Genomic DNA, 115343 nt, shown 5'->3' on the forward strand with positions numbered 1-115343 from the left:
ACTCCGGAGTTTCTCGACGACATCGAGGCGTGCTCGATCTGGATGCAATATCTCACCGCGTATTTTGCGTTCCAGGGCGCTTCTCGAGTCGAAGAGGGGGACACGGTGCTCGTGACGGCCGCCGCGAGCTCGGCCGGGCTGGGTGCGTTGCAGGTCGCCTCGTTGCTCGGCGCACGGACCGTCGCCACAACCCGGTCGACGGCGAAGGCCGAGCTGCTGCGAGCAGCCGGTGCCACTGCGGTGGTGCATCCCGGGAGCCGGAGCCTGGCTGCGACGATCCACGAAGTCTCCGGCGGGCGCGGCGTGGCCGTCGCGTTCGACTCGCTGGGCGGGGACTCGTTGAACGACTATGCCGAACACCTTGCCCCCGGGGCGACAGTCCTCGGCCTCGGCATGCTGAGCGGTCGGTTGCCGACGATCCCGATGGCGGAGATGTGTCGAGCCGAGGCCGTCTTTCGCCCGTTCTCCTTGTTCAACCACATGGCGCGGGCAGACGAGCGCCGCACTGGGGTCGAATTCGTGCAGAAGGCGGTCCACGCCGGGCTGCGACCTCGAATCGGCGCCACCTTTGCTTTCCCGGATCTGGTCGCGGCCTACTACGCCATGGAATCAAATCGCCACGTCGGCAAAATCGTCGTGCGATGCCCGGCGGGCGAGTGTTGAAAATTCTGGCCAGTTTGGTGTGGGCCGATGTGAATTCGACCGGGCAGGACACCACTGAGCATGCCGCCGGGGGTCGGGAGATGGTGCGCGGTGCCGTCGGCGCGCTGTGCTCGCGCACATCTTCGACCGCTTCCACAAATCCGACCGTGGGCGGGACGGCGGAACGGAGCAAGGCATCACCGAGCGCGGGTCCGCTCGTGTCCCCGACGTGGGGGTCGGTTCCACCCGTCGCCGGCCCCGCCCGCACCCGGCGGCCCCTTTACCGGGGCCGCCGTACCCGCGCCGCCACGGCCCGCACAACGGGGGCGGGCCGCGGCCGGGCACCCTCACCCGGCCGCGACCCGGGCCGTACCCTCGAGCCGGGCAGCGAGGTCCCCCGAACGGTCGGCGGCGGGAAGGCGCCCGCACGCGATCGGGTACCGGGTCCGGGCCGCGGCGGAACGTTCCGCGCGCTCGCCCCCACTACGAGCACGCGACGCCGTGAACCCACCCGGCCCGGACAACCCCACGGCTCCCACGCCGCCGACACCGAGGCAATCGGGAGGGGCGGGGACGGCGAGGGGCGGGTGACGTATGCCGATCTGTGGCCCGCGCGCGGTACCGCGGGCTCGGGCATCCCCGGTGCGGCGGTCAACCTGTAATACGAACGGTCGATCGGCCTGGCCGCGATCGCGATCGACGCCCGACGGGGCCCACAAGTGGCCCTCGACGACGTCCTCTTGGTGGGCCGGACCTTCCGGGGAGCGCAACAAGGGTGCGTCCGAGGGGTGTCCACGTCGCACCGAACCACGACACTCGGCGAGGACGTCGGTTCCGCGCCGGTATGTCGTCCGCCGGTGTCCTCAGCTGTCGTAGTCGACGGCGAGTGCTTCGGAGACGGGGTAGGTCTGGCAGGTCAAGACGTAGCCGGCGTCGACCTCGGCCGGTTCCAGGGCGAAGTTGCGGCGCATGTCCACCTCGCCGCCGCTCACCAGGGCCCGGCAGGTGCCGCAGACGCCGCCCTTGCACGCGAACGGTAGGTCGGAGCGTACGAGTTGGGCGCCGTCCAGGATGGACCGATCACGCGGCAGTGCCACCGGTGTGGTCCGGCCGTCGAGCGTGAGGGTTGCTCGACTGACCGGGCCGGTCGGGGCGGCGTCCGGGCGCTGAACGGTGCGGAGCGGGTCGCCTTCGGCGTGGAACAGTTCCCGGTGCACCCGATCGGCCGGCACATCGAGGTCGGCGAGGACCCGTCGGGCGTCCTCGACCATGCCGTGGGGACCACACAACCACCAGTGGGCAACGTCGGGCACGGCGACCAGGGCGGCGACGAGGGCACCGAGCCGCTCGGCGTCGAGCCGCCCGGACAGTAGTGGGGCCTCGCGGGGCTCACGGGAGAGGACGTGGACGAGTTGGAGCCGGCCGGGATGCACGTCCTTGAGATCGGCGAGTTCGTCGGCGAACATCACGCTGTCGCTGCGCCGGTTGCCGTAGAACAGGCTTACCCGCGACGTCCGGTCGGCGGCCAGGACGGACGCGGCGATCGACAGCATCGGGGTGATGCCCGAGCCGGCCGCGATCAGGACGTGATGGCCGGGCTCGGTCGGATCCGGCGTGAAGGTCCCGGTGGGACCCATCACCTCGACGGTGTCGCCGGGGCGCAGCTCGTTGACCAGCCAGGAGGAGAACAGCCCGCCTGGTACCACGCGGACGCCGATCCTGGGCCGGGAGCCGGCCGGGGCGCAGATCGAGTACGAGCGGCGCTCGTCGCGGCCGTCGATCATGCGGCGCAGCGTCAGCGACTGCCCGGGGGCGAAGGCGTATTCGGCCGCGAGGTGCTCGGGAATCTCGAAGGCGATGGCTGCGGCGTCCGCGCACAGCGGTTCGACGGCGGCGACCCGCAGGGGGTGGAACGCCGGGCGGCGGCGGGGGCGGGCGGGCCGCGCGTCTTGTGCTGTGGGCGGGGCCATCAGATCTCCTTGAGGTACTCGAAGGGTTCGCGGCAGGTGCGGCAGCGCCACAGGGCCTTGCAGGCGGTGCCGGAGAAGCGGGAGGTCTCCTCGGTGTCGACCGACCCGCACTGTGGGCACCGCACGATGGGTGGAGCGGTGGACAGGAGCAACGGCACGGGTCCGGGCGCGTGCCGGGGTGCGGGTCCGGGTGGGGTGATGCCGTGTTCGGCGAGCAGGCGTCGTCCCTCGGGCGTGATCCAGTCGGTGGTCCACGGCGGATCCAGGCGGGTGCGGATCCGGACCTCGGGAAACCCGGCCGCGTACAGGCGGCGCGCCACCTCGGCGCGCATCTCGGCCATTGCCGGGCAGCCCGAGTAGGTGGGCGTGAGGGTCGCGGTCACCGTGCCGCGGTCGTCGACCTCGACGCCGCGCAGCACGCCCAGATCGGCGAGGGTGAGCATGGGCAACTCCGGGTCCGGCGCCTGCTCGGCGATGCGCCGCGCGCGCAGGCCGTCGGCGCGGGTCGCGGTCACCAGGTCGCCTGCGGGTCGGCCCGGGCCACGCTCTGCAGTTCGGCCAACAGCACGGTCAAGTGCTCGGTGTGGAGCCCGTCGCGGCCCCCACCGGCCGCCGATTGGGTCTGCGCGAGCACCAGGCCGGCCGCGTCCAGCACCCGGCCCACCAACGCCGTCGTCTCCTCGCGCACCGACGTGGGGTCCGCGCGCAGGAACTCGTTCAGACCATCCTGCGGGGCGAAGAGTTCCGCGAGATGGGGCGCCACCTCGTCCAGTGCGCGTTGCATCCGCAGCCGCGACTGCGCGGTGCCGTCGCCCAGGCGCACGACCCACTGCGCGGCGTACAGCCGGTGGTACTCGAGTTCCTTGATTCCCTTGGTCGCGATGGCGGCGAGGATCGGATCCGCCGTGTCGGTCAGTCGTTCGAACAGCGCCAGCCGCCATGCCGAGAACACCAGCAGCCGGGCGATCGAGAACGCGAAGTCGCCGTTGGGCAGTTCGACGAGCCGCACGTTGCGGAACCGTGCCGCGTCGCGGAAGTAGGCGTACGCGTCCTCGCCCCGGCCGGTGCCGTCGACTTGGCCGGCCCGGGCGTACAGCAGCCGGGCCTGGCCGAGCAGGTCCAGGCCGATGTTGGCGAGCGCGACCTCCTCCTCCAACTCCGGGGCGCACGTGCACCATTGGGCCAGTCGCTGGGCCGCGACCAGCGCGTCGTCGGCCAACAACAGGCAGCAGGCGGCCAGTTCCTCGATGTCGACCCCGTCCGGCACGGTGGTGTCGGCGCCGTGCAGGGGGTCCTCGAACCCGGTGCCGAAGGCCCATTGGCCATCGCCTTGGGGGTGTCCCTCGCCCAGGGACGGGTAGGCGTGGTCGTCGTTCATGACCTGCTCCTGGCTGTCAGATGTGGGGGACGTCGGCGGGGATGTCGTAGAACGTGGGGTGGCGGTAGACCTTGTCGCCGCTGGGTGCGAAGAAGGGGTCCCGCTCGTCCGGCGTGGACGCGGTGATCCGGTCCGAGGGCACGACCCAGATGCTCACGCCCTCGTTGCGCCGGGTGTACAGGTCGCGGGCGTGGGTGAGGGCCATGCGCTCGTCGGCGGCGTGCAGGGATCCCACGTGGACGTGGTTGAGCCCGCGCTTGCCGCGCACGAAGACCTCGTACAGCGGCCATTGGGCCCTCGTCCGGTGTGTGCCGTCGGTCATGCCGCTGCTCCTTCCCGGGCGCGGGCGGCCTGCTTGGCCGCGTACGCGCTTGCCGCTTCGCGCACCCAGGCGCCGTCTTCGTGGGCCGCGCGGCGACGCGCGACGCGTTCGCTGTTGCACGGCCCGTCGCCGGTGATCACTCGTTGCAGCTCGGACCAGTCCGGGGTGCCGAAGTCGTGCCGACCACGTTCCTCGTTCCAGCGCAGTTGGGGGTCGGGCAACGTGACGCCGAGCTTGGCCGCCTGGGGCACGGTCATGTCCACGAAGCGCCGGCGCAGTTCGTCATTGGTGTGTCGCTTGATCTTCCAGGCCATCGACTGCTCGGAGTTGGGCGAATCGCCGTCGGGCGGGCCGAACATCATCAGGGACGGCCACCACCAGCGGTCGACCGCGTCCTGCACCGTCGCCCGCTGGTCGTCGGTGCCGCGCATCATCGTCGACAGGAGTTCGTAGCCCTGCCGCTGGTGGAAGGACTCCTCCTTGCACACCCGGACCATGGCGCGCGCGTACGGTCCGAACGAGCTGCGGCAGAGCGGGACTTGGTTGCAGATGGCCGCACCGTCGACGAACCAGCCGATCACCCCGACGTCGGCGAAGGTGGGGGTGGGGTAGTTGAAGATCGAGGAGTACTTCTGGCGGCCATCGATCAATCGCTGCGTCAGGTCGGCGCGGTCCGCGCCCAGCGTCTCGGCCGCCGAGTACAGGTAGAGCCCGTGGCCGGCCTCGTCCTGCACCTTGGCGAACAGGATCGCCTTGCGGCGCAGGGAGGGTGCCCGGGTGATCCAGTCGCCCTCCGGTTGCATGCCGATGATCTCGGAGTGGGCGTGCTGGGCGATCTGGCGGATCAGCGTTCTGCGGTAGCCGTCCGGCATCCAGTCGCGAGGCTCGATGCGCTGCTCGCGTGCGATCGTGTCGTCGAACTGCTCGTGCAATCGCGGCTCGAAGCCACTCTCGTCGCAAGACGTGGTCTCCGGTGTGGTCATGCCCAACCTTTCTTTCCGACGGGGGTGTTCGATGTCTGGGGCGGCTCTGGCAACGACGGGTGGCGACTCAGCGACCGTGGAAGGTGGGTGTGTCACGGGCCAGGAAGGCCTTCACCGCGGTCTGGTGGTCCCGGGTTGCGCCGAGCCGCTCCTGGGCTGCGGCCTCGCGGGCGAGGACGGTGCCCAGAGCGGCGTCGTCGGTGTACCCGAGCAGGGTCTTGACCTCGCGGTAGGCGGCCGTGGGGCCGGCTGCGAGGTGGCGGGCGAGGGCCAGTCCCTCCGCGGTGGCGGCCCCGTTCGCCGTGACCCGGTGGGCCAGGCCCCAGCGCAGCGCGTCCCGGGCGTCGAAGCGGTCCCCAAGCAGGAACAGTCCCGCCGCGCGTGAGGGGCCCAGTGCCCGGGTCAGCGTCGCGCTCAGCCCGCTGTCCGCCGCGAGCCCGATCCCGGTGAAGGCCGTGGCGAAGCGGGCGCCCTCGGCCACGACGCGCAGGTCGGCACACAGTGCCAGGGCCAGCCCGGCCCCCACGCAAGCGCCTTCGACGGCGGCGACCACCGGCTGGGGCAGGGTGTGCAGGGCTTCGACGAGCGGGTTGTAGTCGGCCCGGACCTTGGCGAACGCCGACTTCGGGTCGGCCTCCAGGTCGCGGGCGTGTTCCTTGAGGTCCTGGCCGACGCAGAAGGACGTGCCCCGCGCGGCGAGCAGGACCGCGCGGATGTCACGTCCGTCGCCGTGCACCTGATGTACGGCGGCGAGGAGTTCGCTTCTCATGACCGCGTCGAGCGCGTTGCCCGGTGCGGACCCGCGCAGGGTGATGACGGCCACGCCGCCGGTCGAGGAGTAGTCGACGCCGTGTCCCGCTTCGGCATTGCTCACCTGGTCACCGACTATTCCCATGAGTAGAAGCCCTTTCCGCTCTTGCGGCCCAGTTCGCCGCGCGCGACCTTGTCGCGCAGGAGCCGGGGCGCGGCGAAGCGCTCGCCGAGGGTGGCGTGCAGGTGGTCGGCGATGGCCAGACGCACGTCGAGGCCGACGAGATCCGTCAGGCGCAGTGGTCCCATCGGGTGCCTGTAGCCGAGTCTCATCGCGTCGTCGATGGCCTGGGGGTCGGCGACCCCTTCCTCCACCATGCGGATCGCCTCCAGGCCCAGTGCCACGCCCAGGCGGCTGCTGGCGAAGCCCGGGGAGTCCTTGACGACCACGTCCTGTTTCCCGAGGGCGTGGGTCCAGGCCGTCGCGGTCAGCAGCGTTTGTTCGCTCGTGGCGGGTGCGACGACGAGTTCGATCAGGGCGGAGGCGGGAACGGGGTTGAAGAAGTGCATGCCGAGGAATCGGCTCGGGTGGGTCAGGGCCGCGCCGAGTTCGGCGATCGACAGGGAGCTGGTGTTGCTGGCCAGGATGGTCCGTTCACCCACGACGGCCTCGGCGGCGGCCAGCAGTCGGGCCTTGAGGGCGGCGTCCTCCACCACGGCCTCGACCACGAGGTCGGCGTCGGCGGGCAGAGCGTCCACGGAGTCCGCGGCGGTGACCCTGGCGAGTACTCGATCGCACGGCTCGTCGAGGCGCTCGGCGGCGCGGACGAGGCCGCCGGCGATCCGTTCCAGGGCGGCTGCCGCGGCCCGTCCATCGCCTTCGATCACGGTGACGGACGATCCGACTGCGGCGAAGGATTGGGCAATGCCCGCGCCCATCCGGCCGCCGCCGACCACGCCGACCACGGCGGGCACCGTGCTCATGTCATACCACCCTTCTTCGCCAGAAATCGAGTCATTCGTTCATGTTTGTCGGATCCCTCGAACAGCACGGCCTGTGCGAGGTCGTCGGCCAGCGGATGGGCGCCGGGCGCGTCGACGACGAGTTTGGTCAGGCGCAGTGCGGTGGCCGAGGATCGTGCCATCCGGTCCAGCAGAGCGTGGGCACGGTCGAGGAGGACAGGGGCCGGCACGACGTCGATGACCAGCCCGGCGGCGAGGGCCGTTGGGGCGTCGAGGGTGCGGCCCGCCAGCAGCACCTGCTTGGCGAGGGATGCGCCGATCAGCTCCGGCAGACGCCAACAGGCGCCGGCCGCGGCGAGGATGCCCAGGGCGGGCTCGGGGTTGCCGAAGACCGCGTCGGGGCCCGCGATCCGGATGTCGCACGCGTAGGCCAACTCGGCTCCGCCGCCCAGGGCCCAGCCGTCGACGGCGGCCACGGTGGGCATGGGCAGTCGGCGAATTCTCTCGAACAGGCGGCTGTTGATGCCCTGGAGCGCCTCGTCGTGTCCGCGATGCAGCAGTTCGCCGATATCGGCGCCGCCGGCGAAGACCCCGCCGTGGCCGGCGAGCAGCAGCAGCCGCGGGTCGCGCTCCACCAGGGCGCAGACGTCGTGCAGTTCGTCGATCATCCGGGCGCTGATCGCGTTGCGCGCCTGCGGTCGGTGCAAGGTGACCACGACCCGGTCGGTGCGCTCGTCGACCAAGAGCGTTTCCCAGGGCCCGCTCATGTCCGCTCCACGAGCATCGCGACACCCTGCCCGACGCCCACGCACAGGGTGGCCAATCCCCGGCGGGCGTCCTCGCGTTCGAGCCGTCCGAGGAGGGTGAGCAGGATCCGGGCGCCGGAGCAGCCGAGCGGGTGGCCGAGCGCGATGGCGCCGCCGTCGGCGTTGACGCGGTCCTCGTCGAGCTTCAGCCGGCGCATCACCGCCAACGCCTGCGCGGCGAAGGCCTCGTTCAGCTCGATGGCGCCCGGATCGTCGGGCTGCCATCCGGCTCTGGCCAGGGCCTTCTCGGTGGCGGGCACCGGGCCCAGGCCCATCAGGTTCGGCTGGACCCCGGCCGAGGCGGACGCCACCACCCGAGCCCGGGGCACCAGGCCGTGGCGCACCACGGCCGCCTCGCCGGCCACCACGAGGGCGGCAGCCCCGTCCGACAGGGGGGAGGCGGATCCTGCGGTGACGATGCCGTCGGGGCGGAAGAGGGGACGCAGCGTGCCGAGCCTGTCCAGGCTCGTGTCCCGGCGCGGGCCCTCATCGCGGGTCAGCCGGCCGTCCGTGAGCGGCACGGGCACGATCTCCCGGTCGAAGTGGCCGGCGTCCTGGGCCGCGACCGCGCGTCGATGGCTGCGCAGCGCGTAGGCGTCGGACTCGGCGCGGGTGATGCCGTCGAGGGCGGCGACCTCCTCGGCGGTCTCGCCCATCGACAGCGTCGTCTTGACGCTCTCGGGGCCGGCGCCCGCCGGGACGGCGCGGTCGGCCTCGGCGAACCGCGGATTGGTGAACCGCCAACCGAGCGCGGTGTCGTGCACCTCGCCGGGCTTGGCCCAGGGAGTGCCGGACTTGGCCATGACCCAGGGCGCGCGGGTCATCGATTCCACGCCGCCGGCCACGATCAGGTCGGCCTCGCCGGCGCGGATCGCCTGGGCGGCGGAGGCGACGGCGGTCAGGCCGGACGCGCACAACCGGTTCACCGTGTAGCCGGGCACGGTGTGTGGAAGTCCGGCGAGCAGCACGGCCATGCGGGCCACGTCGCGGTTGTCCTCGCCGGCCTGGTTGGCCGCGCCGAGGATCACCTCGTCCACCGCGTCGCCGGGGATCCCGGCCCGGCGCACCGCCTCGCCGACCACCAGGGCGGCCAGGTCGTCGGGTCGAACTCCCGCCAGGGCGCCGCCGTAGCGGCCCTGCGGGGTGCGGGCCCCGTCGATCAGATAGACCTCAGACATCGCCGGCCTCCCGGCTCCGGACGGGCCGGCGCGATTGCAGCGTGGCGAAGCGGCCGGTGACGAACGCCGGGTCGGACAAGGTGGCGCCGGCCGCAGGGTTGGCGGCGCTGCCGTGGAAGTCGCTGAACGCGGCCGACTGGTTGACGAAGACGCCGCCGGTGAGGTTCTCCGACAGGTGTACGCCCACCTCCAGCGCGGCCAGTTCGGCCGCTGCCAACACGTCCTCGGACGTCGAGTGCACGGCGGCGGTCAGCGCACCGTGTTCGCGCACGGTGTCGCGGAAGATCCGCAGGCTGTGCGCGGTGGAGTCGGTCCCGATCACGAAGGACACCGGGCCGAACCATTCGCGGGTGTACGTCCGGTGATCGGCCTCGGCGTCCAGCAGTGCCACCAGCGGTGTTCGTATCGCCGCCTGCGGATGGGCGGGGTCCTCGATCGACGTCGACCGGTGCACCGTGCGACCGACCGTGGTGGCCTCCGTCAACCGCGTGTGCACGCCGTCGTTGACGATCGCGCCCAGGGTTCCGGCTGCGCGGGCGGGGTCGCCGAGCAGCTTGTCCAGCGCGGCGCCCAGGTCGTCGGCGAACTGCGCCGCGGATCGCACTCCCTGGTCGGTGTCGATGCCCTCGCGCGGGATCAGCAGGTTCTGCGGGGTGGTGCACATCTGGCCGCTGTACAGGGACAGCGAGAAGGCCAGGTTGCGCAGCAGGCCTTGGTAGTCGTCGGTGGAGTCGAGCACGACCGTGTTCAGACCGGCCTTCTCGGTGTAGACGACGGCCTGGCGGGCGTTGCCCTCCAGCCAGTCGCCGAACTCGGTCGAGCCGGTGAAGTCGACGATCCGCACCTCGGGGCGCACCGCGAGGAGGGTCGCGATGCGGTCCTGGGGTCCTTCCGCCACCAGGAGCACCAGGTTCGGGTCGAAGCCCGCCTCGGTCAGGACGTCGCGGGCGATGCGTACGGAGATCGCGAGCGGCAGTACGGCGCCGGGGTGCGGCTTGACGATCACCGGGTTGCCGGTGACCAGGCTCGCGAACAGGCCCGGGTAGCCGTTCCAGGTCGGGAAGGTGTTGCACGCGATCAGCAGCGCGAGGCCGCGCCCGACGGGGGTGAACTTCTTGTCCAGGACGAGTGGTTCGCCCTTGCGCTGTGGCTTGCTCCAGCGCGCGGCGGCGGGGTGGCGCTTTTGCTCGGCCCACGCGTAGGCCACCGCCTCCAGGCCGCGCTCCTGGGCGTGCGGTCCACCCGCTTGGAAGGCCATCACGAACGCCTGACCCGTGGTGTGCTGCACCGCGTGCGCGATCTCGAAGCTCGCGGCGTTGATCCGGGCCAGGATCTCGGCGGCGACTCCGGCGCGGGTGTCGGGGCCCGCCGCGCGCCACGGGCCGATGCCGGCCGTCGCGGCGGCGATCGCCTCGTTCGGCGTCAGTCGGGGATACGTGACGCCCAACGCGAGGCCGTACGGGGAGACTTCGCCGGCGTGCACGGTGCCGCTGCGGGGGTGACCCTCCAGGACGAAGTCCTTGCCGAGTTGCTCCCGGAAGGCGGCCTCGCCCTGCTTGGGGGCTTCCTCGCCGTACACCGAGGTGCTGGGCGATTCCGGATACGGCGACCAGTACTCGCGGTTCGCGGTGGTGATCACTGCCCGGTCGAGCAGCTCGCGGTGGCGGGCGAAGTAGTCGGGGGCGGCGGCGGATGGGGCGAGCACCATGTGTTTTCACCTCGTGAAGGAGAGTTCGGATGACGGCGGCTCGGTGCCGACCAGGCGGCGACCGGTGTGGTGAGGCGACGCGGCCACGGGTCGCTCACATGTCGGCCAGCAACGTCGCGGGTCGCTCGACGCAGTCGGCCACGTAGCGCAGGAAGCCGCCGGCCACGCCGCCGTCGCAGACCCGGTGATCGAAGCTCAACGAGAGCTGGGTGACCTTGCGGACGGCGAGTTCGCCGTCGACGACCCAGGGCTTGTCGACGATTCGGCCCACCCCGAGCAGGGCGGCCTCGGGGTGATTGATGATCGGGGTGGAGCCGTCCACGCCGAACACGCCGTAGTTGTTGAGCGTGAACGTTCCCCCGGTCAGCGCCTCGGGAGGAAGGCCGCCGGTGCGGGCCTGGTCGGTCAGTCGGCCCAGTTCGGCGGCGATCTGCGCCGTCGTCAGGGTGTGCGCGTCGCGTAGGACGGGGACCACCAGGCCGCGCTCGGTCTGGGCGGCGAAGCCCAGGTTCACGTGCGAGAAGCGGACGATCTCCTCCCGTTCCGTGTCGACGGTGGAGTTCAGTTCCGGGAAGCGCCGCAGTCCCGCGACACAGATGCGAGCGAGCAGCGGCAACAGGCCGATGCGGCGATCCGGGTGGGCGGCTCGGAGCACGTTTTTGGCGTCCCACAGCGCCGTCGCGTCCACGTCCACCCAGGTCGTGGCGTCGGGGATCTCGGCACGGCTGCGCGCGAGTTTCCGCGCCGCCGCACGACGCAGGCCACGCAGGGGTATCCGCTCCGCCGCCTCGGCGGCGGGCTCGGCGGCGACGGCGGACGCGCTCACCCGCCCCGCCTGGGCGATGGCCGCATCCACGTCCCGGCGTCGGACCACGCCGCCGGTTCCGCTCGCTGCCAGCCGGGCGACGTCGACACCGTTGTCGCGTGCCAGCTTGCGGACCAACGGAGATATCACCGGAGGCACCTGCGAGCGGCCCGCCTCGGAAGTCGACCCGTTGGCTGCGGTCCGCGCGGCCTCGGCCTCGGCCGGCCCGACCTCCGCGGGGGCGGCCGGCGCCGGCGGGAGGCGGCGGCGCCGGGAGGCGGGCGCGTGTCCGGTGCCGTAGCCGATCAGGACGTTCCCGGACCCCGCCTGTTCCTCCTCGCGATATCGCTGTGCGGTGGCGGATTCCGCGCCGGCCTCGGTCGTCGTCGTCGCGCCGACCGAGATCAGCGGCTGTCCCACCGGGAGCGTGGTGCCGGCCTCGGCGTGCAGTCGCAGCACCGTGCCCGCGTACGGCACCGGGACCTCGACGGCGGCCTTGGCGGTCTCGACCTCCACCACGACGTGGTCGACCTCCACGGTGTCGCCGACCGCGACCTTCCACTCGACGATCTCGGCCTCGGCCAGTCCCTCGCCCAGATCCGGCAGGAGGAAGACCTGCGCTTCGAGCGTGCCGGTGTTCACGCCGTCCCCTTGACCAGGTGCCGGACGTCGGGCATGTCGTCGAACTGCAACCGGTCCACCGCGTCGAGGATGCGGTCGACACCGGGCAGGTGCGCGTGCTCCAGCTTCGGCGGCGGGTAGGGGATGTCGAACCCGGCGACGCGCAAGACCGGCGCGGCCAGCGAGTGGAAACAGCGTTCCTGCACCCGGGCGGCGATCTCGGCCCCGACACCGGCGAAACCCTGGGCTTCCTGGACCACCACGCAGCGTCCCGTACGTCGCACGGACGCGGCCACGGTGTCGTCGTCGAACGGCACCAGGGTGCGCAGGTCGACGACCTCCAGGCTGCGTCCCTCCCGTGCCGCGGCCTCGGCGGCCTCGAGCGCCACCGGTACGGAAGGACCGTAGGCCACGAGCGTCGCGTCGCGACCCTCGCGACGGACGACCGCGCGACCGAACGGCTTCGCGTGGCGCACGGCGAAGTCGGTGACCTCCTTCGACCAGTACAGCTTCTTGGGTTCCAGGAAGACCACCGGGTCGGGGTCGGCGATCGCGTCGCGCAGCAGCCAGTAGGCGTCCTCGGCCGTCGCGGGGGTGACCACCTTCAGGCCGGGCGTGTGGGCGTAGTACGCCTCGCTGGAGTCGCAGTGGTGCTCGACGCCGCCGATTCCGCCCGCGTACGGGATGCGGATCACCAACGGCACCGACACCCGCCCCCGGGTCCGATTGCGCAACTTGGCGACGTGTGAGGCGATCTGCTCGAACGCGGGGTAGGCGAATGCGTCGAACTGCATCTCCACCACGGGCCGGAAGCCGCCCATCGCCAGCCCGACCGCCAGGCCGACGATCCCGGCCTCCGCGAGCGGAGTGTCGAAGCAACGCTGCTCGCCGAAGTCCCGGGTCAGGCCGTCGGTGATCCGGAACACGCCGCCCAGGGGACCGACATCCTCACCGAACACCAGCACCCGCTCGTCCGAGCCCAACGCGTCGCGCAGCGCGGTGTTCAGCGCCTGCGCCATCGTCACGGTCGCCATCTCAGTCCTCCTGGGCAGTCGACTCGGCGGCGAGCAGGGCACGCTGCTCTCGCAGTTGAGGGGTGGGTTCGGCGAAGACGTGGTCGAACAGCTCGAGCGGGTCGGCCCGGTGATCGGTGTTCATCCGCGTGCGCAGATCCGCGGCGAGGGCTTCCGCGTCCGACCGGTCGCCCGCGACGTCGTCATCCGTCAGCACCCCGCGTGCCCGCAGGTGGATCTCCAGGCGATCCAACGGATCGGCCGTGCGCCACTGCTCCACCTCGGCCGCGTCGCGGTAGCGCGTCGCGTCGTCGGCGTTGGTGTGCGCGTCCATCCGGTAGGTGTGCGCCTCCACCAGGAACGGCCCCCGGCCGGCGCGCGCGTGCTCGACCGCGGCGGTCAGCACGGACAACAGGGCCACCACGTCGTTGCCGTCCACCTGTTCGGAACGCACGCCGTACCCGACGCCCTTGTACGCCAGCGCGGGCGCCGCGCTCTGGCGGGCCAGCGGCACCGAGATGGCGTACTTGTTGTTCTGCACGAAGAACACCACCGGCGACTCGAACACCGCCGCGAAGTTGAGTGCCTCGTGGAAGTCGCCCTCGCTGGTCCCGCCGTCGCCGATCAACGCCATCGCCACGCCGTCCTCGCCCTTGCGCCGCATCGCCTCGGCCATGCCGGTGGCGTGCAGGACCTGGGTGGCCAGCGGCGTGCACTGCGGCGCCACCCGGGTGGCCATCGGGTCGTAGCCGCAGTGCCAGTCCCCGCGCAGCAGCGTCAGCACCTCGACGGGGTCGACGCCGCGCGCGACCAGCGCCACCGAGTCGCGGTAGGTCGGGAACAGCCAGTCGTCCTCGCGCAGTGCCAGCACCGCGGCGATCTGGCACGCCTCCTGGCCGCGACTGGAGGGGTACACCGCGAGCCGGCCCTGCTTGGTCAGCGCCGTGGCCTGGGTGTCGAACCGCCGCCCGAGCACCATCCGTCGGTACGCCTCGCGCAGCAGCGCGTCGGCCGGCTCGGTGTACCCGGCGGACTGTTTGACCGCCGTGCCGTCCTCGGCCACGAAGCGCACCGGCGCGAGCGAGGGAAGGAAACTCTGCACCGCTTGGCGCAGGATCTTCACGGACATCGAGGACGCTCGCTTTCATTGGACGTTTGACAAAGAATGTTCCAATCAAGCCCACAGCTGTTCAAGGACTTGGAGAATCATGCGATAGACTGCCGAAATTCGCGATGAAGGGAAGCCGAATGTCTTCTGACGATCCATCACCGAGGTCGGAGTCGGGACGTTTGGCCACCGCGCTCGACGCGACCGATCGCGCGATCGTCGCCGAACTCCTCACCGACGGCCGGATCTCCGTCCGCGCGCTCGCCGAAAAGATCCACATCTCACGAGCCAACGCGTACGCGCGCATCGGTCGAATGGTCGACGACGGCACGATCACCGGCTTCACCACGCGGCTGAACCCGGCGAGGGTGGGCCTGGGCACGACCGCCTACGTCACCGTCACCATCCAGCAAAACGCCTGGCGCGCGGTCAGCGAGCGGCTGCGCCTTGTCCCCTACATCGAGCACTTCGCCCTGGTCGGCGGCGACTACGACGTCCTGGCCCTGGTCCGCGCCCCCGACAACACCGCGCTGCGCGAGGTCGTGCTGGAGCAGATCCAGGGCATCCCCAACGTGCGCTCCACGCGCACCTGGCTGGTCTTCGAGGAGGCCCCCGGACGCGGCGCCGACTGGGACGTCTGAACGGACGAGCGGAAGCCCTCGCCCGGGGCAGGACACGCCGCCGCGCCCGCGTCGGTCGTTCACGTGCGACCGCCTCGGCGTGTCCGGGGCCGGATACTACGAGTGGCGCCGGCGCCCGGAATCCGCGAGACGACGGAGGGTCCGGCCGGGATGCCGGCCGGACCCCATGACGGTTTCGGGAAGCTTCACCACGGGCCGGCTTCGCGCGGTGGTCCTGTCGTCGATGCGACACACACACGGGCGACGGCAGGGCCGTGCCGACCTCACGTGCCCGCTTCGGGCGACGATTGCGTGCTACGGACTCGTGACCTCCGCGATCACCGCGGCCGGGTGGGGACGATCGGCGATGCCCGCTGCGACGTCCCCGGCCCGGCTGCGGTATGCACCGTTCTCGAGCACCTCCGCCACGGCCGGAGCAATGCCGGCTGCCGAGTCGACCGTGAGCGCTGTGCCCGACGCGGCGGCGCGTGCGGCGTTGATGGGCTGGTCGGCGCCCTGGGGCCAGAGCACCATCGGGAGGCCGTGTGCGAGAGTGCCGACAACTGTGCCGACACCTCCCGCGCCCACCACCAGATCGGCCTTTTCGAGCAACTGGGCCAGCGGGACGAAAGGCACGTACCGCACGCGCGCCGAGGCGACCCGGGCCACCTCCCCATGGGACGCCCGGCTCGCCCGGGGATCCCTCAGGAACGAGCCGAGCGTGGCTATCACGTTGACCCCGGTCTCCGCGACCGCCGCCACGGTCGCGGAAAGAGTGTCGGGGTTCGAGAAGATCGTGCCCAGGGTGACGAGCACCGTGGGCCTGTCGGGCTCCCCGAAGTCGGGCAGGTCGAGCGCGACGTCCTTCGGTCGGCGGTGGGCGCCGAGTCGGACCGACAGCACCCGCGCGGTCGAAGACCAGGCCGGATCCTGCAGTTGCTGCGGACACGGGTCGATATAACGCGAGGCCGCGACCGGGTCGAGGCGCAACCGGTCATACCGGGTCGAGGCCACGCGATCGATCTCACGGGTGATCGCCGCCGGCAGCGCCGGACCGATGCCGGCCCGGTGCCATCCCACGCGGAGCCGGGCGGCGAGAATCGGACCGACCGCGTCGAACGGCTCGGCGACCACCAGGTCCGGAGCCCACGCGGTGGCCCGGTCGAGGCTGTCCTCGATGCCGAGGTCGACACGGGAGCCGCCGAAGATCTCACCGATGGTCGACGGTGTCGGATGGAACACGTCGGCACCGGTACGACGGGCCGCCTCCTCGGAGAACTCGCCGGGCATCACGCCCGCTTCGAGAAACTCGACCTCGGGGGGAAGCTCCTCGCCGACCTCGGCCCGGAATCCCGCACTCGACAGCAGCCCCACGGCGTGACCCGCACCGACCGCCGCCTGCATGAGCGGAACCAGGGGCAGTATGTGACCGAAGGCGGGAGTTGCACTGAACAACAGTTTCATCGGCACCCCAAGAGCTTTCCGAAGTGATGTTCGTGAGGGCTTTTCATTATAGTTACACCCTATTTCTCTATGTTCGGGTGACTCCGCCAGTCGGGGACTGCCTGGACAGCCGGGGCGGAGTACCTCCGAGGCCCGGAGGGGTCAGGGCTCAGTCGAAGAGGGAGAGGTCGACGGCTTCCGCGAGGGCTCGGTAGCCGGCGTCGTTGCCGTGGAGGTTGTCACCCATGTGCAGGTCGCTGCGGATACGGGTGGAATCGGAGGGGTCGCGCCACACGGCGTCGAAGTCGAGGACGCCGTCGAAGGCACCGCTCGTGCGGATCCAGGAGTTGACCTGCTCGCGTGCCTTGTCGCCCTCGGGTGAGTACATTTCGGAGGCGCCGTAGGGAGCGATGGTCGCGGCATGCACCCGTGCGCCGTGCGCGCGGGCTCGGGCCGCGAGTTGGACGTGGGCGGCGATGATGTCGTCCACGCCGACCGGGTCGCCGGGGAACATCGCGAGGAACCCGGAGTTCTCCTCGGTGTCGGGGGCGAAGGAGAAGACGAGGTCGTTGCCGACAGCGATCACCACGTGGCCGAGGCCCGGAGTGGCGAGGATGTCGCGGTCGAAGCGGGCGAGGGCGGCGGTGCCGATCCCGTCGGTGAGCAGTCGGTTTCCGCTGATGCTCTGGCTGACCACGCAGCGCGTCGGGCCGCCGCGGGTGTCCAGCCGCTCGGCGAGCAGGTCGGTCCAGCGCTGATCCGCGCCGGGACTGGAGCCGATGCCGTCGACGCGGGAGTCACCGAGGACGGCGATGGCCTGGGTGGGGCTGTCGGTCTGTATTTCGACGGCGGTGATCAGGGCTTGCGCCGGCAGGGGGGTTGCGCCTGTGGGCAGCGACGTCAACGCGGTCGCGTCGCCGGGAATGATCCATCCGAGCGCGTGGAAGGTCCCGTGGCAGGTGACGGTGTCGACGCGGCCGGGCAGGTGGAGGCTGATCGTCAGCCGCGACAGCGCGGCGACGTCCAGGTCGACGGGGTCGCTGAGGATCGGCGCGCCGGCCGGGACGATGGCGGTCGGCCTGCCGCTGAACGTCACCGCACGAGCGCTGCCGTGCCGGATCTCGCTGTCGGAGTCCGCGAGGCCGATATGGGTGGCGCCGATGGTCAGAGGAGCGCTTCCGTACTCGTTGCTGAGACGGATCCGGATGCGGCCCCCGCCGCCGCTGACGCGCACGATTTGGCGCAGCGTCGCGTTCTCGAAGGGTTCGATGCCGGAGACGGAGTTGTCCGGCGCCTGCGGCGCGGCTCCCCAGGTGCGCACCCATCCAGGGACGTGCGAACCTTCCGGGGCTGAAGGGGAGTTGCGGGCGATGTTCATCATCGGGCTCCTGGGGCTTTCGGTTTCGGGGTTGGTGTCCAAGGCGGTGGTGCGCACCGGGTTCGCAGTCAGGGGGCCGGCGGTGACGGGCGTGCGGACAGCGGACCGATCGCGCCTGCCGTGATCGGCACGCGCCCATCTGCGGGGACACCGATCCGCTGCCACTGGCGGCCGAGCACGAGGGCAGGCACGTTGGCGCGGTTGAAGCCGGCGGAGGCGCCCATTGCCGTGGTATCGACCGGCTCCGCCGTCGCGTGCCTCGCCTGATCCGGGAGCACGGCGACCAAAACACCGCCGATGGCGGCATTGCGGGACCGGCGTGGCCCGACCCGGCGGCGCCGTCCCGACGGATCGCGCGGTGTCGCGGCGGCGGCCGGGCGGGATGGCGAGGCTGAGGCCGAAGAGAAGGAATCCGGCGTTCATTACCCGGGCCAGGGGCGAGGCGAGTACATGTACCGCTGCTGACGGAACAGGGTCGAGGGCCCGTGGACTTCGAGGTTGAGGACGCGGCGCTTCGACAGACCCCCTCACACCGGTTCGACGTCCCGCCCCAAAGACAGCCGACAACCGCCTCGTCGCGCCGGGCGCCGCGAAGTGCCCCTATGCCCTGTCCGGCGGATCCTGGTGGATCGGGCCGCGTCGTGAGCGCAGCGAGGAGCCCGAAGGGCGGATGCCGTGCGTCGGCGTGCCGGAGAAGCAGCCGCATAGTGGTTCCATTCGGCTGCTTCTCCGGTGCGGCGATGCGCGGTACCAGGCGGCGCACCCACCAAGATCCGCCGGACAGGGCCTAGTTCTCCGGCACACCGAACCACCGGGCGGTGGCCTGCGCGAACGCCTCACGACGGGGAGTGTGCTCACTCGCCCACGCCACGACGCCGTCGGGGCGGACGAGCAGGGCGGTGAAACCGAGGTCGTTGCGGGCCGATCCTGCGGCGTATCGGATCCGGCCCTTCCATTTCCCGGCCACGTCCTGAAGCCCGCGATGGGCGCTGAAGTCGAGTACGACGCCCTGGCCCTGGTGCAGCAGGTCGCCCAGGCGAGTGCCGTCCTCGAAGCGGAAGTCGGGCGCGGTGCGGCCGACGAGCGGCTGCTCGTCGGCCAGGTCGTACCGGTTGAACAGACCCGACGTCGTGCGGTAGACGTGCGTGGTGCCGTCGGGGGTGCTCATCAGGTCGTGGAGCAGCCGGCGCAGCGCCGGAGTGTTGGGGCCCGGCTTCATCGTCGCCACCTGGGCGCGGGACCAGTCGAGCACGGCGGCGCCGACGGGGTGGCGCTCACTGGTGTAGGTGTCGAGCAGGCCGTCCGCCGCCGTGCCGTGCACGGCGGCGGCGAGTTTCCAGCCGAGGTTGACGGCATCGCCGATGCCGAGGTTGAGTCCCTGCCCGCCAAGCGGTGAGTGGATGTGGGCGGCGTCGCCGGCGAGCAGCACGCGGCCCCGGCGGTAGCTGGTCGCCTGCATCGCGCGGTCGGTGAAGCTGGACGCGAGGCGAACGTCGGTCAGCGTCACGTCGGTGCCGGTGATGCGGCGAAGCACCGTCTGGAGGTGCTCGCGGGTGAGCGGTTGGGAGCGGTCGAAGGTGGCCCCGTCGAAGTCCATCATCCCCAGATGTCCTTCGAACGGCGTACGCAGGTACATGCCGTGGGCCGTCGGGTTGAACCCCAGGGGCAGCCGGTCGGGGTCTGCGAAGGTGACCTGGGCGACGTAGCCGGTGAACAGGGGCTCGGTGCCGACGAAGTCGAAGCCTGCGAGCGTGCGGACCGTGCTGCGCCCGCCGTCGCACCCCACCAGCCAGCGCCCCTGGTACTGCCGTCCGGCGGCGGTGACGGCCACGGCATGGTCGTCCTGCGTCACGGCCGTGACGTCGGCGCCCCGGACGATCTCCACGCCGAGCGTGGCGGCCCGCTCGGACAGCACGTCCTCGATCGCCGCCAGGCTGGTCATGAAGCCTTCCATCGCCGGACTGGGCAGCCGGTAGCGGAGGGTGGCCGACTCGATGTCGGCCGCGTCGAGTGTCATCCCGGCGAAGTGGCTCAGGGCCCGGGGTACGGGCGCCTCACTCGCTTCGGGGGCCGCGCCGAGCTTCTCCACAGCGGTGCCGGAAGCCTTCGCCGCCGCCTCCAGTAGTCCGCGGCGGTAAAAGGTCTCGGCCGACGCGGCGTTCAGGCCCCGCATCCCGAGCGGGAGCGTCTTCCACGGTGAAGTCGCTTCCTGTTCCCGCTCCAGGACCAGGACCGAGCAGCCGGACAGGGCCACCTCGCCGGCCAGGAACAGGCCGACCGGGCCGCCGCCCGCGATCACTACGTCATGCATGAGAGATCTCCCTGAAGCGGTCGTTGGTGAACCCGGCCGGATGCAGCGGGTCAGCGCAGACGGATGAGGCCGTCGAGGACGACGGCGATGCCGGTGAGGAACTGCTCGCGGTCGTCGTGCTCGCTTATCCGGCCGGCGATGGCGTGCATGAACGGGTAGTCCTCGGGGTCGAGGGTCTGCCACGCCTGGGCTGTCGCACCCAAGAACTCTTCGCGGTCCGCATCGGGCTCGACGCCGGAGGTGTCCCCCTCGATGCGGGTGTTCTGGCCGACTGCTCCGAGGATGTAGTGCACGAGCGTCGAGGCCGCGTCGAACCAGCGGGCTTGCGGCACGCCCAGCGCACTCACCTGCCGGCCGATCCGCTCGAAGATCCCCACGGTGATCGGGCCGACCGGGTTGCGGACGATCTGGAGGGTCAGCCGCGTCGCGAGCCACGGGTGCTCGGCGATCGCGTCGAACAGGGCCAACGCGACAACCCGGATCTCATCCTCGGGCGTGGCCGCAGGCTGGGCGGGCCGGGTTGCCAGAGCCACGGTGACGACCGTCTCCGTCGCCGTGTCCAGCAACTCGTCCCGGTTGCCCACGTGGTAGTAGATCGCCCCGGATCCGGTGGCCAGACGCTCGGTCAGCGCCCGCACCGTCAGTGCGCCCTCGCCTCCCGCATCGAGCAGCTCGACGGCGGTGCCGATGATCTGCTCCCGAGAGAGCACCTGGTTACGCCGCCGAGTCCGGCGCACTCGTGTTGCCATGCCTCGATGCTGCCAGATTTGGATCGGCAAACCAACTTGGAGCATCGTTCTAAATTGGCGTAGCGTTCCATTTTAGAACAACGTACCAACGACGCGGAGCGGAGCTTGCCGACCGAGAGAACGCCCGCTGATACTCGAGCACAGGCAAGATCGCCGACAGGGCCCCACATCACCCCCGGCACTGCTCCTCCGCCACACGCTGACGAACACACGCCGCGTCGTTGACGGCGGCACCGTCCGGGCGGGTCGACAGCCGCTGCTTCCGACCAGGCGAACCACCCATCAGGCAGTGCAACCGGGGCGATCTGCTCGTCCCGCCGAATCAGACGGTCAGAACGATCTTGCCGAAGGCGGCGCCTGACTCCAGCAGAGTGTGCGCGGCCGCGGCTTCTTCCAGCGGGAAGGTGCCGTGCAGCACCGGCTTCAGTCGGCCCTCCCGCAGGTCCGCGAAGACGACTGCGAAGGTCTCGGCGGCGGTCTTCGACGGTGCGCTGGAGAGACTGAGGGCCGAGATGGTCCAGGACTGCTGGAAGTTCGCGAACAGTGCCATGCCGAAGTCGGGGGTGGGGGCACCCGCGACGACACCACTGATCACGTACCTGCCGTTCGGGCGGAGCAGGGGGATGAAGTCGACCACGTCGGAACCGGCGACGATGTCGATGACGGCGTGATAGCGGCCGTCCGGGCCCGGGTCGAACGCGTCCACGCCCACGACTTCCGCGGCCCCCAGGTCGTACAGTCGCTGCGCGATGGACCGGTCGGGAACGGAGGCGATCACCGTCGCGCCCCGAGCGGCCGCGAGCTGGGTGGTGAGCACGCCGATCCCGCCACCGGCGCCGCGGACGAGCACCCGCTCGCCCGCCTTGACGTCGGCCCTCTCCACGCTTGCCGCGGCGACCAGGGAATTCACCCCGAGCGTTACCGCGTCATGGGACGAGACGTCCTCCGGCAGTTCCACGAGAGATTCGACGGGCACCATGGCGCGGTCGCTGTAGCCGCCGCCGTGTCCGGTCGTCGCGAAGACCCGGCGTCCCACCCACCCGGCGTGGTCCTCCGAACCGACCTCGACCACCGTGCCCGCCACCTCCAGACCGGGTATGGTGCCGGTGCCGACGTCGGGCTTGGCGCCCTGCCGTAGCAGTACATCGAAAAAGCCCACCCCGGCCGCTGCCACCGCCAATACGGCATGGCCCGGCTCGGCGATCGGGTCCGGCCGGTCGACCGGCTTGAGGTTCTCCGGACCACCGAATTCGATGATCTCGACTGCACGCATGATGTCCATACCCTTCTTCGTGGGGACGTTGGGGTCATTCGCAAGATCGGAGCACCCAGGGGTGCTGCGTGTTGGCTGCCGAACAACAAGGCTCGGACGTCCTCGGTGACCTCGGTGCCGCAGCACCAGATCACGCTAACCCGTTAATCGGACGACCTCTTCCGTTTGTGGTTATGTGAGAGACATGCCTGTTCAGCCGTCTCGAAACCAGTCCTCGTCCGCCATCGAGACCCCCGTGCGGAGGAAGCGAGCCGACGCCCGGCACAACCGCACCCGGCTCCTCCGAGCCGCCCGCGAGGCGTACGCCCTCAACGGCACCGACGTACCCTCCAGCACCATCGCCCGCAGAGCCGGCGTGGGTGCCGCCACCCTCTACCGGCACTTCCCGACACGCGACTCGCTGATCGCCGCCGCGTTCTCCGAACAACTCGGCCAGTGCGTCGCATCCCTCGACGAGGCCCTTCAGGACGACGATCCCTGGCGCGGACTTCGCAACGTCCTCACCAAGGTGTGCACGATGCAAGCCCAGGACCGCGGGTTCAGCGCCGCGTTCCTCTCCCAATTTCCCGACGCACCCGACGTCCATCGCGAGCGTGCCCGCGCCGAGGCATCCCTCGCCCGGCTGGTGCAGCGCGCGAAGGACACCGGACAGCTGCGCAAGGACTTCGACCCCAGCGACGTCACCCTCCTGCTCCTGGCCAACAACGGCGTCGTGCGACAGTCCCCGGAGGCTGCCCTGGCCGCATCTCACCGCCTGCTCGCCTACTTCCTCCAGTCCTGCCGGGCCACGGATGGCGGGCCGTCCCTGCCCCCGCCCGCACCGCTGCGCCTCGACGACCTTTACGGGCCGCCACACCGAACCGACTGACCGGCCTGGGCCATGGGGTCACCTCCCTGGAAGCCGCACGTGCGTTGGCCCGCAAGCGTCTCGGCGACGTGTCCCGGGTTCCGGCGATGCCCTCTGAGATCCGAGAGATACCAACTGCGATCATCATCGCTAGGATGGCCGGGTGAAGTATCTGCCGGCCATCCTCAGCACCGATCACGCCGGCTCGAATGCCACGGAGCGCGCCTACCTGGCGATCAAGCGGCAGATCATCGAGCTCGAGCTGCGACCCGGCGCACACGTCACCAAGACCGACCTTTCGCGCCTGGCGAGTGCGGGCACCATGCCCGTCCGGGAAGCTCTGACCCGTCTCCAGCGCGACGGCTTGGTCCAGGCGCTGCCCCGATCGGGGTACCGCATCCTGCCGGTGACTCTGAAGGGCACCCGGGACCTGTGTGCGTTCCGGCAACTCCTGGAGACCGAGGCCGCGGGCCTGGCCGCGGAGCACGGCTGTCCGGATCCGAGCTTGGCCCGCCTGGAGCAACTGCTGGGCGCATCCTACGAGTTGGGCGACACGGCCGGCGTCGACGGCTTCTTGCGGGCCAACCTCGAGTTCGACGCCATCATCGCCAACTGCTGCGGCAACGACATGCTGGCCCAGTCGATCGTCCGTGCCTTCGACGAGTTGGAACGCGTCCTGCGGATCACCTTGAAGTCGCTGCCGTTCTCGGTAACGGCCGCACACCAGCGGCGCGCCATTCTGGAGGCCATCCGCGAGCGCGACCCCGTCGCCGCCCGCGCTGCCATGAGCGCCCGTACGCGAACCTCGCAGGAGCACATCATCGGCGCGCTGCTGTCCAGCGATTCGATCACCGGGGCCAGCATCCAGGTGTCCTGACGAATAGCGACGAGTTCCCCCAGCGTTCCAGAACCGTTGACAGAAGGTTTTCCCAGTGGTGAACTGAGATCTCAGTTAGTTTACTAGAGATCTCAGTGACCGACTCTCTGAGATGTCCGCTCACTACGTGCAGCGAGACCGCCATGAACACCAGCACGCTTCACCCCCCAGTCCGCACCTTCGAGCTACCGCCTTCGCGCTCGGCGGTGCCTCGGATACGGCGCCGCCTGGCCGGGATTCTCTCCGAATGGGGGCTCCCCGCGGACGGGGACCTCATCTACGCCCTGGGGCTGATCGCCACTGAACTGGTCACCAACGCCGTCACGCACGCGGGCATGTTCACTCCGAGCATCCGCGTCACGCTCGGCATCAGCGACGGCGGGATGCTGCGGCTCGGAATCCGCGACAACCACAGCACCTGTCCGAGGCGCATCACCGCTTCCCATGACGCCACCTGCGGCCGGGGCACGGCGATCGTCGACCTTCTCCTCAGGGAGCGGGGCGGACGTCTCACGACCGAACCGCATCCGGGCGGCAAGACCGTCTGGGCCGAGCTGCCGGACACATTCAGGTGAGCCGGCCCCCGACAGAACGGCGCCCCTTGCGGCCCGTTCGATGCCTCCGAAGGGAATCACCGTGCCTCTGCAACGCCTGCCGGCCCTCGAACTCGCCGAACGCGTGCTTGACGCGTCGGGGCCGTGTGCCGACCTGATCCCCATGGGCGGCGTCCCGGTGCTGCCGATGCCCGCACACGTCGTCGAGGCCGCCCGGATCGCGGCGGGCCAGGTCTTCCCCCGCCGGAGCCGGGGCTCGGCCGAACTGCGCCGAACGATCTCCGATCACCTGCGGATCACCCTCGGGGTCGACGCGGATCCGGAGGCCGAACTGCTCATCACCCACGGAGCGCAACATGGCATGAGCACGGTCCTCCGAGCCCTCCTGGACCCGGGCGACGAGGTCCTCGTGCCGGCCCCCACCTACTTCTTCGACGGCATGATCCGGCTGGCGGGAGTCCGCCCGGTCTATGTGCCGTCGGAGGAGAAGCACGGATGGGACCACGACCCCGCGGCCGTCGAGGCCGCCGTCACCCCCGCCACCAGGGCGCTGCTGATCTGCAATCCCAACAATCCCACCGGCTACCTTCCCGGTCGGGAGCGGCTCGAGCAGCTTCTGGACGTGGCGGCGCGGCACGGCCTGATGGTCCTGGCCGACGAATCCTACGAGCGTTACGTATGGGACGGCCCGGGCTACCGGCCCCAGATGCTGCTGCGCGACCGCCATCCCGACCTGGTCACGGTGACCAGCCTCAGCAAGAACTACGCCTTCACGAGCTGGCGGGTGGGATACGTGCACGCTCCCGCCCACCTGCTGGAACCGATCCACCGCGCACTCGAATGGGACGTGATCAACGTGGGCGACGTCGCGCAGGCCGCCGCGGTCGCCGTCCTCACCGGGCCGCAGGACTGGATCGAACCCTCCTTCGCGACCCTGCGCGCGCGGCGCGACCTACTGGTGGCCGGCCTGGCCCGAGCGGGCCTGAAAACCTCGCCGCCCGACGCGGGAGTCTTCGCCTTCGTCGACTTCGGCCCGCTCGGCGTGGTCGGCCGCGCACTGGAGGACCTGCTGCTGTCCCATGGTGTCACCGCTCTGGCAGGCGATGCCTTTCAGGGCCCGGCCACCCATGCCCGCGTGCTGTACGGCGGGAGCGCGGCCGCCCTCACCGAGGTCACAGACCGGCTGGCTTCCCTGACCGCCGGTGTCCGCCGCACCTGAGCCCCCGCCGGACCGCGATCCCGCTGCTTCGCGCCCCTCCCCCACCGTGGGCACGCGCTCCGTATCCCGCTTATGTGAAAGATCTCAGATTAGCCATATGAGATCTCAATTCCATGGTCCACGCATCCGCCTGCGAGACGTCCGCGTCACCCAGGCCCACCCCGAAGGAGCCGAACGTGTCAGGAGCACCCACGACCAGTCGCGACGAAGGCTGGCGCGTCAGTGCCGACATCGGCGGCACTTTCACCGACGTCATCGCCCTCGGGCCCGACGGCCGCGTCCTACCCGTCAAGATTCTCTCGACCCCGCCCGACTTCGGCACCGCGGTCCTTGCGGGGACGGCCCTCGCGCTCGGTGACGCGGGCGTCCAGACGCACGAGGTCCACGCGATGCTGCACGCCACCACCGTGGCCACCAACGCGATCCTTGAAATGCGCGGCGCGCGCACCGCGCTGGTCACCACCAAAGGCTTCCGGGACGTCCTGGAACTCGGCCGCCTGCGCCGCCCCCTGCTGTACGACCTGTCCTGGCAAAAGCCCGTGCCGCTCGCGCCGCGCCGCCACCGCTACGAACTGGACCAGCGCATCACCGCGAACGGCGAGCTCAGGCCCGCCGCGGACAGCGCCGAGGTGGCCGACCTGGCCGATCGGATCCGTGCGGCGGGCATCGAGGCCGTCGCCGTCTGTTTGATCAACTCCCATGTCCGCCCCGACGAGGAACAACGCGTCGCAGCCGAACTGCGCGAGTTGCTGCCCGGCGTGTACGTCACCGCCTCCGTCGATATCTCGCCGCAGATCAAGGAGTTCGAGCGCACCAGCACCGCAGTCGTGAACAGCTACGTCGGGCCGCAGGTGCACGACTACGTCAGCGCGCTCAGCGACGGGCTGCGCGCGGCGGGCATCACCGAGCCCCTCATGATCATGCAGTCCAGCGGCGGCCTCCTCGACGCGGCGTCCGTGGTGCAACGGCCTGTCCAGATCATCGAGTCAGGCCCCGCCGCAGGCGTCATCGCCGTCCAGAAGCTCGCCCAACTGATGGGCCTCGACTCCGTCGTGGCGTTCGACATGGGCGGCACCACCGCCAAGGCCTCGCTCATCGAAAACGGGGAGCCTTTCGTCGCCGCCGACTACGAGGTCGGCGGAGGAATGAACCTCACGAGAAGCATGGGCCGGGGCGCCGGCTACACCGTGCGGGTACCTTCCATCGACATCGCCGAGGTGGGCGCCGGCGGCGGCAGTATCGTCTCCGTGGACGCGGCAGGCTCCCTGAGGGTCGGTCCCGAAAGCGCGGGATCCCGGCCCGGCCCCGCGTGCTACGGCAACGGTGGCGACCATCCCACCCTCACCGACGCCAATGTCGTCCTGGGCTACCTCAGTCCCCGGTCCATCGCCGGCGGTCGGGTGGCGATCCGTCCGGACCTCGCCGAGAAGTCCCTCGACACCATCGCCCAACAGTTGGACGTCGACATCCCCGCTGCCGCGCGCGGCGCCTACGAGGTCGCCGTCTCCAACATGACGAAGGCCGTCAAGGCCGTCACGAGTGAACGGGGCCGCGACCCGCGGGACGCGGTCATGGTGGCTTTCGGAGGAGCGGGCCCCCTCTACGGTGCCGCTCTGGCGAAGGAACTGGGCATCGACACCGTCATCGTCCCGGTGCACACCGGCCTGTTCAGCAGCCTCGGGCTGCTCGTGGCCGACACCTCCCGCGAGTCGGTCGCACCCCACCGCCCCCCATTCGACGAGCCTGGCGTGCTCACCGCCGAGTTCGACCGTATGGCCGAGGACATCACCCGGGCGCTGCGCGAAGCCGCGCCGGGCGCAGAAGCCGATGTGCAGCGGGTCCTCGACATGCGCTACCACGGCCAGCGGTTCGAGCTCCCGGTCGTGGTACCCAACGGCACCGTCACACCCGCCCTCATGGCAGGAGCCCGCACGCGGTTCCACGCCGAGCACCGCCGGACCTACGGTCGCGCGGGCGGTGACGAGCTGATCGAGATCGTCAACATCCGCGTGCGGGGCACGGTACGCAACCCCATCACCATCGACCGCGCGCTGCGTCTGCTCCCGCAGCCCTCCCGCCCCGCCCATTCCCGGGCCTGCCGGTTCGACCACACGGAAGACACCCCGGTCATCGCCCGCGCCGAACTGCCCTCCCACCGCGTGCCCGGACCGCTGGTCATCGAGGACATGGACTCGACGACCCTGGTGCCGCCGGGGGCCACCGCGCACCGCGACAGCCTCGACAACATCGTCATCCGCTGGACCACTGCCACCAAGGAATCGTCATGAGCCCGCACCCCATCCGCGACGCCGCCACATTCGAGGTGTTCCGCAACGCGGTATCGGGACTGTCCGACGAGATGGCGATCACCATCCTGCGTACGGCCCACTCGCAGATCGTCGCCTCCAGCATGGACTTCTCGGCCGCGCTGTGCGACGCCTCCGGGCGGGTCATCGCCCAGGCCAACACATGCCCGGTGCACCTCGGTTCGATACCCGAGGCCATGAGCGCCGTCCTGGACGCGTTCGGGGACACCGTCCGTCCCGGCGACGTCTACCTCCTCAACGACCCGGACCTGGGCGGTATGCATCTGCCCGACATCTTCGCCGTCGGGCCGGTGTTCACCGATGAGCAGGAACTGATCGGCTACTCGGTCACGGTCGTCAACCACGCCGACGTGGGCGGCTGGGCCGCCGGATCGATGGCCGTGCAGTCCACCAGCATCTTCGCCGAAGGCGTCCAGATCCCGCCGTCCCGCCTGGTGGAAGCGGGCGTACTGAACGAAACGTTCCTGGCCCTGATCCTGCGCAACGTACGCGAGCCCGGCCTGCTGCGCGGTGACCTCGAGGCGCAGCTCGCCGCCTGCCACGCCGGCGGCGAAGGACTGAAGGATCTCGCCAGGCGCCACGGGACCGACGAATTGGCTGTGCTGATCGACGAACTCCTCGACTACTCCGAGACCCTCCTGCGTGCCGCAGTCACCGAGGCCGCCGACGGCAGCTACACATTCGAGGACTACATCGACGACGACGGGCTCGGCTCGCCCCCCATCCCCTTCCGCGTCACCGTCGACATCGTCGGCGACGCCCTGCACCTGGACTTCACCGGATCGTCCCCGCAGGTCGCCTCGGCGCTCAACGCCACCGCCTCGTTCACCAAGTCCGCCTCCTACGCCGCCATCCAGGGAGCGCTCGGATCCGACATCCCGGCCAACAGCGGCTTCTACCGCCCCTTCACGTTCGTCATCCCCGAAGGCAGCATCCTCAACGGCAGACGGCCGTCCGCCCGCGGGGCACGCGGCCTGGTCGCCTACCGCATCATCGATACCGTCCTGGGCGCTCTGGCACCGGTCTTCCCCTACCGAGTCCCTGCCGCCGGCGACGGCGGCCCCGACTCCATCGCGGTCGGCGTCACCGAGCAGGACGGATCCAGCGCTGTCCTGTGGGACATCCTGTGCGGCGCCTGGGGCGCCAGGCCCGACCGCGACGGGGTGGACGGCATCAGCCCGCTCGGGGCGAACCTCGCCAACACACCGATCGAGGAGCTCGAGCAGTCCGGGCACCTTCGCATCGACGGTTACGGCTATCTCCCCGACACCGGCGGACCGGGTCGATGGCGCGGTGGCCTGTCGACCTTCCGCGACATGACGATCCTCCACCCCGAGGCCTCGGTACAGATCCGTTCGGACCGGCGCCGGCACCTCCCGTACGGCCTCGCGGGAGGAGGACCAGGAACTCCCTCGTCCAACATGCTCAACACCGGAACCCCACAGGAGGAGATCCTGCCGACCAAGGTCATTCGGACCCTGGTCGCCGGCGACCGCCACCGCCACGTCACCGCCGGCGGAGGAGGTCACGGCAGCGCCCTGACCCGGGAAGCCGACCGGGTCCTGCAGGACGTACTCGACCAGAAAGTGACCCTCGCCGGCGCGGCCCGCGACTACGGCGTGGTCATCACGCCCACCGGCACCGTCGACACCGCCGCCACGCAAGAACTCCGCTCCGCTCACCACCGCTGAGCGACCGCTCTCCCCTGCCCGGCCGCACCCCGGACCATCCCCTGTACCACGCCTGAGAAGAGGTCACCGTCATGGCTGAGGTCACCGTCCCCGCCCCTACCGACCGATCCATGCGCCGGCTGTGGCGCAAGGTGGGCATACGCATCATCCCGGTCATCGGAATCGCCTACGTCATGAGCTACATCGACCGCGCCAATCTCGGCTACATGGCCGCGCCCCTCAGCAAGGACCTGGGCATCTCCAGCTCGCAGATGGGACTGGCCTCCGGATTGTTCTTCATCGGCTACGTCCTCGTCGAGGTGCCGAGCAACATGATGCTGCGCCGGTTCGGGGCACGACGGTGGATCACTCGCATCCTCGTCACCTGGGGCGCGGTCACGATGGCGACGGCAGCGGTGCACAACGTCGGCCAGCTCTACGCCATGCGGATCCTTCTCGGCTTCGCCGAAGCAGGACTGGCCGCGGGCATCCTCCTGTACCTGACCGGCTGGTTTCCTCGCAAGTACCGGGCCTGGGCCCTGTCGGCGTTCTTCATGATGATTCCGCTCTCGGGCATCATCGGCTCGCCCCTGGCCGCCGCCCTCCTGTCCTGGGGGCAGAGTCTCACCGGACTGGCCGGATGGAGATCGCTGTTCCTGGTCGAGGGGGCCATCACCCTCCTCGCCGGAATCCTCGTCTTCACGATGCTGCCCGACCGGCCCCGCGACGCCAAGTGGCTGACGACGGTCGAGAAGGAAGCCATCGAACGCCGGCTCGCGCAGGAGACATCCGAGCAGGAAGCGCATGGCGCGCTGTCCAGCATGCGCCAAGCCCTCACCAGTGTGCGGGTCTGGACGCTGGCGCTGGCCTTCTTCGCCATCGTCTTCGGCCTGTACCCGATCGCGTTCTTCCTCCCCACGATGATCTCCACATTGACCGGCAGCATCTCCGGCATGTCGAACGTCAGCAGTGTGCTGCTGGCCGGCATCCCGTCGGCGTTCGCGATCATCACCATGACGATCTGGCCCAAGGTCGCCTCAGGCATGTCGGCGGTGTCCTCCACCGTGATTCCCATGGGCGTCGGAGTCGTCGGCCTGGTGACGGCCACGTTCACGCACAACAACGTCATCTTCATCGCGTCGTTCTGCCTCAGCGTCTCCGGTATCTACACGGCCATGCCCCAGTTCTGGCGGCTGCCGCCGCTGTCTCTGACCGGCGCAGCCGCCGCTTCGGGCATCGCTGTGATCAACTCGGTGAGCAACATCAGCGGCTTCGTCGGCCCCTACTTCACCGGCTTCATCGCCGACACGACCGGCAGCTACACCTACGCTCTGCTGACTATCGCGCTCATCATGGTCGCAGGCGCGGCAATCCTCCTCACCGCCGGGCGCAAAGCGGAGCACGATGGGACGAGTCATCAGGTGCCCCAGCCGTCCGAGAAGGAGAAGATCGCATGATCGCGCCGGCGAATCCGGCATTGATCGTCGGTGACATGCAGAAGGGCATCCTGGCGAGCTATCCCTTCGCCCGGCAACCCGTTCCCGCTCTGTTGTCGCTGCTGCCCGCAGCGCGGGCCAACGGCTTGCTCGTGATCTTCGTGCGCACCCATCTGCGGCCCACAGGCGCCGATGTCTCGGCGAACAACGCGCTGTTCCAGCAGTTCCATCAGGCCGGGAACCTTTTCCACGAAGGTGCGGAGGCCACCGAAATCGCCGCGGAGCTGGAGGCCCGGGCGGATGAAGCCGTCGTGGGCAAGCGGCGGACCAGCGCCTTCGCCGGCACCGACCTCGACCTGCTGCTGCGGGCCGGGCGCATCGACTCCCTCGTCCTGACCGGTGTCGCGACCAGCGCGATGGTGGCGGCGACCCTCATCGACGCACTCGACCTCGACTACCGCGTCACCGTCGTGAGCGACGCCTGCGCCGACGCCGAGCCGGACGTCCACGACTTCTTCATGGAGCGTGTCTTTCCTGCTCGGGGCGCCCGGGTAACGACCTCCCGGGCCTGGATCGAGGACCACCGCCTGGAAGCCTGAGCATCTCGACGATCCGGGGTGCGTGTGCGGTTCGGGTGGTGAAACCGGGTGTCGCACTGGCCAACGCGCGCCAACGACATGCCACATGGCCGACGGAACGTGTCGCGGCCTTGACCGGGCCGGGGATGCGATGGAGGTGAGACGAGCCCGGCGGGGTCGAGGGGGAAGCCGGTCGGCCGCGCCGAGGGTGGCGGGCATGCTCGTGCCGTGCTCATGGTGCCCTCCGCTGACCGGGCCCGGTCAGCGGAGGTCGCGGATGAGTGCACGGAGGGCGGAGTCGACCTTCGCCTCCTTGAACTCTTCCGAGCCGATCAGCAGGGTCACGGCCCGTTGGCCGTCCTCGGTGACGGCGTTCCTGAGTTTGTGGCCGGTCTCCATGAAGCCGCTGTGTCCCCAGGTGACGAGGCCCGGGGTCGGCTCGTAGCGCTCGGTTCCCAGGCCGTAGCGCGCGCCCCGCACGGTGGGGTCGGGAACGGTCCGCTTCATCTCGGCGAGCTGGGCCGGGGCCAGCAGCTTCCCGCTCATCAGCGCGGACCAGAACGTGGTGACGTCGGCGCCGGTGGAGACGAGCGCACCCGATGCGTCGGCCCCGGAGGTGTTCCATTCCGTCCGGTCCAGCAGTTTCCCGGACCGCTTCACGTAGCTTCGCAGGTCCGGCTCGGGGAGCGTGGTCCGGTCGCCGGGCCAGTAGGTGTCGCGCAGGCCGAGGGGCTTGATGATCCGCTGCTCGATCTCGGTACCGATGCCGTGCCCGGTGATCTTGGCGACGATCAGGCCGGCCAGGTTGTAGTTGGTGTTGGAGTACGAGAAGGGCTTGTCCCTGGGCGGGGGCAGGGTCAGCGCCTGCTCGACCGTCAACAGGGGTTCGATGTGATCCCAGCGGTGCGCGGTCTCGTCCTCCCAGAACGGTGCCTCCAGGTAGTCGGGCAGGCCACTGGTGTGCTGCAGCAGCTGCCGGATCGTGATCCTGCGCCCGTCGTAGCGCTCGGTGCGGATCAGGCCGGGCAGATGGCGGTCGACGGTGTCGTCGAGCCCGAGCCTGCTTTCGCCGACGAGTTGGAGCACGACCGTGGCCACCCAGGTCTTGGTATTGCTGGCAATGCGGCTGTGCTCGTTGCCGACGACCTTGCGGCCCGTCCTGAGGTCGGCAAGGCCCACACCGTTGTTCAGGACGCCGCAGCGCGGACTCCGCACCGTCAGGCTCATCCCCGAGGCACCGACACTCCCCAGCGCCTTCAGCGCCGCCTGGACGGGCTTCGTGTCACACCCCGGTGTCGCGGCCGACGCGGCGGGAGCGGCCAGCAAGGGAACTGTGACCGCCAGGGCCGCAACAACACTTGTCCTACGTCGCATCAGGTCTCCCTCTTCAATGGGCAAGGCCGCAACAGCGCGTGGCACGGCGGCCGGTCGGCGGCAGGTATGCCGATGTCGCGCAGCAGGACGTCCGGACGCTCCCGGCGCACTGTGTCGACCCGGTCGGCGCCATTCACCGTCGGGACGACCTGAACCTCGTCGGCGACATCGAGACCCGGTTCGAACCGTCCTCACGGAGGCTATGGCCCCGTGCGCGTGGAAGGGCGGTGCGGCGGGGTCCGGCAGCCGGTCGGGGGGCGCCTCCAGCCGGTCGGGGGGTGCGAGGGGCCCGACCGGCGGGGTCGCCCCCGGTGACAATGTATTTCGGTTGGTCGGTCGAGCGACCGCCCGGCAGGGTTGGCGCAGGACACGCGACGACCCGGCCGCGATGCTCGTCGAGCAAACGCCGGCCTGCGGCCCCGCACGCGAAGCCCTGGTCTCCGGAGGTGCCTTCGAGGTCTGGGACGGCCCGGTTCCTGCCGACCGGCACTTCCGCTGCCAGTCGATGACACGGGACACGGGGTACCGAGATCCCGTACGAACCGAAGGCTCGTACGGGATCTCGTCAATTCAACGCGGGCAATCTCACGAACGGCCCCTCGGTACCGGCAGGGATCTTGAGCACGACGCGGTATCCACCGTCGGGCAGCGGGTCGGCGGTGAAGGTGCCGTGCAGGAGTTCGGCGCGTTCGGCCAGACCGATCAGGCCCTGGTGGGAACTGGGCAGGGACAGCGGTGGGCAGGTCGCCCGGGTGTTGCTGACCATGACGCCGAACTCGTCCCCGTGGTGGAACAGTTGGACTGCCGCGGTGGCACCGGGAGCATGCTTGCGGACGTTGGTGAGGGCTTCCTGCACGGTGCGGTATACAGCGCGTTGCGCGGTCGTGGTGATGTCGGCGGGGAGCTCGCCCGACAGGGTCGCCTGGATCGCGCTGTCGGCGACGAGTCGGCGCAGGTCGGCCGGCGTGGGCTGAGGGGTGAGCTCGGCGGTACGGCCGGTGGAGGCCCGCAGCAGCGTGACCATGTGGCGCAGTTCGTCGAGGGTACCGACGCTGAGCGAGCGAATGGTGCGGGCCGCCTCCTGGGTACCGGGGTCCGGGGCCACCATTTGGAGCGCTCCTGCCCGTACCGCGATCAGACTGACCTGGTGGGCCACGACGTCGTGCATTTCCCGAGCGAGTTGGGCACGCTCCCGGGCCAGGACCGCTTCGGCGTGCAGCAGGCGCTCGTGTTCACGCGCCTCCTCGATCTCGTCCACGCGCAGAGACAAGTCCCGCCGGGCCTGGACGAGTTGCCCCAACAGGACGGGTGTGGCGGCGGCGGCAAGCAGGTAGCCGAAGGACACCAGGGTCCACGTTCCGTGGACCTCGGCGAACTCGGACAGCGGCCACAGGACACACGACGAGGCCGCGGAGACGACCGCGCACACAGCAAGCAGGCGGCGGTTGCGGGAGCGCTCGGCCAAGGTGTGCAGCGCAACGACCGAGGCGACCTGGAGGCCGAGTACCGGGCCCGCCGGGACGGTGAGCGCGAACACGGTCAGGGGGACGCGACGACGGAGGAAGAGCGCCCCACAGGCGAGGGCGCCAACGACCAGGGCCAGGACGGCGCTGTCGGCCGGGTCGTCCTCCAGGTTCCACCAGACGTCGAAGGCGGCCAGCGCCACCAGCGCTGTGTCGACGGCCCAGCCGGGCACCTTCCTCCAGACGGTCACCGGCCGTCCTCGCCGCCCTGGCCGCCCTGGCCCGACAACAGCCCGGCCCGCTGGGCGAGAAGCGCTGCCTGGACACGGCAGCTCACCCGCAACTTGGCGAGAATCGCGCTGACGTGGTCCTTGACGGTGCCCGCGCTGAGATGGATCCGGGCTCCGATCTCACCGTTGGACAGACCCTCGGCGACCAGGACCAGCACCTGGCGCTCGCGAACCGTCAGGCCGCCGACGCGGGCCACGCCCTGATCAGCGGACGCGGCCGCCGCCGGGTGGCCGCGCACGACGGCATGGGATGCCTTGGGTGACATGACGACGCCGCCGCCGGCCAGTGTGCGCACGAACTGCGCCAACTGTGTGGGGTCGGTGTCCTTGAGCAGGAAGCCGGCTGCGCCGCAGCGCAGCGCGGTCAGCACGTATTCGTCGATGTCGAACGTCGTCAGCATGGCCACCACGGGCCGGTGGGGCAGGGCCCGCACAGCGCGCAGGACGGTCAGTCCGTCGACGTCGGGCATGCGGATGTCGAGCAGCAGGACGTCCGGGCGCTGCCGGCGCACGGTGTCGACCGCGTCGGCGCCGTTCGCCGTCGCGACGACCTGGACATCGGCGGCGGCGTTGAGAATCATTTCGAACCCGGACCGGACGAGCGCTTCGTCGTCCACTACCACTATCCGGATCACACCTGTGCCTCCGTACCGTGCTGAAGTGTGTCCGCACGAGGCTATGCCCCCGTGCGCGCGGCAGGACGATGCGGCGGCCCCGACAGCCGGTCGGGGGAAGGGCCCGGCCGCGTGGTCCGTCGACGCCGACGTCCGATCATCAGTGCACGCAACACGGCCATGTGCGAAGCGGTGACCGACCTTCCGCCCATCATCGTCAGCGACATGTCCGGTGTCTCCGCCGGCAGCGCTCACAGGTGCGCCCGGTACGCCGACGACAGCTGGGCCGACTACCTCGCCGCCGGCGCAGACGAGGAATAGCACGGTTGGAACACCGCCTCTTCACCGGTTGCCGGGAACGCCTGGCTCGAAGTCGTCCAGCCCACCCGAACCCGTCCGTTGACGACGTAGGACATCGGTCGTGAGATTAGGACACGCGGACCTACAGTTGATCAGGCCACGAATCCGACCCCGGAGGCGAACCAGAAGACAATCCAGTCGACGCAGGAGAGTCAGCGGCAGAATCACGCTGCCGTACTGGACCGACTGAAGTGGCTCCGCAGAAGATCCGTCGTCGACCAGAGCAGAGTGCTCAGTCCACGCTCGTCACTGTTCACACACTTCCCCCGTCCTCGCCCTCGGCCAACTGCACGACGGGCGCCGAACATCCTGCCGGCAACGACGCGAGGAAAAGCGTGAATTACCCTGCGGGGCCGCACATGCCCGGCGGCACGAGGTCCGCCGGGATGCCGGCTTCGACCACGATGCGGACTGCGGCCCGCGGGCCATGCCAGTCGGGTGGGACGGTCCCGTTCATGTGGACGGCCAACGTGGCGTCGTCACCGAGTGCTACCCGCACGAGGGAACCGATACGAACAGACCACGACCCTGCCGGAGGTGTAGCCGGGCAAGGTGGGATACGCCCATGCCTCCAAGTCCTTCGGCGCGGACCGCGCGCCACCGGCGTCGACGTCGAAGCCCGGCCCCGCAGCCGCGACGTCTACACCGAGGTGTGTCCCGTCCGGGGAGCAGTTTCGAAATCACCGCCTCGAACGAGTCTGCAACCGCCCACCCGTCGTTCACCCCGCCGTGGAGGCGTGGTCAGGTCCAGATGCCGAAGTCGAGAATCACCAGCATGGTGAGCGCCAGGATGAAGGTGACGCGTCAGCCGCGACCGAGGAAGCGTCGGCGTCGTGGCGGCGGTTCGACGGCCGCCGGGCCCGTGGCCGGCGACCGTCGTCCTAGCGTGTCCTCGAACACCTTGTTCCACCGTTCCTGTGCCGTGCTGTCGGGAAGCCCGACGGATGCGGATTCCAGCACGGCGAACAAGGGGGAATGGGTGTCGTCGGCGTTGCGGAGACGGCTGCGCGCCTCGATCAGTAGCTCGCGCAGTCGCGCCTCCGAGGACTGCACGTTGCATGCGATGAACATCAACCGGGTGTTTTGGACAAGGCGCTTGCCGATGAGAAGTTCGGCCAGGTCGATGACGTCGGCGGGGGTGCGCATGGCAACACCGCGCAGCAGCGGGGCGGCCCATTCCTTGCTGATGCGGCGCAGCGCCCCGTCCGCTCGGGAGTGGTCGAGGGTCGGGGAGCTGGTGGCGCGGTTGTGCGCGACCGCGATGAGGCGGGCGATGTCGGGGATGGGTTGGAGTCGTCCTGCGTGCTGGAGCAGTTCGGGTACGTCCTGGTGGCGTTCGACGGTGGTGCCGGCTTCGAGGGTCAGGGCCAGGAGGGGTAGTTCCATGATGTCGCGTTCGGTCGCGGCGGCGTGCAGGAGGGCGGGGGCGTCTTCGTGGTGGCCGTCGTGGCGCAGTTTCTCGATGCGGCGCAGCAGCGGGTCCCGTGCGTCGTCGGTGGGGTGTTCGGGTGTGGTGTCGGTGTCGGTGTCGGTGTCGGTGTCGAGGGTGGCGAGGGCGGCGGTGGTGTCGGCGGCGGCCTGTGCCCATCGTTGTTGGTCGGCTTCCTGCAGTCTGGCGAGGGCGCGGGCCTGGGTGAGGTCGCGTTCGAGTTCGCGGATGCGTTGCTCGGCTTGGGCGAGGCGTGAGGCCCAGGCGGTGTCGGCTTGTGCCTGGTGGAGTTCGGCTTCCTCGCGGGTGCGGTGGGCCCGTGCGAGTTCCTCGGACAGGTCGGCGATGCGGCGGGTGGTGGCCGCCTGTTCGACCCGGTATCGCTCCTGGAGGGCGTCGAGTTCGAACTGGCGGATGAGCAGACGGTCGTGGCGGGCGTCGTAGGTGGCGTACACCAGCGTCAGTCCGCGCTCGGTCTCCTCGGCCGTGAGCGGCGTCGCGGTCTCCTCGGCGACCCACCGCTGGAAGGCGCGCATGCCGGCGCGCTCGGGACGGGAGTGGCCGGCGAGGTGGCGCGAGAGTGTGCTCGCGCTGATGCCCAGTCCCGACGCGACGTCCCCGTCGGTGGCGGCCCTGCTGCGGGGCGAGGTCAGGACGCGGTCGACCATGACGCGGAAGTATCCGGCCAGTTCGGGGTAGACGGCGTCGGCGGGAATCGGTCCCCGATTCCGACCCGCGCGCCGCACGGGATCCACCCGTTCCTCGAGCTCGCTCACGACAGCCCCTCCCGGTTGCGTGCCTGCATTTTGCCGTGTGCAGCGCAACAAAGTCCTTGCGTTCAGCGCAAGATCGCCCCGTCCGGTGGTCTGGACACCCGGGCACGACACGCGGTCGGCCCGCCCACCACCACCTCGATCGGGGATCCCGTGGACGCCATGAACCTGCTCGCCCAACTCCTCACCGGACTGCTCACCGACCTGCCCTCGGCACTGCTGGCCACCCTCACGCTGCCCGCGCTGCGTCGACTGCGCCGCCGTCGACGCGACGACGACGAGTGACACGACCGAGCCCGAACGCTCGCGGTGGGTACCTCGTCCCCCGCTACCACCTGCCCGTCGCATTCAGGAGATGGTTCGGACCTCGAACACGCGGGCACCGCTCGTCGTCGATCGAGTCGTGGGGGTGGGGTGCGACCGCCTCCGCTACGGTGTGCCCGGGGCTTGGCCCGTCAGGGCGGTCAGCAGTTCGATGATCCGGGCGTTCGCCGCACGTTGTTCGGCGACGAACACAGTGAGCTCGGTCAGGGTCTCGCCGTGTCCGTCCCGGCCCCGGGCGATCTTCTCCTGCAGGTTGGTATGGGACTGCTCCACGCGTTGCCGCTGCCGGGCGACCGAGGCCTCCGTACGGTCCAGGACGTCCCGCGTCTCGGCCGGACGCTCGAGCGCGGCGACCCGTCGCTCGAGCCGGACGTCGGAGACACCCTGGTAGATGGGGACCTGGTTGTCGTCGTCGGACACGCGGTTCATCCTCCCGGAGTGGTCCGTCCAGGGTGAGCCCCACCGGACCCCCTCCGACGCCGAGCCGACGCATCCGGATCATCCCCAAGCGCCGCGACGTCGCGCCCGCGGTCGTAAAATCTGCCGAAACCCGGGAACCCTCAGGTCCGCGCGGACAGAGCATGGTGTGGACCAAGACCAACTCAGGCCCCGAATACGCGCAGGCGACCCGGACGCGTTCGCCGCGCTGTTCGACGCCCATGCCAGGGTCATACACCGGCACGCCGCCCGCGTCACGGGTGATCCCTCCCTCGCCGACGACGTCGTCTCGCTCACCTTCCTGGAGGCCTGGCGGCTGCGTGCCAAGGTCGCCCCCGAAGGCGAAAGCCTGCGCCCATGGCTGTTCGGGATCGCCGTCAACGTCCTGCGCAACAGCGCCCGCGCCGCCCGCCGCTATCAGGCCGCCCTGGCCCGGATCCCGCCCGGCGAGCCCGTCCCGGACCTCGCGGACGAGGTGGTCGAACGGTCGGCCGACGCCGAGGAGTTGGCCGCCGCACACCGTGCGTTGGCCCGCCTGCGGCGTCCCGAACGCGAGGTGTTCACCCTCGTCGTCTGGGCGGGACTCGACTACGCCGCGGCGGCCGAAGCCCTGGGCGTACCGATCGGCACACTGCGCTCGCGGCTGTCCCGCGCCCGCCGCAAACTGCGCGACCTGACGGCGCAGGAGAGGCAACCGTCCCCACCGCGCGGACAACCAAGAGCGGACCGCCTTCCGTCGGTTCGGCAGGAAAGGGAGAAGACGTCGTGAAGTCCGACCGCACCGAGCACATCGACCAGGGTCCGCTCCGCGCACCGGTGGTCGCCGACCTGACCGACGAGCGACACCGGCAACTGCGGACCCATTTCCTGCATCACCTCGGCGAGGTCGCGAACCCGGTGGCGAGTCCGCGCCCGAGCGCCCGTCGCCGCTTCGGCTACGTCCTCGCCCCCCTGGTCGCCGCGGCCGTGCTCGTCGGCGCGGGCGTGGTCTCCCAAGGGTTCGACCACGATCGGCGGACCACCCCGGTCGCCGCGCCGCCGCTGATCGTGCCGGTTCTTCCTGGATCGCGCTCCGAGGCCGCCGCGGTGCTCGAAGACCTCGCGGTCGCGGCCGGCCGGGAGGCGACGAAACCGCCGGGCGTCGGTCGATTCGCGTACGCGGCGACAAGCGGCTTCAGGTACCGGACCGAACATCACGGAAACGGCGTGCAGACCGCCAGCTACCGTGTGCCGGTGGACGAGCAGTCGTGGAGTTCGACCGACGGGTCCACGCCGGATGTGTTGTGGGAGCGCGTGCAACAGACCGAGCACGGCAGGCTCGAACTGATGAAGAGCACCGTGGAAGCCGCCGGCCCGTCGGTTCCCGGCTACGGCACGTCCAGATACGCGTGGCTCGCGGCGTTGCCCACCGACCCGACCCGGCTGCTGGAGGTGGTCCGTCCGCTCGCGGCGGACGGAGTGCCGTTGTTTCACCACCTGATGAACCTCGTCGTGACCGGCTTGACCCCGCCCGCGCAACGCGCCGCGCTCTACCGGGTGATCGCCGGCCTCGACGGCGTCTCGGTGGTCGACGACGCGGTCGACGCCAAGGGCCGGCACGGCGTCGCGCTGCTCTTCGAAGACCCGGGCAGCGTGTACCGCGTCGAGTGGATCTTCGACCGTGACACCTTCCGCTACCTCGGGATGCGCACCATCCAGACCAGGGACGCCGACGGCATCGTCGCCGGCACGGTGTTGGTCTCTACCACGATCGACCGGCAGGGCCTGGTGAACCGAGTCGGCGACGTCCCGAAAGCGACGTCGGGGCCGCTCACCTGACGCCGTGCCTTCCGACGTCCGGGTGGTGCGGGCTGGGGCGTTACGGGTGTGGCGAGACGGGTCCGTGCTTGCCCGGGCGGGAGTGGTGGACTCGTGGCGTGGGGATGTGGCGGTTCACGGGAGAGGAGTCATGACCGCCGTATCACCAGCGGGATCCTTTTCGGGCGCAAGGGCGCGGTCCGACGGCCGGACGGGGGTGAACGGGCGTCGGACCGCGCAGCGTCGACCACGGGGGGAGCCGGCGCCACTGGGCGCCTACCCCAGCCACGGATGGCAACACACCCGCGACTTTGGGTGATCACCCGGCCGTCACCGAACGGCGGGGCGGCGAACCCTGCACAGGGGAGCCTCGTCCCGTTCAGCACAGGACGTGGGGTGAGACGGCGGCCAAGGGTGCGATCCACGCATTCGACTCGGCCACCTGGCGCCACCGCCACGCCGAGGCAGTGAATCGTGGACGCGATCGGCACCGTGGTTCAAGGGCGTGAGGTTCGAAAGCCCCGGGCGCCCGGGCCGTGTGACAGCGGCCCGGGCCCGAATGATCTGTCGCCCCACGAGCGTTCTCCGTCGCTACTGAGATTTTCGGTTCGGGGTGACGATGCGATCGGTTGTGGGTGTATGCCGGTGTCATGCGGTATCCCGACGGGAGCGGCCCGACCGCGAAACAGCGGGCCCAGCGGGAGCAAGTGCGGTTACGGGCCGCCGAGATGTTCACGCAGGGACTGGCGCCGCCGCTGGTCGCCAAGGCACTGCGAGTGCCACTCGGCGAAGTCCGCCAGGTCTGCGGAACACCGAAGCGCACGTGCCACCCTGCGGGTCCGGCGGGTGAGCGCCGTGTACAAGAGGACGCGCAGAAGCGCGAGGTCTGGCGTCGGTGGAAGGAAGGGCCGGCGGGCCGGTGACGCATCATCGCCGAACGCGCTTGCCGGGCGACCGTGTGTGAGCCACGATTGTGGGGCAACCACGGGGGGATGCCATGCGTGTCGTTGCCGGCCGATATCAGCTCGAAAACCGCATCGGACGCGGCGGATCCGGACGGGTCTGGGTGGCCCACGACCGCGAGTCGCAGCGCCGGGTTGCAGTCAAGGCGCTCGGCCTGCCGGGGGACGCCGACGAGTTCCACCAGCAGCGGCTGATACAGGAGTTCGACATCGTCGCGGGGCTCACCCATCCCAACATCGTGCGAATGTTCGAAGCCGTCGAGGATGGCGACGACCTGTTCCTCGTCATGGAGTTCCTGGACGGCAGGTCGCTCGACCAAGTGTTGCGGCACGGGCGGCTGACCCATGGGGAGGCGTGCGGCATCGGCGCGCAGCTCTGCGCGGCGCTGAGCCAGGCACACGCGACCGGGGTGGTGCACCGGGACCTCAAGCCGAGCAACGTCATGCTCTGTGCCGACGGTCGTGTCGTGATCATGGATTTCGGCATCGCGAAGGACGTCAGCATGAACCGGCAACTCACCGCGAGCGGCGTCATGATCGGGACACCGCTGTACATGGCTCCCGAGATGATCCTCGGCACGCCGTTGAGCCCGTCGGCGGACCTCTACTCGCTCGGCTGTCTGATGTACGAAATGGTGGGCGGCGCCCTGCCGTTCCCGCCCAAGGGTCAGCTCATCTCGCTCGTCCTGGCCAAGGTGTCCGCGGACGCGCCGTCGCTGGGCACGGTGTCGGGCCCGGATGTGCCACCGGAACTCGTCGCACTCGTCGACCAGTTGCTCGCCCGCGACCCGCTGCATCGCACACTGAACGCGTCCCGCGTAGGGCTGCTGCTGGAGCAGTGGGGCGTACCGCCGACCCGCCTCGCGTCGATTGTGGCCGGCGTGCCCGACGACGGGCCGCCGCCGATGTCCGCGGACGCGGACGAGGACGAGGACGAGGACCAAGCGCTCACCGCCGATCGCACGTTCCGCGGCGCACACGGGCTCCCGATGGCCGCGCCCGAGGTACCGCAGGCCGTCACCAACAACATCATGCGGCCGTGGTGGCTCGCCGATCCGGAGGTGCAGGGCTGGGTGGCATCCGCGGCGGAGGCCCCCGCGGAGCGCACCTCCGAGCACTCCAAGACGTACCGGCGCGTCGCGGACCACACGCCGCGCGCGGCGACGCCCCCCGAGGGCTCGCGGCCCCCGGTGCGGCGGCACCGGTCGGCGCGGGTCGAGAGCCGCTTCCACGAGGCCGTCGCGCTCGCGCAGCGCGGCGAGCACGTCGCGGCTCTGCGGCTGCACGAGGACATCGCACACCTGCGCGCGGGCCTGCTCGGCAGCAGCCATCCGCTGACCCTGGCGAGCCGATACTGGGTGGCGTGGTGCCTCACCGAACTCGGCGAACTCCAGCGTTCGGACGAGCTGTTCCGGCGTGTGTCGGAACAGGCCGGCAACACTCCCGCGGTCCCGTCGGCCCCGCTCGGACCTCCATCCGCTCCCCCACCGGAACCCCCACCCGGCGGCTACCCGAAAAGGACCTCGTGAAGGACGCGAACGCGACGATGAAACTCGACATCAGCATCGAACACGCCGACCGCGAGGGCGAACTGCGGTCACTGAGAGCCTGGTTGGCGGCGGACGAGCTGCTCGTCGGGGCCGCTCCCGACCTGGCGTCGTCGCGCGCGACGCGGGAGGGGGAGATGGGCCCCGTCCTGGACATCCTGCAACTCGCCGTCGGCGGCACGATCGGCGCGGCGGACCTCGCGTTGGGCATCGCGACGTGGCGGCGCAGCCGCAGCGAGCCGCCAACCGTCGAGCTCACCCGGGGCGAGTTCGCGATCACGCTACGCGGGGGAACCGATGACGACATGCGAAGGCTGGTGATGTTCCTGGCGACCGGGGAGGGTCGCGACGAGAACGGAGGCGGCGACCGCGCCCACGACATCGCAGACCCAGGTCGCGACGAGGGCCACAGCGGCCATGACGGCCATGACGGCCATGACGGCGAAGGTAGCGGCGACGACGACAACGACGTGCGGGAACGCTAGGAGCCGCAGTGCAGGAACTGCCCGACCCCACGACTTCGCGCGCGGTGGTGATCGGCGCGGCGTCCTTCGCCTTCCTACCCGAACTGCCGGCGGTGGCCCGCAACGTGGATGGTATGCGCGCGGCGTTCTGCGATCCGAAACTCTGGGGCCTGGTAGCGGACTCGTGCCGGACCGTGCTGAACCCGGAGGACCCTGACGACGTCGTCGGCGCGGTCGCTGCCGCGGCCCGGGAAGCGCGCGACACGCTCGTCGTGTACTACGCGGGGCACGGCCTGCTCGATTCGGACAGCCCCGACCTGCATCTCGCGCTGCGGAGGTCGAAGGAGTTGATGGGCCACACCGCGCTGTCGTACCAGCACATCCGGCGGGCGGTGATGCGCAGCCCGGCCCGGCGCCGCGTGGTGATTCTGGACTGCTGCTACAGCGGACGTGTCGCAATGCCGCACATGAGCGGCGATCCCGACGACATCGCCCGGCACGCGATCGTCGAGGGTACGTACGTGCTCACGTCGTCCGCACGCGACCTCGCCTCGCTCGCTCCGGCGAACGAGCAGTACACCGCGTTCACCGGCGAGTTGCTGGAGTTGATCCGCGAGGGCATTCCGAACGGCCCGGACCTCATCAGCCTGGAGTTGCTGTACGAGCACCTCGACCGACGGCTGCGCGCTCGTGACCGGCCGGTGCCGCAGCGCTGTGGGCACAACACAGCCGGGCTGCTGCCGCTTGCGCGCAACCTCGCGCGGGCAATGCCGCCGCCCCAGCCGGCCGAGGTGACTGCGGCGGAGGTGGCGAACACGGCGTTCGAGGTGGGGGTGCGTCTGGCCACCGTGCTGCACGAGGTGGGCGCCAATCGCGAGGCGGTGCAGATTCTGGCGACACTGTGGGGCTCCCGCGACCCGGCGGCCGAACCCGAGAATCTGCGTCTGCATTTGGATCTGGCCGCGCTGCGGGCCGAGTTGGGGCAGGTGGCCGAGGCGATCGAGGTGTTGGAGGAGGCATTCTCGCACGCTGCGGTACGTCCGCGCCCTGGACTCGAGGTGGGCGGCGTGTGCCTGGCGCTGGCGCGGCTGCTGCGCGAGACGGGGGACTATCCACGAGCGTGCGACGTGCTGGAGTTCGCGGTGGAGATGCTGGGCGGGCCGCTCCCGGGAGCGCGCCCCGAGCCGGCGCCTGGACCTGCCGCGTCCGCGCCGGCACTCGTCTCCGAGCCGCCGTCCGGGTCGTCGCCGGGGACGACGCCGGAGTGGCTGTCCCAGGACTCGGCGACGTCGGTCGAGCACACGACCCCCCTCGGGGCGCGGCGGCCGGAGTTGCCCATTGCCTCCATCCCGCCGCCCCCGGGCCGCCTGATCTTCGGCCCGGGTGTACCGGAAGGGGCGACATGGTGCTGCCGACTCTGCGGGACGAACACCCCCATCGCCGCCGACTCCTGCACCGTCTGCGGTTCACCGGCACCCCCCGAGCATTCACCGGACGCGCCCTTGCCGGGCCGGTGAACCTCGCTACGCGAGCAGGGGCACAACTCGCCGGACGGGCCTCACTCGTCGACTGCGGGGTTCCCCGCACGCCTGGGCACACGCGAACCGTTCAAAGAGTTGATCGCCGGGGTCGAAGCAGCCCTCGACCCGAAACGCGGACCGGGCCGGGACACTCCCCCGCCTCGCCGCCTACCACCCGCCGGCGCACCGCCGGCCGGATCGGCAGCCCCCTCCCGCCTCATCCGCCAGGCCGCCATCACCGCCATCGACGACGGCACCGAACACATCACCAAAACCAACCTCGACCGGATCGCGCCCGGACCACCTCGCCGAAACCCACCACCGCCCCGCCACCCGACCACACACGCGGGCGGCAGACACACCCCTCCTTCGAAGCCATCCAAAACCCTGTGACCAGGACAAACACTGTCCGGGCCTTGGGACGGACGGGGTATGTGCGACAACACCCGAGCGTTCTCGACAAAACCGCGACACCCCCAGGCCAGACCCCCACAGCCCTCACCCAAACGGCGCCGAAAGGTTCTCACCCCACCTGCCTGCAACACCCCAACCCACAACTCCCATCACACCCCCGGAATCGCATTGGTGGAGTTGTGCGGGGTGCCCGGGTCGGGGGCCGGCCGTACAAGGGGCTCAGCGGCCGTCGGGTTCCGAGGGCTTTCGGGACGCTGCGGTGCGTGAGCGGCCGGCCGCGCCCTTGAGCGGGATCAGTGCCAGCCAGATCCACATGGCGTCCCCGCCGAGGGGCCACGCGAGCGGGATCGTCACCAGGAAGACCACGACCGTGACGGCGAGGTCGACGATCCAAGCCTTGGCGAGGGCGGGGCGAAGCGGCGTGCGGTCGCGTTCGGGATGGCGGGCCCGGAGCAGGACCAGGGCGATCTGGGTGAGGTCCATGGCTGCGATGGTGGCGGCGTAGATGGCGATCGCCGCCGGCATGGAGCCGTACTCGGACAGCAGCGAGGTCGGGAAGGGCACGAACGCGGTCACACCGAGCCCGGCCAGGGTGACCGCGGTGAACGGCAGGTCGACCGAGCGCATGCCCAGCAGGACGCGCCGGTGGTCGAGCCAGAAGGCCCCGATGATGAGGAAGCTGAGGGCGTACGCGGCGACTTTGGGCGGTAGTTCGCCCAGCGCGTGGCGGAACCCCGCGGCCCCCAGGTCCGGCGGGACCGAGATGTCGAGGACGAGCAGCGTCATCGCGATCGCGAAGACGCCGTCGGACAACGCGACAAGCCGTTCGGGACCGTGCTCGTCGCCGAATCCACCGGTCTGCGCCATGCGCCCGACCCTATGGCTCCCCGGTCGGCGGTTCCTGGCACACGCGCCGCGCGGTCGCCTGGTCGGCGCAGAGCGCGGCGGAGAGCGTCACCGAGCCGGGTGCCGTGGCCCCGGGCTTGTCGACGATCCACGTGAGCGCGCGGCGGCCCACCCCGCCGGCGGCTCGGGAGGACGCGTGTCCTCGCACAGGGCCGGGCTGCTCCTGCTCGAGGCCCTCGGTTTCGCCGATGGTCTCGTCGACGGCGTCTCTCACGTCGGGCCCGGATGCGGACCCGGTGGGCGGGGCGATGTTCGGCGAGGCCCAGGGTGGCGTACACGTGCATCACGGTGCGGCTCAAGGCGCGCATCGCGTGCGCGGCCGGTGCGTCTGCATGGCGATCCTGCCCCGCCGGCTGATCGGCGGGCTGCTCAACCGCATCGTGCCGGCGCAGGCGACGAGCGCGCTGCCGCTCGAACGGTACGACGGCGCGGTGCTGTTCCGGGAAGAGATGGGCAGCCAGGCACCGCACATCTGGAGCTACCTCCAGGTGCTGCGGCACAGCGGCATCCTCGACCGGATCTCCGGCATGGTCGTGGGTATTCCGTGCCACATCGGCGGACTCGGTGCGCCCGACGGGTCCCCGACCCTCCCCGAGATCGTCCTCGACGTCCTGGGCGACCGAGACATCCCCGTCCTTGGCAACGTCGGTTCGGACACGCCGGCCCGAACCTGCCGATGCCGGTCGGCATCCCGCGTGGGACGACGCGACGGCCTGTTCCTCTGCCGCGACGGCTTCCTCTGCCTCCGTACGCGCGTCGAGCGTCCGACAGCGCTGGGCAACACCCGCCACGCCCTCGGCCGCTGACACACCCGGCCATACGAAGGTGCGTGCAGGGCGTACGAACGATTCACGGGCGCGTGAGGGCGCCGACGCCGGGTGTGCCTCGCGCGCCCGTTCTGCGCGAACTCCCGGCCCGGGGCGCCCGGTCGGCACGTGGATCATGGGCTGTGTGTCGATGTCCGCGGCCGGCCGGGGGGAACGCCCGCGGCGTGGTGCTCCTCGTACGGTCCCCTCGTTCGGGCCGGCCCGGCGGTTGATGCGCGCCGTACCCGGGATCAGCCTTGTGGGAGGAGCGTGAAGCGTTTGGCGACGACCGGGGTGTCGTCGTCGACGGTGAAGTCGGGGTCGTCCATCGCCGCCCGCATCTCGGGGCCGTGCCAGAAGCTTTCGTGGTTGGCCCGCCATTGCGCGACCGAGGTGTCGCCCTCGCCCTCGTCACGGGCGTGCGGCCAGTCGACGTCGCCCAGCCGCAGCACGCGGACCTCGGTGACCTCGACGACGCCGACGCCGCGTCCGCGCGAGTCGACCACGGTGAATCTGTCACCGACCCGCGGGAGTTCCTCGCCCGCGTGCTCGTAGTCCGCGAGGATCCCGGTGGTGCTGGTCTTGGTCCCGTCGAGCACCGCGGCGACGAGCCGGTCGCGCAGCGGGCCCGGGAAGGCGAACTCCATGGGCGGGTACTCGAACTCGTCGATCATGCGCCCACGCTAGGCCCTCTCACACCGCGGCGGGCAACGGACACCACACTGGTACGCCGAAGCCGACCAGGGGATCGACGAACTCCCCAAGAAGTGGGACACCCCGCTGGACCGCTCCCACATGGGCAGGGTCGCCCTGTCCGGCGGACAGTGGCAACGCATCATCCTGGGCCGCGGCGTCCACCGCGACGCCGACCTGATCGTCGCCGACGACCGACATCCGCCCTCGACGCCCGAGCCGAGATCTCCGCGTTCGAACGAATCCGCACACTCGCCGACGACGGGCACACGATCATCCTCATCACTCACCGCCTCGACGGAGCACCGACGAGCCGGGTCGAACGCGCGCACGACCGAACAATAAACACCACCATTTGATCGACGGGCGAGAAACTCACTCGACTTTGTCGTGATGTCCGCGCGGAAGCCCGCTCGCGGATCAGTCCGGACATTCCACATTTCACCACCCTTCTGTTGACTGAGACCGTCTCGCCGCATACGGTCCCAGAGACCGAACCATATGACTTGTAGTCGCTGATATCGTTGGTCCACTTCCTTGATCGATACCCCGATCATCGTCTCGCACACCGGTAAATGATCTCGGAAGATCGACGAGAACGGGGAAGCGCGTGGAAGTTCAAATTCTCGGTCCGGTTCAGCTTTTCGCCGATAACGGAATCGTTCGTATCGGTTCTTCGAAACAGCGCAGCCTACTCGCTTTCCTGGCCTGCCATCGCGGGATCCCGGTGTCGATCGACCGGCTCGTCGATGCCCTCTGGGACACCTCTCCGCCGCGCAGTGCCGGGAAGAATATCCAGGTCTACGTATGGCACCTGCGCAAGCTGCTGGCGCGGGTCGGTGCCCCGGGGTGCCTGGTGCACGAGCCGTACGGGTACCGGATCTCGCTGCGCACCGGCGAACTGGATCTCTCGATGTTCGAGGAGACCCTGCACGCCGCCCGAGCGGCCCGCGCGCAGGGCGCCATCGAGCAGGCCGCCGATCTCTTCCGGGACGCGCTCGCGCGCTGGCGCGGTCGCGCGCTGGCGGACCTGCTCACGATGCCCGCCCTGAGCACCGAATCGGCCCACCTGGAGGAGGTTCGGCTGTCCACGATTCACGAGTGGCTCGACCTGGAGACGATTTTGGGCCACTACTCGACGGTAATAAAAATCTGCGCGGACGCGATTCGAGATCATCCTTTCCATGAATATCTGAGGGTGTATCAGATTCTGGCTCTACACCTTGCCGGGCGGCAAGCGGAAGCGCTGGCGGCTTATGATTCGATTCGAGTCCTTTTGGCCGAGGAGATGGGTCTGGAACCCGCACCCGCACTGCGCGGACTGCAGGCGCACATCCTTTCCGGCGAACTGATGACGATCGACGCCGTGAACGCGAGCCTGAAATTACACGGCGGCATCCCCACGGAACGATGTTCGGACAAGCCCGTGGTCGGGTGGGATTCACCCGGAATTCTCCTGCCGTCCCCCCTGCGCTATTCCCCCGACACTATTCGGACGGCTCCCTCGTAAGCGGCCCGGCCCGCAGTGCACAGGCGGCCGGAAAAACACTCGAGACGAGCGCCAGGAACGCGACGGCCGCCAGGATCCCCAGGACGAGCGGCGCAGGGGCCGAAGGCCACGGATCGTGCGTGGCCACCCGGCTGAACGCCGCCAGCGGCACTGCCACAACGGCCAGACCCAAGACGATGGCCAGGGCGCACAGCACAATCCATTCCAGGCCCACCATCCCCAGCAACTGTCCACGGGTCGCGCCGATCAGGCGCAGGAGCCCGAGTTCGCGAGCGCGGCCGGCGGCACCGATGAGCAACGCGGTCGCCGCCGCCGCGGCTGCGAAGGCGACCAGCGAACCGAACAGCAGGTACCGGCCTCGAGTGTCCAGGGCGGCCACCGCCTTCGCCCGGTGGGCCGCCTCGTCCCGATCCAGCGCGAGCACCGTCGGGAAGTCGCGCCGGAGTTCCCCCAGTCCGGCCCGGGCCGCGGCGCCGGCCGGGCCGGGCACGGTCGTCACCAAGACCTCCTGGTCCAACGCGTCGTCGAGATGGCGCGACGCGAGTTCGTGCGGGACCAGGAGGTCGGCGAAGCCGAGCGACCGCTCGAACTCCGCGACCACGCGCAGGGTCGCGGGTGCGCCGTCGGCGAAGACCACGTCCACCCGGTCGCCGACCCGCCACCCATGGGACCGGGCCCTGTCCCGGGAAACCGCGAGGGTGTCCCCGGCCAGGTCCGACAACGTTCCGCCGCGCACACCCGGATCCAGGGTCGCGACGAGCCCACCGGGGTCGAGGCCGCGCGTGGTGACTCGTTCGAGGATGTCACCCACCGGGCTGCCGCGACGGACCACCAGTTGCGTGTCGACCATCGGGGTGACGGCGGCGACCCCGGGCATCGCGCGCACCCGCTCGGCCACGACCGCGGGCATCCCCTGCGCGCCGTCGGCCACCAACACCCGATCGGCGAGCAGCCGTGCCCGGCTCTGCCGGATGCCCTCGTCCGCCAGGGTCCGACCGCTGAGCACGACCGCGCAGGCGAACGCCACGATCACCGCGAGGGGCACCACGATCGAGGACAGGGTGCGGGCGTCGCCGCGCAGCGACGTACGCGCGAGCCGTCCCGGAGAGCGGCCCACGCGGGCCGCGAACGCGCCGAGTACCCGCGCGCCCAGGCGGACCAGGACCGGGCCCAGCAGCGCGGCGGCGGTGAGCAGCACGCCGACCTGGGCGAACAGTTGAGGCACCGAGGGCTCCTGCGCGGACCTGGTGGTGCGCACCACCAGGGTCCCGCCCGCCGCGGCGACGAGCACCCCCGAACCGATCCGCGCGAGCGACATCCTTCCGGGCCGCACGACGGCCTCGCGCAGGGCCTGCGCCGGCTTGATCCGGCCGGCCCGGCGCGCCGCGAACAGCGCGGCGAGCTGCGTTCCGACCACGCCCAGGAGCAGTGCGGCGAGCACCGGCAACGGCCCGCGGACCACCGTCAGGCCGGTGGGCAGCACACCCACCCGGATGAACAGGTCCGCCACCGCCCCGCACCCGAGCAGGCCCACGAGCCCGCCCAGGGCCACCCCCACGACGGTGAGGATCAGGACCTCGCCCGCGATCATCCGGCGGATCTGCCCGGCCGTCGCGCCGACCGCGCGCAGCAACGCGATCTCCCGGCGGCGGCGGGTGACGGAGACGAGCAGCGGTCCGGTCACCACGAAGACGGCGAACAGGGCGGCGGCGGAACCGAACGACGCGGAGACGGCGAGCGCGAAATCGCGTCCCTCGACGGCCTCGCGGTGCTCCGCCTCGCCGATCCCGGCACCGCTGAGCACCCGGATGCCGGGCGAGCGCACCGCGGCGGTCACCTGGCGCGCCAACTCGGCCGTCGAGACGCCCCGGCGCGCCTGCACTCCGATCGCGAACGGATCGCCGTCGCCCGCGAGTTCGGCCGCCTCTCCGGACGCCAGGAAGACCGTTGCCGCCGCCGGCGGCCCGTCCGCGCCGGGTCGGTCGGCGATGCCGACGACGAGGTGCGCACGGGCACCGGCGGCGGTCAGCAACACGGTCCGGTCCCCCGGCCGCAGATCGGCGCGGGCGGCCAGGAAGCGTTCGACGACCAGTTCGCCCGGTTCCTGCGGCGGCCGTCCGGAGATCAGCGCGAAGGGGGTCAGCGGCGCGGCGGACCACGCGTGCCCCCGCGCCTCGGTGCCGTCGGGACCGTTCAGCGGCCGGCCCGACCGGTCGACGAGTTGCGCGTACACGGGCCGGTCCGCGAGCACCGCGCGGGCGCCGGGAACGGCGCGCACCCGGTCGAGGACTCCGGCCGGGATGCGACGTTCCCCACTCAGGACCACCTGCGCCTGCCGTCCGCCCGGCTGGGGCAGGCGCTGCCAGGGATCCCCGTCCACGACCACGTCGGCCGCGGCCAACCGCTCCGCCCGCGGCGCCCAGCGCAGGGCGGACTCGAACAGCACCCCCCACACGGTGGTCAACACGGCACACAGGACCACTCCGGTCAACGCGCCCAGCGATGCGGACACTCGGCCGCGAAGCGTCCGCCGGGCGATCCTCAACATCGAGCGCGTCGCCGTCAGTTCGCCGGATCGAGCTGGCTCGCCAGGAAGGCCAGCGTGTCGCCGCCGAGAGCGGCCAGCCGGCTCACCGCCCGGCTCCCGTGGCCGGCACCGGATTCGCGGCGCAGCAGAATCGGCCTGGTGGACGCGGTGGCGTGCTGCAACGCCGCGCACATCTTGCGGGCGTGGGCCGGATCCACCCGGGTGTCCCCCTCGAAGACGGCGAACAACACGGCCGGATACTCGGTGCCGTCGCGGACTCGATGATACGGGGAGTAATCGAGCAACCACCGGGCTTCTTCGGGATCGGTGACGGTGCCGTATTCCGCGCGCCACAGCCGGCCCAGCCCGAACCGCTCGTAGCGGGCCATGTCGAGCACCGGCCCCAGGCACACCACCGCCCGGAACAGGTCCGGTCGTTGGGTCAGCGCCGCCCCGACGAGCAGGCCGCCGTTCGAGCCGCCCACCGCGCCGATGCGCTCGCGAGTGGTCCAGCCGTGCTCGATCAGCCATTCGGCGGCGGCGTGGAAGTCGTCGAAGCTGTTCCGCTTGAACTCGCGCATGCCGGCCCGGTGCCAGGACTCACCCCGTTCGCCGCCACCGCGCACGGCCGCGACCGCGTACACCCCGCCGGCCTCGACCCACGCCAGCGCATCCGGCTGGTAGGTCGGCGCGAGACTGACGCCGAAACCGCCGTAGCCGGTGAGCAGGGTCGGGCGGGGCGTGGTGGGGCGGTCCGGATCGGTGACGGGGTGGTCCGGATCGCGGCCCGACGGCGCGACCACACACATGTCGACCTCGGTGCCGTCGCCGCTGCGGTAGCGCACCCGTCGGGCCTCGGCCCGAATACGGCCGGGCGGGACCGGGGTGCCACACGATCCGGTGTGCGGGTCGTAGCGCAGCACGCTCGGCGGGGTGAGCAGGTCGGTATAACCGATCCACGCCTCGTCGCCGCCCGGCACCACGGACACCCCGGTGACGGTACCCGCGCCCGGCAGTTGCACCTCGCGCACGTACGCCCCCGAATCGGTGCGATGCAGCGCGAGTTCGGCGACGGCGTGCCGGGTGCGCAGCACGAGCAGGCGGGCCCGGTCGAGCACCGCGAAGCCTGCCAGGACGGCATCCGGGTCCTCGGCGAGCAACTCGGTCCGGGTGCGCAGCGGATCGGCCGGGTCCGCCACGCACAGTCGGCGGCGCGGGGCATCCAGGTCGGTCAGCAGGTACAGCCGCCCGTCCGGCCCCACCTCCATGCGCGTCCTGCCCAGGCCCGGGGGAAGCACGGGACGCAGCAGGGGCCGCTCGGGCGGGGCCTCGGCCAGGTCGGCGAGCATCGGCTCGTCCGGGCGTCCGGGGCCGTCCGCGAGCACGACGACGAGCCACCGGCCGCTCGCGTCCAGGCGCACGTCGTACACCCGCCTGCGCTCGTCGCCGACGATCGGCCGGTCCCGGCCGGCGGGGTCGCCGAGCCGGTGCAACCACAGCCCGCGTTCGCTGCCGCGGGTGTGGTAGAAGGATCTCGCCCCGGGCAACCACGCGACCGGGGAGCGCCGGCAGCCCTCGATGCGGTCGTCGAGGAATCCCCCGCCGGCGGTGTCCAGGACGCGCAGCACGGACTCCTCGGTGCCGTCGACGGACAGTTGGCAGGCGACCAGCGTGCCGTCACGCGCGGGCTGCCACGCGTCGAGCGTGGTGCGGCCGGACGGGTCGAGCGCGGCCGGGTCGAGCAGGATCCGCTCCGGCTCCCCGGGGGCCGCCGTGCACAGCACCTCGTGCTCGGCTCCGGCGAAGTGCCGGATGCGAAAGCGGCGTCGGCCGCACCACACGGGCACCGTCGCGGTCGGCACCGCGTACAGCGCGCGCAGCCGATCGGTGAAACGATCGGGCCGAGCGCTTCGGTGGGCGGCGTAGAGCCGATCCTGCGCGGCGGACCAGATCCGGGTGACGTCGGCGGCGCCGTCCTCCAGCACGCGGTAGGGGTCGAGGACCCGCCGACCGTGGACGTGGTCCACCGTGTCGCTGCGCGGCGCCACGGGATAGGCCGGGCGACCCGGCGCCGTCGCCGGCCTCGACGCGGTCACAGCAGGGACGCCATGAAGCGCAGGATGGTGGGGAGGTCGGCCATCGCGCCGGGGCCGACCAGACCGGTGGCCACCGAGCGGCCCTCGCGCGTGGGGACCACGTAGTGGCCCTCCTCCGCCAACAGTTCGAGGTTGCGTTTGGCGGACGGCCGCGACAACACCGCCTCGGGGAACGATGGAGCGACCACGACCGGGCAGGTGCTGCCGGCGACGATGCTCAGCGCCAGGTTGTCGGGGATGCCGAGGGCACATTTGGCGACGAAGTTGGTGGTGGCCGGGGCGACCAGGATCAGGTCGGCCCAGGCCGCGAGTTCGCGATGCGGCGTGGTGCCGGTGCCAGCGCCGGTGAACCAGTCGGGACCCGCGACGGGGGTGCCGGCGCCCGCCGCGAGGGCCTCGCGGGAGACCAGCCGGGCCGCCGCATGGGTCAGGCAGGGTTGGATGGACCACCCGTACCACGCGCGCAGCAGCCCGGCCCAGCCCGGCAGGTCGACGACCGAGAACGCTCCGGTGCCGATCAGCAGGAGCCGCCCCCGAGCCAGCGGGATGTGCCGCGGTACCCCGGCCGGCGGCCCGGCGTGCGCCCGGTCGGCGGGGGTCGTCACACGATCACCTTCCGGAACTTGGGCGTCACCCACAGCGCGACGAGCACGATCAGCGCCCCGGTGACGGCGAAGCCGACGGGTACGGCGGTGGCGCCGAGGTTGCCGGTCATCGCGTGCCGGGCGCCTTCGACCGCGTAGTAGAGCGGGTCGGCGCGAGCGAGACCCGACAACCACCCTGGGGCCAACGAGATCGGCAACAGCAGTCCGCTGACCAGGGTCAGCGGCATGGTGAGCACGTTGACGGCGCCGGCCAGGGTGCTCTCCTCACGCAACACCAGGGCCAGACCGTAGGAGGTGGCGGCGCCCAGCACGCCGACCAGGAGCACCAGGACCAGTGTGAGTACCGTCCCGAGCGGATCGGACCGCAGCCCCATGGCGGCCCCGACGGCCAACAACACCAGGGCCTGGCCGAGCAGGAGCGTGGCATCGCGCAGGATCGCCCCGGTGAGCAGGGCGAACCGGCTGACCGGGGTTGCGGCCAGCCGCTCCAGCATCCCGCAGCGCAGGTTCGCCAGGAGTCCCAGGCCCATGAACATGCTGCCGAACAGGGCGACCATCATCAGCAGGCCGGGCACGAACAGCGAGAGCTGGTCGTCGTCCGTGGCCAGTCCGGGGCCGCGCAACGACCCGAGCAGCGGCCCGAACAGCACCAGCCACATCACGGGTTGGCTCAGGCCCAGGACGATCCAGGCCCGGTTGTTCATCGCCTCGTGCATGCCGAACCGGTACAGGGCGGCGGTGTCGCGCAGCAGCGCCCTCATCACACCTCCCGGGATTCGCCGACGACCGAACCGGCCGCGGCACTGTTCGCCGCGCCGCCCCCCTCGCCCGGCGCCCGTCCGGTGTGTCGCAGGAAGACGTCGTCCAGGCTGGGTTTGCCCAGCGCCACGCCCTCGATCGCCACCCCGGCCCGTTCCGCCGCCCGCAGCACCGCCGGCAGCGCGCGCTCACCGTCCTTGACGTACACCCGCAGTGTGCGTCCGTCCCCGCGAACCGACTGGACCAGTGGCAGCTCGGTCAACTCGGGCTCCAACGAGGGTGCCCCGTCCGGGAGTCGCAGGCGCAGTACGTCGGCCGAGAGCGAGCGCTTGAGCTCCCCCGGGGAGCCCTCCACAACGATCCGACCGCCGTCGATGATCGCGAGGCGGTCGCAGAGGTTGTCCACCTCCTCGAGGTAGTGCGTGGTGAGGAAGACCGTGGAGCCCTGCTCGCGCAGTTGCCGGATCTCCTCCCATAGGCTCGCCCGGGCCCTGGGATCCAGACCCAGGGTGGGCTCGTCCAGGAAGAGCAGTTGCGGTGCGTGGGTCAGGCCGACCGCCAGGGACAGTCGCCGGGCCTGACCACCGGAGAGCGTCGCCACCGGTCGATCGGCCAGGTCGGCGAGGTCGAAGCGGGCGAGCATCTCGTCCGCACGCACCCGGGCGGCGGACATCGGCAGGCCGAACAACCGGGCCTGGAGCACCAGGTTGGCGCGTACCCGGGTCATCGGGTTGAGCCCGCCGTGCTGGCCGACGTAGCCGATCCGGCGGCGGATCGATTCCGGTTCCTCGACCAGGTCGTGGCCGGCCACGACGGCGCTGCCGCCGTCGGGGGCCAACAGCGTGCTGAGCATCCGCACCGTGGTGGTCTTGCCCGCGCCGTTGGGGCCCAGGAAGCCGAAGATCTCGCCGGTGCGCACCGTGAGGTCGATGCCGCGCACCGCCTCGACCACGGCCGCGCCGGGTCGCGCCTTGCCGCCCCGGCCCGTTCGCCCGCCGCCGAAGCTCTTGCGCAATCCCGTCGTGCGGATGGCGGCGGAGCCGGCCGGGGCCTGGGCCTGCGGCCGCTCAATGGCCTGTCGGGTCACCGGACTTCTCCTCGGTGGCGGCCGGCGCTGCACGCGCCGCCCGAATCGCGGTATCCGGTCACGGCGAGGAGGGGCTGTGGCGTGGGCGGACGAGCAACTCCAGGAGGTGGTCCTTGGGTCCTTCCTCCAGGTGCACGCGCAGCGCCTCGACGGCCGCCTCCCGCTCCGACTGCGGCACCCGATCCCGCGGCGGCGCCAGCCGGTGCGTGCCCTCGCGGGTGTACGCGTAGTACTCCTCGCGCAGCAAGGAGATCATCACGGCGTCGTGGTAGGTGCCGTCGAGGTAGAAGAAGTCGCGCAACAGGCCCTCGACGGTGAACCCCCTGCGGATCGCCATGCCGACGGTGCGCTGGTTGTAGATCCCCACGATGCCCTGGATGCGATGCGCGTTCAGGGCGTGGAAGAGGTGTTCGATGGCCGCGTCGACGACCGCGGCGCCGTAGCCGTCGCCCCACGTCCGGGAGTCGCCGACGCCGATGCCGAACTCGTAGCTGCCGGGGTAGGTCACCTGGCGGTAGTCGACGGCGCCGACCCGTTCGCCGTCCTTGGTGACGACCATCAGGTAGGTGTGGCCGCTCTCGCGCGCGTGCTCGCGCAGCTCCTCGCCGGAGACGAAGGCGACCGTCGCGGATGCGTAGACCCCCGTGAGCGAGGAGGACCACGCGGCGAGCAGGTCGTAGTCCTCGGCCGTCATCCGGGTCAGGGACAGGCTTCTTCCTGGATTCGTCATGGGTGCTCCCCTGTCGTGGTGCCGGGACCGTCGGTACTGTGGAGGGACGAGGCGCTGTCCGGCGACAGATCGCAGCTGTCGCCGGACAACGCTCGTGGTGCGGGTGTGCACTACCGTCAGCAGTGCCAGCTGGCGAGGCTCACCGGAAGCTCGGAACCCTCGGTCGAGGTCTCCAGCTCCTGAAGGTCGAGGATCGTGGCCATGTGTGTTCACCTCCCCCCTACGGCTCGGTCGATCGGGAGTCCGTACCGAGGTGCCTCGGCCGGCGTGCGGCCGAGGTCGGTACGGAGAAATGGGAGCAACTCGGCGGCGGGGTCCAGGGCCACGGTCAGGCCCAGGAGCACTCCGGCGTTTCCGGTCGCCAAGTCCATGGAAAGGCGCAGGCTTTGGTCGCCGGCGAAGGCGAGGTGTCCGCGATAGGACAGCGCGAACGCGGCGGATCGGCGCAGATGGCCGGCGATGACGGGGTCGGGGTCGAAGCCCAGGTCGTGCCGGCGCAGCCGCGCCAGCGTCGCGATCAGGCCCGCGCGGCCGTTGAACAGGTGTGACTCGACGGCGAGTTCGGGTCGGCAAATGCCCGCGATCGCGCGGATGGCGGCGCCCAGCCTCGGTTCCTCGCGGTGCACCAGCACCTCGTCGGCGACCAATGCGATGCCCGCACTGCCGGTGGCCAGATAGCCGAGGGTACGTCGCCCCGGGTCCAGCACCTGGAGCGTGCCGTCGGGCAGGAGTACACACTCGTCCAGATCGCGGCCGAGCGCCTCGACGGCCCGGTCCAGGTAGGTCTTGTCGCCGGTGGCCTCGAAGCAGCGCACCAGGAACAGCGCGGCTCCCGACCAGCCGTGCATCAGGCCCGGCCGGTGGGACGCGCCGGCCCGCCACCCGCGCGTCACCGCGTCGACGATCCGCTCGGCGATGCGTTCGGCCTGCCGGCGGGACTCCTCGTCCTGGTGTCGTTGCGCGAAGTGCAGTGCGTTCAGGCCGATTCCGGACAGGCCGGTGAACAGCGAGACCCCGTGCACGTCGTCGGTGAGTGCGTATGCGTCGTGGAGCAGCGCGTGCGCCCGCTCGGGGTGCCCGAGCCGATCCAGCGTGTAGGCCGTGCCGTGCAGGCCGGTGTGGAAGCCCGGTTGGCGCGGCGGGCCGGCGTCGACCGCGGCCAGGAGCCAGCGCACGTGTTCCTCCGGGCATCCGCGGCCGGTCACCGTCAAGGCCCACAACACGCCGGCGGCTCCGTGCGCGAAGGCGGCGGGCCCGTCCCGGAATTGCCGCGGGTCGCCCGGGTGGAGCCGGTCGGCCCGTTCCGGCGTGGCGCTGAGTCGGATCGTCTCGGCCAGGGACGCGCACACGGCGTCCCAGTCGGTGTCCTCACCGGCGGGATCGACGTCGGCCGGCTCGCCGAGCAGTGCGCGCCGCCGGGCCGCGAGCGCCGGCGCCAGGTCGGGGGCGACCCGGTCGACGCGGCCGTCGACGACGCCCATGTCCCCTCGCACGGCGGCGGCGAACGCTTCGGGGTCGGGGATCGGGAAGCGGCCCAGGACGGTGGCGAGGGTCTGCTCGACCTTGGTCGGCCCCAGCGGGAAGATCCGGGTGTTGGGCAGGAACGCCCACAGGCGCAGCGCGGCGAGCGCGTACCGGTCCCGGGCCTCCCCGGTGGGACACCACGGAGCGGCGAAGCCCTGGGCACCCATCGAGGGACGATATGCCTCGTCGGTGCGAAAGGCGGTCTCGAAGTCCAGGAGCGAGATCGTGTCGCCCTCGTCCACCAGGATGTTGCCCGGATGCAGGTCGCCCAGGCACACGCCGAGCGCGTGGATCCGCTCGACGACATCGCGGACGCGGTCCAGCAGGGCCAGCGCGCGCTCGGTGTAGCGCGCCACGTCCTCCTCGCCGGGGTCGGGCCGAAGCAGCGCGTGGGTACGCCCGGCCCACGCGTACAGCGCCTCCCCCACGCGCTCCTCCAGAACCAGGAATTCGTGCTCCCAGACTGTGAAGTAGCCCTCGACACGCGGAACTTCCGGGATGTCGGCGAGTTGCTCCAGGATCGCCCGCTCGCGACGCAGCCTCGCCACGGCATCGTCCCCGCCGCGATCGAGACCCGCGCCCGGCCGGGCCTCCTTGAGGACCACACGTCGACCGTCGACCAGTCGCTCCGCCAGATAGACCCCGCCGCCGTTGGAGAAGTGCAGCGCACGTTCGATCCGATACGGGAACTCCGTGCCCGCGTCGGTGTTGCGCACCGCCAGGTGGGACTGAAGGAAATCCGGGATGGTCACCCATCCCGGCACCGAGAACGTCGGCCGGCGCCGATCCGGCACCAGCTTGCCGTCCGGGCGTTCGAGGGCGGCCACGAGTTCGTCGTCCTCGTCGAGCACCCGCATCTCGCGAAACGCGCCGTAGCGCACGTAGAGCGGCCCGTTTCCCCACCGCAAATCGCTGAGCACGTACGGCCCGGGCCGGCCGTCCAGCCTTGCCGACAGTTGCTTGAGCACAGCGTGGCACTCGGCCTCGTCGTGCGGGTAGAGGACCACGACCTTGCCACCGGACGCCCTGGGGGCGTACTTGGAGCCGAGCACGAGTTGCAGGTGTGCGTCCCTGAGGTGCTTGAACGGCAGGCCGCGCGCCACGCAGTACTCCCAGACGATGTCCAGGGTCTCCGGTGCGCCGGCGAGGGTGGCCGAGATGTGGATCTTCCAACCCTGGCTCGGCGGATCCACGTCCTCGGGGCGCAGCACCACCCAGACGCCCTCGCCGTAGCGCAGCCATTCGGCGGGCAGTTCCCGTGTGGTGGCCGCGAACTCGTCCTCGACGCGCGTCGCGCATCGACTCGGAGTGTCGTAGAAGACCAGATCCGACCACCCGAACAGATGATGGTTGCTCTCCATCCCGCCACCTTCCGCCCGGGGCCACTGTCGTCGGGAGCAGCCTCGCGGGCACGGCTTTATGGGCGGTATAGGCAGGGTATACAAGGCCGTTCGGCCTCTTCTTGCCGACGAGAGAGTCAAGCCGCGGCCGGGGGTGGTCGCGGTTGCGACGGCGGTCACGATTGTTGTCGCGGTCGCGGTTCCCGGTTGCGGTTCGCGCGCCTGAGGACCTGAAGACAAGTGAGAAGGAGGGCACCGTACCCAGCTCCACCCCCACGCCGGCCTGCGGGAGACGATCACCGTCAGCACGGGAAAGCAAGTCCGATGAGCACGCGTTCGCCCGGGTTCAGCTCGACTCGTGAACGTCCGTGCGACACACGAGGTCGCACCGTATGGGGAGAGAGGGACCGTCGAGGGTGCGATGTGGGAGGCGAGTCGGGCGTCGTCATCGCCGCCACGGCCGCTACGCGGGACGACCTGGTGGGCAGTCGTGGCGGCGGTGGGGTTGGCCGTGGCGGCCGGCGACCACGCGCTGGGCTTTCGGGAGGCCCTGACGGGGCGGCAGTTCGATGAGGAGGACGGGCCTCGGTGGATCGTCGGGGTCGCCGTCGCGGGCGTGCCGTTCCTGGCGTGGGTGGCCGGTGCCCGCTCCCACACGCTTTTCCGCCCGGGTGCGCATCCCCGGGAGTTCTGGATCGGCTCGACCTACCTGGAATACGGGCCACTCTCGGTCGCCGTGTCCCCCGACGAACTCGTCGGCACCCGGCACGACCCGACCGGCGCCCGGGCGACCCTCACCGCGGACGGCCGCTTCGACGCGAACGGCCTGCCCGGTTCGCAATGTCAGCACAGCGACCCGACCCACCTGCCCGCCCCGATCGACCAACGATGGCCGGGACAGGGCCGCCGGACATACGAAAGGGGCACACTCACCCTGACCGCACCGGCTCGCGACGATCGCCAACCCCCTTCGACCCCACCGGAGTTCACCCTCGAAGAACTCCAGCCCAGGGGCTCACACCAGGCCCCACGCCGAGACCCCACCTGAGCAACCCGGACGCCGGACTCCGATACGAACTCCGCAAGGAGTAGCGCCCAACGACCGCCCCTCGGACACGTCCGGAACGGAATCGAACGTCGAGCGTCGCCGAGTACAGCACCCCACCACCATGCACGGCCCGCCAGTGATCAGGGACGCGAGGCCATGGGGCGGCGTGCGACCATCCTCGGAGTGCTCATTGCGTCGATGGGTCCCCCTGCGCCCCTGTTCGGCTCCGCTCTCCCTTCTTCCACCTTCGCATCACCGCAGCCGACGCGGCGTCACCCAGGTCGAACCGCTCCTCGTACGCGAACCAGACCTCGGCCCGGGCGCGCAGGTCGCGGTCGACGATCAGTCTCGCCAGCGGTCCGAGGGCCCTCAGCATCTCCTCGAGTTCGACCAAGTGAACAATCTCCTGGTCCTCGGGGAGTTCGTCCTGAGTCGGCGGTGCTCCGGCCCGGTGAACGGATGCCTCCAGGGTCCGAGCCTCCTCGCGCCTGCGCTCGGCTGCGGCCAACGCCGCCTCCGGTGACAGGGGGATGGCATCCAACGCCCACTCGAAGACGCTGTCGACCTCGCCCGAGATGAGATCCACCGGTTCCTCGAGCAACGCAGCGCGTTCCAGGAGCCTTGCGGTCAACGCCACGCCCGAAGCCGTGGACAGGTCGCCCGTGACCACGGCGAACCTCGCCGCGTCGAGACCGAAGCGCAGCGCCCGGGCGCGCTCGTCCGGCGTAGCCCGCGAGAAGCGGGCGAGTTCGGAACCCGCGGAATCGACCACGAAGAACCACCAGTGAGCCGGCGTACCGTCCGGAAACCTCCCCCGGAGCCATTCCCCGCGCCCACCGGAACCGAGGGATCGAAAAGCGAGGAAATCGCCTTGTTCGACGGCCATCACTTGCCTCCCAGGTCCGTGATGCCACGGCGAAGAACCGGAACCCCGGCTCGTTCGAACGCGTTCACGCCGTTCATCAAGAACTCTCCCGAGCATGCCGCGCAAGGCGTGTAGTGCCCGGTGTGATTATTGATGTAGGTAACCATGCCACGTGGGCCGAACTGCACCTCGCCGGCCCCATTCACCGGCCTCCCCGCGGTCAGGATCGGATGCTTGATCCCTGCCTGCGCCGATGCCATCCGCAGGACTCCCTCCCCGTCCACCGACCAGATGTAACGACCACCGGAACCGACGGCCTCAGTGAACTCCGCCGTCCCCGCCGCAAGAGGAGACACACCGGAGAATTCGGCCTCGAGCATCTCCAATGACAGCTTCTCCGGCTGGTTGTTCGCCACCGGGCCGCAAACATTGTGAACGAGGACCGGGGTGTCCGCCGCCAGTACGTAGTACGTGTGGACACCATCCACGGTGAGGTCGTGGGTGCGCTGTTGTTCGCGGAAGTGGCGGGTGGCGCCGACCTGGACCCAGGTTCCGGTGGACGTGCGCAGCCATTGGCCGGGCTTCAGGTCTCCTGCGTTGATCCACTGTTTGAGGTCGGGGGACCAGAAGGGGTGGTTGGTGGTCGCGATGATGGAGGCGTCGCCGTTGTCGGTTTCGACGGTGAGGTCGACGAAGTCCTTGTCGTCTTCGGTGGTGATGGAAGCCAGGACGGTGCGGGGCTTGGTTTCGCCGGTCTCCGGGTCGGTGGCCAGGACGACGTCGCCGGGGGCCACGTCCTCGATGGGCTTGCGGGTGCCGTCGGCCATCAGGACGCCGGTTCCGGGGACGAAGCTGTGGGTGCCGCAGACGCGTTGCACGACCTTGCCGCCGACGATGCCGGCTGCGCCGCCGGCCACGCCCCAGGCTCCGCCGGTGACGGTGTCCATGGTGGCGCCGAGGAGGCTGTGGTCGGCGTTCGGGTCGAGGGTGTTGTTGAGGTATCCCGTCGTCGCGCCGCCGATGCCGGCGCAGATCAGGACCGATCCCGCTGCGATGCCCCCGGTGGCGGCGGTGGCGGTGCCGGCGGCGAACAGGCATCCGCCCTCGGCCAGGACGCCACCCGCGATGGCGACCCCCTCGCGCCAGTGGTCCTTGGCGAACTTGGTGGCCTGGCTCGTCTTCTTCTTGGTCCAGCCCCAAGCCTTTTGCAGGCCGTTGCGGTTGTCCGGCTTGCTCGTCTTCGGCTTGGGTTTGTCCATGCAGTAGTTGACGCACTGGGCCGTGCCGCCGGGGGCGGTGGGCGAGGTTGTGGTCTGGTCCGTACCGGAGCCGCCGCAGGACATCACGTTGCCGCAGTAGACGGGGTCCGGGTCGCAGGCCATGACGTTGCCGCAGTACTTCATGCCGGAGGGGTCGGACTGCGTCAGCGGGTTGTTGTTGCCGTAGGTGTAGCCGTGCATCTGGCCCGCGTCGGCGAGGTCCATGATCGGGTCGACGCTGATGAAGCGGCCGAGGCTTGGGTCGTATTCGCGGGCGCCGACGTGGGTGAGGCCGGTCGAGTCCATGGGCTTGCCGAGGAAGCCCTTGTCGTCGGGCCATTGGCCGTTGGCCTGGGTGGGTTGAGTGCCGCGGGGTTCGCCGAAGGGCTTGGACTGACGGCGGGTGGTGGTCAGGTCCATGGCGTCGAGAATGCTGGTGGGGGTGCCGTGGTGGTCGGCCGCCATGTATGCGACGCCGCCGTTGCCGCTGCGAACGACCGTCGCGCCGCCGGCGGTGGTGTAGTAGCGGGTGCCGACGACGGGGCCGGACTGGTCGGTGTTGGTGGTGAGTTCGTCGCTGCCGAGGTAGAGGGTGGTCTTGCCGGCCTCGCGACGGATGATGCGGGCACCGTCGGCATCGTAGACGTACTCGCTGCGGCCGGTGGTGGAGACGACCTCGGTGAGCTTGTCCTCCTCGTTCCAGGTGAGGGTCTGGAGGTTCGCGTCGACGCCGGGGCGGGTCTTCGTGTTGCCGGACTGGTCGTAGGTCGGACCGGTCGTGACGGCTTCGCGGGTACCGGTCTTGACGGTGACCGAGTCCAGGCGGTGCGTACGATCGGTGGGTGTGGTGCCGGGGCGGTAGCCGTATTCGGTGGTGACGTTCTTGGCCGGGTCGCCCGTGGGGTCGTGGTCGACGAGTTTGGTGCGGTTGCCGACGACGTCGTAGGTGAAGGACTGCCAGTACGGGTCCGGGCCGCCGACGGTGTTCTGGGACGGGGTCTGGGTGGTGCAGCCGCCGGTGCCGGGGACGTTGGGGGCGGGCAGGGTGGTGACACCTGCGGTGTTGGTCCATGCCTCCTTCAGGCGACGTTTGCCGTCGTAGACGAAGCACTGGGTGTCGGTGGTGTTGTTGTCGCGCTTGGTGCTGACGGAGGTGACGTCGCCAGACGGCTTGTAGGTGTAGGTGGTCGCGTCGACGCTGGTGGTGGTGCCGGTCTCCTTGTCCCAGTTGGTGGACAGCAGGCGGCCGGTGGCGGGGTCGTAGGTGCTGGTGAAGGCCGCCTGGCGGGGCTGGGCGCCGAGGGTGGCGCGGATGTTGCGGCCGAAGGGGTCGTAGTCCGCCCAGTTCAGGTAGCCGCGCGCGCCACTCACCTCGGTGGGCAGACCGCCGTCGTTGTAGGCGTAGTCCAACGCCTCGGCAGGCAGACCACCTTGAGCCGGGACGGTGGTGCGGGTGGGCAGGCCCAGGATCGGCTCGTACTCGGTGCTCGTCTGGTAGATGCCGGCGAGTTTGCCCTCGGCTGCGGGGACGGTCGTGCGGGTGCCGGTGGGCAGGTAGGTGCCGGGCTTGAATCCGGTGATCTCGCTCGTGTACTTCGCGCCGGTTTTGCCGCCGACGTAGCGGGAGGAGCCGTCCGCCTGGCCCTTGGCGAAGCGGTCGTAGGTCCACTCGGCGAGAAGATTCGCGTCGGCGACCGAGTCCTTGTAGGAGGCGGTCTTTCGACCCAGGGTGTCGTAGGTGTACGCCAGTTTCCGGCCGCCGGCGTCGGTGGTACCCACGACGCGCCCGACCAGGTCGTAGCGGGTGTCCAACGGGCCCTTGTCCGGGTCCTCGACGTGGGTCTTGCGGCCCAGGAAGTCGTAGGTGTACGTCCAGGTGTTGCCGCCCGCGTCGGTGACGGTCTTCAATTCCTCGCGCGGGGTGTACGCGTAGGTGATCTTCGAGAAGTCGGTGCCGGTGGGAAATCCGCCGTTGTATTCGCGAAGTTCCCTCGGCTTGCCGCGCGCGTCGGAGATCGACACCGTCGCGGTTCCCCCGGCCGGCGGGGTGGTCCGGGTCTCGTCGGCGCCGACGTAGGCGGTGGTGGTACGCCACTGCTCGATGCCCTTGGACGCGAACACCTGCGCGATGGTGCGGCCCTGGCCGTCGTAGACGATCGCGTTCTGACCGGAGACCTCGTTGTCGTTGCCGACGAACACACTCGTATCCGGACCCGATGTGCGGTTGAAATACGGCTGATTCGTCTTGACCGGGCGGCCGAGACTGTCGTGGAAGGTGTCCGTGATCACGCGACCGGGGTCACCCGTCGCGGTCGTCGACTGGGTCTGCCGCTCCTGAAGGAAACTGTTCAGGATCCGGTGCGAGACGGCGTACGTGTCGTTCAGGCGCAGCGTCCTGGTCGTCACCACACTCGGGCCGGTCTTGCTGGGGGCGTACGCGAACTGCAGGTCGGCGTTCTGCTGCTTGGTGCGCCCCGGCTTCCACACCGCGAGCAACCGGCCCAGGACGTCGTACTCCTGCTCCACCACCAGACCGTTCACGTCCACGGCCTTGACCGGCAGATTGCGCGCGCCACCGAAGGTCGTCGTGGACGTCCAGCCCGTCGGACCGGTGACCGCCACCATCGTCGGCAACGAGCCTGCCGTGGGGGTGTAGGCGGTCGTGGTGACCTTGTTCTCCGCGTCGGTGGCCTTGGTGACCCGGCCGTACGCGTCGAACTCGGACTTGGCGGTGGTCACCCAGTTCGGGGTGCCGTCCGCCCTGTAGTCCACCACCGCCTCGGTCGACGTCGTGTCACCGAGCGCGCCGACCTCGCCGAAGGGTTTGTTGTCGTAGAGCGCGTGGGACCAGGCGTAGACGGTGTCCTTGGACGCGGTGGCATCACAGGCACCGGCCAAGGATTGAACCTCGGTGGGTTTGCCGACGATCCACGCGGCCGTGTTGTGCGCGTACGTGGTCTTCGTGCAGTACTCCGGCAGGCCGTCCGCCTTGTCCGAGACCGTCTCCGGGAGGCCGTGCACCGCCTCGAACGTGGTCGTCTTCGACGTCTCACGCCAGGATGTGCCGTCGGCGAGAAGGCTGCGGGTGCGGGTCTTCGCGATCGCGGTGCGCTGTGCGGTCAACGGAGGCAACCCACGGACGCGGCCGTGCGTGGCGGTAGCCCCAGACGAGAACGGCGTGTTCAGTGTGGTCGTCGTGACGGTGCCGTTGTCCCCGGTGAACGTCCGCGTCTCGTAGGCGAATCCCGCGTGCTGGTTCGCGTCCACGATGTTCTGGCCGGTGGAGTCGGTGAGGGTGACGGCCCGCTTGGTGCCGTCCTTCTTCACGTCACCGTCCATGCCGCGCAGGTAGAACGCCGTCGACTGGGTCACCGCGTCCCTCGGAGCGACACCGGCGCGGGTGATCACCTGGCCGTATCCGCGGAACTGGTTCCAGGTGCGGCGGTCCTTGCTCTTGGGCTTGGACGCTTCCTTGTCCTCGGTCAGTTCGGAGTCGTCGCGGTGCCATGCCGCGCCGCCGACGTATTCGTAGCGCGTCGAGCGGTTCGGGGCCGTGGTGGCGATGTCGTGTTCGGTGACCTCGGCGACGGTGTACTTGTGGAACCAGTGCAGGACCGGCTCCGCGTCCTCGTCGTAGTTCCACCACATCGGGTAACACGCCTTGGAGTTGGCATCCGGCGTGGGCAACGTCGCCGGGGTGCACTCCCCGTCGTTGTAGGTGACCGTGGTCTGACCACCGGTCTCGTTCGTGACCCCCGTCAGACGACGACGGTTCATCGGCGGCGCCAGGTCACCACCGGCGTCGACACGGTTGTGCTTGAACTGGCCGGCGAAGTCGACCGAGGGGACATCGATCTTCCGCGTGCCCTCCCAGGCGGTGCGGGCGATCGAGTTCAACCACAACGTCGGCGACGAACCGTCCTGCGGATCCGGATAGTCCTGGTCCAACGCGTACTCGTCGACCGTCTGGTAAGCGGAACCGACCAGGGACTGCGTCGTGATCTTCGTCAGACGACGGGTGGAGAAGAACGACTGGCCGTACTCCGCACATGTACCCATGGCGGCGCACTGCTTGTCGACGGGCACATCCGGCCACTTGGCGGCGTTGGGCTTGGTCATCTTGGCCGGGTCGCAGTCGAACCCGTCCTTCTTCAGGCACCGTTCGGCGGTGTCGAAGAGGATCTGCGCGGTCGGCTGCGTCGTGTCGTCCTTCTTCGACCCGTACGTGATCTTCGCGAGCGTGCCGCCACGCGTGTACTCGGTCAACGTGCCCGAACCGACCAGAACCGCACCGCGCATGTACCGGTTGACCTCGGTGTTGTACCAGTGGGTGACCATCCCGCCGCGCGGATCGATCACGTAGTCGAGGTTCCAGCGCCACGCCTGCTGACACCACGACGCGTCGAACCCGGATGCCTTGTTGCACGGCTCGCCCGCGTTGTTCCCGTACACCGGCGCGGACCAGGTGGAGTTGGTCGCCGGGCCGGTGGTGGTGCCGGGCTTGTGGCCGACGCCGAAGTAGTACTGGACACCATCGCCCGTGGTCAGCCGCCAGTACTCACCGTTGTCGTCACCGTTGACCGCACCCGCGAACGGCTCGATCCGGGAGTCGTCGTCACCCTCCAGCCGCCACTTCGACTTGTCCGTGTCGTCCTGGACCAGCGTGGACGACTTGCCGTTCAACGAGAGCGTCAGCGAGTTCCGGTTCGACCAGCACTTCTCACTGGACTTGTCCTGACCGTCACGCGCACACGAGTCATACGAACGCTCCACGAAGCCTGGCGAGTACTCCCAACCTTCACCGAGCCACGACGCCTGATTGTTCGTCGACGTCGTACGACCGTCCACCGAGCCGGAGTTGTACGACAGGTTGACGGTGGGCGCGGCACCTGCGAGCGCCGGCGGCACGGCGACGTTGTACGACCAGCTCATCGAACCCGAGTTGCCACCCGCCGACCACGAACCCGACGAGGACAGTGAGGTGGCCTTGTAGTCGCCGGAGGGGCCCGACGCGCCCGCGGTCAGGCCGAGGACCATCGCACCGCCCGCAGCCGGGGTGGCGGGCAGGTCGACATCGGCGAGGACACGGTTCTTTACGCGGTCGTTGCGCGTTCCGGTCACCGGGGTCTTCACCCTGCAGGCGGCGATGTCCGGGGTGGTCAGCGCGCACTCGGGCATCGACACCATGCGCAGGCGCGAGGACCAGTCGGCGCCGAACGCGTCCTTGAATCCGGCGTAGTCGATGCCGACGGTGACCTTGCCGGGATCGGTGGCGGTGGCGGCGTCTGCGTGCCGGACGGTTACCAACACGGCATCGACGCCGGCCTTCTCGGCGGCGGCGTGATCGGCGACGGTGACCTTCACCCGTCCCGGGGCGCCGGCCGCAGGATCCGCAGGGGCGGCCGTACGCAGCGGGCCGGGAGCGCCTGTGTCGCGGGCGGTGATCCAGACCGGAGTGCCCGGGGCGTTGCCGCCGGTGGGGGCGGCCAACAGGGACGAGCCTCCCCGCGCGACGAACGACGATGCGGGGGCCGGGACGGTCTCGGACTCGGCCTGCTTCGGCCACACGGTCGCGGTCGGCTTCCACGTGGGGCGGCCGTCGCCCTTGAGCGGCGTCGACTTGGCGACGCCCTCCTTCTTCCCGTTCACCGACGGCGTCTTGGGGAGGTCCCCGGGCGACCAGGCACCGGGATCAGGCGCGTTCTTGATCCAATCCACTGCCTGCGCCGGACCCACACTCGCCATCAACGCCAGGATCGTCGTACCCGAAACGAACAGGCGCGTCGAACGCGACCAACGACCCATGACGAACCCCCCAGCCGGAGCGCACGGATCCCGCCCCCGAACAGGCGCGAGACCACAGACGCAGCGCACCGTACGGGCCCAAGTCCCTTGCTGACAATGGGAGTTGCCGAGGTGGATGTGGGCTTCGTCACAACAACCCGGACCGGCCTTCGAACGTCCCCCCGAGGTCGAATCACCCGTTGCGATCCATAGGCGGCAATCCGATCGCACGACGGTGCGGCGCGAGGACTTGTCGACACCACGACTTCTCGAAGTGACCTACGTCACATGATTGAACGTCTGGCCAACTGGCTGGCTCCAGCCGCACATGGACGTTCGCGCTGCTCGAACACGACACCTCGAGAGCACTGAATCCGACGCGAATCGGCCGCCGCAAGTGCGCGCCGGGGCTTCCTGTTCGGAGCAGGTGTCAGCGGTCGCTGTGGACGTACCTGCGGGCGGGACAGTGTGGCGAACAGGGCGATCGACCACAGAGCGGTCGCGATGACCGGGTGGGCCGGCGGCCGGGCCGGGTTCTCCAGGGTGGCGCCGGGGTTGCCAAGGAGTTCGCGGGCGGACTGGGCCGCCGCGCTCACCGGGTTCCAGTCGGCGACGGCGCGCCTGTGGCTTGCGCAGGCGGAGATCGACCTGGCGGCCGGAAGCGAGTCCCTGCGGGGCGCCACGCGGCGTCGACGGTGAGCCGGACGGTGTCGCCGCAGCGCTCCGCGACCGGTGACACGGGTACAGATCTTCAGCGCAGGATGCCGGCCCAGTGGTCCAGGACCGAGGGAAGTTCCTTGGCGTCCACCCATGCTCGGAACAGTTGGTCGCCCCGCTGTTTCGGCGCGCCGGTATGCACGGAGACGATCACACGGTCGTGCATGAGCGCATCTTCTCTGCACCTGTGATCTTCGGTCCACACGGACACGTACCCCTGGCGATACATCAGCGGTCCGATCTCGTGCATCTCCCCGACCGCGGAGCCTCCATTTACGTCCATGTACCGGGACTCTATGCCCCGCGGCTCGATCAGTCGTACGACTCCGGGTCGGTGATGGCAGTCGCGCCCTCGCGGATCGCCGCGCGGACGGCGCGGGTGGGTCAGGTGGTCGGCGATGCCGTCGAAGGTTGCCGCCGGCCGCAGCCAGGTCACTCTCGCCTCCGGGGCGACGCCGCGCAGCACGACCCAGGAGCCGGCCCAATCTGACGTGGCCCGCATCGTGGTTCGTCTTCCGGGAGGGTTCGCACGTGATCGCCTGCGCTACGCCTCCCGTCCGCGACGTCGCCGTCCTGGTGCGCCTCGCCCGACGGCAGGGCTCGGACATGTGCGTGATCACCGCCCCCTACGGCCGCGGCTTCGTCGACGTCCGGCCCTGAACGCGCTGACCGGCACCCGGTCCGCAGCAAGTACAAGGGTGCGCGGCGCCCTGCCCGAGGTTCACGCGCGAACCCACACCGAATCGTGGCCGCCACCGGGACTACATCGAACTCACAGCACCTCCGGAGCTACACCACAAGTAGGATGCGGGCATGATGGAGGACTCCGATTTCAGTGTGATGCTGGCGTGGTTGCTGGACCACAGAGAGCTCGCCGTGGAGGAGTTCGCCGATCACGCGAGGTTGACGGCAAACGAGGTCCGAGCAGTACTCGCGGGAGAAGCCCCCGGCGAGGGGATGCTGCGACGAATCGCGCCTGCCCTGGGATTCCAGACCGTCGATCTGTTCATCCTCGCGGGAGTGGCGGTCCCGGACGACCTGGCTCCTTTGGACGGCGCGGCTGAGGAGTGGGCACCTTACATCGTGATGGACGCGGTACACCTCCCGGTAGCAGCGCGGCGTGAACTCCTGCGGCTCATCCGTTCACTGCCCCAGGAGGAAAGGCTTTCCGTCTTCGTCCCGAAGCCGCTCGCGGCCCTCGCCGATCGGGGCGGAGCGGTCGTCCGCATGCTCCAGTACCGCAATCTGAGCTGGACGGGCATGCAAAGGGCCTTGGCGGTCGTGACGCCCACGCTCCTGTCGGCATCCACCTACGGTTTGATCGGCTCCGGTCACAAGGAGCTGACGCCTCGCCTGGTAACGGACTTCGCAGCCTTGTTGGGGATCGACGCTCGGGAACTGGCAATGCTGACGGGCGTTCACCTGCCCGAGGTGCCGCCACCCCCGCCCCCGGAGGCAGTCGATGCCGCCGCTCTACTGTGGGAAGCGCGGCGCCTGTCCGCCACCCAGGCAAGGCACGTCTCCGAACTGGCACGCTCCATGCGTGGGGACTCCGCCAACTGCTACTTCGTCAACCTGCCTGGAACATGACAGGCGCAGGGCGTCTAACTGCGGAACGGCCCGTCGGCGTGCGTTGGCAAGGGACCGCCTGGGCGCCCACCGTCAGGTGTCGGGCGAGCGCTTCGCCGAGGTGCGCGGCATTGGAGGCGGCCTTGCAGTCTTGGCTACGGAGAGCCACCTGTCTCTTGTCGGCGGTCTCGGGTGTGCAGGGCCTGGTTTCTCATGGATTCAAGGACGCGGCTTTGTGGATCCCGCCGAACGAACCGGAGATCAGGACACGGCTCACCGGCTGGAGCGGCGCGATGGCGACCTACCCCAAGTTCGCCCCGGCCATGCGGAACTACACCGCATCGAAAATCATGTCGCAGGTCATCTTGACAATCTCGGCAATTGATTGGCGTTGCAAGTAGCCTTCAGTCGGAGAATCGCAACGAAGTCGCACCCGCCCCCCGCTCATCTGCGGCCACTCGTCAGATCGAACAAGTAGCCGCAGACGAGCAGGAACTCACTGAGAATATTGCCAGGGTTTCCACTCTGCCTCGGCCGCGTTAAAGCCATTTCTATTCAGAGCGTCTCGCGCCACTGATTCCGCCCCAGACCCATTCGGCGTGTAGTGTCCGGAAAGATTGTCGAATTCGACCATGGATCCGTTCGATATTCTGAATTTTCCAGCCATTATCACAGGTCCACCTCCAGAGAGGCTTGTATGTCCCGCCGGCACGCCGTGACCGAAGAAGACGCTATCGTCGTGAAACGCTCTAACTGATCCGCCCGGCATCACTACGTAAGTGTAGGCGCCATCCTGGAGATTTCCTCCTCTACTCACCATTGAGCCTGCGGGGAGGGGGGCCTGCAGCTCGGTGTCCGTACCGGGGCGCCCCGGAACGTACATCCTTGTGTGACCAGTGCTTGGATCGCAATTGTGCACAAGGACCGGGGTTTTGCCCGCCAGCGCATAATACGTGTGCGGTCCCTCGACGGTGAGGTTGTTCACCTGTCGGTGCTGAGTCCACTTCCTGATGGCCGTGATTTGTACGTAGGTACCTGCGGAAGTTCGCAGCAGGTCACCGGGCGTCAGATTTTCGGCATCGACCCAGTCTTGCCGGTCTTCGAGCCAGAAGGGGTGATGATCGGTGGCGGTGATCGTGTCGGTGGCCGTGCCGCGGTCGCCGTCCGTGTCGACAGTGATTTCGACCAGGGATTTTTCGCCGATCCCGGTGATCAGCGCGGTGACCTGCTGTGGCGAGGTTTCGCCCGACTCGGGATCGGTGGCCATGACGAGGTCCCCGACCTTGACCTCGCTGATCGGTTTACTCGAGCCGTCGGCGAGTAGTACGAGCGTCTCGGGCAGGAAGCTGTTGCAGCCTCCACCGGTCTTTCCAGCGAGGAGTTTGGCGGTACTTGGGGACACGTTCAACGGGACGAGTCTGGAGCCGGTGGGACCGATCTCGCCGGTCTGGAGCTTGGATGAGGCGTTCCACCACCAGTAGACCTTGCTGAGTTCGGAGCCCATGCACTCGTCGGTCTCCTGGCATGCCTGGAACAACGACATCGCCTGGACGGTCCACTTGTACTTGAGGTCCGGGCTGTCGTAATGCTTGGTGTTGAACGCGTAGTTCTTGGAGTAACGCTGTTTGAACTCGTACTGGTTCTTCACCGGGAGCGGCAGGTCCCTGCCGTCCGGACCGACCCACGGGTCGTCCGGGGCCGGCGGAGTGGCGGGCTGGGGCCTGCCATGGTCCGGAGTGTTCCCGCCCTGGCAGAAGGGCTCGCAATCGTCGAGAGGTCGCAACCCGGACGGATCGCTGGAGGTGAGCGGGGTGTTGTTGCTGTAGGTGTAGCCGTGCATCTGCCCGGCGTTGGTGAGGTCCATGATCGGGTCGACGCTGATGAAGCGGCCGAGGCCCGGGTCGTATTCGCGGGCGCCGACGTGGGTGAGGCCGGTCGAGTCCATGGGCTTGCCGAGGAAGCCCTTGTCGTCGGGCCATTGGCCGTTGGCCTGGGTGGGTTGGGTGCCGCGGGGTTCGCCGAAGGGCTTGGACTGGCGGCGGGTGGCGGTCAGAGTGGCGGCGTCGAGGGCACTACTGGGAGTGCCGTGGTGGTCGGCCGCCATGTAGGTGATGGTGCTCGGGGCGTTGCGGACGACCGTGGCGCCGCCGGCGGTGGTGTAGTAGCGGGTGCCGACGACGGGGCCGGACTGGTCGGTGTTGGTGGTGAGTTCGTCGCTGCCGAGGTAGAGGGTGGTCTTGCCGGCCTCGCGACGGATGATGCGGGCACCCTCGGCGTCGTAGACGTACTCGCTGGTGCCGGTGGCGGAGGCGACCTTGGTGAGCTTGTCCTCTTCGTTCCAGGTGAGGGTCTGGAGGTTGGAGTCGGCGCCGGGGCGCGTCTTGGTGTTTCCGGACTGGTCGTAGGTCAGGCCGGTGGTGACGGCCGCGCCGGTACCGGGCCTGACGGTGACGGTTTCCAGGCGGTGGGTGCGGCCCTCGGGCTGGGGACCCGGGCGGTAGGCGTATTCCGTGGTGACGTTCTTGGTCGGGTCGTCGGTCTTGTCGTGGTCGACGAGTTTGGTGCGGTTGCCGACGACGTCGTACTCGAAGGACTGCCAGTACCCGTCGGGGCCGCCGATCGTGTTCCTGGTCGGGGTCTGAGTGGTGCAGCCGCCGGTGCCCGGGACGTTGGGGGCGGGGAGGGTGGTGACGCCGGCGGTGTCGGTCCAGGCTTCCTTGAGGCGGCGTTTGGCGTCGTAGGCGAAGCACTGGGTGTCGGTGGTGGCGTTGTCGCGCTTGGTGCGGACGGAGGTGACATCGCCGGAGGGTTTGTAGGTGTAGGTGGTCTCGTCGACGCTGGTGGTGGTGCCGGTCTCCTTGTCCCAGTTGGTGGACAGCAGGCGGCCGGTGGACGGGTCGTAGACGCTGGTGAAGGCCGCCTGGCGGGGCTGGGCGCCGAGGGTGGCGCGGATGTTGCGGCCGAAGGGGTCGTAGTCCGCCCAGTTCAGGTAGCCGCGCGCGCCACTCAGCGAGGTGCGTAGGCCGCCGTCGTTGTAGGCGAATGTCAGACCTTCGGCGGGCAGGCCGCCGTGCGCCGGGACGTCGGTGCGGATCGGCAGGCCCAGGATCGGCTCGTACTCGGTGCTCGTCTGGTAGATGCCGGCGAGTTTGCCCTCGGCTGCGGGGACGGTCGTGCGGGTGCCGGTGGGCAGGTAGGTGCCGGGCTTGAATCCGGTGATCTCGCTCGTGTACTTCGCGCCGGTTTTGCCGCCGACGTAGCGGGAGGAGCCGTCCGCCTGGCCCTTGGCGAAGCGGTCGTAGGTCCACTCGGCGAGAAGATTCGCGTCGGCGACCGAGTCCTTGTAGGAGGCGGTCTTTCGACCCAGGGCGTCGTAGGTGTACGCCAGTTTCCCGCCGCGGGCGTCGGTGGTGCCGGTGATGCGGCCGACCAGGTCGTAGCGGATGTCGGACGGGCCCTTGTCCGGGTCCTCGACGTGGGTCTTGCGGCCCAGGAAGTCGTAGGTGTACGTCCAGGTGTTGCCGCCCGCGTCGGTGACGGTCTCCAGTTCCCCACGCGGGGTGTACGCGTAGGTGATCTTCGAGAAGTCGGTGCCGGTGGGAGATCCGCCGTTGTATTCGCGAAGTTCCCTCGGCTTGCCGCGGGCGTCGGAGATCGACAGCGCCGCGGTTCCCCCGGCCGGCGGGGTGGTCCGGGTCTCGTCGGCGCCGGCGTAGGTGGTGGTGGTGCGCCACTGCTCGATGGCCTTGGACGCGAACACCTGCGCGGTGGTGCGGCCCATGCCGTCGTAGACGACCGCGTTCTGGCCGGAGACCTCGTTGTCGTTGCCGACGAACACACTCGTCTCCGGCCCGGACGTCTTGTTGAAGTACGGCTGGTTCGTCTTGACCGGGCGGCCGAGACTGTCGTGGAAGGTGTCGGTGATCACGCGACCGGGGTCACCCGTCGCGGTCGTCGACTGGGTCTGCCGCTCTTGGAGGAAGCTGTTCAGGATCCGGTGCGAGACGGCGTACGTGTCGTTCAGGCGCAGGGTGCGGGTGGTCACGACGCTCGGGCCGGTCTTGCTGGGGGCGTACGCGAACTGCAGGTCCGCGTTGTCCTGCTTGCTGTGACCGGGCTTCCACACCGCGAGCAACCGGCCCAGGACGTCGTACTCCTGCTCCACCACCAACCCGTTCGCGTCCACGGCCTTGACCGCGAGGTTGCGGGCGCCGGCGTAGGTGGTGGTGGCGGTCCAGCCGGTGGGGCCGGTGACGGCCACCACCGTCGGCAGGACGCCCGCGGTGGGGGTGTAGGAGGTCGTGGTGACCTTGTTCTCGGCGTCCGTGGCCTTGGTGACGCGGCCGTAGGCGTCGTATTCCGACTTCGTGATGGTTACCCAGTTGGGGGTGCCGTCCGTCTTGTAATCGACCACCGCGTCGGTGGACGTGACGGCGCCGACCGCACCCACCTCGCCGAAGGGCCTGGAATCGTAGAGGTTGTGGGACCAGGCGTAGACGGTGTCCTTGGCGGCGGCGGTGTCGCAGGCGCCGACCAGGGATTGGACCTCGGCGGGCCTGCCGATGATCCACGCCGCGGTGTTGTGGGCGTACGTGGTCTTCGTGCAGTACTCGTGCAGGCCGTCGGCCTTGTCCGACACCGTATCCGGGAGACCGTGGACCGCCTCGAAGGTGGTGGTCTTGGAGGTCTCGCGCCAGGATGTGCCGTCGGCGAGAAGGCTGCGGGTACGGGTCTTCTCCGTCGCGGTGCGCTGCGCGACCAGCGGGGGCAGGCCGCGGGCGCGGGTGTGGGTGGCGGTGGCGGCGGACGAGAACGGGGTGTTGAGGGTGGTGGTGGCGGCGGTGCCGTTGTCGCCGGTGAACGTCTGCGTCTCGTAGGCGAATCCGGCGTGCTGGTCCGCGTCCACGATGTTCTGGCCGGTGGAGTCGGTGAGGGTGACGGCCCGCTTGGTGCCGTCCTTCTTCACGTCACCGTCCATGCCGCGCAGGTAGAACTTCGCGGACTGGGTGACCGCGTCGGCGGGGGCCACACCCGAGCGGGTGATCACCTGACCGTAGCCGCGGTACCGGTTCCAGGTGCGGCGGTCCTTGCTCTTGGGCTTGGACGCTTCCTTGTCCTCGGTCAGTTCGGAGTCGTCGCGGTGCCATGCCGCGCCGCCGACGTATTCGTAGCGCGTCGAGCGGTTCGGGGCCGTGGTGGCGATGTCGTGTTCGGTGACCTCGGCGACGGTGTACTTGTGGAACCAGTGCAGGACCGGCTCCGCGTCCTCGTCGTAGTTCCACCACATCGGGTAACACGCCTTGGAGTTGGCATCCGGTGTCGGCAGCGTGGTCGGGGTGCACTCCCCGTCGTTGTAGGTGACCGTGGTCTGACCACCGGTCTCGTTCGTGACCCCCGTCAGACGACGACGGTTCATCGGCGGCGCCAGGTCACCACCGGCGTCGACACGGTTGTGCTTGAACTGGCCGGCGAAGTCGACCGAGGGGACATCGATCTTCCGCGTGCCCTCCCAGGCGGTGCGGGCGATCGAGTTCAACCACAACGTCGGCGACGAACCGTCCTGCGGATCCGGATAGTCCTGGTCCAACGCGTACTCGTCGACCGTCTGATAAGCGGAACCGACCAGGGACTGCGTCGTGATCTTCGTCAGACGACGGGTGGAGAAGAACGACTGGCCGTACTCCGCACATGTGCCCGTGGCGGCGCACTGCTTGTCGACGGGCACATCCGGCCACTTGGCGGCGTTGGGCTTGGTCATCTTCGCCGGATCGCAGTCGAACCCGTCCTTCTTCAGGCACCGTTCCGCCGTGTCGAAGACGACCTGGGCGGTCGGCTGGGTGGTGTCCGTCGATTTCGAGCCGTAGGTGATCTTGGCGAGCGTGCCGCCGCGGGTGTACTCGGTCAACGTGCCCGAACCGACCAGAACCGCACCGCGCATGTACCGGTTGACCTCGGTGTTGTACCAGTAGGTGACCATCCCGCCGCGCGGATCGATCACATGGTCGAGGTTCCAGCGCCACGCCTGTTGGCACCAGGACGCGTCGAACCCGGATGCCTTGTTGCACGGCTCGCCCGCGTTGTTCCCGTAGACAGGGGAGGACCAAGTCGAATTCGTTGCCGGATCCGCGTTGTTGCCGCCCGGCTTGTGGCCGACACCGAAGTAGTACTGCATGCCGTCGCCGGTGGTCAGGCGCCAGTACTCGCCGTTGTCGTCGCCGTTGACCGCACCGGTCAACGGCTCGATGCGGGAGTCGTCGTCGTCCTCCAGGCGCCACTTGGACTTGTCGGTGTCGTCCTGGACCAGGGTGGAGGACTTGCCGTTCAGGGACAGCGTCAGGGAGTTCCGGTTCGACCAGCATTTCTCCCCGGACTTGTCCCGACCGTCTCGCGCACAGGCCTCGTAGGAGCGTTCGACGAAGCCGGGTGAGTACTCCCACCCCTCGCCGATCCACGACGCCTGATTGTTCGTCGAGGTGGTACGGCCGTCGACGGAGCCCGAGTTGTACGCCAGGTTCACCTGCGGGGCGGTGCCGCCGATCACCGGGGGGACCGCGATGCCGTACGACCAGTGCATCGAACCCGAGTTGCCACCCGCCGACCACGAACCCGACGGGGACAGGGATGTGGCCTTGTAATCCCCCGACGGACCCGACGCATCCGCGGTCAATCCGAGGACCATCGCACCGCCCGCGGCCGACACATTCCCCGAGCGGGCAGCAGCGACCGGGGCTACGGGCAGGTGGAGATCGGCGAGGACACGGTTCTTTACGCGGTCGTTGCGGCCACCCGCGACCGGGGTCTTGACGCGACAGGCGGCGACATCCGGAGTGGTCAGCGCGCACTCGGGCATCGACACCATGCGCAGGCGCGAGGACCAGTCGGCACCGAACGCGTCCATGAATCCGGCGTAGTCGATGCCGACGGTGACCTTGCCGGGATCGGTGGCGGTGGCGGCGTCTGCGTGCCGGACGGTTACCAACACGGCATCGACGCCGGCCTTCTCGGCTGCCGCGTGATCGGCGACGGTGACCTTCACCCGTCCCGGGGCGCCGGCCGCAGGATCCGCAGGGGCGGCCGTACGCAGCGGGCCGGGAGTGCCTGTGTCGCGGGCGGTGATCCAGACCGGAGTGCCCGGGGCGTTGCCGCCGGTGGGGGCGGCCAGCAGGGACGAGCCTCCCCGCGCGACGAACGACGATGCGGGGGCCGGGACGGTCTCGGACTCGGCCTGCTTCGGCCACACGGTCGCGGTCGGCTTCCACGTGGGGCGGCCGTCGCCCTTGAGCGGCGTCGACTTGGCGACGCCCTCCTTCTTCCCGTTCACCGACGGCGTCTTCGGCAGGTCGCGGGGCGACCAGGCGCCCGGGTCCGGCTCGTTCTTGATCCAACTCGCCGCCTGGGCCGGGCCCACGCTCGCCGTCAACGCCAAAATCGTCGTGCCCGTCACGAACAGACGCGCCGAACGCAATCCCCGTCCGCGTCGGGCCCTCGACCCCCACGACCAACCCCGCACGACGAACCCCCACCAGGACAGGACGGATCCCGCCCCGAACAGGCGCGAGACCACGGACGGACGGCACCGTACGCGGCAAATTCCTTGCGAGTAAAGGGAGTTCCCGACGCGAGGTGTGTGCTTCGTCACTACAACCCGAAGGGTTGTCCGAGAGTCCCCCTCGAGGCCAAATCACCCGTTGGCAGCCATAGTTCAGCATTCCGCGCACCATCCGGAGCCATTTGGATCCTTGTCGACACACCCATCGAATCGATGTGATCTGCGTCACGTGGTGCGTGGTTGTAGCCAACCGGTACGTTCCGCGCATCCATGCGCGTCAGCGCCCCCGTACACCGCCAACTCTTCCGAGGAGCCACCTATATGGGGCACCCGCCTCCCCGCCCGTACGCACGACGACTGTCGGCACTCGTCGGCGGACTCGTCACCCTGTCGATGACATGCGTCGTCGGCGCCGCCGGCGCCGCGCCCGGCAACGTACCCCCCGCCAGGGTCGGCATCCCGACCGCGGGTACCACCGCGAACGCCTCGTCGGTCGACGCGAAGGCGAAGGCGGAGACGACCGCGACCGAGCGGGCCAGGCGCACCGGAGTCCCGGTCCCCGTACCGGAGTTGACCACGGAGACGGACACCGTCAGCGCCCTGCCCAATGGCACCCTCGCGCTCAAGCGCACCATCGAGCCGTCCCGCACGAAGAAGAACGGGGTCTGGCGCGATCTCGACCCCACGCTCACTCGCGCCGCCGACGGAACCGTCCGGCCCACAAGCACCACCGGGGACCTGGTCCTGGGCGGCGGCGGCAACCGGCTTCTCGCCACGATGAACAACAACGGGCGCAAGCTGACGCTGAGTTGGCCCACCGCACTGCCCGAGCCGATCCTCTCCGGCGACGGCGCGCTCTACCCGGGCGTCCTGCCCGACGTCGACCTCAAGGTCGTCGCCGGCGAACAGGGCGGCTTCGCCCACACCCTCGTCGTCAAGACCGCCCAGGCGGCGAGGAACCCGCAACTCGCCACCCTGAAACTGGGATTGACCACCGACGGCCTCTCCGTCGCCACGAACCCCGACGGATCACTGACGGCCAGGGCCGCCGACGACAAGGTCGCGTTCACCGCACCCACCGCCACCATGTGGGACTCACGCACCATCGCCAAGCCCGTTCGCGAATCCCTCCAGAGCACCCCGGACAACCCGGGCACGACACCCACGACCGAACTCGCCTCCACCGAGCGCCAACCCGGCGCCCGAGCCTCCACCGCCCCGCTGAAGACCGACATAACCGCCGGCACCCTCACACTGACCCCGGACCCGGGCCTGCTCACCGCGCCCGACACCGTCTTCCCGCTCTACATCGACCCGTCCTGGGTCCCCATGCGCGACAACGCCAGTCTCTACGGCTGGGCGCAGGAGGCATACCCCGACACCCCCGGCTACGGACGCACCGACTACCAACCCGGCGCCGGATACCAGCGCTGGCGCACCAAGACCGGCCTGGAACGCACCTACTACCGCGTCGACTACAACCGACAGGGACGCCTCGACGGCAAGACGATCAACCGCGTCACCTTCAACACCACCCAGGTCGACTCGGCCATATTCAGCTGCGAGAACCAGTACGCCCAGCCCGTCTCCCTCTACCTGACCAACAACACGCTGACGACCAACACCTCCTGGAACAACAGGCCCACCGAGGTGGGTCTGTGGGGCACCGCCTCCGTTCCGAGTTCCCGCGTCGATTCCCACTGCGGCAACCGCCTCGTCGACTTCGACATCACCGCCAACATCGCCCCGCACCAGAACTGGGAGTACCTCACCTTCAGCGTGCAGGGCAAGGAGTCCCCGCGGAGCACAAGCAACGACGGCTTCAAGCGGTTCTCGCGCACCGCGGCGGACACCTTCATCTACATCGAGTACAACACCCCGCCCGACACCCCCACCAACCTCCGAATGAACCCGACTCCGGTCAACGGCGACTCGAACGGATGCGGATACATCGGCGCGGTCAACCCCGCCGTCGGTGGCGTCACCCTCTACGCCACCCTCACCGACGCCGACGGCCAGGATCCGGACGGCCACTTCGTCGTCCGTGACGTCGCCGACAACTCCGTCACCTACGACGGCGGATGGACCCCACGCGGCGCGAACGGCCACGAAGCCCAGGCCGGCATACCCACCGGCAAACTGCTCGGCGGCCACACCTACCGCTGGAGTGTGCAGACCGGTGACGGCATCACCGCCTCCGCCTGGGCAGACGGCTGCACCTTCACCGTCGACGACACACCGCCGTCGGCACCGACCGTCAGCAGCACCGACTACCCGGTCAACGGAGGCGGAAAGCGCACCAACGAAAAGGGCACGTTCATGCTCACCGCCACCGACGGGCAATCGGGCGTGGACTACTTCGAATACGCCCTCGACGGACCCATCCCCGTCGGCGGCGCATCACGTGGCACGTGGGACGCGGCCCGGAACACGTGGACGATCAAGGATCTCTCGATCGGACTCTGGAGCACCCACCACCTCTTCGTACAGACCGTCGACGAGGCCGGAAACCGCTCCCAGCCCACCACGTACAGCTTCTACGTCGCGGCGAACCTCAACGTCACCCCGCAACTGGGCGACATCAACGGCGACACCCGCATCGACCTGGTCACCATCACCGATTCAGGCGAGCTGAAGATGTACGGAACCGACACCAACCCCGCCGAGGGCGGCCTGAAGATCGCCGACGCCGGTGCCGGGCCCGCGCCTGCCGGCAGCGGATACACATGGTCCGGGTCCTTGGTCACCCACCGCGGCGGAGCCGGGATCCAACGCGACAATCTCTACGCCTATGCCGACACGCGCCTGTACATGTATCGCAACAACGGCGCCAGACCGGACGGTACCTACTTCGCCGCCGGCGGCAGTCGCAGCACCGTCCCCCGTCCGTCGGCCACCCGCTGCCTCCCCCAGGGTGCCTGTCCGGGCTACGCCACCGGCTGGGCCAACGTCACCGGACTCCTGGCCGCCGGAAACGTCGACAACGACTCCGACGAGGCCGGCAGCCCCCTGCTGGATCTGCTCACCCAGGAAACCGACGGCACCGACACCCGCCTGTGGCTCTTCCACGGGACCTCGAGCGGCGCATCGTTCGACCACGCCACACACCTGGGCGGAGGATGGCGCAACCTCGACATCATCGCCCCCGGCGACGTCACCGGCGACGGACTCCCCGACCTGTGGGCCCGAGACCGCGTCACCGGGCAGCTCTACCAGTACGCCTCCAAGAGGAACACCGACGGCACCGCGGACGTCGCCGCCCTCGGCAACCACTCCGGGCGCACCCTGATCGGCTCCGGTTTCGACTCCTCCGCCTACCCCGAGCTGCGCTCGGACGGTGATCTCGACAACGACAAGCTCGGCGACCTGTGGGCCCGTGACTCCGGCGGCCGGCTGTACCTGATCCTGGGCAAGGTCCCCGGCGCGGACGCCAACGCATTCCGGCCCCCCGTCCTCGTCACGGACACACTCACCTCCTGGAACACCTGCAAACCGTTCAAGTCCGGCATCGACCCGACCAAGACCTTCGACATCTGCGGGCCCATCCTCGCCAAGTACGAGGCATCCGGCGGCCCGGACGGTGAGATGCGCCTGCCCGTCTCCGGCACGGAGTTCGACGCCGACGGCGTCGGCCGCTGGGCCGACTTCCAGGCCGACAGCGGCAATGGCACGGCCGCCGCCTCCATCAACTACTCCCCCTACACCGGCGCCTGGATCGTCCGCGGCACGGTACGCCAGAAGTGGCTCGATCTCGGCGGCCCGAGCGGCCTCCTCGGCTACCCGGTCACCGACGAAACCAAGATGTACGACGGCGGCGGCACCTACCTCGGCGCCATCAGCCGCTTCGCCGGCGGCGCCACCTCCGGACCGGGCGCCATCACCGCCACCAACGCCGGCACCCACGAAATGCACGGCGACATCTACCAGCACTGGCAACTCCTGGGCGGCACACGCGGCTTCCTCGGATTCCCATCCACCGACGAGACGCAAACCCCGAACAAACCCGGGTTCTTCAACCACTTCCTCGCCCCCGGCGCCGACACCGTCACCGGGTCCATCTACGCCTCGCCCGCCACCGGCGCCAAGGCCGTCTACGGCAGCATCCGACGCGATTGGGCAGCGCACGGCTGGGAGAACAGCGACCTCGGCTTCCCCACCACCGACGAATACGCCCTCCTGGGCGGGCGACGCTCCGACTTCCAGAACGGCTACATCCACCAGACCTGGCACACCGGCACCTACACCCTCTACGGCACCGACCGCCTCGTCGCCTCCGCCGACTTCGACGGCGACCACCTCGGCGACGCGGTCACCATCGACGACAAGGGATCGCTGTGGCTGCGCCGCGGCAACCCCGACGGCACCTTCCAGGGCCGCGTCGGCATGTGGCCCGACACCACCTGGACCGGCACCGCCGCCATCACCGCAGGTGACTTCAACGGTGACGGCAACGCGGATCTGGTCGCCTCCACCGTCGGCGGCAACCTGTGGCTCTATCTCGGCGACAGCCACGGCGGGCTCTCCGAACACAAACCGCTCTGGACCGACGGAACCTGGAACCACGCGAACGGAATCGCCGCCGGCGACTTCGACGGCGACGGGAAACTCGACATCGCCAACATCTGGACCAACGGCGAACTACGCCTGTACCGCGGCGACGGACAGGGCCACATCGCCACGAGCATCCCCCTGGGTGTGGACGCCTCGTGGGGCTCCATCAAGAAGATCACCGCCGGCGACTTCAACAAGGACGGCAAGACCGACCTCGCGGGCATCTGGGCCAACGGCGCCCTGCGCCTGTACACCGGCAACGGCAACGCCACCCTCAACGAAAGCATCGCCCTGTGGCCCGACAACTCCTGGGGCCCCATGCGCGCCATCGCGGCCGGTGACATCAACCCCAATGGCAGAAGCGACATGATCGCTCTGTGGGACGACGGCACGGTGCACACCTACAAGGACATCCTCACCGGCCCCTGACCCGCCGGGTGGCCCTGCGAGCCCAGGGGCTCGCGGAAGGGGGACACGGGAGAGCGGAAGAGGGACACTGGAGACACAGCGGCACCGCACCCGGCACCGCCGGGTGCGGTGGGCCGCAGGAGGTTTCCATGCCTGACACCGAGGTGCGTGGCGAGCACCGGCTTCACGAGGACCACCACGGAATGCACTCACCCCCGCGCGTGGTGGTGCGGGGAAGCGACATGCGCCCGTCCGACGCAGACGCCACATCGGAGCAGACCGCCCACGCCTACGAGACGTCGCAGGCCGAGGGTGACCGTGACGAGGACGAGGACGAAGACGACTGACCGATCGGATCGGCAGGCCCGGCCGGGTCGGCAAGCCCGGCCGGGTCGGCAGGAGGCCGCACGGCCTTCGGGAGAGCCAGCGCGGCCGGGAGACCGACGAGGGCGCCCACCGCGACCACCGCCACGGCGGTCCGGATCCCGCCCACCGAGACCAGCACCGCCAGGCCGGCCCCGGAGCCGAACTGGAGTGCGGTGGACGCCAGTCCGGAGGCGGCGCCCTGCTCGGCGTCCGCGACGCCCGACGCCGCGGCGACCCACATCGTGGTGAACACGATGCCGGTGCCCAGCCCGAAGGCGACGATGCCGGGCAGCAGTGCGGCGTACGACGAGTCGTCCGTCATCCCCGCCGCCAGCACCGCGGCCCCCAGCGCGGCGACCGCGAATCCGACCATCAGTGCTCGACGCACGCCCAGGCGCCCCGCGAGACGCTCACCCGCGAGGTTGCCCACCGTGATCGACAACGTCGGACCCAGGAACGCGACCCCCGTGCGCAGCGCCGAAAAGCCCATCTCGTCCTGGAACCACAGCGTCAGGAAGAACGGCACGGCCTGCAGAGTCAGTCCGAACACCAGGATCACCCCGGTCGCGGCCGTCAGGCCGGGATGCGTGAACAGGCGCAGCGGCAGCAGCGGATCGGCCGTCCGCGACTCCACCGCGACGAATCCCGCGAGCAGCAGCACTGCCACTCCCGCAGCGCCCGGCACCCGGGGATCCGTCCAACCCCACTCCGGACCCTGCGCAATCGCGAACACCAGCAGTGTGAGCCCGACCGTGCCGGTCAGCGCGCCCGGGAAGTCGAAGCCGGGCCGCGTCGCATCCGCACCGCAGCGCCCGCCGCGCCCGTCGCGCCCCTTGCGTCCGTCGTGTCCCTCATACCCCTCGTACGCCTCGCACCCCTCACGCCCGCCGCGCTCGCTGCGTCCGTCCTGTCCCTCGCACCCTTCGCTGCCCTCACGCCCGCCGCGCCACGCCGCGTCCGCGGGCAGCAGCGCGAACGCGGCCGGCGCGGCGACCACGACCAGCGGCACATTGACGTAGAACACCGCCTGCCAGCCGAACGCACTTGTCAGTACGCCGCCGAGCAGTGCGCCCAGGCTCAGCCCGCCCGCTCCCGACACCGCCCACACGGTCAGCGCCCGGGTCCGCGAACGCCCTTCCGCGAACAGCGTGTTGACGAGTGACAGCGTCGCGGGGAACAGGACCGCGCCGCCCACGCCCTGCACGGCCCGCGCGCCGATCAGCGCGCCCGGCGCGGTGGCGAGGCCGCCCAAGAGCGAGCCGGCGCCGTACAGCGCCATGCCGAGCACGAACATGCGGCGTCTGCCGAGCAGGTCCGCGAGGCGGCCGCCGAGCAGCAGGAGTCCGCCGTACACGACGGCGTACGAGCTGACGACCCACTGCAGCCCGCGGTCGGAGAAGCCGACGTCGGCGGCGATCTCGGGCAGCGCGACGTACACGACCGTGAAGTCGAGCGCGGTGATCAGGCCCGCGAGGGCGAGGAGGGCGAGTGTCCAGGCGGGGCGTGCGAGGTTGGTGGGGCGTACGAGGTTGGCAGGCGGTGGCATAAAGGCCGACCTCCGGAAAGGGCCTCGGGAGTGAGGCGGGCGGCTGGGTCGCTTCCCAGCCTGGGCGGACCGCCACGCGCTACCCAGGTCCCGGCTTTGCCTACGCACCGCGTGATCACCTTCGTGCCTCCCCGGTTATGGTCGCGGTGTGGACGCACGTATCGAACTGAGCGAGTTCCTCAAGTCCCGCCGCGCCCGCCTGAGCCCGGAGGACGTCGGGCTGCGGGCGTACGGCGGCCGCCGCCGCGTCGCGGGTCTGCGCCGCGAGGAACTGGCGGGTCTCGCCGGTGTCAGCGTCGCGCACTACACGCGCCTCGAACAGGGCCGGGCCGACAGCGTCTCGGCGGAGGTCCTGGCCGCGATCGGGAGGGCGTTGCGCCTGGACGAGGACGAGCGGACGTACCTGGGCCAACTCGCCAGGCCCGACGCCCGCACGTGTCCCGGGACCGCCGTCCCACCGCGCCCGGGTCTGCGGCACCTGGTGGCGTCCTTCGACGCGACCCCGGCGATCCTGGTCGGGCGGCACACCGAGGTCGTGGCGTGGAACCCGGTCGCGACCGCGCTCTTCGGCGACTTCGCGGCGATGCCCGAGGGCGAGCGCAGCATCTCCGACCTGATCTTCCGCCGGCCGGACATGCGCGACCTGCACGGCGACGACTGGGAGCGCACGGCGGTCGAACACGTCGCGCACCTGCGGGTGTTGTCCGCCTGTTACCGGGGCGACCGGCGCCTCGTCGCACACATCGAGCGGCTGCGCGCGGCCAGTCCCGAGTTCGCACGAATGTGGTCGTCCCATCCCGTCGCGCGCACGGGCCACCGGTTCTACCGGCTGCACCACCCCGTCGTCGGCGACCTGGAGCTGTACGGCGAACTCGTGACGCTGCCCGGCGACCTCGAATACAGCGGCCTCGACCTGTTCGCCGCCGAGCCGGGCTCCGCATCCGAGCACGCACTACGCCGCCTGGCCGACCTGGGCCGCGCCCGGGAAACGGCCTCGCCCTCGGCTGTGGGACCGCGCTAGCGGTACTCCCGCAGCCTCGGTCGTACGCCCGCGGGCACCAACGGCAGGCCCGCGCCGAGCAGCAGCGGGGGTGCCCGGCGCCGGCCCGCGAGCGCGCCCTGGGCCGCGTCGATGCGGCGCGCGAAGTCGTCGCGGTGCGCCTGCGCGGTGGAGTCCGGCACGCTCCGCTCGTCGAGGAACTCGAACGCCAGGTTGCCGCGACCCACATCCGTGGCCATACCCACGGCCGTGTCGCGGCGCCCGACAGCGACGGCGGCGGTGAATCCCTCTTCGTGGCGCCGGAACGCCCCGAGCCACTGCGCGAGGCCAGGGTCGGTGGACGCGGGAGCGAGAGCCGCGCTGCCTTGTCGGCGGTTGTGCGCCAAACCTTCGTCGACCGCGCACCCTCTCGGGTGATCCGGCGCGTACGGCGAGTGGCCCCGGACTCCCCCCGTGATTCCCGCTCACGCCCGGGCGCCCCGGGCGGAAAGGACCAGGCCACGCGTCCGCAGCCGACAGCGGGTTCGGGGGTGGACAGGGCCCGGAGCCACTCGCGGGGGTCGATCTCGTCGGCGGTGAGCGTGTCCTCGGACCGGCAGATATGGACGGGCTCCAGCCGCAGCGGCCGAGCCGTCGTCGACCGCGGCGGCCTCGGCCGGCGCCGCGCCCGGTCGAGCGAGACGAGACCGGTGCTCTCCCGCCGCGGTTTCCACGACCCCGACGCCGCCTCCCTGCTCCCCCGCTCGCTCCGTGCGGAGGCTGTGGCTACGTGGCCGGTCCCGAGCCGGTGGCGACCCTGTCGCCGGTGGGATAGGACCACTTCCCGATGCCGGTGGCCGCGTCGAGGGCGTACACATTCTTGTCGTCGCTGCCGACGTACACGACCCCACCCACCACCGACGGCGCGCCCATGGTTCCTTGCGCCGTGAAGCGCCACGGGACGAAGGCGCCCGAAGGCCGGTGTCCGTCACGCCGGTCGCGGAGGATGTCCTCCCCGGCCCGTCTGCCGGGTTCGTGTGGACCTGTGGGTTGCCCGGACAGGGTCCGGCCGATGGCGCGGAGCCGGTCGTGGACCTCGCCGGCACCGGCCGGCCGGCCGGTGGTCGGGGTGTTTCGCGAGGAGGGCGAGGACGAGGTCGTCGAGTGCGCGGGGTACGCCGGCGCGGGTGTCACCGGGCGGGGCGGGCCCGCGCCGGAGGTGGGCGTTCATCGTCGACACCGGGCCGGTGGCGTCGAACGGGGGTTCCCCGGTCAGGAGTTCGTTCAGGACGCAGCCGAGGGAGTACAGGTCGGAGCGGGTGTCCCCGGGGTGCTCGGCGAACCTCTCGGGAGGCATGTACGCCAACGTGCCCATGACCCTGCTCGACTTGTTCGACGCCTCCATGAAGCGGGCGATGCCGAAGTCGAGGATCTTGACCCGACCGTCGGCCGTCAGCATCAGGTTCGCCGGCTTCAGATCGCGGTGCACGATCCCCGCGTCGTGGGCACGGGCCAGCGCCGCGGCGGCCTGCGCCGCCCATGCGATCGCGCGCGCCACCGGCGGCGGGCCGTCGTCGCGCACCACGGAGGCCAGGTCCCGGCCGTCCAGGAACTCCATCACCAGGAACAGCGAACCGTCCGCCTCGTCCCGGCCGAGGTCGTGCACGGTGACCACCCCCGGGTGGTTCAGCGTTCCCGCCGTCTTCGCCTCGCGGAGGAAGAGTTCCGCGCCGGTTCTGTCGTGCTTGTGGTGCGGGACCAGTTTGACCGCCACCCGGCGTTCGATGACCCGGTCGCGGCCCTCCCACACCTCGCCCATCCCGCCCCGGCCCACGAACGCCACCAGTTCGTACCGGCCCGCCAACACCCGCACCGCCACCAGCCCCCGCCCCGACAGCGGCACCACGCACCGCGCGGCAGCCGCCCAGCAGACCACGCCCCGTACGTGGCCCCACCCGAAGATCCCACACCGACCCCACGCCCGCCCACCACGTCACCAAACCGCGCCCCGCAACGCGAGCGCGCCACCGCAAACAGCTGCGCAAACGCGCGTGGCAACCCGGCACGGCCGGCACCACAGCATCGGGTCCCCAGCGCAAACACCAGCACCTGACCGCGGAAACGGGTGGCTGATTCGGAGATCACAGGCAGTGCAACCCTCGGGATGCCGTACTGAGGTGAGGAGCGTGCCGTCCGTTGCGGTGCGCGTCCGCCCGGTCCCGGGCCTGTTGCCTCCGTTCGGGCGACCCGGACCGCCGCCGGGTGTACCCGGGCGCCGGGGCGACGACGTTCCCCGCATGCCCACACTGCCCCGGATCGTGCCCATGCTCGCCACGCCCGGCACGCTGCCGCCCGCGTCGGAGGACGACCGGTGGGCGTACGAGACCAAGCTGGACGGGCAACGTTAGGGCCAGGCTTCGTCGTGTCTCATGCGGGTGATCGAGGTGTGTTTCGCCTCCTTTGACTGACGTTGGGTTCCAGGCTTCCTACTGATCTCGGATCGGGGACGCGTGGACCATTTCTTCACCAGCGAGACGACGGTGCGCCGGTATTTTTCAGGCGCCCGCAGGGACCGCCCCCGACGGCTCGGCGGTGGTCGGGGGTGCAACTGCGCTTCCGGACGGCACGCCGTTCGTGGTGGACGAGCACATGCGGCCGGTGGAGCCGTTGTGCTCCTACTTCTTCGACATGTCGCGGCGCGTCCAGGCGAAAACGCTCGCGGATTACGCATACGAGTTGTTGGGGCTGGTGGAGTTCCTGCCGGTCTTGGATCCGCCGTCGGATCTGTTGTCGGCGTCCGATGCGGGGCAGGTGGAGGGGCCGGCGGCGGGTGTTCGCGATCGCGGTGATGTCCGCCGGGTTGCGCCGGTGCGCGGTGGTCGAGGGCCGGCACGGTTTGGAGCCGATGGCGTTGTTCGTCGGCGGGCAGGGGCGGATGCTCTGCAAGTCCCGATGGGAGCAGGTGTTCGCGGCCGCGGCCGAGCGTGCGCGGTCCTTTGCCGCGGTGGCCGGGGGGCCGATGCCCGCTCGTCTGCGGATCCACGATCTGCGGCACACGTTCGCCGTGTTCATGTTGACGATCCTGACCGGCGCGGTGGTGGAGCGGGAGAACGCGCGACCGCGGTCCGGGGGGAGCGGCGCGTACCTGGCGAGGCACGTGGCGTTGAACCCGCTGTTGACGGTGCAGCGACTCCTGGGTCATCGCAGCCCGGCCGCGACGATGCGGTATCTGCGCTACGTCGAGCAGACGCGGGCGATCGTTGCGTGGGCGTCGGAGGAGTGGGCGGACGCCGATCTCACCTGGGCCGATCACGCGGCGCACGCCGCCGGGCGAGGGGTGGCGTGATGCCGCGCAAGTGGCAGCGGACGCGCCCGCTCCCGGTGGAGTCGCTCGCCCGGGAGGAAGCGGCGGTCGGGAGTTCGACGACGGCGGCGTGCGGGTGCGCCAGACGAAGGCCCGCGCCCGCCGCGCACGGGCCACCCGGCACCCGACCCCGCCGCCCGGACCGGCACTCGACCCGGCCCGGGGCGCGCGTTCGAGGGCTCGGGCCGGCGGGACACGGCGGGGCTGTTGGCGAGGTTGATCGCCGTCACCGACCCGGTGCGGGCCGCGTTCCCGGACTGTCGGTGGTTGTTCGCGGTGGTTGTTCGCGGTGGTGCGCGGGCGTGGTCGTCGAAGCCGGTGCCGACCTTGCCGAGGTAGCGCAGCTCACCGCCTGCCTGTTCGCCGACGAGCAGGGCCCCGACGGTGTCGCGCAGGCGTCCGGTGCCGGGGACCCATCCGGCGACGATCACGTCGATCGTGGCGGTGTGAACTGGTGGAGTGCCGGTATTCGGTGTGTGCACTATCCGGTGAGGCCGAGGCTGCGTTGGTGCTCGATTCGATGCCGCCGGGCAACCGAGAACGGGACCCGGTATGCGGATCCGAAAGACCCTCCTCGGCCTCGCCGTCGCCGCGATCGTCGCCGTCGCGGTCACGATCCGCCCACGACCGCGAGCCGGTGGCCTGAGGCGAACACGAGGCGGGCACCACGTCCCGCCCAGTCCTCGCGCTGACACTCGCTGCCCCGCCGTGTCCTACGCCGTCCTACCACAGGGCCGCCGGCCTCCCCTCGATCGAGCCCGGTCCGCCCCCGAGCGCGACACGGCGCGCCTGGCCAATTAGTCTTCGTGCGTCATCCTGATGCCTGAGCAGGCTCCGCATCCGTCGAGCGGTTGCGGAGCCCAGTTGCGCCTGTGAGGAACCTGTCATGAGCGAGCCGCGCGGGGGCGCCGGCCGGAATCATTTCGCTCGACTGCGCCGCCTGCGGTGGGGTCCATGCCCGCGTCGGTCGGCGTTCGGAGGCGAGGGCGGCCGCATCGTGACGGCGGTCGTCGGCGCCGCCTCCGGCGAACGGCGCGGTGGTCGCCTGGGCCAGGCGGCCGGCGGGCGTCACGGCGGGGACCTCGAGCCCGCGAAGCCGTCCGGCGTCTCCCCGCCCCGGTGGCGGATCTGTCATGTGGCGGTTGCGCTCGCACTACCCCTGTATGTGGGATGGGGCCTCCTGCTGGCCACCGGTGGCGGTGATCTCGCGGCTCAGTACTCCTGGGCGGAGTTCGCCGTGCGGCATCCGGGTACGCCGTACGGCCTGTTCTGGTTCGGCGGGATCGACGTCGGCAGCTACAGCGTCCTCTCGCCGCCGCTGATGGCGTTGCTCGGGGTCCGCACTCTCGCCGCCCTCAGTGGGTTGACCTCGACCTGGCTGTTGGCCGCGCTGTTGGTGCGCACCACCCGGAAAGTGCCGACGTGGCCGGCGCTGATAGGGACGCTGGCGCTGTGGGCCAACGTCGTCTCGGGCCGCGCCACGTTCGCTCTCGGTGTCGCAAGCGCGCTGGGCACCTTGCTGGTCCTCGTGGGGCGGCACACACCTGTGTGGCGGCTCGTCGCGGGGGTCGTGGGGGCGGGGCTGACCGTGCTGTTCAGCCCCGTGGCTGGTCTGTTCCTTCTCGTGGCGGGCGCGGGGTTCCTGCTCGACCGGCAGTGGGCGAGAGGCCTGGCCCTGACCGTACCGACGGGTGTGGTCGGTGGGTTGCTGACCGCGCTGTTCCCGTCCCACGGCCAACAGCCCATGGGAGCCGAGCGGATCATCTTGCCGCTCCTGGCCGGCGTCGTGGTGGCGTTGACGGCACCGCGCGACTGGCGCGAGCTGCGGGCCGGTGGCGCGGTCTACGCCGTCGGTGTGGTGCTCACCTGGCTGATTCCTTCGCCGGTCGGCACCAACGTCGAGCGCCTGGGCACGCTTGTCGGCGCGCCCGTGCTGCTGACAATCTGGTTCGAGCGGAGACGGCGAGGCCCGCAGCCCGGGAGGTCCTTGCTCCGAGTCGGTGGTGACGCGTCCTTCCGCACGCGCTTCTGTGCCGCGGGGCTGGCGATGTGCGTGATCTGGACGGGGGTGGCGACGGTCCGAGATGTGCAGGCGCATACGGAGGTGCCCGGCTGGTCGCGGCACACCGCCGGGGTCATCGCCGAGTTGGACCGGCTGGGCGCGTATCGCGGCCGTGTCGAAGTGGTCCCCACCGGCTCGCACCGCGAGGCCCGGGTGTTCGCCCGGTATTTCCAGGCGGTGCGCGGCTGGAACCGCCAACTCGACATGGAGCGCGGCCGGTTGTTCTACTCCGAGGAGCTCGACGAGGCGAGCTATCGGGCGTGGCTGAACGATTGGGCGGTCGGCTACGTCGTCCTGCCGCACGCCCCACCGGACGGCTACGCCAGGACCGAGGCCGCGTTGATCCGGTCCGGCCGCTTGGGCTCCTGGCTGGAGCCGGTCTGGAACGACGCCTATTGGACCGTCTTCCGCGTCCAGGACGCCGTGCCACTGGCCACCGCCCCCGCCGAAGTGCTCCGTGCCGGCGACGCCGACATCGTGCTCAAGATGCCCCGCCCGGGAACGGTCACCGTGCGTGCCACCTACTCGCATTGGCTGTATTCCGACGGCGCCTGCCTGCGCGCGAGCGGCCCCTGGATACAACTGACCGCTTCGCGCCCCGGGATCTACCGGATCACCTCCAGCTACTTCCCCCCGGATGGCTGCCGAACATGAGGTTTGCGGCCGGGAGGCACTTGGGTCGCGCGGACGCGGCTTCGACGGCCCGGCGCCCCCGATGGGCGGCGGGCCGTCGGCCGGCCGACGTCTGCTCTACGGTCGCGGGTCCGGGGCCACGGGCCTTCAGGAGCACCGTCCCCCTGGTTCCCGGTGCCCGGAGACATCCGGCTCACGGACCTCACGACCCCCGCGCCGCTCTCACCGGCCGGCCAAAACGCACAAAGTACTCGGCCGGAGTCGCTCACGCGCCTTCGGACGCCGTTCTCGTTCGGGTGACAACCGGATCCGGCCGTTGAGACACCTGACGCCGCGACGGCTCACCACGCAATACCCAAGGCGCGAATCCGAGTTGAGACACCCACCCACAGGAGACACCCGAGCTGTTCCTAATCAGCGTGCGATCGTCCATCTCCCCGGGGACAGGACGGCGCTGCTGCGCGCTCGCTCGGACGCCGACATCACGGGCGCCTACCGCGAGCTACGGGCGATCGGCGAGGCCCTGGGTGACGTCGCCGCCGTGTTGGACGGCGAGATCGTCGCGCTCGACGAGCACCGGCACAGCGACTTCGAACGCCTGCAAGCCAGGATGGGCTCGGCCGGCTCGCCCGCCCGGGCGGCGCACATGGCCAAGGAGGTCCCCGCGCGGCTGATGCTGTCGACGCGCTGTTCCTCGAGGGCCGCGACCCGACCGCACAGCCGTGGACCGAACGCCGCGACCGGCTGGAGACCCTGGAGCTCCGGGGCCCGAGCTGGTCCACCCCCGGGGCACTCGTGGGACACGGCGCCCAGGCGCTCGAGGCGACTCGCGATGCGGGCCTGGAAGGGCTGGTCTGCAAGCGGACCCACGCGCGGTACGAGCCCGGCGTGCGATCACGCTCGTGGATCAAGATCCGGCACGTGCGCACCGTGGACGTGATCGTCGGCGGATGGCTGCCCGGCCGCGGCCGCCTCTCCGGCCTGCCCGGATCACTGCCGGCCGGCCGCCCCGGCCCCGACGGCCTGCGCTACGCGGGAGCCGTCGGCACCGGCTGGACCGACCGCGAACGCACCACTCTCGCCGAACTGCTGCGCGTCGCCGCCACCGACGACTGCCCCTTCCATCCCAGGCCCTCCGTCCCCGGCGCCCGCTGGGTCCTGCCGCGCCTGGTCGGCGAGGTCGCCTACGCCACCATCACCCGCGCCGGACTCCTCCGACACCCCGCGTGGCACCGCCTGCGCCCCGACCTCACACCGGACGACGTCCTCACCTGACCGGCGGCCCGGGCGAGCCGTTCTCCGCGGATCGGGCCACACTCGAATCATGGAGATCGTCGAAGCGCACGGCCACCTCACCGTGCCGGGACTGGGCGACGTGGACGTCGACCTCGACCTGTACGACTGGCCGCCGGCCGAGCACGTCGGTCCGGTCGCGTGGAGCGCGGTCATCGCCGACGGCCCGGAACTCACAGTCGGCGCCGAGGGCGAACTGCACGTCGACGGAGAGAACACGGAAATCGGCCACCCGTTCACGGTCATCATGAACGCCGGCCGCGTCACCCAGATCCGCGGCCGCGAGAACACGTGAGCTGCGATCCCATCGAGGCTCAGTCGAAGCCCGCTTCGGCGCGCGGCTCGGCAATCTCACGGTGCGCGGCCGCGAGATCGACGGCCATCCGCCGGATGCCCGCGGCGACACCGGCCTCCCACACCAAACGCACCAGCGCCTCGGCGGCGGCCTGATCCAGGCCGATCGACCCCGTCACACGATCGGCCGGCGTCAGGATCGCATGCTCGGCATCCACGTATCCAGGACGCTCCGCGCACCCGTCCGCATCCCGCATGGCGCTGCAAGCCATTGGGGCTGCGGAGCAGGAGTGTCGTAGTCCACCGGCGGGCTTGCGACACCTGTGCCGAGATCCCCGCCGCCCGAACACCGAACACCGACGCGACGCCCATATCGGGCCGTCCCGACCCACTGCCCGAAACGGCCGGCCGCGCCTCGAGGCCGCTGCACCGCATGCGGCAGCAGTGTGCACTCCCCGGTCCGTCAGGCGTTCCGCCGAAGAACGCGACCAAGACCACGTCGCCGATACACACCCCCACCCCGGGCTCGAAGACGTCGCCGGCCGCCGGCATCGCCCCCCGAATCCCCGACACCAGACCCACCGCCACCCTCGACGACGGGAGGCGGACAAGCAGCGCCGTAACCATGGTCGACAGCCGAGGACCGGCGAGCGCGACGCCCATCGGACCTCGGGGGCCGGCTGCCGGATGGATCAGGATTGCTCACGACGGGTCCCCTATAGAGGCTGCGCGTCCCGCGGGGTGCAGGTGCACAATGTCCGCCCACCTGCGGTCCAACCGCGCCGAGGATGTCGTCTCGGTCGGCGCCGGGCCGCGGGGTGATGAGCATGGGCCGATCGCGCCAGGGCGTGGGTGAGGTGTCGCCGATGCGGGCCGCAGGCGGCCGGCGGCGCGCGGCCCCGGTCGGCGAGTCCGTCCGCACCGGCGATCTCCGCGGCACGTACGCCCCTGCAGCCGTCGACGATCGCCCGATGGCCGGCGGGCCTCAGGGGTGAGTTCGGCGCGAGGCTCCGTCGCGCCCGCCGGTCACAGTGCCGGGCCGGGCGCCCTGCCGAGGTTGGGGAGTTCGACGACGAGGTCGCGCGCAGGTGCCTTGATGTCGACGGGACGGTCGTATTCCGACCAGGTCACCGTGATGGCCCCGTCGTCCGACGCGGAGTTCGGCGAGATCACCCGGTAGGGCAGTGCCGGGCCGTCCGCCGGGATGTACAGCCGTGCGGCGTCGTCCGCCTCGGTTTCCGCGAGCACGACCATACGACGCCCGTCGACGAGGGTTTCCTCGCGCCGATCGGCCGCCGCCAACTTGTCCACGACGGTGCGGGGATTGAACTTCTTGGCCGTGGCCGCCATCTTCGAACGCACCGGATCGTCGGCCGCGGCGCGCCCGTACTTGCCCTCCAACGCCGCCACCAACTCTGCCCGTTCGGACCCGAGGCGCCGCTGCCAATAGGTGCGCGAAGCCTTGACGTAGAGCTCTCCACCGACACTGATCATCTCGATGGTGTGGCTCTCCGCCTTCCCAGTGGTGGTGAAGTCGCCGGTCCGCATGTCCAGATGCACGTCGGTGCGGGTGCTCGTGGTTGCCGCGCGAACGTCGGAGATCCGTACGTAGCGAACGTCCTTCACCGCCTTGCTCATCCGCTCGTGCAACGCCTTGTCGCCCAGTCGCGACAGATCCGCGGAGGCCGAATCGGCCAGGTCCACGGCCGCCGAACACCCCGCCAGCAAGGCCATTCCCACCGCTGCCGCCGCCACCCGCACAGCCGAACCCGCGTGTGCCATCGACGTCCCCGATCCGTTCCCGCCCCGACCCCACCGACCGCGACTCGCACACATGATCCCGAGGTTGCTCCCGACGCCTGCGCGCGGGGCCGCCTTTGGGTCGGCCACAGCCCGATGCCCGCGGTGCGTCACACGCCGCACGAACTGACATCTGTTCCTGACGAAACGACCGGCCACTCGAACTATCGTGAGTGCCGGCCTGGTTCTCGGCTCGCGGATCCTGGTTGGCATCATCTGCGCATGGAGCAGTCCTCCCCCGAACGGTCCGCGTCGTCGACACCGACCAACTCCTCGTTCTGCAACGGGCGGCCACGGCCTGCGGCTTCAGCCAAAGACTCGATATCGACCTTCTCGGTCTCCATTTTTCGAGGATGCTTGCGATGGCCGGTTGGGCATGTAGCGAACCGACGCGCGGTACGAGCCGTGCGTGCGATCGCGGTTGTGGGTCAAGATCCGGCACGTGCGCACCGTGGACGTGATCGTCGGCGGATGGCTGCCTGTCCGGGGCCGCCTCTCCGGCCTGCTCGGATCACTGTCGGTGGGCCGCCCCGGTCCCGACGGGCCGCGCTACGTGCGCTGCGCGTCGCCGCCACCGCGGACTGCCCGTTCCATCCACAACCCTCCGTTACCGGCGCCCGCCGGGCTGCTGCCGCGCCTGGTCGGCGAGGTCGCCCACGCCACGATCACCCGAGCCGGAGTCTCCGGGTCGACATGGCCGGCGCCCTCGGGCTCGGCCGGGTCGCCGTCGCCCGCGGCATGCGGACCCCGCGCGCACGCAACCTCGTCATCGGCTCCCAGGGCCGGAAAAGGCCGCACCCCTGCCGGGGCTGAGGGCCTGTGGTCAGTCGATGGCCACGGCCTCAACGACGGACAACACCGTGGGGGTGTCGAGGACGCGGTTCAGCCGCAGACCGGCCTCGGCGAACAAGTCCGCGAACTCCGATGCGGTGCGCTCCCGACCGGCCAGGGAGGCCATCATCATCAGGTCCAGTGCCTTGGCCTGGTGCGGGACGTTGCCGGACGGAATGACGGCGTCCATGACCAGGACTCGCCCGCCGGGGGCCATCGCGCGGCGGCAGTTGCCCAGCAGGGTCACGCAGAGCTCGTCGTCCCAGTCGTGGGTGATCCGCTTCATCATGTAGACCTCGGCGCCGTCGGGGACGGAGGCGAAGAAGTCGCCCTCGGCAAGCCGCCAACGTCCCGCGAGGTCCGGGGAGTCCAGGCGGTGGCCGGCCAGCACGTGCTCCCGGTCGTAGAGCACGCCGTGCAGTGCGGGCCGGCCGCGCAGGACGGCCCGGAGCAAACCGCCGTGGCCGCCGCCGACGTCGACCACCACACCGTGCTCGGGGAAGTCGTACGCGTCGGCGATGGGCTGATCCTCCGGGTCGGACATGGCCGCCATGCCGTCGTGGAAGACGGCGGCCGTGGCGGCGTCCCGGGCGAAGTGGTCGAAGAACGGCATCCCGAAGATCGCGTCGAAGGCCGACCCGCCCTCGCGGAGGCAGCGGTCCATCTCACCGGCCGGCAACCACATGGTGCGGTCGGTGATCATCAGGACGGCGGACCGCACGGACAGCGGGGCGTCGGTGCGCAGCGCGCTGCCGGCGGCGGTGAGCCGAAAGGCCCCGGTGCCGTCCTCGGCGAACAGGCCCCGGGTGGCCAGGAGTCGCAGGACCCGGTGGAGGTACGCCGGGTCGGTGTCGGTCGGGCCGGCCAACTCGGCCGGGGTGCGCGGGCCGTCGGCCAGGTGGTCGGCCACCCCGACGGCGGCGGCCGCCCGAAGCGCGGCCGGGTACAGGTAGGCCAGCGCCTCGTCGATCAGGTACGCCGCCGAGGCGCGGCCGTCCGGATCGGCGGAGTCGGCCGCTCCGACACCGTCGGCGGGTCGGGGCTGGACATCACTCACCGGATGACCTCCTCGTCGTGGGGTGGCCGTGCTGTCGCCTCATCGTGACAGCCGGTGTACGACGCGGATGCGGATTCCTCGCATTCCGTCGACGCCGGGTCGTCTGGTGGCGGGTCGTCCACGAGGCTTGGTGTCACGTCCGGACGTGAGTGAGGTGGTCGGTGAGCGCTCGGTCGACGGGGCCCGGTCCGGCGTTGCGTGCGATGGCGAAGTCGGCGTCGCCGTGGCCGTTTTTGCCACCGGCCCACGGCCACGTGATGACTTTCGCTCCCTTGCGGCTGCCACCTGCCGACAACCTCGGCCGGACGGTCGTCCCCCATCGCCCCGGCGTACAGGCGAGCGACCAGCCCGGTGTGGGCACGGGCGGCATGGAACGGGTCGTATGAGGCGCGAAGCCCGTCGCCGGGCACGAGCACTGTTCGTCCGGCCGTCTCCACTGCGCCGTTGTCGGCCGTGTCACCGACTCCTCCCGCCCAGGCCGACCGGGCGGAGCCTCACCCGGGCGGGAAGGCCGCGTCCAGGACCAAGCCGGCCAGCCGTCTGGCCTGGTGGGCCGGGCCGTCCGCGCCCAGAGCCTGGACGGATGCGTAGACCCCTTCCAATATCAGGGTGAGTTGGTCGGCCAGCCCATCGTGGTCCGGGGCGCCGGAGGCGGCGGCCAGTTCGCCGAACCGGGCACGCACCCACCGCTTGGTTCCGACGGCGGCCCGGTGGGCCGGGTGGTCGCGGTCGGGGATCTCCGCCAGCACCATGAGGAACGGGCACCCTCGGCAGCGGTCCGGCTGGACCTGGTCGACCTGGGCGTCGAACACGGACAGGATCCGGTCCCGGACCGGGCGGCCGTCGTCCGCGGTCGCCGCGTCGAACCACTGCTTGTAGTAGCCGTCTGCGCGCTCGACATACGCGGTGATCAGGTCGTCCTTGGACGCGAAGAGTCGGTAGAGCGTGGTCGGCGCGATGCCCGCCGCCGCGGCGATCTTGTCCACGCCGATGCCGCGGATGCCCTGCCAGTAGAAGGACTCGTGAGCGACCTCGAGGAGATGCTCGCGCGTCTCGGCGGCACTGCGGCGCATGTGAAGCCCCTTGTCGGATCGGTCCTGGCGGTCCTACTCTACCGTCTTGTTAGGGAACGTTCCCTAACATCGGTGTCATCAGCTTCATCGGTGTCATAGAGGCGAAGCCCGCGGCGCAACGACCGCACGGCGGCGCCTCGGATCAACGGAATCGGGGAAAGATGATCGCGGTGACGGGTGCATCCGGCCATGTCGGGGGCGAGTTGGTCCGGTTGCTCGCCGACCAGGATCGCGCGGTGCGGGCCGTGGTCCGCGACATCGGCGCGTACGACCCGCCGAAGGCGGTGCAGGCGGTCGCCGCGGACCTGAACCGGCCCGAGACTCTGGCCGACGCCTTCACCGGTTCCGAAGCGCTGTTCCTGTTGGGCGGCTTCGCGGACATGCCGGACGTGCCGGCGCAGGCCCGCGCCGCCGGCATCGGCCATGTGGTCCTGCTGTCCTCGCGCTCCGTCGTCGGCGGCCACGCCGACAACGCGGTCGTCGCGATGCACATGACGTCCGAGGCCGCGGTGCGCGAGTCCGGGATCCCCTGGACGTTCCTGCGGCCGAGCGGATTCATGTCCAACACCTTCGAGTGGACGGCACAACTCCGCGAGGGCGACACCGTGCACGCGCCCTTCGCCGACGTGCCGATCGCGGCGATCGACCCGTACGACATCGCCTCGGTCGCCGCCGCGGTCCTGACGCGTGACGAGCAGTACGGGCGCGATCACGCGCTCAGCGGCCCCGCCGCCTTGCGCCCCGCCGACCGCCTGGCGACCCTTGCCCGCGTCCTGGGGCGACCGCTCCGGCTCACGGCCCAGTCCGACGCCGAAGCGCGAACGGAGATGAGCGAGACGATCCCGGCCCGCTATGTGGACGCGTTCTTCCGCTTCTTCGCGGACGGCGAATTCGACGACTCGGCCGTCCTGACCACCGTCGAGGAGATCACCGGACAGGCACCACGCACCTTCGAGGCGTGGGCGCGAGCCCACGCGGACGAGTTCGACCGACCTCCGCGCTCACAGCCCTGACGCGCACACGGCACCTACCGGAAGAGGCACGTGATTCCGCTCTCCACCACACCCCCCGACCGTCCGCACCGACGACGCGGCCCGCGTCGCCTCCTCGTGGCCCTCGCCGCGGCAGGCCTGTTCGCCGCGGGTTGTTCGTCGTCCCACGACGGCGGCGCCGAGTCGTCCACGAACCCGACCACCGCGACCGCGACCGCGCACCCGGATCCGGTCGGGCGGTTCGCGTCCGACAACCCCGGCTCGGTCAACATGTACTGGATCCACGCACCGCAGGGACTCGTCCTCGTCGACACACTGCGCACCGTGACCGACGCCCGGCACGCCATCGAGCAGGTGCGCGGGACCGGACGCCCGGTCGTCGCGATCCTGCTCACCCATTCCCATCCCGATCACGTCGGTGGCGCCGGGGAGTTCCACAACGCCTTCCCGCAGGCTCCCATCTACGCCTCCGTCGCGACCGCGAAGGCCATACGCGAGGACCCGCGCGGGTTCTACCCGCTCACCCGGACGGTGCCGAACTCCGACTTCCCCGAGCAAATGACCCACCCGGACCGGACCTTCCAGCCCGGCGACAACCTCGACATCGGCGGACTGCGCCTGGAGACAGCGGAGTTCGCCGACGGCGAGTCCGACACCGCGACGGTGTACCACGACCCCGCCTCGAACGCGCTGTACGGGGGCGACCTCGTAGGCAACCACGTCACCCCCGCCCTGCTCGAAGGGCACAGCTGCGGCTGGCTCGTGAACCTCGACAAGCTGCTGAAGCGCTTTCCGACCGCACGCACCTTCCACCCCGGACACGGCGCCCCCGGCGACAGCCACGCCCTCATCGACGCACAGCGCGGCTACCTCCAGCGATTCCGCGCACTGGTACGCGCCGCGGTGGCCCCGGCCTCACCCGGCGGCACCGCGATCGAGATCGGGGAACAACAATCCATCATCGCCACGATGGACCGCGAGTACCCCGACCATCCGCGCGTCGCATCACTGCCCACGCTCACCGAAGAGAACATCAAGGGCGTCGCCGCGGAGTTCAAGGCCCAGGACCAGCCCACCCCGCCACCGACCTGCCAAGCCCCCTGACCAGTCCCGTCCACCGACGAGGAGTCCCGCAGGCCGCCGCGTCCTCGCCTCATCCGTGCGCGGCGCCGGCGGATCTCACCGAGGCCGTCCACACCGTCTACTCGGAACATTCGGCGAAAGGCGGGTACGGCACCTCGAACGCGTTTCTGACGGGTGAGAAGTTCTGGCTCAGGGTCTGCGACAAGGGGACGTCGGACGGCTACCGCGCCGTCGGCCGCTTGTCCAAGGACGGAACCTCCTGGAGCGTGACGCGACACGCCGCCGGTGGAAGCGGCTCCTGTGTCGGCGGCGCCCAGGACGGCGCGACCAGCGGTTTCCTGCCCCAACCGTTCCGTGGCAACTACACAATGACGGTCTGTCTGCGCAACGGCGCGGGCGGTGCGGACTTCGACTGCAACGACACGAGGTTCTACTTCGACGGCTCGGCCTGAGCGAAGCCGTAGGCGTCGTCGTGCCCCTGGTCGTCGTCGTGGTCGGTCTCGACGTCCGCCGATGGATCAACGTACGAATTCCCGGGGTTCGAGGTGGTGTCACTTTCGCCGCAGCAGTCGCAGCACGGCCGGTCAACCGATCACGGTCGGACCGCCTCGGACCGCCTCGGACCATGAGGCTTCGCCTGCCGACCGTCACCGGTCGATCGACCGCCCCACGCAGGAACCGGACGCCGCGATCCATGTCCGCGCCGCGTCCGATTCCGGCGCCTCACGCCGGGCTCGATGTCGACCATCCCGGGCGCGAACGCGTGTGCAAAACACACGACTTCATGATGGGACCCGGCCGTGGGGCGTAACGTCGGCCCGCACGAACCGAGGAGGAGGCAGACACGAATGACGCGATACACACCGATCAACTGGGCGGAATTACAGCCCGGACAAACACCGCGAGAACTCGGTCGCCCACCAGGGCCGATGCAGCCTGCACGGCAGCGACTGCTCCGAGTCGCCCGCTGTTCGAGGGTATCGGGCCCGCCCGGTGCATGAGGGTCCTGCACGGTTTCCCGGAGCTGGTCGGGGCCGTCGAGCGGCAGACCGCGGCGTCGAGCAGGGCCGAGATCGAGGCCGACGAGCGCGCGCGCGGCGCAGATGATCCGGCCGGCGGAGCTGTTGGCCACCGGCCTGCCCGCCGACGCCGACGCGGTGCAGGTCGAGATCGACGCCCAGTACCGGACGTTGGCCCGGAGCCGGGCGGCCACCGCCGAGGAGTACCGCGCGGTCGGGCGTTGCTGCGTGGAGAACGAGCACTGGCGCGCGGTGTACGAGTCGATCGCGCCGGGCCTGGCCGCGTACCAGCTGGCCGCCATCGAGGCGTACGCCGCAACCCGCCTGCGCCGAGCCGGAACCGGGCCGCCGCCACGGGAGTGCGGCGGCGGCCCTGCCGGGTCGGGCAACTCGCCGGTTCCGCCGACGAAGGGTCCACAGCTGTCGAGGAACGCCCACCTTTGCCCGGCGACGCTGCCGCCTGCCCGGTGCTGTCGGTCCTCATGAACATCGACCTCGGCCCCGGGAGAGTGCCTTCCGGAGAGGTGAACAACCGCTGTCGGATCTCGGGTTCCGGCTCGGGTTTGTGGTGTCCGCAACTCTCCGCCGACTCGATCGCGGCACGTGGCGCGATCAGCAGTGGTCTTCGACGTAGGGCATGCGGCGGAGTGCTCCCGGCAACGCGCCCACCACAGCCCGACTACGGAAGCGCGCCCGGCACAGGACGGCTACCAGAGCGCGGCTCCGGCCGGGACCGTCCCGGTCGGAGCGATCCCCGACTGCCATACCGTCGCGGCCCCGAACGTGCCCGGAAGTCCGGGGGCGACCCAGGCGCGCATGCTGGTGCCGCCGGTGAAGGCCACGATGCCCGCCCGCGGCCCGCCGGTGAAGTGCCCGGCGCCGGGGATCTCGTTGGTGTAGGCGAAGTTGCCGTGCCACAGCACCCCGACGCCGTTGAACACCTGCCCGTTGCTGACCGCGACGTACACATCGCCGCGGTTGTCGTGCGTGAAGGCGGCGATGTCGGCCTTGCCGTCACCGGAGAAGTCCGCGACGACGGGCGTCTCCGCGCCGAAGCAGAACCGGTCGTGCCAAATCGTCGGGGTCGAGAACGCGATGCCGGTGCTGAGCGCCGCCCACACGCGCCCCGAGTTGCCGCGGGTGAAGGCGATGATGTCGGCGCGCCGGTCGCCGTTGACGTCGCCGACCGCGGGAACCTCGTTGCCGTACGCGAAATTCGTGTGCCACAGCACCGGGTAGTCGAAGCCGGTGTAGGCCTCGGAGAACGTGCGGGACACCCACACCTTGCCGCGCCGGCCGAACTTGACCAGGTCGTCCTTGCCGTCGCCGGTCACATCCGCCACCGCCGGGATGTCGTCTCCGAACGCGAACCGCAGCGGATACCGCATGACAGCGCTGAAACCGCCGCCATACAGGCTTGTCGCCACCAGCACGTCGCCGTTGTCGCGGTCGAACGCGATGATGTCGTCGCGCCCGTTGCCGTCGTAGTCGCCGACCATCGGCACGGTGCGGCCGAAGGCGAAGTTGTCGTGCCACTTGGTGACGTCACCGAAGCCGGTGCCGGTGCTCAGCGCGACCCACACGTCGCCGAGCGACTCGCGGGCGAACTCGACGATGTCGTCCTTGCCGTCGCCGTCGAAGTCGCCGCTGCGGCTGCTCGCACCGTCGTTCGGCAGGTCCGGGATCTGCTGCGTGATCCAGGTCAGCAGCGGGCCTTCGCCGACGCGCGCGAACACGGTCGGCTTGTACGCCTCGGCGCACTTGCCGCCCCGCCAACTGTCCACACCCACCTGGCGGATCACCCCGTTGGCCGTGGTGAACAGCGGGCCCCCAGAGTCGCCGTGGCACGTCCCGCTGTAGCCGGCGAGCACCCCCGCGCCGACCATGGTCGCCGGGTGGAAGTCCGTGCCGTAGTAGCCCGGATGGGCCATGGTGGCATCGTCGAGCAAGGTGACCGTCAGCTTCATGAGGTCGTCGGAGGCCGTGCTCCCGTTCGGGGATGTGCGCCCCCAGCCGGCCACCTGCATCGCATCCCCGGGCGTCCACGCGGCACGGTCGACGGGGCCGCCCAACCGGATCGGCTGCTGCGCCGACGGCTTGGACAGCCGCAGCAGAGCCACGTCGAAGTCGCCCTTGTCGACCGCCGCGACGTGTTGCGGGTGCCGGACGATCTGCGACACCACGTGCCGGACCCCGCCCTGGCCGGTCAGCCGGGTCTGCCCCAGCAGCACCGACACCCGGTCCGGGGTTCCCTCGACGCAGTGCGCCGCGGTCAGCACCCAGCTCGGGTGGATCAACGTGCCGCCGCACACCTGCTGGTTGACGGCGCTCCCGGGCCTCGCGTTCTCCAGGATCGCCGCCATGAACGGCAGCTCTCCGGAAGCGACCGTCGTCCCGTTGACGATCGCGGTCGCCGGCCGGGCGGCAGTCACGCCGCCTACGGCGATCAGCGTCACGAGAGCCGCCACCACCAAGAGCGCCTTGCGCACCCGGATCCCTCGGTTCTCCCGGGCTCCTCGGCAGCCGTGCTCCCCTCGGGACGTGTGTTCACGCACCGGGCTCGGCGGGCGCGATTCCGCGCACATGGCCATCGGGTCTCCCTTCCCGTTCCGGCCGCCGGACGGCGGCCGCTCACGAGGGACGTGGCGACGGACCCGCAAATCTCTCAGCTTTCGCCGAAGAATTTTTTCTGGCTCGTCCTGTGCGGCGGCGGCAGCGGCGGGCGCTCGGTCGGTCGGTCGGTCGGTCGAGCGCTCGGTCGGTCGGTCGAGGTGCGGGTGTACCCGATCCGGATCGGCCACTTTCATCCCGGCCGCCGTACCCGGCGCAGCCGGGTCGGCGAGCAGCGGCTGGGGCAGCCGCGGGTGGGCGAAACCGTCCGACACTTCCGCCCGAACAGCTGCCCGGCCTGCTCAGCTCTTCCGTTCACCCAGGACACAGAATTCGTTGCCCTCCGGGTCGAGGAGGGTCACCCAGTGCTGCTCGTCCTGCACGGTGTCGGCGCGCCGGGCACCGAGGGAGAGCAGCCGGGCGACCTCGGCCTCCTGGTCGTCGGGGCGGAAGTCGGGGTGGAGCCGGTTCTTCGACGTCTTGCCCTCGGGGACGGGCACGAAGAGCAGCCCCGGCATCCGGTCCGGCTCAGGCCGGATCTCGATGATCTCCTCGGATTCGTCGACCACTACCCAGCCGAGAGCCTCGGCCCACCAGCGCCCGAGGGCGACGGGGTCGGAGGAGTCGACGATGATCTGTTCCCATTCGAGTGCCATGGGCGTGAGCATAAACAGGGTCGGCCGGCTGCCAGGGCTGGGGGTAAGTACCGTCGACCGCCGGTCCGGGGCGCGGATCGTATCCCGCAGAGCGGTGTAGTAGCGCGATGTGGCAGCAGCAAGTCGCGAGAGTGATCGCTGCTACACCACTCCAGGGGACACCACCGCCCGTGGTGGGTTGGTACATCCGGATGAGTCTCACCTGAGCCGCCCAAATTTTTCGGAGTTCGGCGGTCTGCGGATGTCGAGAACGTGCCGCCGGCCGCGTCCCAGGGACATCAGCGGCCACCACCGGCCGCAGAAGGAAGAAGGAGAAACCGGCATGGCGATTCAGCGGATGGACAACGTGGGCATCGTCGTCGAGGACATGGATGCAGCCATCGCGTTCTTCGTGGAACTCGGTATGGAGCTGGAGGGCAGGGCGGAGGTCCAGGGCCTCGTCGCCGACCGGTGCACCGGACTCGACGGCGTCCGCTGTGATATCGCGATGGTCCGGACCCCGGACGGTCACAGCCGGCTCGAGCTGGCGAAGTATCGCAGCCCCGATGCGATCAGCCCGGGGCCGCGCAACCGGCCGCACAACGTTCTGGGCACGCACCGCGTCATGTTCGCCGTCGACGACATCGAGGACACCGTTGCCCGCCTGCGCCCGCACGGCGCCGAACTCGTCGGCGAGATCGCCCGCTTCGAGGACAGCTATCTGCTCTGCTACCTCCGTGGCCCGGAGGGCATCATCGTCGGACTGGCCCAGCAACTGCGCTGAGAAGGAGGTCCCGGCCGCGCCCACCGAGACGCATGGGACTCGGCGAACGCGGGTGTCACGGACTCGAGACGGTCCTCGGGTGTGCCCCGTACCGAGCGGTCGCTCTCGGCAGCAGGCTCCGCCGGGGCAATTGGTTGTCGGGGCCTGAGCCCGTGCGGTCGGTCGACGTGATGGGGGACGGTCGGCCGACGGATGCCGGTGGTCGCAGAGAGGAGTACGGTCTGCCGGTCTCGCGCCACATCATTGGGCCGTGAGTATCGATACGAAGTGGGCCCTTGCGGAACCGGATCGGTTTCTCGAACCCACGATCATGTTCAGTGCGTCGGCCGACAGGGTCGGTACGGCGCACGAACCCGAAGCGGTCCAGGTCGAACCACGTCTCCCCGGGCGGGCGCGTCGCACGCCGACTGGTCCGCTACGCGAACCCGGGACAAATCCGGAACGTTGCGTCTTGCCGTCCTGGGCTGTCCGTGATGTGGTGCGCGTACAGGTGTGAGTCCTGGTGACGCAGGTACAAGTCGGGGTTGTCGTAGGAGCGGATGGAGATCCACGTCCGGTCCGCCGGCCCTGGCGTGATGACGAAGGTGGCTTCGTCGGAGATTGAAGGACTCGTTCGAGTCGCTCAGCACAGCGTCCTTCCCTCCGGTGGAACCGAGTTGGAGCAGGGCCTGGGCGAGGTCGGCAGCGTTCGGATACCGCTGATCGGGGTCTTTGCGCAGCAGCGCGAGCACGAGGTTGTCCCAGGCCGGCGGGATGCCCGCGGACACCGAGCCGGGTGCCGGTGGGTCCTGGGTGAGGTGTGCCGAGAGGTAGCCTGCGGCGTTGGGTGCCTGGAACGGCGCCCGGCCTGTGATCAGCTCATGGATCGTGGACCACCGTGTCCGCAACGTGGTTGCGCTCCTCCCGGTACAGGGGACACAGCCCGTCAACCAGCGCGCGGCCGAGCAGGAGGCCATCGGCCGGCGGCCGCCCGCATGGACCGGTCCAGCGTTCACAACCTCGGCGCGTCCGCGCCCTCGCGGAGCCGATGCCAGGACCGGGTTCAACTCGACCGCAACGACGTGCGCTCCCGTCACCGACCTCCGTGGGCGCTACGGCTACGCCGCAGGGCGAAGGTGGGCGACGATGCCGTCGATGTCCTCGGCGAGGAGGTGCCAACGGAGAGTGTGGCCGCCGGGGACCTCGTGGGCCGTGTACGGGATGCCCGCCTGATCCAGGAGGCCGCGGAACTCGCGTTGGCCGTCCAGGACATGGGACTCCTGGAAGGCACTGAACCACGGAATGTTCTCGGCACCCGTGCCGGCCACCATGAAGATCCGCTTGTTGTGGTAGCTCGGGATGCGCTCGACCGCGTTGTCGGCACTGACCCGCGCTTCGTTCCACAACGGCACGCCGTAGATGGTGCCGCCGCCCAGCTCGATGGCGGCCGAGGACGCGTTGGCCCAGTGGCCGACGGCACCGCCGTTGAGGCGCAGGCTGGGCGGGCCGGAGTGGGCGCTGACCGAGGCGAAGTGGCCGTAGTACTTGGCGGCGTACTTCAGCGCGCCGAAGCCGCCCATCGAGTACCCGGCGACCGCGCGTCCGTCGTAATCCGCGTGGGTCCGGAAGTTCGCCTCGACCCACGGCAGGAGCTGGGACATGTGAAAGGTCTCCCAGTTGCGGGGACCGACGAACGAGGTGACCGGGTTGGAGTACCAGCCGGCGCCACCGCCGTCCGGCATCACGACGATGATCGGCTTGCCGGCGGTGAGTTCCCGAATGCCGCCCGGGACGTCGAAGTTGCGGAAGTCCGCGCCCGTGCCGCCTCCGTGGAACAGGTACATGACGGGATACCGGCGGCCGCTGCTGTCGTAGTCGTCGGGGAGCAGGACGTTGACACCGGGGCCGGTGGTCCACCCGATCTGGCTCGTCTTGAAGCGGTAGTACTTCAGGCGGGGGTCGCTCTCGTTGCTGTCGATGATGCGCAGCCCGAAGCCGTCGCCGACCGCTTGGGCGACGGACGCGCCCCCGACGACGCCCGCGGCGCCGAGCACCGCCGCCGCGGACAACCCGCCGGCGGCCTTCAGGATGTTGCGGCGGGTGGGTTGGAACTCGGTCATGCCATCCCCCGTGTTCGGTTTGTGGTGTGGGTGCCGCGTGCGGACAGCGTTCGGCCTTCACCGAGCCACGCCGGTCCTCATGGGCGGGCGAACAGGCACAGGACGACCAATCACCCTGGCGCGGCGGTGGTTACATTCGGTGCGCGTCGATCACACACCAGTCACCTGCAATGGTCAATACCGAACCGAGCTAAGTTTTTGGCCCGTGCGACGACCCCAACTCCCTTACACACCAGGGCTACACGTGTCACCGCACACCGCAGCCACCGCAGCCACCGCAGCCACCGATGGTGCCGACACACAGCGACACCGTCGCATCGCGCTGGATCCGCCTCGATCGGACCCCGACTGTCTTGCCGTCGCAGGCGTCGGCGTTCGCCGGAGCGGGACGCTTCGCGATATCGAGCCGGGACGACAGCCCGGGAAGACACCGACACCACCCGGCGGCGCCGTGAGCGTGCGGTGCCCGGCAGCCGGCCCGGTCGTGGCTCCGGCCTTCTCGGCGGCCCCGCTCCGGAAGGGGCCGGACGGCAGCCCGGCGTGGGCATCGGATGCGTGTCGTGCTCACCCCTGTTGTGACCGGGAGGGTTCACCGGCTGGGTACCCTGGCCGTTTCGGCGAGTGGGGAGATCAGGGCATGCCCGGGAGAGTGTCGACGGACGAAGCCGTGATCGTGTTGCAGGACGAATGGCGAGTCCAGCGAGGTGCCGTCGTCGACCCGACCACGGCAGGCGCCTGGTCGGCGTTTGTGCGTTTTGGCCGGTGCCGCTTCGACACTCCGGACACCTTCGACGCGGACGGGCTTCTCTTCCAGTACGGAACCTACTCGTTCGATGGCCGCCCGACCTTTTTGCTGGACCTCACGCGGCAGTTCGAGGCCAACGACGACAGCGGCGATCACGACCACTACGTGCAGGTCCACTGCGAACTCCGGTACGACCTCACCGCGTCCCTGAGCGCGTTGGGAGGTTTCGAGTCGTGGTTCTTCCACGACACCGACGAGGATCTCGACCGGTGGGCCGAAGCACTGACGAATCGAGCGGCCTGGAACGTCCTTTGCGCACACAAGCCCGCCGAGATCAGGATCTATCGGGAACAAGTGTGAGCGGAACATCCGGCCGATCCCCACGCGGGGCGCCACCGTGGGGTACCCACCCACGGCAGATTCCTCTTCCTCCGCAATGCCTCGGTGCGTCGTGCGGCTTGGCAGCCAAGGCACGGAAGAGCACACCGGGGTGGGCACATTGCCGCCTCTGTGGGGTCGGGGGCAGGCTCTCCCACAGGCTGGAGGACGTGCCGGGAGCATCCCCAAGTTCGCGGGGTCGACGGTATGTAAGGGAGCAGTTCCCCGGGAAGCTTGGGAACATCCCTGCGCATGCGGGGCCGACCATCCCGGGCAGCGGCAGGGTCGAGGTCCATCCGGAATATCCCCACGTGGGCAAGACCGACCCCGGTCGGGCGACCCCGCACAGTTTCGCCGGGTGTCGGCGGGCTCCGTCAAGTGCCCGACCAGGTACAGACGTACGTGCTCGGCTCCCTGCTCAAGGTGATCATGATCGTGCTTCGTGCGACGATCCTGGGCATGGCCGACATTGATGTTCCCTCTCCATGGCGCCGTTTGAGCACGGCCGGACTGCGTGGAGCGGCGATGATCCAACGGCCTTCCGCAGTCGCCGTGTTGGTGGCGCTGCTGGACCGCTCGCTGGCGCGGATCGCTGCCGCCAACGGCGACGCGCGCTGCTTCGACCGCGAAGCCATCCGCGTGGCGGCGGACGTGTGGGACAACAACACGTTCCCGCTCTTCCGGGCGGTGACGGCCGGCACGCGAGGCGGGCGCGAGCATCGTGCGCTGGCGGCATTGGAATGGATGGCCGGCCTCGGTGAGGAGAGACGGGCCTGGATGCTGGATCAGGCCTCGGCCGCCGGACACTCCTTGGACGGGTTGCTTGCGCCCGCGCTGCCGTACGTACCGGGTCGCGACTATCTGGGACGGGTGATGCCCCCGGTATCGGCCGTGACGGCGCAGTTCGCACGGAATCTGGCCGTCGACTACGACCTGCCGTCGGCCGAGGTGCGCCATCTGCGGGTCGAGCGAGCCGGCAACCGTCTCGACGGCTTTCTCGAGCTTGCCGTCTCTCGTGCCTATCCCGTCGACGACGGCACGGCTCCCGACATCGCGACACTTGACATCCGGCTACGCGACATCACCGAGGTCCGCTTCGATTCCCGGGACGCCCGGGGTGCTGCCTTTCGCCCAGAGGCCGACGGGGTGTCGATCGACATCGGAGCCCGCGGCGCGCTGATCGCGGCGTCGGCCGACCTCCGCCCGGACGACCGTTGTTGGCACCGGTCCGCGGCCGGCCGTAGGACCGATGCGACCACACCGCCGCGCGACGGCCGCCCCGCTCACGCCGAACCTCCGCAGCAGGGACACCTGGGCGGCAACGCCGTGGCTGCGGCGACCCTCCTCCACCGCGCCATGCTGGAGATCCGCATGGTCCGGTATGCCGAGGAGGCGCACCGGGTCCCCCTGCTCGATTTCCACCGGGCCTTCGCCGGAGCGGGCGAGGCGATCCAGTCCGCGGGCGCGCACTTCCTGCCCCATCGCCGGGAGGCCGCCTTCCGCCGACTGATCGAGACCTGGGCTCGGCGCGGCGGGCCGGCCCTCGCCGACTGGTTCGCCACGACGCTGTCGGAGGTGGCCCACCGACCGGACCTCCTCCCCGGCGTCCATGACCAGGGCCGAGCACATCCGGTCGCGGACGCGTCACCGGAACCCGCCCCGGATCCGTCGGCGACCCCCGGTGCACCGCGGGTCGAGCTCCGAATGGCCTCCTACTCCTCGGCGCACACGCACCACGACACCCGACACGATGCCTGCGCCCTCCTACACCTGGCCGTGCCGCCCCACCCCGAAAGCACCGCGGGCACCTCCTGGCGACTGCGCGCCGTCCGGGGCGCCGCCCCCATCCGCTTTCACTTGCAGACCGAGGCGTTCCAGGGCACAAGCCGACCCCTTGTCACGAGTGACGACAAAACGGCCCGCCGCCTTCTTTTGCACAACGGAGCACTCGACATCACGAGCAGGGCTGGGAAGGACCGGAACCACGACCCGTCGTGAGCACATCGGCTTGTACCGGCCTGAGATATAGCCCGGTACGCCGACACCGGCTCGTGGGCGATCGCGTCGAGGTGGCCTTGGCCGAACATGCGGAGATCTGCGCCCTTGCGCAGATGGCCCGCAATCATGGTCGCGTTTGCCGGTGGTGCCACCGTGTTCGCCGGCATCGGGACCGAGCTTGGTGAGGAATCGGTCCGCACGGGTATTGGTATCTATTGGTATCGTCCGCTGCGACCAACTCCCGCAATCAGCCGCCGCATTGACGGGCGATCGCCATCTGCAGCCACGCCGCGAGGGGAACGCGCCGCCGGATGCCCGTGGTGCCCTTGGAGGCCGAACCCCGGTACAGCGCGTCGTCGGCCGAGCAGCCCTACAGGGCGGTAAAGCAAGTCGTGGACAGGGCGGCGGAAGAGAGGACCCGCACGTCGCTCAAGGGCCGGGAAGTGGAGGTCGGCAAGGGTTCGTTCAATCGCGACGTCGCCGTGCCGGACCTCGTCCACGGAAACACCGTGAACGCTCGCCCAAGGATTCACCAAGGGCGTGGAGGCTTGGGAACGCTACGACGAGGCCGATCTCGCCGCGCGGAGATTGCCCAGGGCCTTACCGCAATTGACTCGCAGCGAGTCCGTGCGACAGCTCGAAGAAGTGATGCCGTTGTGGGCGCCGTTGCTGGCGAACGTCGTCAACAACGCGGCACCACATGTCGGCATCATCAAGGAGGTCGGTCCCGAATCGATGGCGGGGGCGCTCATGGGAACGCTGCGTCCGCTGGTGATGGCACGTGCCGGGACGCGGGCGAGCGCGGTCGGCGTCGCGCCCGCCTCGGCGATCCGGGACCGAACCGCGACCGCACGCGATACAGCCGCGGCCAGCAGTCCACTCGGCATCGACGCGCTCGCGGCACCCATCCTCCGCCAGGCACGCCCGGCTCGCGGTTCGTGGCCGCAGGTCGGACTTCACCCCGCCAAGGACAAGAGCCTGTGACGCAGCGTCGGCTTGCCGAAGCCGGCAGGGCTTCCTGAGCCGCGAGTACGGCAGACAGTACGGCGGTGCCAGGATGCTCCCGAGCTTCTGCTCGCGGTCGTTGCCCGGGAACCGCGCCTCATGGAAGCCCTCCACCATGCCCGGGGGATAACCCCGAGCGCCCCGAGATCGAAGGCCGTCCTGTTCGCCGTCGCCATCGGAATGGGAGAGTCCGCCCCGGAGGAGGTCGAGGCGCATCTACACGATGTCCTGGACGTTCGGATCGGCACCCTGCCGCCGGAGAGGCACCCTGCCACCGGAGACCAAGGCTCTCGTGCGGTCCATGCTCACCGCCCCCGAGGCGGATCCCTCAATGAGCGCGTTCCTGAACGAGCGGATCGCCAACCTGAGCGGAGCCATGGCCGGCGAGGACGCCGAACTGCGGGCAGCGCTGATCGTCAGCAGCGTCCTCGGACTCACCGTCGCCCGCCACTTCCTCAAGCTCGACGCGTTCGCCATTGCCTCCGACGCCGACATCGCCGCGTCGCCCGGCCATGGGTCACCACGGAGTCGACCCCGCCGCCGGACGACAGTCCCCGACACCCACCGAAGCGGACTGAGCCGCGTCGACACCCATCCTGAGCAAGTCCGGTCTCCCGAGTCGCGCCCGCGCTCGGGAGGCCTCGCACCACGCCTGGCACTCCCGGAACCCACGAGAGCTCCGGAGCGAATCGGGGATCCGGGGTCGACTCCGGCCCTTGCACCACTCTCGGCTAAAGCCCCGTCCGATAGATGTAGGACACGACGGTCAAGTCCTTCTCCGCTATCTCCCAGGGAGAAACGCAGACCAGGGTCCCGCCGTCGGCGACCGGTTTCCCCGGGCCGCGAACCAATTCGATGGAATGCACGATCACCAGGGCGTTGGCGGGAGCAAATTCACGCTGTTTCTCGACTTCGCGTCGGGTCAGGACGACCTGAGCGCCATGAGAGGTCGTCCCCTTGACCTCCGCCCGCAAGATTTCCCCGTCGCGGGTCATCAAGAGATCGAAGGGTTCCTTCAAACCGACGTCCAGGACCGCCCAACCGAGATCCTCGTAGTGGCGCGTGGCCATCGCGACGGCGTGCTGCTCGAGAACCTTCCTCTCCTCGGAGGTCAGGACCCCGAATCCCTGGCCGGTCGCCTTGGCGGGCTTTCGTTCGGCTGTTTTCGCGGCCTCCATCTCGGCTTCGAGGATTTCGGGGGCGGTGTCGCCGGGAATGAAGGGCATGGTCTTCTCGGCCTGATAGACGAGCCCCAACAAACCGACCATGAAGAAAAGGTCACGTGCCAGGACGTCGGACGGCGGGATGTCGTCGCGCCCGTACGATAGGGCCACGACGTTTCCGCGTTCGTAGCCGGCCGCCAGTCCCGCGTTGCCGGCCTGGAGATCGATGGTGTCGGCGAGGTCCGACCGGGCCGCCGCGGCGGCCGCGATCACGGGGCGGGCCCACCGAACGCGCGCCGCCAGTTCCGCGTCGCTTCGCCTACTCAGTGAGGGGCCTTGCCACTTGGTCGTTCCCTGAATGAGCGAAAGATGTACGCGGTGCCCCGGCGCGTCGAAGAGATAGACCACGTACCACCCGGTCGTGGCACTCGGTGAAGCCTGTTTCGAGAATATTCGCGTCCACGGCACTATCGCGTTCTTGGTCACGCCGTTACTCGCCTTGACGCCGAGATCCTCGACGGGTATGCCGATCGCCTGCGCGAGTTCGACACTCCATTCCTTGATGCGCGGCTCGAGCTCCCTGCGCAAAAGCGCGCCGCGCCGTTCCATCTCACCGGTGGGCTCAGAGTTCCAGAACTGCTGGAGATCACAGATTTGCCTCAAGAATTCGTCCATGCCACCAACCCGAAATGCGGGGCGGATTCCATCCGCCCCGAGGCATCGCCTCGCGGAAGTTCCATGATTTCGCCGTGCGACCGAGACCGGAGATCGGCCGAGGCTTCGCCGGGCCGCGAAGAACGACGGTCCGACGCTTTTCGCGCGCGCCGCCGACGGGGCGAGAGCGAGAACCCCGTGTCCAGGCGTCCCGCGCGGGAACCGACATGCGCGTCGCCCGCCTGGTCTCTCCCCGACCGGGCCCGCCGTCGACCGCGCGGATGGCCGATCCCGACATGCTCGGTCCGCGGTTACCGGGCCGTCTCGACGGAGCACGCCGAGCGCACGCCCTCCACCGAGACAGGTCACAACGCAGCCGGAGGCCTGGTGTACCAACCGCTGATGACGCCCACCAGGTGGATGATGTTCTGCGTCCTCATGATCGGCGCGGACGCGTTCGGCTCGAAGTCGACGCCGGTGGCACTGGTGCGCCAGATACTGCTGTCGGCGGTCGGTGCGCCCATATGCGGGTCCAGACGCTTGAAGAACGCGGCGATGTCGTCGAGCGACGCCGGGTTGTCACCCGAGCGCAGGTCCCGGAAGACGCCACCCAGGACACGAAGCATGCCCACCGAACCCAGCAACGAGGTGCGACGCAACCGCTGGGACATGGTCAGGTCGCCGACCTTGGGCGCGGCGTCGGGGTCGTCCTCGGTGAGGGCCGCGAGGTCGGTGAACGCGTTGGAGATGACGTCGAGGAAGTCCTTGACCTTCTCGATCACTTCGCCGTCGGTCAGGGTCTGCTCGGCCTTCTTGCTGATCTGGCCGCTGGGACCGGCGATGACGGCACGGGTGATGTCCGCGACGTGCTTGGCGCCCATGAGGTTGGGGTTCTTGAGCGTCATGCGGTCCTGCTCGGGGTCCACGCGCCCCTTGAGCAGGGGGTGGTCGATGACGTCGGACAGCGTACGGTTGGCGACCTTGTAGCTGTCGAACCGGGCGCGGACGGCGCTGCTGATGCCCTTGGCGTTGTCGGCGACGTCCACGAACATCTGCTGGGCCTTGATCGGGTCGGGTTCGACGTAGATGTCGAGTCCGACGTACTCGGCCTTGAGGCGCTCCATGCGGCCGACGAGCCTCTTCCGGTCCGCCTCGATCTTGAGGGCCTTCTCGGGACTGACCCTGCGCGCGAGTTCCCGATCGAGTCCGGCGATGGCATCGGTGATGCGCAGCTTCTCGATCGAGACAC

General features: G+C 70.1%; 91 protein-coding genes and 3 pseudogenes (2 of these 94 running past the window's edge). 40 read left to right on the forward strand and 54 right to left on the reverse strand.

What is annotated here, in order from left to right:
• Positions 1-663 carry the 3' portion of a zinc-binding dehydrogenase gene (locus OG948_RS02345; RefSeq protein WP_406293384.1) on the forward strand. It extends 345 nt beyond the left edge of the window, so 663 of the gene's 1008 nt are visible here — the last part of the coding sequence; the start codon falls outside the window, past its left edge; it ends in the stop codon at positions 661-663.
• Positions 664-1505: 842 nt separating this feature from the next.
• Here OG948_RS02345 and paaE read toward each other — a convergent pair.
• The 13 genes from paaE to pdhA all read right to left on the reverse strand — a co-directional run bounded on the left by paaE (position 1506) and on the right by pdhA (position 14268).
• The gene (gene paaE, locus OG948_RS02350; RefSeq protein ID WP_406293385.1) at positions 1506-2612 is read right to left on the reverse strand and encodes a 1,2-phenylacetyl-CoA epoxidase subunit PaaE; all 1107 of its coding nucleotides are present in this window, start codon (positions 2610-2612) and stop codon (positions 1506-1508) included.
• Positions 2612-3127, reverse strand: coding sequence for a 1,2-phenylacetyl-CoA epoxidase subunit PaaD (paaD, locus tag OG948_RS02355; protein WP_406293386.1), 516 nt, complete (start codon positions 3125-3127; stop codon positions 2612-2614). The genes paaE and paaD overlap by 1 nt, the downstream gene beginning before the upstream one ends.
• The gene (gene paaC / locus OG948_RS02360) at positions 3124-3990 is read right to left on the reverse strand and encodes a 1,2-phenylacetyl-CoA epoxidase subunit PaaC (RefSeq protein ID WP_406293388.1); all 867 of its coding nucleotides are present in this window, start codon (positions 3988-3990) and stop codon (positions 3124-3126) included. Before paaC ends, paaD begins: the two co-directional genes overlap by 4 nt.
• A gap of 16 nt (positions 3991-4006) precedes the next feature.
• Complete coding sequence (paaB, locus tag OG948_RS02365) at positions 4007-4312, reverse strand: 1,2-phenylacetyl-CoA epoxidase subunit PaaB (protein ID WP_406293390.1); 306 nt, start codon at positions 4310-4312, stop codon at positions 4007-4009.
• Complete coding sequence (gene paaA / locus OG948_RS02370) at positions 4309-5295, reverse strand: 1,2-phenylacetyl-CoA epoxidase subunit PaaA (RefSeq protein ID WP_406293391.1); 987 nt, start codon at positions 5293-5295, stop codon at positions 4309-4311. Before paaA ends, paaB begins: the two co-directional genes overlap by 4 nt.
• Before the next feature lie 67 nt (positions 5296-5362).
• On the reverse strand, positions 5363-6190 hold the full coding sequence (locus OG948_RS02375) for an enoyl-CoA hydratase/isomerase family protein (protein WP_406293393.1): 828 nt from the start codon (positions 6188-6190) through the stop codon (positions 5363-5365).
• The gene (locus OG948_RS02380; protein WP_406293394.1) at positions 6181-7029 is read right to left on the reverse strand and encodes a 3-hydroxyacyl-CoA dehydrogenase family protein; all 849 of its coding nucleotides are present in this window, start codon (positions 7027-7029) and stop codon (positions 6181-6183) included. The genes OG948_RS02375 and OG948_RS02380 overlap by 10 nt, the downstream gene beginning before the upstream one ends.
• Positions 7026-7775 carry an enoyl-CoA hydratase/isomerase family protein gene (locus OG948_RS02385; RefSeq protein WP_406293396.1) on the reverse strand — a complete coding sequence of 250 codons (750 nt, stop codon included), beginning with the start codon at positions 7773-7775 and terminating at the stop codon, positions 7026-7028. Before OG948_RS02385 ends, OG948_RS02380 begins: the two co-directional genes overlap by 4 nt.
• A complete protein-coding gene (locus tag OG948_RS02390; protein ID WP_406293398.1) occupies positions 7772-8992 on the reverse strand; it encodes a thiolase family protein in 1221 nt (406 codons plus the stop codon). The genes OG948_RS02385 and OG948_RS02390 overlap by 4 nt, the downstream gene beginning before the upstream one ends.
• Entirely contained in the window at positions 8985-10700 is a 1716-nt protein-coding gene (gene paaN / locus OG948_RS02395) for a phenylacetic acid degradation protein PaaN (RefSeq protein WP_406293399.1), read from the reverse strand. Before paaN ends, OG948_RS02390 begins: the two co-directional genes overlap by 8 nt.
• A gap of 94 nt (positions 10701-10794) precedes the next feature.
• Positions 10795-12147 carry a dihydrolipoamide acetyltransferase family protein gene (locus OG948_RS02400; RefSeq protein WP_406293401.1) on the reverse strand — a complete coding sequence of 451 codons (1353 nt, stop codon included), beginning with the start codon at positions 12145-12147 and terminating at the stop codon, positions 10795-10797.
• Positions 12144-13160 (reverse strand): alpha-ketoacid dehydrogenase subunit beta, encoded by a 1017-nt coding sequence (locus OG948_RS02405; RefSeq protein ID WP_406293403.1) that lies wholly within the window; start codon positions 13158-13160, stop codon positions 12144-12146. Before OG948_RS02405 ends, OG948_RS02400 begins: the two co-directional genes overlap by 4 nt.
• Position 13161: 1 nt before the next feature.
• Entirely contained in the window at positions 13162-14268 is a 1107-nt protein-coding gene (pdhA, locus tag OG948_RS02410; protein ID WP_406293405.1) for a pyruvate dehydrogenase (acetyl-transferring) E1 component subunit alpha, read from the reverse strand.
• 119 nt (positions 14269-14387) lie between these two features.
• Here pdhA and OG948_RS02415 point away from each other — a divergent pair, with 119 nt between their 5' ends.
• Entirely contained in the window at positions 14388-14888 is a 501-nt protein-coding gene (locus tag OG948_RS02415) for an Lrp/AsnC family transcriptional regulator (RefSeq protein ID WP_406293407.1), read from the forward strand.
• Between the two features lie 294 nt (positions 14889-15182).
• Here the strand turns inward: OG948_RS02415 and OG948_RS02420 are convergent, their stop codons facing one another.
• The 5 genes from OG948_RS02420 to OG948_RS02440 form a co-directional block, all read right to left on the reverse strand.
• Positions 15183-16331, reverse strand: coding sequence for a glycosyltransferase (locus OG948_RS02420; RefSeq protein ID WP_406293410.1), 1149 nt, complete (start codon positions 16329-16331; stop codon positions 15183-15185).
• Positions 16332-16479: 148 nt separating this feature from the next.
• On the reverse strand, positions 16480-17631 hold the full coding sequence (locus OG948_RS02425; RefSeq protein ID WP_406293411.1) for a GDSL-type esterase/lipase family protein: 1152 nt from the start codon (positions 17629-17631) through the stop codon (positions 16480-16482).
• Positions 17632-18475: 844 nt separating this feature from the next.
• The gene (locus OG948_RS02430; RefSeq protein WP_406293414.1) at positions 18476-19999 is read right to left on the reverse strand and encodes an FAD-dependent oxidoreductase; all 1524 of its coding nucleotides are present in this window, start codon (positions 19997-19999) and stop codon (positions 18476-18478) included.
• Between the two features lie 50 nt (positions 20000-20049).
• The gene (locus OG948_RS02435) at positions 20050-20748 is read right to left on the reverse strand and encodes a TetR/AcrR family transcriptional regulator (RefSeq protein WP_406293417.1); all 699 of its coding nucleotides are present in this window, start codon (positions 20746-20748) and stop codon (positions 20050-20052) included.
• Between the two features lie 322 nt (positions 20749-21070).
• Positions 21071-22030, reverse strand: a complete 960-nt coding sequence (locus tag OG948_RS02440; protein ID WP_406293419.1) for a zinc-binding alcohol dehydrogenase family protein — start codon at positions 22028-22030, stop codon at positions 21071-21073.
• Positions 22031-22205: 175 nt separating this feature from the next.
• On the opposite strand from OG948_RS02440, the gene OG948_RS02445 reads away from it, so the two are divergent.
• The 8 genes from OG948_RS02445 (at position 22206) to OG948_RS02480 (ending at position 31550) form a co-directional block, all read left to right on the forward strand.
• On the forward strand, positions 22206-22889 hold the full coding sequence (locus OG948_RS02445) for a TetR/AcrR family transcriptional regulator (RefSeq protein WP_406293421.1): 684 nt from the start codon (positions 22206-22208) through the stop codon (positions 22887-22889).
• A 142-nt stretch (positions 22890-23031) separates the two neighbouring features.
• Positions 23032-23745 (forward strand): GntR family transcriptional regulator, encoded by a 714-nt coding sequence (locus OG948_RS02450; RefSeq protein ID WP_406293423.1) that lies wholly within the window; start codon positions 23032-23034, stop codon positions 23743-23745.
• A gap of 143 nt (positions 23746-23888) precedes the next feature.
• Positions 23889-24320 carry an ATP-binding protein gene (locus OG948_RS02455; RefSeq protein WP_406293424.1) on the forward strand — a complete coding sequence of 144 codons (432 nt, stop codon included), beginning with the start codon at positions 23889-23891 and terminating at the stop codon, positions 24318-24320.
• Between the two features lie 61 nt (positions 24321-24381).
• Positions 24382-25518, forward strand: a complete 1137-nt coding sequence (locus tag OG948_RS02460; protein ID WP_406293425.1) for a pyridoxal phosphate-dependent aminotransferase — start codon at positions 24382-24384, stop codon at positions 25516-25518.
• A 176-nt stretch (positions 25519-25694) separates the two neighbouring features.
• Positions 25695-27806: a hydantoinase/oxoprolinase family protein gene (locus tag OG948_RS02465; protein ID WP_406293427.1), complete on the forward strand. Its 2112-nt coding sequence runs from the start codon at positions 25695-25697 to the stop codon at positions 27804-27806.
• Positions 27803-29536 carry a hydantoinase B/oxoprolinase family protein gene (locus tag OG948_RS02470; RefSeq protein ID WP_406293429.1) on the forward strand — a complete coding sequence of 578 codons (1734 nt, stop codon included), beginning with the start codon at positions 27803-27805 and terminating at the stop codon, positions 29534-29536. Before OG948_RS02465 ends, OG948_RS02470 begins: the two co-directional genes overlap by 4 nt.
• A 71-nt stretch (positions 29537-29607) precedes the next feature.
• Positions 29608-30972 (forward strand): MFS transporter, encoded by a 1365-nt coding sequence (locus tag OG948_RS02475; RefSeq protein WP_406293430.1) that lies wholly within the window; start codon positions 29608-29610, stop codon positions 30970-30972.
• Positions 30969-31550, forward strand: coding sequence for a cysteine hydrolase family protein (locus tag OG948_RS02480; protein WP_406293432.1), 582 nt, complete (start codon positions 30969-30971; stop codon positions 31548-31550). Before OG948_RS02475 ends, OG948_RS02480 begins: the two co-directional genes overlap by 4 nt.
• 240 nt (positions 31551-31790) lie before the next feature.
• Here the strand turns inward: OG948_RS02480 and OG948_RS02485 are convergent, their stop codons facing one another.
• The 4 genes from OG948_RS02485 to OG948_RS02500 form a co-directional block, all read right to left on the reverse strand.
• On the reverse strand, positions 31791-32903 hold the full coding sequence (locus OG948_RS02485) for a serine hydrolase domain-containing protein (protein ID WP_406293434.1): 1113 nt from the start codon (positions 32901-32903) through the stop codon (positions 31791-31793).
• Positions 32904-33468: 565 nt separating this feature from the next.
• The gene (locus OG948_RS02490) at positions 33469-34617 is read right to left on the reverse strand and encodes a sensor histidine kinase (RefSeq protein ID WP_406293436.1); all 1149 of its coding nucleotides are present in this window, start codon (positions 34615-34617) and stop codon (positions 33469-33471) included.
• Entirely contained in the window at positions 34614-35291 is a 678-nt protein-coding gene (locus tag OG948_RS02495) for a response regulator (protein ID WP_406293437.1), read from the reverse strand. Before OG948_RS02495 ends, OG948_RS02490 begins: the two co-directional genes overlap by 4 nt.
• 1143 nt (positions 35292-36434) lie before the next feature.
• Positions 36435-37835: a hypothetical protein gene (locus tag OG948_RS02500; protein WP_406293439.1), complete on the reverse strand. Its 1401-nt coding sequence runs from the start codon at positions 37833-37835 to the stop codon at positions 36435-36437.
• Between the two features lie 150 nt (positions 37836-37985).
• Here OG948_RS02500 and OG948_RS02505 point away from each other — a divergent pair, with 150 nt between their 5' ends.
• Complete coding sequence (locus tag OG948_RS02505; RefSeq protein WP_331769032.1) at positions 37986-38117, forward strand: hypothetical protein; 132 nt, start codon at positions 37986-37988, stop codon at positions 38115-38117.
• A gap of 144 nt (positions 38118-38261) precedes the next feature.
• Here the strand turns inward: OG948_RS02505 and OG948_RS02510 are convergent, their stop codons facing one another.
• The gene (locus OG948_RS02510; protein WP_406293441.1) at positions 38262-38576 is read right to left on the reverse strand and encodes a hypothetical protein; all 315 of its coding nucleotides are present in this window, start codon (positions 38574-38576) and stop codon (positions 38262-38264) included.
• A gap of 166 nt (positions 38577-38742) precedes the next feature.
• Between OG948_RS02510 and OG948_RS02515 the strand changes: the two genes are divergently transcribed.
• From OG948_RS02515 to OG948_RS02540, 6 genes are all read left to right on the forward strand, one after another.
• The gene (locus OG948_RS02515; protein ID WP_406293442.1) at positions 38743-39363 is read left to right on the forward strand and encodes an RNA polymerase sigma factor; all 621 of its coding nucleotides are present in this window, start codon (positions 38743-38745) and stop codon (positions 39361-39363) included.
• Positions 39360-40412, forward strand: coding sequence for a CU044_5270 family protein (locus OG948_RS02520; RefSeq protein WP_406293444.1), 1053 nt, complete (start codon positions 39360-39362; stop codon positions 40410-40412). Before OG948_RS02515 ends, OG948_RS02520 begins: the two co-directional genes overlap by 4 nt.
• 629 nt (positions 40413-41041) lie before the next feature.
• The gene (locus OG948_RS02525; protein WP_406293445.1) at positions 41042-41314 is read left to right on the forward strand and encodes a hypothetical protein; all 273 of its coding nucleotides are present in this window, start codon (positions 41042-41044) and stop codon (positions 41312-41314) included.
• A 74-nt stretch (positions 41315-41388) separates the two neighbouring features.
• Positions 41389-42882, forward strand: coding sequence for a protein kinase domain-containing protein (locus OG948_RS02530; protein WP_406293447.1), 1494 nt, complete (start codon positions 41389-41391; stop codon positions 42880-42882).
• Positions 42879-43385 (forward strand): hypothetical protein, encoded by a 507-nt coding sequence (locus tag OG948_RS02535; protein WP_406293449.1) that lies wholly within the window; start codon positions 42879-42881, stop codon positions 43383-43385. The genes OG948_RS02530 and OG948_RS02535 overlap by 4 nt, the downstream gene beginning before the upstream one ends.
• Before the next feature lie 8 nt (positions 43386-43393).
• A complete protein-coding gene (locus OG948_RS02540) occupies positions 43394-44881 on the forward strand; it encodes a caspase family protein (protein ID WP_406293451.1) in 1488 nt (495 codons plus the stop codon).
• A gap of 636 nt (positions 44882-45517) precedes the next feature.
• Here the strand turns inward: OG948_RS02540 and OG948_RS02545 are convergent.
• The gene (locus OG948_RS02545; protein WP_406293452.1) at positions 45518-46165 is read right to left on the reverse strand and encodes a TMEM175 family protein; all 648 of its coding nucleotides are present in this window, start codon (positions 46163-46165) and stop codon (positions 45518-45520) included.
• A gap of 10 nt (positions 46166-46175) precedes the next feature.
• Complete coding sequence (locus OG948_RS02550) at positions 46176-46418, reverse strand: hypothetical protein (protein ID WP_406293453.1); 243 nt, start codon at positions 46416-46418, stop codon at positions 46176-46178.
• A gap of 118 nt (positions 46419-46536) precedes the next feature.
• Here OG948_RS02550 and OG948_RS02555 point away from each other — a divergent pair, with 118 nt between their 5' ends.
• Positions 46537-47010 carry a hypothetical protein gene (locus OG948_RS02555; RefSeq protein WP_406293455.1) on the forward strand — a complete coding sequence of 158 codons (474 nt, stop codon included), beginning with the start codon at positions 46537-46539 and terminating at the stop codon, positions 47008-47010.
• Between the two features lie 251 nt (positions 47011-47261).
• On the opposite strand, the gene OG948_RS02560 is transcribed toward OG948_RS02555, so the two are convergent.
• Positions 47262-47684 (reverse strand): ASCH domain-containing protein, encoded by a 423-nt coding sequence (locus OG948_RS02560; RefSeq protein ID WP_406293457.1) that lies wholly within the window; start codon positions 47682-47684, stop codon positions 47262-47264.
• Positions 47685-48313: 629 nt separating this feature from the next.
• On the opposite strand from OG948_RS02560, the gene OG948_RS02565 reads away from it, so the two are divergent.
• Complete coding sequence (locus OG948_RS02565) at positions 48314-49213, forward strand: BTAD domain-containing putative transcriptional regulator (protein WP_406293458.1); 900 nt, start codon at positions 48314-48316, stop codon at positions 49211-49213.
• Here the strand turns inward: OG948_RS02565 and OG948_RS02570 are convergent.
• The 8 genes from OG948_RS02570 to lanKC form a co-directional block, all read right to left on the reverse strand.
• Positions 49191-51725: an FtsX-like permease family protein gene (locus OG948_RS02570; RefSeq protein ID WP_406293459.1), complete on the reverse strand. Its 2535-nt coding sequence runs from the start codon at positions 51723-51725 to the stop codon at positions 49191-49193. The genes OG948_RS02565 and OG948_RS02570 overlap by 23 nt on opposite strands.
• Positions 51726-51775: 50 nt before the next feature.
• Complete coding sequence (locus tag OG948_RS02575; RefSeq protein WP_406293460.1) at positions 51776-53836, reverse strand: prolyl oligopeptidase family protein; 2061 nt, start codon at positions 53834-53836, stop codon at positions 51776-51778.
• The gene (locus OG948_RS02580; RefSeq protein ID WP_406293461.1) at positions 53833-54441 is read right to left on the reverse strand and encodes a flavoprotein; all 609 of its coding nucleotides are present in this window, start codon (positions 54439-54441) and stop codon (positions 53833-53835) included. The genes OG948_RS02575 and OG948_RS02580 overlap by 4 nt, the downstream gene beginning before the upstream one ends.
• Positions 54438-55202 carry an ABC transporter permease gene (locus OG948_RS02585; RefSeq protein ID WP_406293463.1) on the reverse strand — a complete coding sequence of 255 codons (765 nt, stop codon included), beginning with the start codon at positions 55200-55202 and terminating at the stop codon, positions 54438-54440. Before OG948_RS02585 ends, OG948_RS02580 begins: the two co-directional genes overlap by 4 nt.
• The gene (locus OG948_RS02590) at positions 55202-56287 is read right to left on the reverse strand and encodes an ATP-binding cassette domain-containing protein (protein WP_406293465.1); all 1086 of its coding nucleotides are present in this window, start codon (positions 56285-56287) and stop codon (positions 55202-55204) included. Before OG948_RS02590 ends, OG948_RS02585 begins: the two co-directional genes overlap by 1 nt.
• A 58-nt stretch (positions 56288-56345) precedes the next feature.
• Positions 56346-57017 carry a GNAT family N-acetyltransferase gene (locus OG948_RS02595; protein WP_406293467.1) on the reverse strand — a complete coding sequence of 224 codons (672 nt, stop codon included), beginning with the start codon at positions 57015-57017 and terminating at the stop codon, positions 56346-56348.
• Between the two features lie 116 nt (positions 57018-57133).
• The gene (locus tag OG948_RS02600; RefSeq protein WP_360305939.1) at positions 57134-57220 is read right to left on the reverse strand and encodes a class III lanthipeptide; all 87 of its coding nucleotides are present in this window, start codon (positions 57218-57220) and stop codon (positions 57134-57136) included.
• 6 nt (positions 57221-57226) lie between these two features.
• Entirely contained in the window at positions 57227-59902 is a 2676-nt protein-coding gene (gene lanKC / locus OG948_RS02605; RefSeq protein ID WP_406293468.1) for a class III lanthionine synthetase LanKC, read from the reverse strand.
• A 478-nt stretch (positions 59903-60380) separates the two neighbouring features.
• Between lanKC and OG948_RS02610 the strand changes: the two genes are divergently transcribed.
• Positions 60381-60929 carry a hypothetical protein gene (locus OG948_RS02610; RefSeq protein WP_406293469.1) on the forward strand — a complete coding sequence of 183 codons (549 nt, stop codon included), beginning with the start codon at positions 60381-60383 and terminating at the stop codon, positions 60927-60929.
• Positions 60930-61116: 187 nt separating this feature from the next.
• Here OG948_RS02610 and OG948_RS02615 read toward each other — a convergent pair whose 3' ends face one another.
• From OG948_RS02615 to OG948_RS02625, 3 genes are all read right to left on the reverse strand, one after another.
• A complete protein-coding gene (locus tag OG948_RS02615; RefSeq protein WP_406293471.1) occupies positions 61117-61701 on the reverse strand; it encodes a hypothetical protein in 585 nt (194 codons plus the stop codon).
• Between the two features lie 113 nt (positions 61702-61814).
• Positions 61815-68858: an RHS repeat-associated core domain-containing protein gene (locus tag OG948_RS02620; RefSeq protein ID WP_406293472.1), complete on the reverse strand. Its 7044-nt coding sequence runs from the start codon at positions 68856-68858 to the stop codon at positions 61815-61817.
• A 730-nt stretch (positions 68859-69588) separates the two neighbouring features.
• Positions 69589-69720, reverse strand: a complete 132-nt coding sequence (locus OG948_RS02625) for a hypothetical protein (RefSeq protein WP_406293474.1) — start codon at positions 69718-69720, stop codon at positions 69589-69591.
• A gap of 365 nt (positions 69721-70085) precedes the next feature.
• On the opposite strand from OG948_RS02625, the gene OG948_RS02630 reads away from it, so the two are divergent.
• Complete coding sequence (locus OG948_RS02630; protein WP_406293475.1) at positions 70086-70214, forward strand: hypothetical protein; 129 nt, start codon at positions 70086-70088, stop codon at positions 70212-70214.
• A 153-nt stretch (positions 70215-70367) separates the two neighbouring features.
• Entirely contained in the window at positions 70368-71144 is a 777-nt protein-coding gene (locus OG948_RS02635; protein ID WP_406293477.1) for a hypothetical protein, read from the forward strand.
• Positions 71145-71619: 475 nt separating this feature from the next.
• Here the strand turns inward: OG948_RS02635 and OG948_RS02640 are convergent, their stop codons facing one another.
• Positions 71620-78543 (reverse strand): RHS repeat-associated core domain-containing protein, encoded by a 6924-nt coding sequence (locus OG948_RS02640; RefSeq protein WP_406293478.1) that lies wholly within the window; start codon positions 78541-78543, stop codon positions 71620-71622.
• 450 nt (positions 78544-78993) lie between these two features.
• Here OG948_RS02640 and OG948_RS02645 point away from each other — a divergent pair, with 450 nt between their 5' ends.
• Both OG948_RS02645 and OG948_RS02650 read left to right on the forward strand, forming a co-directional pair.
• Entirely contained in the window at positions 78994-83652 is a 4659-nt protein-coding gene (locus tag OG948_RS02645; RefSeq protein WP_406293480.1) for an FG-GAP-like repeat-containing protein, read from the forward strand.
• 128 nt (positions 83653-83780) lie between these two features.
• The gene (locus OG948_RS02650) at positions 83781-83978 is read left to right on the forward strand and encodes a hypothetical protein (RefSeq protein WP_406293481.1); all 198 of its coding nucleotides are present in this window, start codon (positions 83781-83783) and stop codon (positions 83976-83978) included.
• Here the strand turns inward: OG948_RS02650 and OG948_RS02655 are convergent.
• Complete coding sequence (locus tag OG948_RS02655) at positions 83921-85543, reverse strand: MFS transporter (protein ID WP_406293483.1); 1623 nt, start codon at positions 85541-85543, stop codon at positions 83921-83923. The two genes, OG948_RS02650 and OG948_RS02655, sit on opposite strands and share 58 nt — an antisense overlap.
• Before the next feature lie 148 nt (positions 85544-85691).
• On the opposite strand from OG948_RS02655, the gene OG948_RS02660 reads away from it, so the two are divergent.
• Complete coding sequence (locus OG948_RS02660) at positions 85692-86564, forward strand: helix-turn-helix domain-containing protein (protein WP_406293485.1); 873 nt, start codon at positions 85692-85694, stop codon at positions 86562-86564.
• On the opposite strand, the gene OG948_RS02665 is transcribed toward OG948_RS02660, so the two are convergent.
• The 3 genes from OG948_RS02665 to OG948_RS02675 all read right to left on the reverse strand — a co-directional run bounded on the left by OG948_RS02665 (position 86561) and on the right by OG948_RS02675 (position 88458).
• On the reverse strand, positions 86561-86782 hold the full coding sequence (locus OG948_RS02665; protein ID WP_406293487.1) for a hypothetical protein: 222 nt from the start codon (positions 86780-86782) through the stop codon (positions 86561-86563). The two genes, OG948_RS02660 and OG948_RS02665, sit on opposite strands and share 4 nt — an antisense overlap.
• Positions 86783-87308: 526 nt before the next feature.
• Entirely contained in the window at positions 87309-87455 is a 147-nt protein-coding gene (locus OG948_RS02670; RefSeq protein ID WP_406293488.1) for a PQQ-binding-like beta-propeller repeat protein, read from the reverse strand.
• Positions 87456-87510: 55 nt separating this feature from the next.
• Complete coding sequence (locus OG948_RS02675) at positions 87511-88458, reverse strand: serine/threonine-protein kinase (RefSeq protein ID WP_406293489.1); 948 nt, start codon at positions 88456-88458, stop codon at positions 87511-87513.
• Positions 88459-88819: 361 nt separating this feature from the next.
• Between OG948_RS02675 and OG948_RS02680 the strand changes: the two are divergent.
• Together OG948_RS02680 and OG948_RS02685 are read left to right on the forward strand one after the other, a co-directional pair.
• Positions 88820-88927 (forward strand): annotated as a pseudogene (locus OG948_RS02680) (ATP-dependent DNA ligase); the annotation flags it as partial.
• A gap of 425 nt (positions 88928-89352) precedes the next feature.
• Positions 89353-89868, forward strand: coding sequence for a hypothetical protein (locus tag OG948_RS02685; protein WP_406293490.1), 516 nt, complete (start codon positions 89353-89355; stop codon positions 89866-89868).
• Here OG948_RS02685 and OG948_RS02690 read toward each other — a convergent pair.
• Complete coding sequence (locus OG948_RS02690; RefSeq protein WP_406293492.1) at positions 89832-90317, reverse strand: hypothetical protein; 486 nt, start codon at positions 90315-90317, stop codon at positions 89832-89834. The genes OG948_RS02685 and OG948_RS02690 overlap by 37 nt on opposite strands.
• Before the next feature lie 566 nt (positions 90318-90883).
• Here OG948_RS02690 and OG948_RS02695 point away from each other — a divergent pair.
• From OG948_RS02695 to OG948_RS02705, 3 genes and pseudogenes are all read left to right on the forward strand, one after another.
• Positions 90884-92602 (forward strand): hypothetical protein, encoded by a 1719-nt coding sequence (locus OG948_RS02695; protein WP_406293493.1) that lies wholly within the window; start codon positions 90884-90886, stop codon positions 92600-92602.
• A 352-nt stretch (positions 92603-92954) separates the two neighbouring features.
• A pseudogene (locus OG948_RS02700) lies at positions 92955-93856 on the forward strand (ATP-dependent DNA ligase).
• 49 nt (positions 93857-93905) lie between these two features.
• On the forward strand, positions 93906-94169 hold the full coding sequence (locus tag OG948_RS02705; protein WP_406293495.1) for a hypothetical protein: 264 nt from the start codon (positions 93906-93908) through the stop codon (positions 94167-94169).
• Positions 94170-94188: 19 nt separating this feature from the next.
• On the opposite strand, the gene OG948_RS02710 is transcribed toward OG948_RS02705, so the two are convergent.
• From OG948_RS02710 to OG948_RS02725, 4 genes are all read right to left on the reverse strand, one after another.
• Positions 94189-94425 (reverse strand): hypothetical protein, encoded by a 237-nt coding sequence (locus OG948_RS02710; RefSeq protein ID WP_406293497.1) that lies wholly within the window; start codon positions 94423-94425, stop codon positions 94189-94191.
• 769 nt (positions 94426-95194) lie between these two features.
• The gene (locus OG948_RS02715) at positions 95195-95950 is read right to left on the reverse strand and encodes a hypothetical protein (protein WP_406293499.1); all 756 of its coding nucleotides are present in this window, start codon (positions 95948-95950) and stop codon (positions 95195-95197) included.
• A 230-nt stretch (positions 95951-96180) separates the two neighbouring features.
• The gene (locus tag OG948_RS02720) at positions 96181-96312 is read right to left on the reverse strand and encodes a hypothetical protein (protein ID WP_406293501.1); all 132 of its coding nucleotides are present in this window, start codon (positions 96310-96312) and stop codon (positions 96181-96183) included.
• A 479-nt stretch (positions 96313-96791) separates the two neighbouring features.
• Entirely contained in the window at positions 96792-97856 is a 1065-nt protein-coding gene (locus OG948_RS02725; RefSeq protein WP_406293503.1) for a methyltransferase, read from the reverse strand.
• Between the two features lie 257 nt (positions 97857-98113).
• On the opposite strand from OG948_RS02725, the gene OG948_RS02730 reads away from it, so the two are divergent.
• Positions 98114-98242, forward strand: a complete 129-nt coding sequence (locus tag OG948_RS02730; protein WP_406293505.1) for a hypothetical protein — start codon at positions 98114-98116, stop codon at positions 98240-98242.
• A 108-nt stretch (positions 98243-98350) separates the two neighbouring features.
• On the opposite strand, the gene OG948_RS02735 is transcribed toward OG948_RS02730, so the two are convergent.
• On the reverse strand, positions 98351-98929 hold the full coding sequence (locus OG948_RS02735) for a TetR/AcrR family transcriptional regulator (protein WP_406293506.1): 579 nt from the start codon (positions 98927-98929) through the stop codon (positions 98351-98353).
• Positions 98930-99090: 161 nt separating this feature from the next.
• On the opposite strand from OG948_RS02735, the gene OG948_RS02740 reads away from it, so the two are divergent.
• From OG948_RS02740 to OG948_RS02755, 4 genes are all read left to right on the forward strand, one after another.
• Positions 99091-99942 (forward strand): NAD(P)H-binding protein, encoded by an 852-nt coding sequence (locus OG948_RS02740; RefSeq protein ID WP_406293507.1) that lies wholly within the window; start codon positions 99091-99093, stop codon positions 99940-99942.
• Between the two features lie 30 nt (positions 99943-99972).
• Positions 99973-101025 (forward strand): MBL fold metallo-hydrolase, encoded by a 1053-nt coding sequence (locus tag OG948_RS02745; protein WP_406293508.1) that lies wholly within the window; start codon positions 99973-99975, stop codon positions 101023-101025.
• Between the two features lie 245 nt (positions 101026-101270).
• A complete protein-coding gene (locus OG948_RS02750) occupies positions 101271-101456 on the forward strand; it encodes a hypothetical protein (RefSeq protein WP_406293510.1) in 186 nt (61 codons plus the stop codon).
• A gap of 651 nt (positions 101457-102107) precedes the next feature.
• On the forward strand, positions 102108-102509 hold the full coding sequence (locus OG948_RS02755) for a TipAS antibiotic-recognition domain-containing protein (RefSeq protein ID WP_406293511.1): 402 nt from the start codon (positions 102108-102110) through the stop codon (positions 102507-102509).
• A gap of 221 nt (positions 102510-102730) precedes the next feature.
• Here the strand turns inward: OG948_RS02755 and OG948_RS02760 are convergent, their stop codons facing one another.
• Both OG948_RS02760 and OG948_RS02765 read right to left on the reverse strand, forming a co-directional pair.
• Positions 102731-104512 carry a trypsin-like serine protease gene (locus tag OG948_RS02760; RefSeq protein ID WP_406293512.1) on the reverse strand — a complete coding sequence of 594 codons (1782 nt, stop codon included), beginning with the start codon at positions 104510-104512 and terminating at the stop codon, positions 102731-102733.
• A gap of 423 nt (positions 104513-104935) precedes the next feature.
• Complete coding sequence (locus tag OG948_RS02765; RefSeq protein WP_406293513.1) at positions 104936-105289, reverse strand: VOC family protein; 354 nt, start codon at positions 105287-105289, stop codon at positions 104936-104938.
• Between the two features lie 322 nt (positions 105290-105611).
• On the opposite strand from OG948_RS02765, the gene OG948_RS02770 reads away from it, so the two are divergent.
• Positions 105612-106052 carry a VOC family protein gene (locus OG948_RS02770; protein ID WP_406293515.1) on the forward strand — a complete coding sequence of 147 codons (441 nt, stop codon included), beginning with the start codon at positions 105612-105614 and terminating at the stop codon, positions 106050-106052.
• A gap of 415 nt (positions 106053-106467) precedes the next feature.
• On the opposite strand, the gene OG948_RS02775 is transcribed toward OG948_RS02770, so the two are convergent.
• The gene (locus OG948_RS02775) at positions 106468-106653 is read right to left on the reverse strand and encodes an AbfB domain-containing protein (RefSeq protein WP_406300168.1); all 186 of its coding nucleotides are present in this window, start codon (positions 106651-106653) and stop codon (positions 106468-106470) included.
• 496 nt (positions 106654-107149) lie between these two features.
• The gene (locus OG948_RS02780) at positions 107150-108151 is read right to left on the reverse strand and encodes an alpha/beta hydrolase (RefSeq protein WP_406293517.1); all 1002 of its coding nucleotides are present in this window, start codon (positions 108149-108151) and stop codon (positions 107150-107152) included.
• Between the two features lie 667 nt (positions 108152-108818).
• On the opposite strand from OG948_RS02780, the gene OG948_RS02785 reads away from it, so the two are divergent.
• The 4 genes and pseudogenes from OG948_RS02785 to OG948_RS02800 all read left to right on the forward strand — a co-directional run.
• Positions 108819-109256, forward strand: a complete 438-nt coding sequence (locus tag OG948_RS02785; RefSeq protein WP_406293519.1) for a hypothetical protein — start codon at positions 108819-108821, stop codon at positions 109254-109256.
• A gap of 396 nt (positions 109257-109652) precedes the next feature.
• On the forward strand, positions 109653-111272 hold the full coding sequence (locus tag OG948_RS02790) for a hypothetical protein (protein WP_406293521.1): 1620 nt from the start codon (positions 109653-109655) through the stop codon (positions 111270-111272).
• 540 nt (positions 111273-111812) lie between these two features.
• Positions 111813-112256, forward strand: a complete 444-nt coding sequence (locus OG948_RS02795) for a hypothetical protein (protein WP_406293522.1) — start codon at positions 111813-111815, stop codon at positions 112254-112256.
• Between the two features lie 352 nt (positions 112257-112608).
• Positions 112609-112722 (forward strand): annotated as a pseudogene (locus OG948_RS02800) (hypothetical protein); the annotation flags it as partial.
• A 286-nt stretch (positions 112723-113008) separates the two neighbouring features.
• On the opposite strand, the gene OG948_RS02805 reads toward OG948_RS02800, so the two are convergent.
• Positions 113009-114115 (reverse strand): MrcB family domain-containing protein, encoded by a 1107-nt coding sequence (locus tag OG948_RS02805; RefSeq protein WP_406293524.1) that lies wholly within the window; start codon positions 114113-114115, stop codon positions 113009-113011.
• Positions 114116-114459: 344 nt separating this feature from the next.
• A protein-coding gene (locus tag OG948_RS02810) for a DNA sulfur modification protein DndB (RefSeq protein ID WP_406300169.1) crosses the window boundary here: on the reverse strand, positions 114460-115343 show its 3' portion. The gene runs 382 nt beyond the window's last position; the window shows 884 of its 1266 coding nt (coding positions 383-1266); its start codon lies beyond the right edge, outside the window — the gene reads right to left on this strand; its stop codon occupies positions 114460-114462.

It is taken from the genome of Embleya sp. NBC_00888 (genome assembly GCF_045207655.1).
GTDB lineage: Bacteria > Actinomycetota > Actinomycetes > Streptomycetales > Streptomycetaceae > Embleya.

Coding starts and splice junctions, on each gene's coding strand:
- paaE (WP_406293385.1), bottom strand. CDS start 2,612: ATGGCCCCGCCCACAGCACAAGACGCGCGGCCCGCCCGCCCCCGCCGC.
- paaC (WP_406293388.1), bottom strand. CDS start 3,990: ATGAACGACGACCACGCCTACCCGTCCCTGGGCGAGGGACACCCCCAA.
- paaB (WP_406293390.1), bottom strand. CDS start 4,312: ATGACCGACGGCACACACCGGACGAGGGCCCAATGGCCGCTGTACGAG.
- paaA (WP_406293391.1), bottom strand. CDS start 5,295: ATGACCACACCGGAGACCACGTCTTGCGACGAGAGTGGCTTCGAGCCG.
- OG948_RS02375 (WP_406293393.1), bottom strand. CDS start 6,190: ATGGGAATAGTCGGTGACCAGGTGAGCAATGCCGAAGCGGGACACGGC.
- OG948_RS02380 (WP_406293394.1), bottom strand. CDS start 7,029: ATGAGCACGGTGCCCGCCGTGGTCGGCGTGGTCGGCGGCGGCCGGATG.
- OG948_RS02385 (WP_406293396.1), bottom strand. CDS start 7,775: ATGAGCGGGCCCTGGGAAACGCTCTTGGTCGACGAGCGCACCGACCGG.
- OG948_RS02390 (WP_406293398.1), bottom strand. CDS start 8,992: ATGTCTGAGGTCTATCTGATCGACGGGGCCCGCACCCCGCAGGGCCGC.
- paaN (WP_406293399.1), bottom strand. CDS start 10,700: ATGGTGCTCGCCCCATCCGCCGCCGCCCCCGACTACTTCGCCCGCCAC.
- OG948_RS02405 (WP_406293403.1), bottom strand. CDS start 13,160: ATGGCGACCGTGACGATGGCGCAGGCGCTGAACACCGCGCTGCGCGAC.
- pdhA (WP_406293405.1), bottom strand. CDS start 14,268: ATGTCCGTGAAGATCCTGCGCCAAGCGGTGCAGAGTTTCCTTCCCTCG.
- OG948_RS02415 (WP_406293407.1), top strand. CDS start 14,388: ATGTCTTCTGACGATCCATCACCGAGGTCGGAGTCGGGACGTTTGGCC.
- OG948_RS02420 (WP_406293410.1), bottom strand. CDS start 16,331: ATGAAACTGTTGTTCAGTGCAACTCCCGCCTTCGGTCACATACTGCCC.
- OG948_RS02430 (WP_406293414.1), bottom strand. CDS start 19,999: ATGCATGACGTAGTGATCGCGGGCGGCGGCCCGGTCGGCCTGTTCCTG.
- OG948_RS02435 (WP_406293417.1), bottom strand. CDS start 20,748: ATGGCAACACGAGTGCGCCGGACTCGGCGGCGTAACCAGGTGCTCTCT.
- OG948_RS02440 (WP_406293419.1), bottom strand. CDS start 22,030: ATGGACATCATGCGTGCAGTCGAGATCATCGAATTCGGTGGTCCGGAG.
- OG948_RS02445 (WP_406293421.1), top strand. CDS start 22,206: ATGCCTGTTCAGCCGTCTCGAAACCAGTCCTCGTCCGCCATCGAGACC.
- OG948_RS02455 (WP_406293424.1), top strand. CDS start 23,889: ATGAACACCAGCACGCTTCACCCCCCAGTCCGCACCTTCGAGCTACCG.
- OG948_RS02470 (WP_406293429.1), top strand. CDS start 27,803: ATGAGCCCGCACCCCATCCGCGACGCCGCCACATTCGAGGTGTTCCGC.
- OG948_RS02475 (WP_406293430.1), top strand. CDS start 29,608: ATGGCTGAGGTCACCGTCCCCGCCCCTACCGACCGATCCATGCGCCGG.
- OG948_RS02480 (WP_406293432.1), top strand. CDS start 30,969: ATGATCGCGCCGGCGAATCCGGCATTGATCGTCGGTGACATGCAGAAG.
- OG948_RS02485 (WP_406293434.1), bottom strand. CDS start 32,903: ATGCGACGTAGGACAAGTGTTGTTGCGGCCCTGGCGGTCACAGTTCCC.
- OG948_RS02525 (WP_406293445.1), top strand. CDS start 41,042: ATGCGGTATCCCGACGGGAGCGGCCCGACCGCGAAACAGCGGGCCCAG.
- OG948_RS02530 (WP_406293447.1), top strand. CDS start 41,389: ATGCGTGTCGTTGCCGGCCGATATCAGCTCGAAAACCGCATCGGACGC.
- OG948_RS02545 (WP_406293452.1), bottom strand. CDS start 46,165: ATGGCGCAGACCGGTGGATTCGGCGACGAGCACGGTCCCGAACGGCTT.
- OG948_RS02555 (WP_406293455.1), top strand. CDS start 46,537: ATGGCGATCCTGCCCCGCCGGCTGATCGGCGGGCTGCTCAACCGCATC.
- OG948_RS02560 (WP_406293457.1), bottom strand. CDS start 47,684: ATGATCGACGAGTTCGAGTACCCGCCCATGGAGTTCGCCTTCCCGGGC.
- OG948_RS02585 (WP_406293463.1), bottom strand. CDS start 55,202: ATGAGGGCGCTGCTGCGCGACACCGCCGCCCTGTACCGGTTCGGCATG.
- OG948_RS02595 (WP_406293467.1), bottom strand. CDS start 57,017: ATGACGAATCCAGGAAGAAGCCTGTCCCTGACCCGGATGACGGCCGAG.
- OG948_RS02600 (WP_360305939.1), bottom strand. CDS start 57,220: ATGGCCACGATCCTCGACCTTCAGGAGCTGGAGACCTCGACCGAGGGT.
- lanKC (WP_406293468.1), bottom strand. CDS start 59,902: ATGGAGAGCAACCATCATCTGTTCGGGTGGTCGGATCTGGTCTTCTAC.
- OG948_RS02620 (WP_406293472.1), bottom strand. CDS start 68,858: ATGGGTCGTTGGTCGCGTTCGACGCGCCTGTTCGTTTCGGGTACGACG.
- OG948_RS02625 (WP_406293474.1), bottom strand. CDS start 69,720: ATGCACGACCGTGTGATCGTCTCCGTGCATACCGGCGCGCCGAAACAG.
- OG948_RS02635 (WP_406293477.1), top strand. CDS start 70,368: ATGATGGAGGACTCCGATTTCAGTGTGATGCTGGCGTGGTTGCTGGAC.
- OG948_RS02645 (WP_406293480.1), top strand. CDS start 78,994: ATGGGGCACCCGCCTCCCCGCCCGTACGCACGACGACTGTCGGCACTC.
- OG948_RS02650 (WP_406293481.1), top strand. CDS start 83,781: ATGCCTGACACCGAGGTGCGTGGCGAGCACCGGCTTCACGAGGACCAC.
- OG948_RS02655 (WP_406293483.1), bottom strand. CDS start 85,543: ATGCCACCGCCTGCCAACCTCGTACGCCCCACCAACCTCGCACGCCCC.
- OG948_RS02665 (WP_406293487.1), bottom strand. CDS start 86,782: ATGGCCACGGATGTGGGTCGCGGCAACCTGGCGTTCGAGTTCCTCGAC.
- OG948_RS02670 (WP_406293488.1), bottom strand. CDS start 87,455: ATGGGCGCGCCGTCGGTGGTGGGTGGGGTCGTGTACGTCGGCAGCGAC.
- OG948_RS02705 (WP_406293495.1), top strand. CDS start 93,906: ATGGAGATCGTCGAAGCGCACGGCCACCTCACCGTGCCGGGACTGGGC.
- OG948_RS02710 (WP_406293497.1), bottom strand. CDS start 94,425: ATGCGGGATGCGGACGGGTGCGCGGAGCGTCCTGGATACGTGGATGCC.
- OG948_RS02715 (WP_406293499.1), bottom strand. CDS start 95,950: ATGGCACACGCGGGTTCGGCTGTGCGGGTGGCGGCGGCAGCGGTGGGA.
- OG948_RS02720 (WP_406293501.1), bottom strand. CDS start 96,312: ATGGAGACCGAGAAGGTCGATATCGAGTCTTTGGCTGAAGCCGCAGGC.
- OG948_RS02730 (WP_406293505.1), top strand. CDS start 98,114: ATGACTTTCGCTCCCTTGCGGCTGCCACCTGCCGACAACCTCGGCCGG.
- OG948_RS02735 (WP_406293506.1), bottom strand. CDS start 98,929: ATGCGCCGCAGTGCCGCCGAGACGCGCGAGCATCTCCTCGAGGTCGCT.
- OG948_RS02740 (WP_406293507.1), top strand. CDS start 99,091: ATGATCGCGGTGACGGGTGCATCCGGCCATGTCGGGGGCGAGTTGGTC.
- OG948_RS02755 (WP_406293511.1), top strand. CDS start 102,108: ATGATCCGGCCGGCGGAGCTGTTGGCCACCGGCCTGCCCGCCGACGCC.
- OG948_RS02765 (WP_406293513.1), bottom strand. CDS start 105,289: ATGGCACTCGAATGGGAACAGATCATCGTCGACTCCTCCGACCCCGTC.
- OG948_RS02770 (WP_406293515.1), top strand. CDS start 105,612: ATGGCGATTCAGCGGATGGACAACGTGGGCATCGTCGTCGAGGACATG.
- OG948_RS02780 (WP_406293517.1), bottom strand. CDS start 108,151: ATGACCGAGTTCCAACCCACCCGCCGCAACATCCTGAAGGCCGCCGGC.
- OG948_RS02805 (WP_406293524.1), bottom strand. CDS start 114,115: ATGGACGAATTCTTGAGGCAAATCTGTGATCTCCAGCAGTTCTGGAAC.